Origin of the sequence: Paenibacillus mangrovi, from assembly GCF_022898935.1 — a bacterium.
Taxonomy (GTDB): Bacteria; Bacillota; Bacilli; order Paenibacillales; family Paenibacillaceae; genus Paenibacillus_AQ; species Paenibacillus_AQ mangrovi.
Window position 1 is genome coordinate 287,979 of sequence record NZ_JALIRP010000006.1, and the last position, 115,343, is coordinate 403,321.

Here is a 115,343-nt window from a genome sequence, read left to right on the forward strand (position 1 = left end):
AAGCATCCTCTCCTACCCGGCCATGATGTCGCATGCGGCCATGCCTGCCGAGGTTCGTCATGAGCGCGGCATCACCGATGGACTGCTGCGCTTCTCCGTGGGGCTTGAAGATATCGATGATCTGATTGCTGATTTGGATCAGGCTTTGCAAGGATAAATGGAAAAAAAGAAAGCTCCGCTTTTGCGGAGCTTTCTTTTTGTGTCTATTTTGTGAATTTCAGGATACCAATCCTTGATGTGTATGTATTTTACGGAGAATAAAGTCTGTCTTCAAAGAAAGTGAAGTATTTCTCAAGGTGAAATTATGATAAGATGGTGTGTGGATGGTTCAAGGAATTAACAAAAAAGTTAAATCCCCTATATGATAAGGAGGCTGCCGGAGATGAGCACCGTAAACCAGATCTTGGACAAAGCGCTGCGGGGAGAACGTCTGGATTTGGAAGACAGCGTGACCCTGTTTGAAAGTGATGAAATCGAAAAAATTGGCCATGCTGCCGATATTATGATGAAAAGAAAACATCCGGACCCGATCACTACATTTGTCATTGGACGGAATGTTAACTATACGAATGTATGCGATACGTATTGCACGTTTTGCGCATTTTACCGTAGACCGGGGCATAACGAAGGTTACCTGCTTCCCGATGAAGTGATTTTCCAGAAAATCAAGGAAACCGAGGATGTGGGTGGTACCGAAATCCTGATGCAAGGCGGTACGAATCCGGATCTGCCGTTCAGCTACTATACTGACTTGCTCCGCGGCATTAAGCAGCGGTTCCCGAATATTACGATGCACTCCTTCTCTCCGGCGGAAATCCGCAAAATGCAGGAGGTATCGGGCCTTCCGCTCGAAGAGGTCGTACGTGAACTGCATGCTGCAGGACTGGATTCATTGCCTGGCGGCGGAGCTGAAATTCTGGATGACCGTATCCGTAAAAAAATCAGCCGTCACAAAGGAACTTGGCGCGACTGGATGGATGTGATGCAGACAGCTCATAAAATCGGCATGAATACGACCGCAACGATGGTTATCGGCTTTGGTGAGACGATGGAAGAGCGCGCTCTTCATATGCTGCGGATCCGTGATGCGCAGGACGAATGCGTAGCGAGCGGTTATGATTCCAAAGGCTTCCTTGCATTTATTCCATTTACATTCCAACCGGACAATACCAGCCTGAAGCGTGAACGTGAAACACCGGAGGCTTACCTGAAAACGGTAGCGATCGGCCGCCTTGTACTCGATAATGTTCCGAATCTTCAGTCCTCTTGGGTAACGATGGGTCCTGAAGTCGGCAAATTGTCCCTCAGCTATGGCTGTAACGACTTTGGTAGCACCATGATGGAGGAGAATGTGGTTTCTTCCGCCGGTGCGGTGCATAAAGTCAACATCGCTTCGATCCTGCAATTAATCCGTGAAGCTGGCAAAATTCCGGCACAGCGCAATACCCGCTACGACATCTTGAAGGTGTTTGAAGATGGTACGGGAATTGAACGCGATTTTGTTATGCAGAACTAATTCATATATTGATGATCACAATCCGATTATAACCTGAGAAATGTTAGCCTGTTTTCCATTGATCACTCCCGTATATCCCCTCTGCATAGACATATACTTTGTAAGAAGGATATTGAAAGGAGTGTACTCCATGGAACTGTTCAGCATAGCAGCCCAAACCTCCACTCCGCAGGAAGCGGAGCACTATAACCGCATGGTTTCGGAAGCGAATCAGATTTTACATACAAAGTATAAATCTCTAGATATCAGCTGTACGGTCCATGAGGGGATGATTCTGTGGCGCTGCCGTGAGGATGACCCGCGTTTCTTTAAGGGAAATCAGCTGCAGCAAGTATATGAAATAGCCGCTAAGGCGTTGGCCGAATACATTTTACAGGAAAAAGAGCAGAAGCTGGTTGAGAATATATTGGAGGAAGACTTTGACTTTCCGGAGCCGAAAGAGCATGAGCAAATTCTGAAGCATTGCCGGATGATTCTGGACAGAAATCCTGAGATCAGCGAATCCTGGAACCGTCGTTCTGACATGCTGGTGCAGGGCATTAAGCAGTGCTTGACCGAAAGGCCGCTGCTGCACGTAGACGGATTTTTGACTTTTCGTTCCAAGCCGTATATCAAAGAGCTGAAGGAAATTGTGGAGTATGCGGTGGATGAATTTCTGATGGACCGGCAGTATGAGGAATTTGTAGGGATGCTGAAATATTTTGTGTATTTTCAACAGCCGCAGGTTCCGCTGGTGCATGTGATTCATAAGGGAGGGCAGGATTTGCTGCTGCTGGATGAAGACTTGAATCCGCTTGAATACCGGTATGATGAAGGTGTCGTGGTGGAGCGGTTGGATCAGCAGGACTTGCAGATGGAAGACGCAGTGGTTACGACACTGATTTCGGTTTCTCCGGCTAAGATCGTTATCCACACCAGGGAGCCTCATATGACGGTCATCCGTACACTCACGCAGATCTTTGAGCAAAGGGTCGAGATATGTAGGTATTGCCCCGATTGTCACGCCTATTTCCGGGAAACAGGGAAGATATAACTTGACGGCGGATAAACAGGGACTTATAATAACTCATAATTCGATAAAAGCTTCGACAAAGATATGGACCCAAGAGACGGACGATGCAGAGAGAGGAAACATCGGCTGAAATTTCCTTACGTTAATCCGGCTTTGGTCTACCCCTTTGTAGCTGCGGTTATGAACGATTCCTCGAATTACGAGAAATCAAGTATGGGCCGCCGGGTCATTCCGTTATCATATGCTGATGAAGGATAACTGTTTTCGGGTAAGACCGAAACGTTATCAAATTTGGGTGGAACCACGGGTACAAACACTCGTCCCTTGTATAGGGATGAGTGTTTTTTTGTATGCTTTTGCTTACAAAATTTGGTTTCGGTTTTGAACATTGAAGGAGGAATTGACGTGTCAGTAAGTATCAAACTTCCGGACGGATCGGTCCGTGAATACGTAGAAGGAAGTACCATTGAGGATGTGGCTGCATCGATCAGCAGCGGTTTGAAGAAAAACGCGGCAGCCGGCAAAATGGACGGTATTGTGGTGGATTTGTCCACTTCGCTCAAAGACGGCGCCTTGATTGAAATCGTAACCCTGGATTCGCCAGAAGGTCTTGAAGTGATGCGCCACAGTACGGCCCACTTGATGGCTCAAGCGGTAAAACGTCTGTTTGGAGCCAAAGAAGTGAAGCTTGGTGTGGGACCGGTAATTGAAGGCGGTTTTTATTATGACATGGATCTTGAGCATCCGCTGAATCCGGAAGATCTGCAAAAGATCGAGAAGGAAATGGAACGCATCGTAGGCGAAAACCTGCCGATCGTACGCAAAGAAGTGAGTCGTCAGGAAGCGCTGAACGTTTTCGGAGAGCTGGGCGACCCTTATAAGCTCGAACTGATCAATGCGCTGCCTGAAGACAGCATCATCACTATTTATGAGCAGGGCGAATTCTTTGACCTCTGCCGCGGACCGCATGTGCCATCCACAGGCAAGATTAAGGTATTCAAACTGATGAACGTTGCCGGCGCATACTGGCGCGGAGACAGCAAGAACAAAATGCTGCAGCGGATCTACGGCACTGCATTTGCGAAAAAGGCTCAGCTCGATGAGCATCTGCATATGCTCGAAGAAGCCAAGAAACGCGATCACCGCAAGCTCGGCAAAGAGCTCGAGATTTTCACCTTCTCCCAACTTGTGGGACAAGGCCTGCCGATGTGGCTGCCTAAAGGTGCAAAGCTGCGCCGCACGCTGGAACGTTATATCGTGGACCTAGAGGAAAGCCTCGGCTACCAGCACGTATACACTCCGGTGCTAGGTAATGTAGAGCTGTACAAGACTTCCGGCCACTGGGAGCATTACCAAGAGGATATGTTCCCTAAAATGGAACTCGATAACGAGGAACTCGTGCTTCGTCCGATGAACTGCCCGCATCACATGATGGTGTACAAGAGCTCCATGCACAGCTACCGCGATCTGCCGATCCGCATTGCCGAGCTTGGCATGATGCACCGCTATGAAATGTCTGGCGCTTTGACCGGCCTGCACCGTGTCCGTGCGATGACCCTGAATGACTCCCATATCTTCTGCCGTCCGGACCAGATCAAGGAAGAATTCCTGCGCGTCATCCAGCTGATCACGAAAGTGTATGAAGACTTCGGCATCCATGATTTCCGATTCCGTCTGTCTTACCGCGATCCGGAAGATACCGAGAAATACTTCCAGAACGACGAGATGTGGGAAATGTCCCAGCGTATGCTGCGTGAGGTTGTTGAGGAAACAGGCATTCCGTTCTTCGAAGCTGAAGGGGAAGCGGCTTTCTATGGTCCAAAGCTAGACGTGCAGATCCGTACGGCGCTTGGCAAGGAAGAAACGCTCTCAACCGTACAGCTGGACTTCCTGCTGCCTGAACGCTTTGAGCTGGAATATGTGGGTGATGACGGACAAAAACACCGTCCGGTAGTTATTCACCGCGGCATTCTGGGCACCATGGAACGCTTTACGGCTTTCCTGCTTGAGAATTTTGCGGGATCGCTGCCAGTATGGCTGTCACCGGTACAGGTTAAAGTCATTCCGGTATCGACTGCATTCGAAAGCTATGCGAAGCAGGTGGCTGAGCATCTGCAGCTTAGCGGCGTAGCCGTGGATGCCGATCTGCGTAATGAAAAATTGGGCTATAAAATCCGTGAGGGACAGCTTGAAAAAATTCCTTATATGTTCATCGTCGGTGAAAACGAAATGAATGCAAATTCCGTTTCCATCCGCAAACGCGGTGAGGGAGATCTTGGCGCTATGCCGCTCTCTGAAGCAGTTTCCATGCTGAAAGAGCAGATCGTAAATCGCGTTATATTCTAAATTAAATATGGCTTAAAATTAGATTTTGAGCCATATTCAATCCTCTGCCATGAACCTGTGTTCAAGAAAACATGTATAAATGCCTCATCATCTGGACATCCTCGCTATTAAGGGGGAGGATTTCTAATGATAAAGGTAAAAACATGGCAGAGGATTTTATTATGTATGCTTTTGTTAGGGCTGTTTGCGGATACAAACATGTATGCTTCTGCATTTTCAATGACGCCGAGCTATACTGATGAAAGCACAAACACGAATCCACTGTTCACATCAACTAACGACTATGTTCTCAAACCGTTCAAATATGCGACGAACCCGGAAATGTTCAAAATCGTCGATATCAACAAAAAGAAAACCGAGCAGGTTACCGTAATCACTCCAAATGAGTTTATGCCTAAATTCACTTCGAAGGCATTGCCAGTACTGGTCAAACCGGAAACCAAAGTGTCTGAGCCGGTGAAAAAGCCCGGAGCGGTTGCCGTAACGGCACCAAAGCAGGAGCAGATTATCCATACGTTAAAGGTGATGGCTACTGGGTACACTGCCGGATATGAATCAACCGGGAAACGGCCTTCGCATCCGCAGTATGGCATTACGTATTCCGGCGTTAAGGTACGCAGGGACAAAAACACGATCTCGACCATTGCAGCCGATCCGCGTGTATTTCCACTGGGAACCGTTTTGTATATTCCCGAATATGGTTATGCTGTTGTCGCTGATGTCGGTTCTGCCATCAAGGGCAAGAAGATTGACCTTTATTTCGCCACGACTAAACAGGTTTACAAGGAGTGGGGAAAAAAAGAGGTTGAGGTTCAGGTCATCAAACGCGGTAACGGAAAGTGCAATGAGAAAATGGTGAGCGCGCTCGGGAAAGCCATTCAGACCTATAAGTCTGTACCAGCCTCATTACTCGAAGAGGTAATCTAAGATCATAAAGCCTATTTATTTCAGCTGACGAGCTGAGATGAATAGGCTTTTTTTGGTTCCCGGAGAGAGGAAGCAGCTATTGCATAATTTTTTTGGCGCTTCACATACTACGGAATGGGTAACGAACATCAACCCCTGGGCAAGTGTGGCTTGCCAAAAATGACAAGCTTACAGGAGGTGAAACCACATGAAAAAGCAAAAACTTCAAGATAGCTACAAAACACCTAACGAGAAATTCAACGCTGAATTTGCTGAAGAGAACTCTTCCCAGACTAGCTCCAAAGCCGCAAAAGGCAACTTTAAAACACCTAATGAGAAGTTTAACGCGGAGTTCGAACAGAAAAAATAACTTTTCAGAAAAACATAACGTTTTATCCAGACAACATCCGCTCGAAAGAGCGGGTGTTTTTATTTTTTTGTAAATTATATCCATGTCCCTCGGTCTAGGGACTGATTCTAACTTCATTCCTGCGCCGCTATCAGGGAAATGCAACATGTTGTACACTAATATCAAATCCACGAAAAGTGGATATCCAAAGCGGCAAAGTTTGATAAAAGGAGATACAATGATGAAAAAGCGATGGTTAGATCGTTTGTTTGGAGGAGTCGTGCTCATTGGCATCGGGGTTATATTTCTCCTGAACCAATTGGGCGTTATTGATGTCAGTCTCGGGTATATCATTGGTCATTACTGGCCGGTCATTCTTATTATTTTAGGGGCTAAGGAGCTGCTGAAAGGCAGAAAATCCTTTGTCGGTGCGGCGTTTCTTCTGCTGATAGGGACCTATTTTCTGGGGAGAAATGAAGGCTGGGATTGGATTTCGCCAGGAAGTTTCTTCAAGATTATTATCCCGGCTTTACTGATAATCGCGGGTCTGTACGTGATATTCAAACCGCATGATCGCACACCACCGCCGCGCCCGCATGGAGGAGATGATCAACCTGCGTTTACCCCTGAACCGCCGGAACCGGAGGATTTGACGGCCAATTCGACACTGGATCAGCAGTTTGAGGAAAAGTTCGGAATTCCTTATACGGAGCGGAACCAGTCGGAACATAAAGGTCCTCATGTTGAAATCGATGATGATGACGATGATGATTTTGATATGGACGACACGGATGACGACGATATCAAAGACAGATATAAGCATTACAAAAAGAGATACAAGCAGCAAAAGAAATACCACCAGCAAATGAGACATCAGATGAGACATCAGATGAGACAGGAAAGACGTCATGGGCATTCCGAGTGGGATGGGGGACACCATGAATTTCATGGGGGGCATCCTGACGGGGGAAAAATCAACCGGTCAGCCTTTATCGGCGACATTCATCTCGGACGCGACTATTTCGAGCTGAAGCCGACAAACCTGTCTCAGTTCATCGGGGATACGGTACTCGATCTGACCAATGCGCATATTCCTTACGGGGAAACGAAAATCAACATCTCAGCGTTTATCGGTGACATCAAAGTGTATGTGCCCGACGACACGGATCTTGGGATTTCCGTCAACTCCAGCTCGTTTATCGGGGATATGTCCGTACTGAACGAGTCGCGCAGCGGATTCATGAGTAGTTTCCAAACGAAGACCCCGTTCTATAAGGAAGCCCGCAAGAAAATCCGCATTAATATCAGCGCCTTCATTGGCGATATCAAAGTGAACAAAGTAGGTTAAGTGCATGAAGAATATTATGAAGAACACAAAATGGGTGCTGCTGTTTTATTTTCTCTTGAGCGGACTCTTAATGAGCGCGGTAATATACGGGGTGAACAGTGGGCATCTGATTGTCAAAGGAACCTGGGTTTGGGTCTACACGAGCCTGGGCTTCCTGCTGTTATCCATCGTAATTGGTTACATTACCGGCCAGCGCATTCAGCGAAAAATCGATATCCTTGAGTACAATATGCTCCAGGTTGCCAAAGGCAAACTGTCCGTTCGGATTGAAGAATCGGATGATCCTACTTTTACGCGGCTGTACCATGAGTTCAACAATCTTATGGAAGCCATGGAGAAGAAAATGATGCTGCTGCAGCGGATGGGTGAACAGGAGGTTGTAGAGAAGGAGAAGGCCGCGGAGCAAGCGGTACTGGAAGAACGCCGCCGTATGGCCCGTGACTTGCATGATACGGTTAGCCAGCAGCTGTTCGCCATTCACATGTCAGCCTCATCGCTTCCTAAAGTGCTGGAACGTAATGCGGAGCACGGGCAAGTTGTTATGACCCAACTGATCACCATGTCGCAGATGGCCCAGAAACAGATGCGGGCATTGATTGCCCAGCTGCGCCCTGTCGAGCTCGAGGGTAAGAACCTGGCAGAGGCGCTGGAGGTATGGTTCCCGGATTACTGCCGCCAAAACGGACTGAAGGGCATGAAGGAAGTTGAGCTGCAGGGGAAATTGTCAGAAGCGATCGAGCATCAATTATTTTTGATTATCCAGGAGGCTATGGCCAACATCGTCAAGCATGCTCATGCTCGTCTTGTCAGCATGTCTCTTCGCGAGGAGCAGCGGCAGGTCGTTCTCAGTATCAGTGATGACGGGCAGGGCTTTAATGAGGTTCCGCATAAGACGGGATCCTATGGCTTGTCGACTATGCAGGAGCGGGCTGAAAAATTAGGCGGAAAAGTGGAAATTATCAGCCGCCAGGGTTCCGGAACAACGATTCGCGTACATATACCTAAGTTTGTAGAGGGAACAGCCGAAATGGGACATAAGATGGGAGAGGAAGAGGAATAATGACAGATATCATTAAAGTGATGATCGTGGATGATCATGAAATGGTACGGATGGGACTTAAAACATATTTAATGCTGGATCCATCCATTGAGGTGGTTGGTGAGGCGGATAACGGGTCTAAAGTGGTCGATTGGTTGAAAAATGCGGCGCCGGAGAAGTTTCCCGATCTAATCCTGATGGATCTGATGATGCCCGTTATGAATGGAGTCGAGACTACGAGAGCGGTTCTTGCGGAGTACCCATCCATGAAAATTGTCATTTTGACAAGCTTTTTGGAGGATGATCTTGTCGTGGATGCGGTCGAAGCGGGAGCTGTCAGCTATGTACTCAAAACCGTTTCGGCGGATGAGCTAATTTATGCTTTGCAGGGGGCAAACCGCGGCATGCCTGTTATGACTGGCGATGTGTCCCAGGCGCTTACGCGGGGAATCCGTCAGCGCACCGTCCAGGGCGATTCCTCTGGTATGACCGAACGTGAGAAAGAAGTACTGCTGCTGATAGCGGAAGGCAAAAGCAACAAGGATATCGCCGAAGAGCTGCATATCAGCATCAAGACGGTTAAAACCCATGTCAGCAACCTGCTCATGAAATGCGAGCTGGAGGATCGAACGCAGCTGGCGATCTATGCCCACCGCAAAGGATGGGTGCATTCCGAATAAGAGGGGGCAGCGGTCTGTCTTCTTTGATTTACATCGTTTTTTGTTTTTCTTTTAGAAATCAGAATGATGAGCAACGAAGAGCTACTACCTGATTTCGCAAGAAAACCTACCTCTAAAAGCGGTCTGTCTTCTATGATTTTCATCGATAATTGTGTTTTCTTATCTCCTTTTTAATTGTTTTTAATCTGCTATTAAGGTTCATAGTACATGATATAAACAGTTAAACGATTCCCATAAGGAATTTAATATAAAAGGGTACAGGAGGCATAAACCATGGATGAAAGAAACAGATCCGGTCAACCTGAAGAATTTGAAAATAACACAATGAAGCGTCAAGAGTCTACGGAACCTAGTTCCTCACATTACTATTCCTACGGACCGTTCCAATCTCTTGGGAAAGATAATGCTAAAGCAGAAAGCCATAAGCAAGAGGATGTTGAGATCACGCCACCGAATCCGGTTCGGCCATATCCGTCAGTAAGTCCTTACTACTCCTCAACTGATTCCGGCAATGCCGGCAGAAACGGCGGAGCAATCGGAGGAAATGGAGGGAACGGTGGCAACGGTGGCAACAACAACTGGCAGTTCAATCAGAAGCCTAAAAGCTCGGTCAAATCGATACTGATTTCCTTCCTGGCTGGCATGGTGGTCATTTCAGGTCTGATGTTTACTGCGGACCGGATGAACTTGTTCACACCAGACGCTGCGATGTCATCTGGAGAGCAGTCTAGCGCGGCCGTATCCGCGACCCCTGAAGGCAGCGGAAGCAATTCAACAACTTCGCTTCCTTGGAACAAGCCTACGGATGTATCAGGTGTTGTACAGGAAGCAGGACCTGCAGTCGTGAAGATTGAAACGCTCGTAAAAGCCAACAACCGCAGCCAATCGCAGTCGAGTCCATTTATGAATGATCCGTTCTCATATTTCTTCGGTTTCCAAAATGGAGGCGGCAGCGATTCCAACGGTGGACAAGGCGATGGCTCTCAATCACAGTCTCAAAACGATTCGCAGCTGGTACCATACGGCATTGGTTCCGGATTTATATACAACAAAGATGGCTATATCCTTACGAACGAGCACGTTATTGAGAATGCGGATGTGATTCAGGTAACCATTGAGAACGACAGCAAAACTTACGAAGCCAAACTTCTTGGCAGCTCCAAGGATCTTGATTTGGCCGTACTGAAAATCGATGGCAAAAAGGACTTCCCTACTGTACCGCTCGGTGATTCCAACCAATTGAAAGTTGGTGAACCTGTTGTTGCCATCGGTAACCCGCAAGGCTTCGACCACACAGTAACCACCGGTGTACTGAGCGCACGTGAACGTACTATCGACATCAAGGAAGATACAGGTACTCGTAAATACCAGCATTTGCTGCAAACAGACGCATCCATCAACCCTGGTAACTCCGGTGGACCGCTGCTGAATATGAATGGTGAAGTCATCGGCATGAATGTTGCTGTGAGCGCGGATTCCCAAGGCATTGGCTTTGCGATCCCAACAAGCACCATCAAGAGTGTTGTAAGCAAGCTCGAAAACAACCAAGAAATTCCGAAGGAACCTGTTCCGTTCATCGGTGCAACTCTGATGACGATGACGGATGAAGTTGCCAAACAAATGAATACTGACGTTAAAGAGGGCTGTGTGGTGGCAGATGTTATGTTTAGATCCCCAGCATATGAAGCGGATCTTCGTCCATATGACATCATTACCGGCGTGAACGGCACCAGCTACAAGAACAACACGGACCTGGTTAACTTTATCCAAAAACAAAAAGTCGGCTCCAAGGTGACACTGAATGTGGTCCGCAACGGCAAGAAAATGGATTTGGATGTTACTATTGGCGACAAAAACAAATACAATATTCCTTCTGATAACAATCAATAATAATCTCAGAAGGCTGTATACACTTTGACAGCGGAAGGGAGGGTCCCTTCCGCTGTTGTTGTACAAAGATGCAAAGGCTAAAATTGACTGCTACAATAGAACTAACAACTTATTGAGAAAATATAGTACAGAAACGAAGGAGCCATCCGTATATGCGATCGAAAGTATTGATCATTGATGACGACGAAAAAATTATTTCCATGCTGCGCAGGGGGCTGGCATTTGAAGGCTACGATATTATCACGGCCAATAATGGGGCTGAAGGCTTAAAGAGTGTTCTGAACAGTGAGCCGGATCTGGTGATCCTGGATGTCATGATGCCGCAGGTGGACGGATTTGAAGTGTGCCGCCGTTTACGTGAAGGAGGTATTCGGGTACCAGTACTCATGCTGACCGCCAAGGATGAAATCGAACATCGGGTTAAAGGTCTGGATCTGGGCGCGGACGATTATCTGGTCAAGCCGTTCGCGCTGGAAGAACTGCTTGCGCGTGTGCGTGCACTGCTGCGCCGGAAACCGGGGCAGGAGGATAATGAGGATCACCGCTTAACCTATGAAGACATCGTCCTTGATGTCGATTCCAGAGAGGTGCTGCGCGAAGGCAAACGGCTGGAGCTGACCGCGAAGGAATTCGAGCTGCTGCATTTATTTATGCAGAATCCGAAGAGGGTGTTGTCGCGTGATCTCATCATGGACAAGATCTGGGGCTATGATTACAGCGGCGAGTCCAACGTGCTCGAGGTTTATATCGCGATGCTGCGTCAGAAAACCGAAGAATATGGAGGCAAACGGCTTATTCAAACCATTCGAGGAGCCGGTTACATTCTGAGAGGTGACTCATAAACATGTCTATACGACTTCGGCTGACCACCTGGTATACATGCATTTTGGCGGTAACGCTTATCTTGTTCGGCTCTGCCGTCTATGGGGTGGTTCATTATTATACTTTTTCCAAAGTTAAAGATAACCTCGTTGAGCAGAGGAATCAAATTGTACCCAATATTAATTTTAACTTTTCACAAGGGAAATTAAAAATTGATGTTGGTGGGCTCGCAGCAACTCCCGATTTCCAGGCGTCCCAAATATATGGGCAGCTACATGATTATAAAAACAATCGTGACATTATAACAGAAAATTTGGCGAATATTAAAAGCACTTTTCCTGTGCCTTCTGCCAAAAATGCTACTACGTACGCGAAATCGAAGCCCTTTGAAGTCATAAAATTGAGCGGAAATCCGTTCATGGTTTATCAACAGCCTGTAGTTGTTCAGGACCAAGTAGTCGGTTTTATGCAGCTAGGAATGTACATTGGTCATGAGGAGGAGCTACTGCAAACTCTCAAAAGCATTTTGATCATCAGTGCCACGATCATGGTGCTGATGGCAACCACGTTTGGTCTGTTTCTTGCACGTAAATCGATGGCTCCGATCGGCAAGGTCATTGAGGCTGCTGACCAGATCCAAAAAGGCTCTGATCTAAGCGTGCGTATTGCCTATGAAGGGCCGCAGGATGAGATTGGACAGCTGATCAATACGGTGAACAACATGCTTGGGCGGATGGAAGGCTTTTATAAAAACCTGGAGGAGTCCTACGCGGCTCAGCGCCGGTTCGTATCGGATGCATCCCATGAACTGCGCACACCGCTGACCACAATTCGCGGCAACGTCGATCTCCTGCAAAAAATGTGGTCCAAGGATGCATCGGAGCGTCCGAATCTGAACGAAGAAACACTGCATACGATGTCTCTCGAGGCTGTGGGTGATATTGCAGATGAGTCCAAACGGATGAGCCGCCTGGTCAGCGATATGCTGTCCCTGGCGCGTGCGGATACCGGACGGACCTTTGAGAAAGAGCCGGTTCCACTCGAGATTCTTGTTGAGGAAGTTGCACGCCGGGCTCAGATGCTGCCGCGTCAGGCAGAATGGATCACCGGAGATTTTTCGATATTAAACGGAATTTACGTGAACGGCAACAAGGATTATATGCAGCAGATGCTGTTCATTTTTATCGAAAATGCGTTCAAATACACGCCTGAGGGCAAGGTTGTCTTTGATGCCTTCGTTTATCAAAATCAGGTGGGGATCCGCATTAGCGATACCGGAATTGGGATGGACAAAGAGGAAGTACCTCATATTTTCGAGCGGTTTTACCGTGCAGACCAATCCCGTGGCGTGACCGAAGGCATCGGGCTTGGCTTATCTATCGCCAAATGGATCATCGATGAGCTGGAAGGCTCCGTCGAAGTGGTGACACGTCAGGGTGAGGGAACGACTTTCATCATCTGGCTGCCGATTGTCTTTCCGACACCTCTGGAATAGATTATAATGAATACTTGGATAGCTTAAGCATGAAGAAAGCAGGTGAAGTCAGCGAATGGAAGTCATTAAAATATCACCACGCGGATATTGTTACGGTGTTGTAGATGCCATGGTGCTTGCGCGCCAGGCTGCTCAGAATCTGGATCTCCCGCGACCTATATATATACTTGGCATGATCGTTCATAACAGCCATGTCACGAACTCCTTTGAGGACGAAGGCATTATTACACTGGACGGGGCAAACCGTCTGGATATTCTGAATCAGGTGGATAAAGGTACGGTTATTTTTACAGCACACGGCGTTTCGCCTGAAGTGCGGAAAATTGCCCGCGAAAAAGGTTTGACCACGGTCGATGCGACCTGTCCTGACGTCACGAAAACCCATGATCTGATCCGTGAGAAGGTTGCCGATGGATACGAAGTGATCTATATCGGGAAAAAAGGCCATCCGGAGCCGGAAGGTGCTATCGGGATTGCGCCGGATCATGTGCATCTGATCGAAAAAGAAGAAGAAATTGCCGATCTCAAGGTCAATGCTTCCCGGATCATCATTACGAACCAAACAACCATGAGCCAGTGGGATATCAAGCATATCGTGAAACGGCTGCTGGAGCTGTATCCTTCGGCCGAGGTTCATAACGAAATTTGTCTGGCCACACAGGTGCGCCAGGAAGCGGTTGCAGAGCAGGCCGGACAGGCCGATTTGGTCATCGTGGTCGGAGACCCTAGAAGCAATAACTCCAACCGGCTTGCGCAGGTATCCGAAGAAATCGCTAATGTCAAGGCCTACCGGATTGCCGACATTACCGAACTCAACCGCGAATGGCTGGAAGGCATCGAGAAGGTAGCTGTTACCTCGGGGGCGTCTACACCTACTCCGATCACCAAAGAGGTTGTTACCTACTTGGAGCAGTATGATCCGAATGACCCGGAGACCTGGGAAATTCGGCGGACGGTGAATATGCAGAAACTGCTACCACCGGTTAAAGCTAAAAAGTAGAATCATGAACAGGCTTTCCATTAATGGGAGGCCTGTTTTTTTCATATAGTAAATTTTACTCATTTTCTCGATGAAGACATGGACTTGGACTTGACGAATGGAGATTCATGCTTTATATTTACTTTAATGGATAAAAGCTTAAAAGCTAAAAAGCGTCTAAGTAAAAGAGCGAATTCAATCAAAATATAAAATCAGCACAGCAGGCTCTGCGCCTTCATACAGAAAGGAATGGTAATCATGATCGTTATTACGTCTAATACGACGCCGGAGGAACAGATTCAGGATATCGTCCGCGTCATTGAGCAAAACGGATTGCAGGCTTCTGTATCCAGAGGCACGGATCGCACGGTTATCGGACTCATTGGCAAGGTGGATCCCAAGATTGCAGAACATTTGCGGCAGATGAAAGGCGTCGAAAATATAGTGAAGATTACAAAATCATACAAACTCGCAAGCCGGGATTTCCACCCAGAGAATACGGTTATCGATATTAAAGGCGTACAAATCGGCGGTGAAGAGCTGGTTATTATGGGGGGACCATGCGCCGTTGAATCCCCAAAGCAAATTGATGAAATTGCAGCCTTGGTCAAAGCAGCTGGTGGACAGGTGCTTCGCGGCGGTGCATTCAAACCTCGTACAGGTCCATACAGCTTCCAAGGTGTTGGGGTGGAGGGCTTGATCATGATGGCCGAGGCCGGCCAGAAGCATGGACTACTCACCATTACCGAAGTCATGACACCGGAGTATGTTGATATTTGCGCGGAATACGCAGATATTTTGCAGGTTGGCACACGCAACATGCAGAACTTTGATTTGCTCCGTAAACTGGGGACCTGCGGCAAACCGGTTCTTCTTAAGCGAGGCTTCAGTGCGACCTATGACGAGCTGCTGAACGCGGCTGAGTACATTCTGGCCGGAGGTAATCCAAACGTGATGCTGTGCGAACGCGGAATCCGTACGTTTGAAAGCTATACCCGCAATACGCTCGATCTGTCGGCTATCCCTGTACTGCAGCAGTTGAGCCATTTGCCTGTCATCTCCGATCCAAGCCACGGTACCGGACGCCGCGAGCTGGTGGAACCGATGTCCAAGGCTTCCGTTGCTGCCGGAGCCAATGGCCTCATTATCGAAATGCATACAGATCCTGATAACTCTATGACGGGTGACGGCGTACAATCTTTGTTCCCAGACCAATTTGCAGCCCTGCTGAAGGATCTGGAAAAACTCGCTCCGCTTGTTGGCCGTACATTCAATACGGAAAAAGCACCTGCAGAGGTATTTGCGGTCTAACCTGATTATTCATAACCAAAACATATACTAGCCTGCCAATCGGTTCATAACCGGGTGGCAGGCTGTTTGTTTTGCTTTTACACTGGGCAGTCACCTAATTGTGTGAGAATACCTGACATACGTTAAAAAAATACCTGACATGGATATTGACGATGTCAGGTTTTGCGTTTTATAATGACGACATAAAGATTAGATACTGAACGTTCACGTTAAATAAGTATAATAATGTTCGGATATTAGGAGGAAGAGATCATGTCGGTAGAAAACGTGTTGAAAACAATCAAAGATAATGCAATTGAGTGGGTAGATTTTCGCTTTGTAGATTTGTCTGGCCGTGCTCATCACATTTCCTTGCCTGCTAGAGAAGTGGATGAAGAAACGTTTGTGAACGGAGTAGCGTTTGACGGTTCTTCCATTCCCGGTTTCCGAGGGATCGAAGAATCCGATATGGTTATGATGCCTGATCCAGATGCGGCATTCATCGATCCGTTTACCGCACATCCGACATTGAACATCATGTGCAACATCTATACACCGGACGGTGAGCGTTATGAACGTGACCCACGCGGCATCGCAGCAAAGGCTGAAGAGTTTCTGCAAGCCAGCGGTGTAGGAACAACAGCTTTCTTCGCACCGGAGTCCGAGTTCTTTATTTTCGATGATGTCCGTTACGAAAGCACGATGAACAGCTCTTCCTTCTATGTGGATTCCGAAGAAGCCGCATGGAACACGAACCGCAAGGAGGAAGGCGGCAACCTGGGCTTCAAAGTGGGCGTTAAAGGCGGTTATGTGCCGGTCGCTCCGGTAGATTCGCAGCAGGATATCCGCAGTGAAATGTGCCGTCTGCTTGAAGAAGTGGGACTGCGCGTTGAACGCCATCACCATGAGGTGGCAACCGCAGGCCAAGCGGAAATCAACTTCCGTTTTGATACGTTGAAGAAAACAGCAGACAATCTGCTTGTATACAAATATATCGTTCACAACACAGCCCGCCAGTACGGTAAAGTGGCAACCTTCATGCCGAAGCCTCTATTCGGAGACAACGGAAGCGGCATGCACGTTCACCAATCGATTTTCGACGGCGACATACCTTTGTTCTATGAAAAAGGCGGCTATGCGAACCTGAGTGAGATGGCTCTTCATTACATCGGCGGTATCCTGTACCATGCTCCAGCACTGCTGGCCCTGACGAACCCGTCGACGAATTCTTTCAAACGTCTAGTTCCAGGTTATGAAGCACCGGTAAACCTGGTATTCTCTAAAGGAAACCGTTCCGCGGCGATCCGTATTCCGGTTGCTGCCGTAACGCCAAAAGGCTGCCGCATCGAATTCCGTACACCGGACTCCACAGCGAATCCTTATCTGGCATTCTCCGCAATGCTGATGGCTGGTCTGGATGGTATCAAACGCAAAATCAATCCGGTTGAACTCGGATACGGTCCAATGGACAAAAACATCTATGAGATGAGCGATGATCAAAAATCGCAAATCCGCAGTGTGCCTGGTACGCTGGACGAAGCACTCGACGCTTTGAAAGCCGACTACGAGTTCTTGCTCGAAGGCGACGTATTTACGAAAGACTTCATCGATAACTTCATCGAACTGAAGCGCGGCGAAGCGAAAGCCGTTGGCATCCGCATTCATCCGCATGAATACGGTCTGTACTTCGACTGCTAATCCTGCGTAACACGAAAGACTGTCTCAAATGGGGCAGTCTTTTTTGTAAATGGAGTGCAGGCTAGCCGTGAAAGAACGATAGATTTTAATTCTGTAAAGCTTTATACAAGTAAAAGAAATATGATAAAGTAATAAGGAAAGGGAATACATCACCAGGACTTACGCTTGTGCTTTTTAGCACTTGATGCTTCCGGGGATACCTGCTATCATTTTATAAAATTAGTGGACAGAGAGAGGATGGGGAGTAATCGTGAGCAAGAGAGCTTATAATTTCAATGCGGGACCGGCAGCGTTGCCGCTTGAGGTTCTAGAACGCGCACAGGCTGAATTTGTTAATTTTCGAGGTACAGGCATGTCCATTATGGAAATGTCGCACCGGGGTAAAGTTTATGAGGAAGTCCATCATGAAGCGGAAAGCCGCCTGCTGACCCTTCTTGGCAACCCTGAAGGATACAAGGTGTTGTTTTTGCAGGGCGGGGCGAGCACGCAGTTTGCCATGATCCCGATGAATTTTTTGACGGAAGGTAAAACGGCGAGTTATGTTCTGTCCGGCAGCTGGGCTGATAAGGCGATCAAGGAAGCGAAGCTGATCGGGGAAACGCATATTGCCGCCTCCTCGGAAGCGAATAAGTTTATGTCCATTCCTGACCTTAGCAGCATCGAAATTCCGGAGAATGCCGCTTATCTGCACGTGACTTCTAATGAAACCATCGAAGGCACCCAATATCAGCAGTACCCGAAAACAGGTAATGTACCGCTGATTGCCGATATGTCGAGCGATATTCTCTGCCGCCAGTTCGATGCGAGCCAGTTCGATTTTATCTATGCCGGAGCGCAGAAAAATCTCGGACCTTCCGGTGTAACGGTTGTGATCGCCAAGGAAGAGATGCTTGCTGAATCTCCAAAGCATATTCCGACGATGCTGCGTTACAGCACGCACTTGAAAAATGACTCTCTGTACAATACGCCTCCTTCTTTCTCCGTATATATGGTAAACGAAGTTCTGAAATGGATCGAAGAGCAGGGTGGCCTTGCTGGCATTGAGCAGGCTAACCGCAAGAAAGCGGGCCTGATTTATGATATAATCGATACCAGCGAAGGCTTCTATCGCGGTCCTGTCGATGCCGGCAGCCGTTCCATTATGAACATTACGTTCCGCCTGGCATCGGAAGAACTCGAGAAGCAGTTCATCAAGGAATCGGAGCAGGCTGGATTCATAGGTCTGAAAGGCCACCGCAGCGTGGGCGGTTTACGCGCTTCCATATACAATGCGGTGCCTTATGACAGCTGTAAAGCTCTGGTCGATTTCATGGCCGATTTTCAGAAAAGTCATGGATAATGCAAGCTGATGACGAAAATCAGCCTGTTGAACGCACAGCCTTTCGCCTTATGGCGGAAGGCTTTTTCGTTAGTGATGAATAAAGTTGACTTAATTTGAAGGATGGAGTGAATCATTATGGCACTGCATATCGTGCTTGTAGAACCTGAAATCCCGGCAAACACCGGGAATATTGCCAGAACCTGTGCAGCGACGGGAGCCCATTTGCATCTGGTTCGGCCGCTTGGCTTTAGTACGGATGACTCGCAGCTGAAGAGAGCAGGACTGGATTACTGGTACGCGGTTCATATCGAATACCATGATTCTTTTGCGGAGGTACAGGAGAAATATCCGGATGGCCGCTTCTTTTACACTTCGACGAAAGCTGAAAAAAGATACACCGATGTCGAATTCCGGGACGGCGACTTTTTTGTGTTCGGAAAAGAAACGAAAGGCCTTCCTCCAGAGCTGCTGGCTGCGAATCCGGATACCTGTATCCGGATGCCTATGACCGATAAGGTGCGTTCGCTCAATCTGTCCAATTCAGCTGCGATTATCGTGTTTGAAGCGCTGCGGCAGATGGATTTTCCAGGTATGCAGTAAGTTTCAAAATGAAAGAAATAAAAATTAAATTTGTTAGCAGGATTCGACATCCTCATATCGAACTATTATGAAAGACCCATTTTTTTTGTTTGGAAAGCTATTTTAACATGATTGGGAGTACTTTCTAATCATAAAAGAAGTTGATTAGTTAATAGGAGAGGTGTAGTTGGTCTATGAAACCTGCTGGTGTAGTTCGCAAAGTCGATCAGCTGGGGAGAATTGTCTTGCCCAAATCGCTCAGAAAACGGTATCAGATGAATGAAGGGGATCCTGTAGAAATTTTGGTACAAGGGGATCATATCATCCTCGAACGTTATCGTCCCAAATGTGTATTCTGCGGCTCCATGGATGAAGTGAGCGAGTTTAAAGAACGTTATATCTGCGGACAGTGCCAATCGGATATGGCTCAGCTGCAAAGACACGCATAACCATCATTTCAGGCATCACGATCATTCGTGATGTTTCTTTTTTTCTTAAAGGGGAAAGAGCGCAAGTAAAAAGGCTCCCCTGTTCAGGAAGCCCTTTTGGCCGTTAATTACAAGCCTTTGGTTTTATCTTCGTTATAACCTGCGGTTAGGATGCCGGTCAGGAACATTACAAGCACAACCGCAATAATCCAGAACGTTAATGAGAACGACATGAAGGCCACCTCCCGCTAATCTACCATGCTCATCTAAGCATATTATACCCAGAGTTTCTCTAAAAATAAATGAGAATCGTTATTTTTACCAGTCCTTATTTTAAAATTCCCTGCTCTTTTCGTAAAAATGAATCTAAAGTCACAGAAAAGCCTAAAAAGAGATTGCGCCATATGGAATCGTTGCGATACAATCTTGTTAGATTTATTTGCAGTAAAGTCTTATTTTTACGATATTTTAACAGAATTTACCTAAGATACCTCCGGGCGCTGCTAACCGTTTAATACGTCTTAAAACAAGCACTTGACGCGCACACAACATAGCTGAAATATACATTCACTTAATCATTCCACTTTATTTAGCAGGGGGTTTCATTTGAAATGACGAAGGTTTGGCGGGTCGTAATTATAGACAGTCATCCCACAAGTATGCTGGGAACCAAGTTAATATTGGAAGATAGGGAAGAGCTGAAAGTAACGGGCATGGCTTCTAATTGGGATGAAGGTCTGATGCTTGTTGTCTCACAGCAGCCGGAACTGGTGCTCTTGGACTACCAAATGCCGGAAGGAACAGCTGAAGAGCTGCTCGAAAAAATGGCTCACTCTTCGCCTTCAAGCCACATCATTATTCTGACAGATACAGACGGAATCAATCTCCTACATTCGGTAGTGAACCTTGGGGGAAGCGGTATTTTATCCAAACAGGCTTCCGCGACACAGCTAATGTTGATGATCGACGGTCTGCGGGAAGGACTAGCAACTCTGCCGATGGATTGGCTGAAGAACGGGATCTGGCAGGTGCAGACTTCGATGGTTGACGGCGACTTATACCATCTGACAGATACGGAAATATTCATTATGGAACGGATTGTCCAAGGCATTACCTATGACAAAATCGCTACGGAAATTGCGGTCAGCCGGCGGTCCATCGACAATTATCTGCGTAAAATATATGTCAAGCTGGGTGTATCAACCCGGGCGCAGGCGATTGAAAAGTTTGCCCTGACGGCGCGTCAAAAAAGTCCTGTTTTCAGTTAATCCACGATATATATATATACATGTGAGGATTTTAAGGAATCCTGATGTGCAGATTTTAGAATACTAACCAGAGAACGATGGATTGGAACTGGAAGAAGGAGGAGATATCATGCAGTATTCCTTTGCGGAACGCACGAAAGCTATGCTGGCGTCGCCGCTTCACTTCATGAGATCACTGTCTACACGGGATTCCTTCATTTCTTTTGCTGAAGAGCTTCCCGCTGAGGAGTTGTTCCCGCTGTCATCACTGGAGGCTGCTGCGGCAGCCGTCATATCGAAAAGCCCTGCGGCGCTGCAGTACGGCGAGCCCCAGGGCTATTTGCCGCTGCGGGAGTGGCTGAGCAATAATTTCAAGCAAATGAAGCAAACGGATGTCGCTGCGGAACAAATTCTGCTAACGACAGGCAGTCAGCAGTCCGTGGATCTCCTTGCCCGAGTATATGTGGAGCCGGGGGATCCGGTACTCGTCGAACATCCGACGTCACCGGGTTTTTTGCAGATTCTGAAAATGCAGGGTGCGGTTATTGTTCCGGTGGAAGGGAATGCGGACGGGATCAATCCGGAACATTTGCTGAAGCAAATGGAGGATGTTCGTCCCAAGCTGCTGCTGGTATCGCCCAACTTTACGAATCCGACTGGGGTGCTGTGGAGTCTGGAGCGGCGTAAGGAAGTGCTTGAGATTTGCAAATCGCGGAAAGTTCTAATCGTGGAAGACAATTCTTATGGAGATTTGCACTTTGGCGGCATAACCGAAAAAGAGTTTTACAGGAAGTATCCATCCTTGTTCTCGCTGGATGAAGCGGGGAAGGGCGGGCATGTGCTGTATATCGGATCCTTTAGCAAAACGGTAGTCCCTTCGCTGCGCACAGGTTGGGTCGCGGGAAACAAAGCCATGATCGAAACGATGGTTATGGCTAAGCAGCTCGCAGACTGGCAATCCAGCCACTTTAACCAGTGTTTGCTCCATTATCTGCTCGAGTCCTCGACCTTTGATATTCATGAACATATTCAGATGCTGAACCGCGAATACGAGACCCGGCTGAAGCTGATGATGGAGCTGCTCAAGCGCCCGGCTTGGAAAGGTTCCCGGTTTGAAGCGCCTGAGGGCGGCATGTTCATTTGGCTTCGCCTTCCGGAAGCGCTGGATAGCGTTGCTCTGCTGAAATGCTCAGTGAATAAAGGAGCTGCGTTTTTACCCGGAACGCTGTGCTACACGAATGGGGAAGGCAGAGAATTTATCCGCCTGAACTTTACCCATCCGGGCCGGGATGAGCTGCTGCTAGGCATGAATTTGATCGGGGAGGCCATTACGGAATTCACAGCCCGCAGCTAACGCTTGAGCGGACTCGGATTCCCTGCAGATGAAGGTGCGGTCTCCAGTACCCCCGCATACAGATTAAGGCTCTCCTTACCGGCTGGAGTAAGCACATACCGTCCGCGCCCGATCCGTTCAAACCATCCATAATAGTTGTTCCTCAAAATAGCGGCCGCATTACCGATACCGGTCAGGTCCCGTAGTGAGGCCGGAGAAGCGCCTTCCGGCGGAGCGCTGGTCATGGCGAGCGCCACCCGCAGTGCCTTTTCACGGTAAGCGGTCATAAGCTTTGCGCGGCTGCTGCCGCCAATGTTGTAATCACCGCTGCGTTCATGGAACTCGTACAGAAGACGTTCCGTACGTTTTTTCTTGAAGCCCAGAGGCGCATCCGGCTTTTCCGGTTCACACAGAACCTCAACAAAGGGCTTTTTCGTTTTGAAAAAAGTAATGGTGAGCAGTCCAAAACCCAGCTTGCGGCACAGCCTCGTGATTTCGCCCCACCGCTGGTTCACGGCTCCGCGCTTGGTGCGGCTGCGTTCTACCGCCAAATACACCTGTGAGCTCATTTGCTGACGTTCCATCCCCTGCAGAAGCAGTGCGAGATTGAACGTTTTTTTCATTTCGACAATCAGTGGCTCGCGTTTCTCCGGATGGACTCCGACCATATCGCAGTTTCGAACCTCACCCTTGATTTCATATCCATGCTGCTCAAAAAAAGCCTTCAGCGGCTCATACAGCTCGGTTTCATGCTGTACGGTCATTCGAATTCCCCTTTGCCCAAAGGCGGTCAAGCCTCGTCTTTTTTAATCTAGATTTATTATAACATTTGATAAAAGACTATCCTCCTTTCGCGAAAAAATAGGTCAACTAATCCCCATTTTCAGCATAGGTATGTAATACACTTTTTGATTCAGGATAATGCGAAAATTGGACCAAATGGGAGGAAGTTGACCCTTGACGCTTTGATGCAATTTTTGACAACTCAAAACGTAGTCATAGGAGGTACTAGCATGGATATATTCGAACGCGTAGCGGCCTATCGGGCAGAAAGTGATCAACTTGCATGGAACGGCACCTTTAAAGATTACATTGAACTGCTCCGTCAGAATCCTTCAGCGGCCATTACCGCTCATGCACGCGTGTATGACATGATCAAGTCGTACGGCGTAGAGGAGGTGGGAGGCCATAAGCGCTATAAATTTTTTGAGCAGGAGATTTTTGGCCTGGACCGGTCTGTGGAGAAGCTAGTTGAGGAGTATTTCCACTCTTCAGCGCGCCGGCTCGATGTCCGCAAACGGATTCTGCTGCTGATGGGGCCAGTGAGCGGCGGTAAATCCACGCTGGTGACGCTCCTGAAGCGCGGCCTAGAAAAATATTCACGGACCGAGAAAGGAGCGCTGTATGCGATCGATGGCTGCCCAATGCATGAGGATCCGCTGCACTTGATTCCGCTTGATCTGAGGCCCGAAGTGGAGAAAGAGCTCGGAGTACGTATTGAAGGAAACTTATGCCCGTCCTGCCAGATGCGCCTGAAGCTGGAGTACGACGGGGACATCGAAAAGGTGCCTGTAACCCGGGTGATTATTTCCGAGGATACGAGAGTGGGCATCGGGACTTTCAGTCCGTCGGATCCGAAATCGCAGGATATCGCCGACCTGACCGGAAGCATCGACTTCTCCACCATTACGGAGTTTGGCTCGGAATCCGATCCGCGCGCATACCGTTTTGACGGAGAGCTGAACAAAGCTAACCGCGGCTTGATGGAATTCCAGGAAATGCTCAAATGCGATGAGAAGTTTCTATGGAATCTGCTTTCACTCACACAGGAAGGGAACTTCAAAGCGGGGCGATTTGCGCTTATCTCGGCAGATGAGCTCATTGTAGCCCATACGAATGAAGCCGAATACAAGGCGTTTATATCCAATAAGAAAAACGAGGCGCTGCAATCTCGGATGATTGTTATGCCAATTCCATATAACCTGAAGGTTTCCGAGGAAGAGAAAATTTATAACAAGCTGATCAAGCAAAGCGATATGAAGCATGTGCATATTGCGCCGCATGCGCTGCGGTCCGCCGCTATTTTCTCCATACTGACGCGGCTGAAGGAAACGAAAAAGCATGGTATGGATCTGGTCAAAAAAATGCGGATGTACGACGGTGAAGAAGTTGAAGGCTTCAAGGAAGCGGATCTGAAAGAGATGCAATCCGAATACCTGGAAGAAGGGATGTCCGGCGTGGATCCTCGCTATGTCATCAACCGGATATCCAGTGCTTTGATTAAGCAGGACCTTCAATGCATTAACGCGTTGGATATTTTGAGAGCGATCAAGGACGGATTAGATCAGCATGCCTCCATCACCAAGGAAGAGCGGGAACGTTATCTGAATTTCATCGCGGTCGCGCGCAAGGAGTATGATGAGCTGGCCAAAAAAGAAGTTCAAAAGGCGTTTGTGTATTCCTTTGATGAATCGGCCAAGACGCTGTTTGAAAATTATCTAGATAATATCGAAGCCTTCTGCAATATGTCTAAAATCCGCGACCCGCTGACCGATGAGGAAATGAATCCGGATGAGCGGCTGATGCGTTCCATTGAAGAGCAGATCGGCATTTCGGAAAATGCCAAGAAGGCATTCAGGGAAGAAATTATGATCCGCATTTCGTCCTATTCGCGTAAAGGGAAAAAATTCGAGTACCATAATCATGACCGCCTGCGCGAAGCCATTGAGAAGAAGTTGTTTACTGACTTAAAGGATATCGTCAAAATCACCACCTCCACGAAAACGCCGGATGCGAATCAGCTCAAACGGATTAATGAAGTCAGCAAACGTCTGATGGACGATCACGGATATTGCCCGGTGTGTGCGAATGAATTACTGAAGTATGTCGGAAGCTTGCTGAATCGATAATTTGTCGAACCGTCCTCGCCTGAGGACGGTTTTTTGGCTGCGCGCTATAAAAAAGTTCACAAAAATCTAGTGGATATACTGTCGATATAGTCTATAATATACAAAGTTACTGTATCAAACGGAAAATTTTAGGTACAACGGAGGAGAATCTTTCTAGATGATTAATGTATCCCCTAAGCGGAAGAAACAGATTGATTATATCAGACTGACTGAAAAAGATATGGAAAATCTTCTGCAATTCCGGCCTGTGTTCGCAAAAGTGGTAGAGGATGTTGTAGGCCATTTCTACAAGCATATCGCAACCGAACCGGAACTGATGGAGCTCATCGGGAAAACCACCACGATTGAGAGATTGAAGAATACCCAAAGAGAATACTGGATGTCTCTTGCCGATGGAAGAATTGATGACGAATATTTGGAAAAGAGAATTGCGATCGGGCTTGTGCACTCTCGTGTGGGCCTCAGCGTCGAGTATTATCTAGGAAGCTATATGACATACCTTGATATTGCAGCGGATTTATTGCGTCAGGCTGTACCGGATCAATGGGTCTCCGTCATCCATTCGCTAAGTAAAATGTTTAACCTGGATTCGCAGCTGGTACTCGAGGCCTATGAACTGAAAGAAAAGGAAAAATTGAAGGATCTGGCTAATGAAAAAGAGCATGTACTGCAAGCGGTTACAGAGGTTATGCAGCAGCTGACGGGTATGATTGCCGAACTCAATGAGAGTGCGGGACAAATTGCTGCTACGGCGCAGATCACTGCGGAGTCCCAGGAGATGGCTCATGGTTTAATGGACGAGCTGCATGAGGATGTGAAGCAGATCGAGAGCATGGGAGCGCTCATTAAGGGGATTTCGGATCAGACGCATCTGCTTGGTCTGAATGCTGCAATTGAAGCAGCGCATGCCGGAGATATGGGCAGAGGGTTTGCCGTGGTTGCGGGAGAAGTGCGTAAGCTGGCGATGCATTCCCGTGAGGCACTCGAACAAATCCAGGATAAGGTATCCGGTATCATGAAAAGGCTGGACAGTGTCCGGAAGGAAACGGAAAAAACGACCGTACATGCGCGGGAACAGGCCAGCAGCTCTCAGGAGCTCGCTTCATTTGTGACGATGATCGAGAAGCTGACCCAGGACCTGGCGGAAATTCAGAAGCAAAGCTAGATTTCTTTGAAAAGGATTGCTATTTTTCTATTTTCATGCAGAATTTCTGTATAACTAACCTGATATTTCAAGTATAATAAGGTACAACATCATGAGCTTAAGGGATAGAAGAACTGATTGAGCATGTTTTTGCAATCCGTATTCCGAGGTGATTTTAAGTTGGCTTCAATTCATGATGTGGCTAAGGAAGCAGGGGTTTCAGTAGCGACAGTGTCCAAAGTGATTAACCACTATCCGGACGTAAGCGAGAAAACAAGAAAAAAAGTCAAAAATGCGATTGAACTCCTTCGCTATAGACCCAATGTTATTGCGCGTGGGCTGGTGACCGGGAGATCCTGGACTGTAGGGGTTCTAATTAATATACCTTTTACCAATCCATATGTAGCGATGCTGCTAGAAGGAATCAAGACAGCCTTGGAAAACAGCGGGTATGATCTGATGAGGCTGTCTGCCCGGCTGAATGATCCGGAGTATTCTTTTGTCAATCACTGTCAAAGCCGTAATTTGGACGGAGTCGTGGTGTTTGGTGTGGATAAGGATCATCTCAGCATTCAGGAGCTGATTGAATCAGGAATTCCAACGATGTTCGTGGATACAGATGCGACCGGTCTCCGGGCAGGAAATATTACCACAGACAACCGGAACGGTGCACATATGTCGGTCCGGCACTTGGCCCAGCTTGGTCACCGCAGGATTGCCTATTTGGCAGGTACTCCCGGGCATGAAGTGAATGAGAGCCGGCTGGCCGGGTACCGTGACGGACTTGAAGCCTCCTCCATTCCCTATCGCAAGGAATATATCATGAGTGGGGATTATTCCTATGACAGCGGCTTTCAGGGCATGAAAATGCTGCTGGAGCTGGATGAGCCGCCGACGGCCGTGATTTGTATTTCAGATATGGCAGCCTTTGGCGTTATTCATGCGATTGAGACTCATGGACTTAACGTTCCTGGGGATATATCGGTCGTGGGATTCGACAATATTTATGAAGCGGAGCTTTTCAAGCCGGCACTGACGACCATCAACCAAAATATTCACACCATTGGGGTAAAGTTGATCGAAGAGTTGATCTCGATGATTAAGAATCCGGATTATCCACCCCCGGTTGTAACGGAGCCTTCTAGTCTCATTATCCGGGAATCAACGGCCAAATGCCGGGAATTTGGTGAATAAGGAATGAAAGAACGTGCTGTAATGAGTACGGCTACGTAAAATACTAAGCGGCCTTCCGGTTATTAAATCGGTAGGCCGCTTTTAATTTGCAAAACATCAAAATAAATTAAATAAACTTTCGGTGAAGCTTTTTGCCGTCATGGGTGAACATAACTTTTCGATCCTCGATAATGGTTTCCAGATGGACGGTGCGGCCCCACAGCTGATAGACGTAAGGCATCGTCCGCTCCATATATTTCAGATCAAGCTCGGTTCCCTCGTATTCATGGCGGAGGACCAGCTCGCCGTTTCGTAGATAATCACCGTCTGACACGACCAGGAACGGATTGCCCCCGTTGACTCTGGAGACCACCAGCTGATCCCGCACGCGTTCCCAAGCCTTCTCGGTAATTTTCCACTCGGGTCCTTTCTTCTCAAAAACGTACAGATCCAGGTCTTCGGTTAAGTCTTTCGTTAGGTAATTACGGATAAACGAGATATCGGAGTCAAACTCGCGCACCTCAAATATTTTCTCCCTGCCTTGACCTGGTTTTCTCCCGCCCAGTTCCCGTTCTTCTTTCGTCGGATTATCCCAGCGGCGTTCGATATCCTCGAGAATTTTAAGCCCCAGGTAATACGGATTCAAGCTGTTGCGGGAAGGCTGCACGACAGAGGCGTTCAGCTTCGCGAATTCGATGGTTTCCTCGCTGGTCAGATCCAGCTCCCGGATGATGCGCTGATGCCAGTAGGAAGCCCAGCCTTCGTTGCGCTAAGGTGCTTATTTAAGTAGTTTGTTGACGTAGGTCGACTAGAGAAGTAAGTTTGTTTTTAATTAGATTTACTATAAAGTGTTCCAGCTTATCAAATGGTCGTAATAAACTAAGTCCCATATATCCAGCTACAGGAAAGAACGAGATAAATAAAAGAACTACTGGTATATGCACCCAAAGTGGTATGGTGAAATTGAGCATATAATAGGCAAATGTTTGTCCTGCAAGCAGTATAAGAACAATTACTGCTTTGATAATTTTAACGATTCTGCGCCCCCATGAAATTGAAATATTGTTGATCCGATCATTTCTTATTTCAGTTGCTGAAGCCACTTCTCTAATATAGGACTCGAATTCAGCTTGTACTTCATCCTTCTTGCGCTGAGTTTCTTCTGTAATACTTTGTTGGTCTTTAATTAATTCGGCTTTTGACGCTGCCAAGATTTCTTCAATTGTTCCAATAGTGATTGCGTTTTCATCCCCGCTCGTAATCTCCATCATCAAAGAGCGAGCTTCTTGTGAATATCTTAGGATATAATAATCATCACTCGTAATTGTACCATTGTTTTTTATCTCTTCGATTTTCTCGAAATATCGCTTCCAAATGTATTCAGGTGTTGCTGTTGATGCAACACAATCAGCTATAATTCGTTTTCTTGTTAAAGTAGGAGAAGCAGTTGGGTTCTTAAGCCAAAGTAAATTTGTTAGGATATAAGCAGGTAAAACTGGTGGGATAATTCTGTTATTGTCTGACTCTTTAAAGAAGTATCGCTTGGTTATCTCCGCCAAACTGTGATTTGTGGTTATAAATAGTGCTTTGCAATTCTCGATATATATCGATGATTGTAATTTCCTGAGGCGCATTATCGCAGCAATGGAAGTAACATCTCGTTCTAATGCCTGTTCTTTCGTATATCTAATTGATCCCCGTAATGTTTCAGTCAGACCACGTTCATCAATATTAAACTCCTCAATGTAAGAAGGTTTCTCAAAAACCCTAATTTTCAATCTTTGCTCAATTTCATTTTCAACACTATAGATAAGTCGATCAATATCGGTCGCTGTATATTTGTTAGCTAAAAAGTATTCCATTGTTCCGTGGTTGTCGACAAGGTTACCTGTCCTTAACCTATATTGACACCCCTCTAAAATACCTATGATTTCGTTAATGGTGTGTTTAAAGCATCTTAACACTGCATTTGAATCTTTTAATAAAGATATTAATTCAAGGCAAGGAGCTTGACGGGCTTCACCAGCATATCCCAACGCGTATATTAGAAAAGTTGTATCGAAATAAATTTGAGTATTATTTTGAAACTTCATCCCGGTATGTGCGGGATCCGTAAAATATATAGCATTAGCTAACATATCGCCTTTGACAATAGATTCAAAGTAGCGATACTCGATTGAGTCAATATCAAGGCTTTTTATATACTGTCCAATTATAAAGGCAGGACTACCGTTATACTCCTCAGTATTAGTTACACTGGACTTTTCAATATTTAATAACAGAAGATTATTTCTTTTCAAGTAATGGTCAAATGCATTCTCGGCATCTTCTTTTGTCCAATTAATAGTTGGATATTTTTTGGAGAAACTTATTAATTGATTAATGAGTTTTTCATGTTGTTCAAGAATTGATTCTTGTTTTGAAACAAAATTTAATGATTCAAGCATTTCTCTGTTTGGAATGAATTTCTTATCTTTGTATTGTATGTATTTTTTTGATGTAAGCCTTCTTCTAAGAATAGTATCGATTACATTAATTGGAATTTTAATGCCAAACTGTTTAGAAAGATCGTATTGTACTTCATTTGCTGAAATATATGGGCTAGTTGATCTTCTTATACATTCTGCAATCATGGGAACAAAGTTGTCGTAATAATCTTTGTTTTCTTGGTCATTTACCATCAAAATAGCATAATTTATTGCAGCAGAAATATTCAAGATGACGTTCCTCCGTTTAAAATTTATAACAAATTACCCCAAAATAGTCGGTCACATTTAAGTATAGTCGTAACAGAAGTTACAATCAATTAGTTCATTTCCCAAAAGCAATAACCCCCAATAACCGAGAAACGTTTACCATCCTAAAATCCTGTCCATAATGATGAATGTACGAAACGGACAAACCCCAGTGGACAAGCACTTCCTCGGCTTTTCATCTCGGTAGCCGGGTAGGCTACCGATCGGGTGCCTAACTCGTTACCGAGATTTGGGCACCCGCGAAGGACAAGCTAACCCATTAACCGAGAGCTTGTCCAGTTTCAACGACAAACCTGGCTAACTAAAAAACCGACCATCCCTAAAGGACGGTCGGTTAACTGATGGTCGTTCTGACAAGGCTACTTCTAGTTTGGATTGCGAGATCTCCTTTCGTTACTACATGCTTACTGTCAATCGTTATAGGAGTAAAAACAGCCTGCTGAACCAGATATGTGATCATCTTTCGAATATCGTGATCATTGTCACGGCTGGTCATGATACTCATGGTCTTGATGTTACGAGTGATCTCATGCTGATTTCCTTCAATCATTTCGAGGTACTGAGCGCTCTTGTTCATTCGATTGATTTCAGATTGGAGAGCGATGATCCGGCTGCTCAATTGTTGCTTCTGTAATGTAAGAACTTGAACCATCTTTGTATTCTCGTCGATGGTTTCGAGGTCCTTCACCTTCGAGGCGAGCCGTTTGGAGTGTACGTCTGCCAGCTGCAATTGATTGTCTGTAGCAGTTAATTCGGTTTTAGCTTTATTCAACCGCTCAGCGACAAGTTGACGTTCTTTCAACATCTGCGCGTATACAAGAGAGCTTACGGTTTCCAGATTTTGTGATTTCAGGTCATTCAGTACGGCATCTATGACAGAATGTATCCGACCTGACTTAATTTTATATTTGCAGGTTGGGCAGCAGTACCATTTCTTGAGGTATTGCTTACCTGTCTTCTTATAAGTTGTGCTTTGATCCTTACAGTTCAACATTTGGTTGCAAACGGCGCAAGATAGCAGATTGCTTAGGTAGAAGCTCGTTTTGTACATCTTGGGATTAAGATCACCGGTTTTTCTTTGCTCATAGATCGCCCAAGTTTCTTTCCATTCCTCCAAGCTCATAATGGGTACGATCAGATCGCTTTTGATCATCAACCACCCTTCCATTGGAGTAATCGAGTTTCTTGATCGTTCGGACTTGCGTTGATGTGTCATGTAACCAGCGTAAAATGGGTTCGTTATGATCCAGCGTACCGCTGACTTATTTATTGATTTTCCGAATTCATGGCTAACAATAGAAGCAATCGATTGGAAGCCTTCGCGATTGCGGTACAATTCGTAAACTCGGCGAACAATAGTTAACTCCGCTTCATATTGCGAGAACGTCTTAGTCGCTTTGTCATATCGGTAACCAAATGGAGCTTTACCGCCAGTCCACTTTCCTTGCTTGAGAATGTTTCTTGCAGTATCGCGGGTGCGTATACGTGTATTATCGACTTCTAATTTTGAGGTTCCATCCTTAATAAGATCCACAATAAAATCCCCGGAGTCATATAAGCTCTCAGAACTTGTGATGACAACAGGGATGTTGCAGCCGCTCAAAGTCATTCGGATCTTCTGGTGCTCCATCGGATTTCTCGCCATTCTATCATGGTGATTCATCAACACAAAGTCGAATTTACCGTCAATCGCATCCTTGAGAAGTTGGGATACACCTGGTCGGTCATCTAATTGTTTCTTTCTGGCTGATACGGAGGGATCAAGATACTCATAGGCAATCGTACAGCCATATTTTTCAGCAAAATCATGTGCCATGGATTGCTGTGTTTCCATGTTTTGCTTAGCTGTAGAGTGCCGTCCATAGAAGGCACCCTTCATGCCAGGTTGAATGAGATTAGCTAACGGCAACATGTACGACTACCGCCTTTCCATTAAACGGGTCCCGAAATTGGATACTTAATGAAGGTGCATCAAGCCCAATGTAATGAACGATGTCGCGGATGAATGCTTCTCTTTGACTGGTATCATAGGAGAGCACTTCGGATAGAAGATCAACAGATTGCTGAAGCTGCTCCATGAGTAGGTATTTTTCCTGCAATTCAGCTAACTTCTTTGGGTAATTCTCCTGCAGTAATTCCTCCAATCTAATGCTATTGTGCAGGTGAAGGAGTGCTTCTTGTAAATCAGGCGTCGGATTTTGCATCCATATCGAGGTGTCTTCATAAAGCTTCTGTTTGTAAAATTGAATCGCTTCGCGGCTCTCCGTTATAGATTGTTCATAAAACGTAATAAGGTCGCTATGCGTAATCTTGTACACTTCGGAAAAATAAGTCTGGAACTGTAGTGTGATGAACTTTGCGCATTCCTCCAGTAGGGCTTCTTCCAGAAGATCAGGAGCTAGACGGAGATAATTATGTTTTTTGCATGTGTAAAACGTTCTTGTACTGATGTCCGTGATTTCTTTGCCGAACATGGCATTGCCGCACTTGCTGCAAAATAACAGTCCGTCAAGCATCATAGGCACTCGATTATGATTTCGAGTGCGAGTTTGCTTAAGGCTGTTCATTCGTTCTTGTGCTTTGTCCCAAGTAATCTCGTCGACGATGATGAGGTTTTCGTTCTCAATCTCTACGTACTCGCCGAACTCTTCGATCTTACGTATGCCTTTGTATATCATGTTACCAATCAGGCTTTGAATACGGTTATAATCCCATTTCACAGGGAACCAAGTGTATTGCTGCATGTCTCGTACGAAGTCAGAGAATGAAGCGCACTTTGTGTCAATGATTGCATCGTATAGTTTTCTTATAATCTCTGCCTGATCAGGTTGCACATGATACAGCTTATCCTTGTCGACAAAATATCCATAGGCGATCCGACCTTGAGCGTGTTTTCCTTGTTTCGTCATCGTATATTTCGTTTCTTTTATGCGTTGGACAATTTGGTTCGCTTCACGCTGATTGAAGCCGGCGATGATGAGCTCGAAGAATTCTCCTGCAGGAGAATATTGAATCGGGATTTCATTGTCGGCTGTGAATACAACCGTTACCTGCTTGGACCGAAGTAACTCGAAGAGCTCCATAGATTGCACTACATTTCTGGCAAGGCGATCGCGCTTATACACATAAATCGTTGAGACTAATCCGTTTTCGATGTCTTGTACTAGACGGTTCAACTCAGGTCGCGCACGTATTTCGGTTTTTCGTGCGGACACGGCTTCATCCAAATACAAATCATCAAACAGGATGCCTTTCGCTTTAACTTTCTCAAGTGCAAGAGCCTTCTGCATATCGATCGAATGCTCTTGTGATTTGATTGAGCTTCGAGCATACAAAACGGTCTTCATTGTTGATTACTCCTCTCCCTGGCTATCGCCTGAATGCTCAGCGATGAGCTGCTTTTTCAAAAGCTGCACGTATAGATCCATCCATTTACGTGCGGCATCCGGATCGTGAATTTGGGTGATGGATGAGATTTGAAAATCGGTGGTACGTGACTTTTTACGGTTCATGGTGTTATTCCTCCTAAGGTGGTGATGAAGGTAATGAGTAATTTTGGACAACAACTTCGGCTAATCAGACAACAGAAGGGATTCGGACTTAATGAATTCGCGAAGGAGTTAGGTGTGTCGCCTGCATACTTAAGTAATTTGGAAACAGGTAAAACACAAACCATCCAATTGGAAGTATTGAGCAAGCTACAGTATGAGCTTCAAATGATCGTTGATGAGATGAATACGATGGATGATCCGGTCGCATGGCGTGCAGAGCGAATAAGCGAATTACTTCTAAACTTGAATCGTACGCATCCGACTGTGGCGGATTACTTCATGTCAATGATCGAGCAAGGGATAGAACTTTTCACAGCTAGATCATCCGGCATTCATTAAGCTGCCCCAAACATTGGAAGAGTATACACGATCATAAACGATCATTTATGATCGTGAATAAACTGGCGTCGTAGTGGAAAGCCTAACTCCTGTAATTGGAAGGAGTTAGGCTTTTGGCGTGTATTCCGTTAATTCTAAAGTAAGACCTTCCTGTACCATCGCTACTTGGAGATTGAAACGGTTATCTTTGCCGAGCCTTTGATGAAGCCAAACATCCGCTGCTGCGCGTCTTAGCTGATTTTCAAAATCATACAGTCGGCGTAAAACAAGGTCAGAGAATGAGTGCTGTTTTAAATCGGATAATGAGGTAAAGCTGTTCTGTGCGTCTCGATGTTCAATGGTGAAACGAACCTTGAGTTGTCCCATATGATCACCTCGATTCTATTCTATGCGGGAGAATCCATTGGACAACCTTACGTTTTAACATAAATTTACGTGGACAGGCATAGGTATGGACAAGGAGGGAAGTCATGAGCAGAATACGTAAAACTGATCCAGAAGTCGATCTCTGCTATGTGGCTTTGTACTGCCGAGTCTCGACGGATGAGCAAGCACGGGAAGGCGTCTCGTTGGACGAACAGCAAGAACGTTTGAAAGCTTATTGCAGGGCAATGGGCTGGTCAGATCATGTGCAGGTTTTTGTGGACGATGGATTCTCCGCCAAAAATCTGGACCGACCGGAGCTTAAGCGATTGATTCAGGCTGTCAAAAATGGTAGCGTCTCTCGAATCATGGTAACCAAGTTGGATCGAATGAGCAGAAGACTACTCGATCTGCTTAACTTAATTGATTTATTTCAGGATTATGAAGTTTCATTTGTATCCATCAGTGAATCATTCGACACGAATACGCCTTCTGGTAGGCTTACGTTGCAGGTATTAGGGGCAGTAGCTGAATTTGAAAGGGAACGGATTCGTGAACGTGTGTTTGAAAATATGTTTCATGCCGCAAATACAGGGAAATGGCTGACACAAAGTCCATATGGTTATGATTTGGTGGACAAGTCATTAGTTATCAATGATAAAGAAGCTGAGATCGTAAGGAGGGTCTATGATTTGTACCTCAATGAGGGACTTGGATTCTATTCGATTGCCAAAGGATTAAATGAGGAAGGAGTTCCATCCAGACAGCGAAAAGAATGGTCGATTCGAGCAATTAAACTGATGCTAACCAATCCTGCTTACAAAGGCACATTGGTATGGAACCGGAAAGATTCAAGTAAATCGCAGCGTAAAGATAAGGATATAGCGGAATGGGTAACTGTCGAAGACTGCCTTCCTATTATTATAGAGAAGTCCGTCTGGGAACGGGTACAAAATCGGATGGGACAAATAACAATGGCTCCAAGAGCGAAATCAAGCCCACATTTATTGGGCGGTTTATTGAGGTGTGGAAAATGCGGTTCTGGTATGAGCATCGGTTTTTCGGGATCTCCTAGCAAAAGATACCGGGTTTATCGCTGCTCTGCGAATAAAAACAAAGGTACCTGTACAAGTAAGCAATACCGGGCTGATTCGGTCGAGGAATGGTTTAAAGAAGGTTTGGTGCAGCTCATGGAAGATACATCAGGCATTCTTATGATTATGGTGAAGGATGCTGCTGTTAAGTCGGAGCGAGAGCAGCTAGAGCAAAAGGTAAACACAGCAAAAGCGCGCTATAAGAGGAAAATTGAAGCTTACACCTCTGGACTAATCGAGTTGGAGGATTTGAATGAGGAAAAGGAAAGGCTTGATCAAATCCTCCTTGATCTGGAGAAAATGTCCCGCGGTGAAGTCGAAACGGTAGATATGGAGCAGCTTCAACAAGAACTTAATGATAAAGTGAATAATATCATTTCTGCAATAGATATATTGCCTGTCGAGCAAGCGAAAGGGATTATTCAGACGTTCATTCAGTACGTGGTTATTCATGGTGACAAGGATATTGAGATAAAATTGCAACCAATCTGAAAAGAGAAAATAGGTTCTGGAATTCATGCAAATAACCATAACCTTCGAAGAGCTACAAGGTTATGGTTATTTGCTATTTCATGGTTTTAATTTTAGATTATTATCTCTATTATCCCAGCCTGTTACCTTGCCGTTAGAAAATGAAATAGTGGAATTACCGTAATACCATGTACTTAGAGGACCAATCTCCATAATTTGATTGGGTGTTCCCATAACGGACTGAACATCTTGATCCGTAGAACCTAATGAAAAATTGCCCACTTTAATCGAAGAATGTTTCAATTTTAAATTTCGGTCTCTATCATCCCAGCCTGTTACCTTGCCGTTAGAAAATGAAATAGTGGAATTACCGTAATACCATGTACTTAGAGGACCAATCTCCATAATTTGATTGGGTGTTCCCATAACGGACTGAACATCTTGATCCGTAGAACCTAATGAAAAATTGCCCGCTTTAATCGAAGAATGTTTCAATTTTAAATTTCGGTCTCTATCATCCCAGCCTGTTACCTTGCCGTTAGAAAATGAAATAGTGGAATTACCGTAATACCATGTACTTAGAGGACCAATTTCCATAATTTGATCGGGTGTTCCCATAACGGACTGAACATCTTGATCCGTAGAACCTGATGAAAAATTACCTTCTTTAATCGAGGAATGTTTCAATTTTAAATTTCGGTCTTTATCATCCCAGCCCTTTACCTTGCCGTTAGAAAATGAAATAGTGGAATTACCGTAATACCATGTACTTAGGGGACCGACTTCCATAATTTCATCGGGTGTCCCCATAACGGATTGAACATCTTCAGAAGAGGATCCAGATGAAAAAGTGCCCTCTTTTGTAGTAGATGATGGATTATTATCTAACACTGAATTGTTTTGCTCAGTAACTTCCTCGATCTCTAATGGTTCATCCTTTGTTATGTCAGGGGTGGAAACATCGTTTTCACTAAAAGTTTCAATGTTGGTTATTAAATCTGTTTCTTCAGATACGGGATCTGTATTTATGCTCGTTAGATCTTCGAGAGGAAAGGGATCCTCTTCGCCTTCAGCTTCAGTATCTAAAGCAGGCTGTTGTAAATTTAAATTTAATTCTGGTTCCTCAGATTTAAGGACTAATGGAGTGTCAGTGTTGCCAGTAAAATTAAAAATCTTAATGCATATTAATATTAAGATGACAACGCCTATGGTTTTTAAATAAGCTCTCCAATTAAATCCAACTCTGAAATCAAAATATGATTGTTTTGCAGTGCGTTCCGGATTAGCAAACTTGTTATAGTTTAGATCACCGAGAAAGAAATCATATTCAAATCGGTTTCGATAAAACCGATATTGTCTATCGAATATTCTGCGTCTGTCAGCGTCCATTAAGGTTTCATACGCATTTTTTAGTACCTTAAAAGATTCTTCATCTCCTCCTACATCAGGATGGTTTGTTTTTGCTTTTAATCGAAAAGTTTTCTTTATTTCATCTGTATTGGCAGCTGAGGAGACGCCTAAAATTGAATAGTAATCAACAAATCCTTTGAATAAACCAAGAATATCTACTGAATCCCCATAGGGTTCAAACTCAACGCCATAATGTTTTTCGTAAATTAATTTTGAAATATGTAACTGTGCATTATGATATGTACATTGATTGTACAGGGAATAAAATTCACCCTGTTGTTTTGAATCGATTTCTAGATTAATTTGAATCTGTTCTAATTGGGGGAATAATATGCAAGAAAGATGGTGAAAAAGAAAATTAATAGCCTCTTTGATCTGAGTTTGATTGTAATCCCGAAACAAGATAATGATCCAGTTGATTAGACATTTCTTTATTTCATCATCAGCCCATAACTCACTATTTACAATCTCGTATTTTTTTAAATACCATAGAACAATTTTTGGAATTGATTCAATTCCCTTATACCGAGGTAGCCCCATGGTTCCATCTCCTAAATAAATTATTGATCAAGATTTCTTGGAACAGGAACTTTCCCAAAAAGAATATGCTTTAGTGCAACAAGCATTTGGTATATTCCGTAGATAATTGGTCCATAAGCAACCAGATATGCTCCCCCGCCTTTCGAGGCTTCGTTATATGTCGCGAAGGTAATTACACCACCGATTCCAAAGGCAACTAGTCCAATTATAAAAGGTTTGAAAGCAGCCCTTCGAATCATGCTTTTTCTGTAATTTACACAAGAACTCGCAATGGTTTTAGCAATATGTTCGGGACATCCCCGTTGAATGAGCAAAGGCGATATTTGATTCCAACTTTTATTTTGAAATGCTAATTCGTAAGCCATTTGAAACATTTCTTCTTCGAATCGATATGCGGCATAATCATATTCCATTTCCTCATGCGTTGAAGCGTATTGTGAGAATTTATTTTGGTTTTGAAGTGATGCATCATATTTTTTACGTGATACGGGATCGGATAGAACCTCATAAGCATACCGAATCTTTTTAAATAAAGTGGTTGCAATCTGCATGTTTTCCTGGTTTTTGTCTGGGTGCCATTTCATTGCTAATTTCCGATAGGCTTGCTTGATTTCATCTTGACTGGAGTCCTCACCGATTTCCAAAATTTCATAAAGTGTTAAATGCAATAATTTCCCCTTACAGTTACCGCATTTAGCGAGTAACCTTTTTTCAGTCAATACGCGATTTTTGTTTCCACATTGGAAACAAGTAATAAGCTCGTATTCACTCAAAATAACACTCACCTTTCGATGATTAGCTAAAATCATCCATATTCTAACACTTATAGCACTTATATGTATATGTATCAAATAAAAATTATCATGTTAAAAACATTACTGGACGAATAGATAATTTGCCTATTTCAAGCTGCGAAAATTGAGTAATATTAATATGCCCCCATTGATATTCAATGGGGGGTTAATTTTACTCATCTTGTGATTGAGGTAATTCGTCACCAAGCATTTCTTGGAGCTCCTCGGGATCTTCAGGAATATCAAAGAAGTCTGGGTCCAGTTGAGCATTGATTTTCTCGTAATCATCTACATTTAATTGCTGCTGCATGCTGAATGATGAGGTTAAATTTTCCTTTCTTGGGCGTCCTCTTTTTCTTGATGAGGTATTTTCATTTTCCTTTTGCGGTTTGCGTTGAAGGAGCAATTCGGTTTCTTTTCTTGCATATTCTGTTTTTAATTGCTCAACTTCCAACTTTCTTTCATATTCCATGCGTAACAGATCAATTTGGTGCTGCTGCTTTTGGCATTGTTCATTGAGTATACTGTTCTCTTCAGTTAGTCGTTGAACAATAGCTGGATAATCTGAAGATTCCCATTGTGTACGTTCATGTCTCATAACCTCAACCACAGCTTCCTTATCAGCCAATGATTTCTTCAAAGTTCCACAAAGATCTTCAAGAACACTGTTTTGCTTGTGCCGTTCTAAAAGGTCTTTCGTTTGCTGATTTGACTGCTCTTCAATCTCGAGTAATCTGGCTCCCATTTTATCTTTCAATTGTTCGCTTTGCTGTAATTGATGTCTTAGCTCTTCCAATGTCGTCAACCATTCAGCTTCTTGATGTGCTGTTTCGTCGGCTGTCTTCTTCATCATTTGCACAATAGTTTCTTGAACCCGGGTTATGTTCTGTTCAATGTATTCCAAATCGTTAGCGTATCGTTTCGTTGCGTCTTGATGTTTTAACTGGTGAAGATCATAGATAGAGAGGAGATGCTGGAACCATTCTTTTTGCGTTTCGAAGTCTGAATTTTTGAACAGTTGATCAATCTTTTCCTTCAGTTCGGGAGCGACCTTTACTCCAAATGTTACATCCGCCATATTCTTCATACGACTCCTTTAATTTGGTTAACTGCATAACCCTTGACTAGCCTGAGGTTAACCGGTTTATTAAGTAAACTGGATATGTTTGCTCGTTATATATATACGCTTGAGATTTTTGACTTATGAGAGGGCTGAGAAACTGAAATTGCAATTGACCTCAATATGTATAATTGCTACCATATTTTAGTTGGTTGTCTGATTTTCGATGAACAAATTGATTCCTTGGAGGGTTAACGAATGCAATCAGTCCAACAAAAATAGGGTAATATATCTGGAACCATCTGGCATAGTTAATCGTAAAAATGGGCAGTGAATCATTAACTGTAGATCAAATCCAATTCAAAGATCGAACAGATAACTATTTTCCAAAGCAATCTCATCATAAGAGCTTAAATTATTGCTGTCAGATCTTCTTATGTTTGTTAATTGCGAATGTAATGTCACTCTTCCAAGAGGTTTTGATAAAGTTGACGAATATGAACGGTTTCCTTTAGTAGCTGATATCTGGGTGTATTTTATTCATCAGCTGGAGGATTTGGAAGCCTATGTACAGGATGAGGATGAAGTACATGAACTACATGAAGTGCGAAAGGTTATTCCGTTCCCAACTGATAGAATTAAAATAAAAGAATAAAGCTGATAATATTGCTTGTACATAATATTAAATCAATTGTGATTTATTTAGATTCTTTACTCTAATGAATCACTTATATACAAGGGGATAGGGAAATGGGATTGCGATTTCGAAAAAGTATAAAAATTGCTCCAGGAATTCGACTTAATGTCAGTACCAAAAGTACAGGGATTAGTTTTGGAGGAAAAGGACTGCGCTACAGTATCAATTCCAGAACCGGCAGCCGTATAACCGCCAGTATTCCTGGTACGGGTCTTTCATATTCTGCTACATCCAGATCTGGCAGACAGTACAAAAGTCAAGCTTACCATAAACGAAATGAACTTGTTCGATTGCAAAGAGAAATGGATAAGCTGGAGAAACAAAAGCAGGCAATTTACGAAGTTCAGATGTTTGAAAATCAAGTTGAAATTATTAAATCTATTCATAAAGAATGCGATGAAGCATTCCATTGGAATGATATAAGGCAAATGCCGGCTCCATTTCTTTCAGGCGAAAAAGGACCTAGAGAGAGGTTTGCTCAGCAGGAATTGGATAATTTCAAGCCCAACATTATTCAAAAATGGTTTAAAACTGATGTGAAGAAACGGATACAACTGAGCGACAAAATTGACCAAGCTATTAGAGAAGATCAAGAAGATTATAAAAATTGGGAGAACGTTATATCGACTGCTTCTAAAATTGTATCAGGTGATATTGATGAATATTTAAAGGTAATCGAAGAATTGTCGCCATTAGATGACCTCAGTGAGTTTGGAAGCGGATTTGAGTTTTTTATCGAGGAACCGAAAACATTGGAGGTTGAATTTGAAGTCCATTCTCAGAATGTTATTCCTACAGAAACAAAAACACTGACGAAAAGCGGTAAGCTTTCAGTAAAACCAATGACAAAAACAAACTATTTTGACTTATATCAAGAAAAGCAAAACAGCAGAGGCAAAGTTGCTTGAAACTGAAGAGGGGTTCATTGTCTTAGAGAACTCCCAATGTCTGAAGCAGGTGCAGAATTCAATGCCTGAAGGTTATCTCAAACTCCGCGAGAAGTTAATTGAAACGAATGTTTTGGCGGATAACGGTAGCTTGTATGTATTTAGAGAAAATGCAATATTCTCAAGTATCAGCGCCGCTGCGGCGGTTATTTTGGGAAGGTCGGCAGCTGGTCCAATCGAATGGGTGGATTCTGATGGTTTATCGTATAAACAAAATCAGGAGAGAAAGTACAGCGTCCTAGAGCCCCAATAAGAAAGTAAATATTGATCTATTCGATAAGCTGGGCTGCTCATGGCATCCCGGCTTTGTTTTAGATGATGTAACACAGAGCTTGAATGAATTGATAATAAAAGGTGTTTAAGGACTTTATATCGAATAATGATAGAATCTGCTACTATAGAACTAGTCTTATTATGCATTCGTGATAGATAGTTGTTATCAGAACCTGTAAATATCAACTGCGTATCGAGGTGTGGTGAAATGGTTGGAAACTTTAAATTTTTGCAAAACCACTGGGAAATCTTATCGAACCTTGGCGAGATGGCGGAGCGTAATGTGCTCATTGATCCGAACACATCCCTGATTAAACTCCGCATGTTCGGCGAGACATTAACGAAATACATATGTGCGATGGAAGAAATGGATGAGACGAAGGAGCTTTCGCAGGTCGACCGGTTGTCACAGCTGAAGCGGGAGGATCTCATAGCCGATGACATCGTGGATTACTTCCACACCCTTCGCAAGATCGGAAATAAAGCCGCTCACGAACCAGGTTACGGTTCAACGCGTGAAGCGCAAGCTTTGACGCTGCTGGCTTTCCGGCTTAGCGTTTGGTTTATGCAAGTATACGGTGATTGGAATTTCCAAGCGCCTGAATATATAGAGCCAGCAGAGCAGCAGGATACCGCTAGCAATGAAGAACAGCTGGATCAGTTGGCAAAAGCCTATGAAGAGAAGATGGCAAAGCTCCAGCAAGAGCTGGCTGCACTTCGCCAGCAACAGACTAATGTTACACAAGAGGATAAAAAGAAGCGTCATACGAAGTCGAAGCAAGCAGGCAGTGCCTTTACGCTTACGGAAGCTGAGACAAGGCTCATTATCGATGAGAAGTTGTGTCAAGCTGGTTGGGAAGTAGATTCCCAAACGCTGCGTTATGGACTAGGCACTCGCCCGGAGAAAGGGCGCAATATTGCTATCGCGGAATGGGCGCTAAAGACAGGATTCGCGGACTACGCACTGTTCTGCGGATTAGAATTAGTCGGGATCGTAGAAGCGAAGCGAATCAGCAAGAACGTAGAAGCGGACATCGCTCAAGCCAAAAAGTACGCGATGCAAGTCGTACGCCATGGCGATGAAATCATCCACGGACCGTGGGGCAACTATCAGGTGCCGTTCCTATTCTCGACGAATGGTCGTCCATACCTGGAGCAGCTGAAGCATATGTCCGGTATTTGGTTCCTGGACGCTCGCAAACCGACGAACCATCCGCGTCCACTTCAAGCGTGGTATTCGCCGCAAGGGCTGAAGGATTTGCAACGGCAGGATGTAGAGAAGGCAGCCAAAGACTTGCAGGACGAGACGTTGGATTACTTGAAGCTACGTCCTTACCAGGAGGATGCAATTCTGTCTGTTGAGGGAGCGATTGATAACGGACAGCGTAGCATTTTGCTGGCGATGGCGACTGGCACCGGCAAAACCCGTATGGCAATCGGGCTTATTTACCGTCTGATCAAGCATAACCGCTTTAAGCGTATTCTGTTCCTAGTGGACCGTTCGGCGCTGGGGCGTCAAGCAGAAGCGGCGTTCAAGGACTCCAAGCTGGAGAGCTATCATTCGTTTACGGAAATTTTTGAGCTTCAGACATTGGATGATAGGAAGCCGAATCCGGAGACGAAAGTGCAGATCGCTACTGTACAAGGGATGGTCAAGCGTATCTTCTATAACGAATCAGACGAGGCGGATATTCCATCCGTTGACCAATATGACTGCGTGATCGTCGATGAAGCCCATCGCGGTTATACTCTGGACAAGGAAATGTCCGAGCTGGAGCTAGAGTTCCGTGACCATGAGGACTATGTCAGCAAATACCGCAAGGTGCTTGATTATTTCGATGCGGTCCGGATCGGATTGACGGCAACGCCGGCTCTGCATACGGTTGAGATTTTTGGGCGTCCGGTCTTTAACTATTCATATCGTGAAGCGGTTATCGACGGGTATCTGATCGACCATGAACCTCCTATGCAGTTCGAAACTCAACTGAAGAAGCACGGGATCAAATGGCAGGTTGGCGAAGAAGTTGCAGTGTATGACATTTCGTCAGGTAATATTGAGAAAGAGCTGCTGCAGGATGAAATCAATTTGGAAGTGACCCAGTTCAATAAAACGGTCATTACGGAAAACTTCAACCGCGTCATTCTGGAAGAGCTGACGAAATATATCGATCCCGAATCAGACGGAAAGACGCTTATTTTCGCCGCGACCGACGATCATGCAGATATGGTTGTGCGGATTTTCAAGGAAGAGTTGGAGAAAGCATATGGCGCGGTAGACGACAATGCCGTCCTCAAAATAACAGGATCGATCAAAGATCCGCTGCATGCCATTAAGCTGTTCAAAAATGAACGGCTGCCAAGCATCGTCGTAACGGTCGATTTGCTGACAACGGGCGTAGATATTCCAAGCATTACGAATCTCGTTTTTCTTCGTCGCGTGCGTTCGCGGATCTTGTATGAACAGATGCTAGGCAGAGCGACGAGAAGGTGCGACGAGATTGGCAAGGATCATTTTATGATCTATGACGCCGTTGGAATCTATGAGACGTTGAAGCCGTACACGGACATGAAGCCGGTGGTGACGAAGCCGACGGTATCGCTTGATGTGCTGACGAATGAGCTGGCACATCTGGAGAGCGAAGAGCTGGGCAAGCCGCATAAAGATCAGATCATTGCCAAAATGCAGCGCAAGAAGCGTACTTGGATGCAGAAGGACCATGACGACTTCAAGGCACTGTCCGGCGGGATGAGCATTGAGAAGTTTATCGAAGACTTAAAGAGCATGAGCGCTCTGCAAGCAAGCGCTGATTTGCAGGCGAAGAAGCCGCTGGTTGCTTTTATTGATGAGAATCGCGGCAGAGGACACCGGATCTATATATCGGAGCATGAAGATAAGCTGCTCTCCACCTCGCGTGGTTATGGTGACGCCGACAAGCCGGAGGATTACCTAGAAGGATTCCATGCATTTATCACAGAGAATCTGAACCTGATCCCGGCGCTCACGATTATTTGCACACGTCCGAATGACCTGACACGTGATGAATTGCGCAAGCTTCGAGTGGAGCTCGACCAGAAGGGCTATTCGGAGAAAATGCTTCAGGCGGCATGGCGGGATGCGAAGAACGAAGATATCGCAGCGGACATTATCAGCTTTATCCGTCAGCAGGCGCTCGGAGACCCATTAATTAGCCATGAAGAGCGGATTGAAGGCGCGATGAAAAAAATATATGATATGAAAGTCTGGTCGAAGGTTCAAAAGGACTGGCTGAAACGAATCGAGAAACAGCTGCTCCAGGAATCGGTCTTAGACCCGAATCCAGAGAGAGCATTTGAGGTAGAGCCATTCAAGAGCAAGGGCGGCTATAAGCAGCTGAACAAGATTTTCGATGGCGAGATGGACACGATTGTAAAAACAATTAATACAGCATTGTATACACCACGAAAGAGGGATTACGCGTAAATGGGCAATCAGGATATTGTACAGAAGCTTTGGAACTTGTGTAAGGTACTTAGAGGTGATGGTATTACGTATCATCAATATGTAACGGAACTGACCTATGTATTGTTTTTGAAAATGATGAAGGAAACTGGTAACGAGGTTATACTGCCGGAAGAGTACCGATGGGATTCGCTCACGGAACGCCATGGAATAGCGCTTCAACAACATTACAGACAGTTGCTGCTTGATCTTGGTAGCCAAGGTAACGAAACAATCAAGCAGATTTATTTAAATGCAACCTCAAATATTAATGTACCTAAGAACCTGGAGAAAATCATTACGTTCATCGACCAGCTAGACTGGTACAGCGCAAAGGAAGAGGGTCTTGGCGATCTGTATGAGGGATTACTAGAAAAGAATGCTAGTGAGAGAAAATCGGGAGCAGGGCAATATTTTACGCCACGTCCTCTTATTGATGTGATCGTCAAGCTGGTCGACCCGCAGCCGGGCGAGCGTTGTAATGACCCTGCAGCAGGAACATTTGGTTTCATGATTGCGGCGGATCGCCATGTTCGCAGTAAAACGGACGATTATTTCGATCTAGGGGAGAAGGAAGCCGAGTTCCAGAAGCACCAGGCATTCACCGGCGTTGAACTCGTAAAAGATACACATCGCCTCGCGATGATGAATGCCATGCTTCACGATGTTCAAGGCAAAATTACGCATGGTGATACACTGTCTGACATTGGTTCAAATTTAAAAAACTATGATGTAATTTTGACGAATCCTCCATTTGGAACGGATCAAGGTGGAGAACTTCCAACTCGTGAGGACCTAACATATACGACGACGAACAAACAACTTAATTTTCTTCAGCATATTTATCGTGCCTTAAAAGCGAATGGTAAAACACGCGCGGCAGTTGTCCTGCCGGATAACGTATTGTTTGAGAGTGGAGTAGGTGCTAAGATCCGTGCCGATCTGATGGACAAGTGCAATCTACATACTATTTTGCGTCTACCAACAGGCATTTTTTACGCGCAAGGCGTTAAGACGAACGTCTTATTCTTTACGCGTGAGAAGACGGACAAGGACAGCACAAAGGACTTATGGGTATATGATATGCGTACAAATATGCCAAGCTTCGGCAAGCGGACTCCGCTGACTGTGGCTCATTTTGATGCTTTTGTGGCGGCTTATACGGCGGAGGATCGCATGAAGGTAGAAGATGAGCGCTGGAACGTTTTCACACGTGAGGATATTCGTAAGAAGGATGACAGCCTCGATATTGGCTTGATTGCCGACGAGTCTCTGTCCGCTTATGGTAACCTGCCTGACCCAATTGACTCGGCTGAGGAAGTGATTGGGAAGCTGGAAGAAGCGCTCGCATTGCTTGGCGAAGTTGTTGCCGAATTGAAAGCAATTGAGACGAAGCCGGTTAGTTATGAGGAAAACAAATCATCACTGGCAAAAGTCGCAGAAGCATCCGGGGTGTACGGCAATGAGTAAGAAAAATTCTAAGTCGCAGGAAGAGCTGTTGAAAGAGGCTTTGGTTCCAGAAGATGAGCAGCCTTATGAGCTGCCGGCGAATTGGGTCTGGACTATAATGAATAAAGTCGTTGATGTAAGAGATGGTACTCACGATACACCTAAATATGTTGACAACGGCTATCCATTAGTAACATCCAAAAATTTGAAAAATGGTTTGATTGATTTTTCAAATGTACAATATATCAGTGAAGAAGATCATATTGTAATAAATAAACGATCAAAAGTTGATGAATATGATACTTTATTTGCGATGATTGGTACGATAGGCAATCCATGCTATGTTGAGAATATACAGAATGAATTTAGTATAAAAAATGTTGCATTATTTAAGCCAAAGTTGATTGAAGCCAAGTTTTTATTCAGGTATTTAAGTAGCCCTCAGTATATTGAACCACTTGTTAATAATGCTAAAGGGAGTACACAGAAATTTGTATCTTTAGGTGTTCTAAGAAACAGCAAGATCCCACTTCCACCATTAAACGAACAAAAACGAATCGCTGACAAAGTCGAAAAGCTCTTGAACAAAATCAATCATGCCAAACAACTAATTGAAGAAGCCAGAGCAACCTTTGAACTTCGTCGAGCGGCGATTTTGGACAAGGCTTTTCGTGGGGAGTTTACAAAAAATAAGATTTGTTTAGTAGACAATGTCATACTAAATTCAAACAAAGGTCAAATGATAGATGATGGAAAAAGCGAGGATTTACACAGACAATTAGTGAATATTATCCCGAAAAATTGGATTATTCATCCATTAGGTAATTTACTGCGTGAGGAAACGAGCATTTGTTACGGTATAGTCCAAACCGGTAAGGATACACCAGATGGAGTTCCAACAGTGCGTGCGGGTGATTTAAAGAATGGTTATTTTGATGTAAAAAGTTTGAAAAAAGTTGATAAAGAAATTGAAAAAAACTATCCACGTTCTAGACTTTCTGGAAGCGAATTATTAATTTCAATACGTGGTAGTGTTGGGTATGTTGGTATCCCTACTTCCGAGATGCAGGGAATAAATGTATCACGAGAAGTAGCAGTAATACCAATGAATAGGTCATTAACACAAAAATATTTGTCTTATTATTTCCAGTCTCCTATTGTACAAAACTATTTGAAATTAATTACCAAAGGTGTAGCCCAGCAAGGAATAAATTTAAATCAACTACGTACTTTACCTGTACCAGTACCTTCAATTATTGAACAAAATGATATAGTGAATTTTTTAGATGACCTGTTAGAAAAAGAAAAAATAATTAATCAAAATTTTGAAATGTTAAATGAAGATAATCTTAATAAATTGTCACAGACCTTGCTTTCCAGAGCGTTCCGTGGGGAATTGGGAACAACTGACTTAGCTGAAAAAAATGCTCTGTGCTAAAATTAATAAAAGAAATCATCTGGATAAACGAATAGGTTCCAGATGATTTCTTATTTACTATTGATTTATATCGAAAAAACTTCCGACTAACCTTCTTCCCATCATACATAAACGATAAGGCTTTCTCCTCTACAACCGTCTCCAAATAAACCGTCTAACCCCACAGCTGATAAACATAAGGCAGCGACCGCTCCACATATTTCAAATCCAATTCTACACTTTCAATTTGATACAGCAAGAAAAAGCTCGCCGTTGCGTAAATAATCGCCATCCTTAACAATGAGGGCTGCACAACGGAAGAGTTTAGCTTGGCGTATTCAACAGTCACCGGTATGTCGTCTCTTACAAAGTGCTGGAAAACGGAGAGCGCTATGTGATAACTCATTCAAGCACGGTGCAATGAAGCGCAATCTTAAATATTGATCCTAAACCGATTCCTGAGGGAGTAGGTATTTTTATGCTCGAATCAAGGATGGATGCAGGTAAAATGTTTTTTTATGTCGAATAATGCAATGGAATTTGTGGTTGGATATGCAAGGAGGAAATTTTAATGAGTCAGTTCTTAGGAAGTGCGTTCCGTAAGTCATTAATCGAGCAACTAGGAAAGAGTACCCGTTCAATTACCATTATCTCCCCATATGTGACAATGCCGGCTGTTAGAGAATTAATCAAAAGACTGCCAAGTACGGTAATAAAGCGTTCCCTTATTACGGTACCGCCAGGAGTTGAATATGTGAACGGAAGCGTGGATGTAGCAGCACTTGAGCAGCTAAATCAACATGGGTTTGAAATTCATTGGTTACCGAATCTACATGCAAAGATTTATTTGCTTGATGAGAAAATAGCTTTTGTAGGATCTGCGAATTTTACTACAAACGGCTGGGAATTGGATCAAAAGGGTAATGTAGAGGACATGATCATGTTCGAAACAAGCAAAAGTGACCGTGATCATATCAACACACGTTACATAACCACTTCTACGTTGCTTGACTTGAATGGAAAATGGAAAAAAGATGTAATTGCACAAAAACAGAAATTTCAAGAATTGAACTACCAGTTAATGAAATCCGTGCAAATTGACTTTCCGAATAATAATGGAGCAAACGAGCTCGCGGTATTTTCTGATTATAAATTACCGCCAAACGGATATCAGTTTTACTTCAAATTCACTATTGCAAAAGTAACATGGCAAAAAATCAAGAAGGATAAATCCGCAATTCGATTAAAATTAGGTGGAGAGAAACAATCGCCAGATGCAACAATTACAATCCCTTTCAGTAATTTCGGTAAGTATTTAACTAGTCTGTATACAACTGATAAACGACAAGATTGGCAATTTGGACTATATGTTGATAACGAACAAAATTTAACACTCAGAATAAGAGATAAAGTTATTTCAATTAACCGGAAAGATTTAATTGGTACACTTAGAGTAGATATCACTGTAACTAAGAAGAGAAGGGCAAATGGATAATCTTAATTAGATGCGACCTGGCTTAAAGTGAGGTCGTTTCTTTTTGTAGTTAGAGCTAAGCACCTTGGCGAAACGAAGCCCAGCCTTCGTTCATGATTTTCGTTTCCATCTGAGGCCAGAAGTACAGCATTTCCTCCCGCAGCATGCTCATGATATCCCGCTGCCAGTCCTCCAGCACCTCAGAGAATTCCTGAATGAACCACATGATATCCTTCTCAGGCTCGGGCGGAAAATGGCGTGAAGCCGCTGTGCCCTTTTCTTTACTTTTGGGCTCACCCAGACTCCATAAATCATCATAATCGCCGGCAGGCCGTTCCTTCTTGGCGGATTCCTTTTGCTCCTTCATTTTGAACGCCATATAACTTTGCTTGTCAAAATGCTGCTGCGGCTTGATCAGCTGTGGATCGACATGCTCCTGTATGCTTAGAACGGCGTCGATGAAACTCTCAACGGCCTCCGTACCGTACTCCATCTCGTAACGGCTGATCCGTTCGGCTGTAGCGGACATGCTCTCGACCATATTGCGGTTGGAGGCGGAGAAACGGAAGTTGTTTTTAAAGAAATCGCAATGGGCGAGAACGTGAGCGACGATCAGCTTGTTCTGGATTAGCGAGTTGCCATCGAGCAGAAAAGCGTAGCACGGATTGGAGTTGATGACGAGCTCGTAAATTTTGCTGAGCCCGAAGTCGTACTGCATTTTCATTTTGTTGAACGTTTTGCCGAAGCTCCAGTGCGAGAAGCGGGTGGGCATACCGTATGCGCCAAACGTGTAGATGATATCAGCCGGGCAGATCTCGTAACGCATCGGATAATAATCCAAGCCGAAGCCGTCGGCTATTTCCATAATTTCGCTGATAGCATATTCGAGCTGCTTGATTTCGTCTTGATTACTCATGATTGGATGGCTCCTTCCTGTTTGCGGAAGAGTGTACGCAGGGATTTATTTATACATATTCACAAAAGGCGGAAGTATGAACTGACGTGACCATTGCGGGAACAGCAAACGATACGATTGGCATCAGTGACAGACGCATCTTGAAGTTGATTCGAAAGGGTTGACATGCTCCTGAATGGCTAGGACATCAAGGACTTTCTTCAATATCAAGAGGTGTATACGAAAGTAAAGACTAGTATATGGAAATGGAGATGGGCTCTTTTCTATACTTAAAAGCAGGAAGGATCATAAAGAGAAGAGAAATCATCTGCAGCGCACACATTGAGAACATTGAGGAGGGGTTATATGAAAAGCAGCAAATTCTTGTTGAGTGTTGCCCTGGTTCTGTGCATGGCATTGACGGCATGTGGTAACTCCAACAACAGTGAAGGCACAAAAGAGGCAGAGAAAAAGCCTGAGACAACGCAAGAGCAGGGACAGAAAGAAGATGAGAATCAGGTCATTGAAGTTTCGACGGTATCACCAAGCGACCCGTATCTTAAATTCGACGAGGGGGAAAGTTTCGATAAGAACGCCGTGTATGACGCTTATGAGAAAGATGTCGGCGTAAAGATTACGAACAAATGGGTAGCGGCGGATGATCCTCAGTTCAAAGAAAAATTAAAAATGACGATTGCATCCAACGACCTGCCGGACTTCGTGCGTGTGAATGCAACACAATTGAAAGAACTGACGGAAGCGGACATGATCATGGACATCACGGATGTGTATGACCAAAACGCGACGGATGAAACAAAGAAATTTTTGATGATGGACGGCGGCATGCAGATGAAAACGGCCACGTTCGACGGTAAATTAATGGGGATTCCGAGCTCCTATAATCCTTACCAATATCAGTACTTGTACGTACGTACGGACTGGCTTAAAAAGTTGAACCTGCCAGAACCGAAGACAATGGCTGACCTCCTGACGATCGCTGAAGCTTTCAAAACGAAAGATCCAGGCGGTTCAGGTAAAGCTTACGGTATTGCGGTAAGTAAAGATCCATTCAATAAAGATACAGGAGTGACCGGATTACGCGCATTCCTTAACGGTTACCATGCTTATGAAAATCTCTGGATGGAAGATGGAAACGGCGGACTGATGAATAGTGACATCCAACCGCAAGTGAAGGATGCACTTAAAGCACTTCAAGATATGTTTAAAAAAGGTCTTATCGATCCTGAGTTCACGGTTAAAGATGCCGATAAAGAATCCGAGCTTATTTACAACAACAGCATAGGTCTTGTATTCGGTGCTTCCTGGACACCGGCACAGCTGGCAAAAGGCGCAGTTGTAGACGGTAAAGTTGTTCAAGAATGGGGCGTATACCCGATTCCTTCCGTGGACAGCAACCCAACGATGAACCAAATCGGTTTAGGTGTTGACGAGTACTATGTCATTTCCAAAAATGCTAAGCATCCTGAAGGCGTTATCAAATTACTGAACCAATATATCGTGACACAGTCTCATCCAACTGAAGAACAAAAAGTGTATGAATACGGTAAAGATCTGAAAGAAAAAGGAGCTAACTACTGGTTGCTTAACCCGCTTCGCGTAGGCAGACAAATCGATAACAACGGCGAAATCTTACCGAAAGCAATCGAAACGAAAGATACTAGCATTCTGGAAACAAAAGACCAAAAAACGCGTTATGAGCGTGCAATGAAATATGTTGACGGTAGCGACATCAACATGTGGTGGGAGTACCTGATTTCGGGTCCGAACGGAGCGGTATCGCATAACCCTAAAATCCAGCAAAATAAAGAATATCTGCAAAACAAATTCTATGGCGCTCCTACGCCAACAATGGCAGAACGTCAAGAAATCTTGACCAAGAAGCGTGACGAAGTATACTTCAAAATCATCATGAACCAAGTGTCTGTAGACGAATTCGACAAATTCGTTGAAGAGTGGAAAAAACTTGGCGGCGACGAAATTACGAAAGAAGTTAACGAATGGTACAAAGCAAGTAAATAATGTTTAGCACGGGCGATGTTTAGCAAAACCAATGGAGGGATTGATTTGATCGAAGTCAGTCCCTCTTTCTATACAGAGAAACACTGCGAGGTGAAGGGCATGAGTGGGTTAACGCGAATGTTTAAAAAAGAATGGCCGCTTCATATAATGCTGCTGCCAGGTCTTATCATCGTTCTTATCTTCAGTTACATCCCTATGGCGGGAATTATGATGGCGTTTCAGAAATATATGCCTAATAAAGGGTTGTTCGGTTCACCTTTTATCGGTATGAAGAACTTCCGATTATTGATGGAGTATCCGGATATTGGCCAAATCTTTTTTAATACGATATTCATTGCGGTTATGAAAATCATCGCAGGGCTGATCGTTCCGATTACGATCGCGATTCTATTGAATGAACTGCGTAAGGAATGGGTTAAGAGAACCTTTCAGACGCTTGTATATTTGCCTCACTTTTTGTCTTGGGTTTTGTTAAGCGGTATTTTGATTGATATTTTGTCACCATCCTCCGGGATTCTCAATCAAGTTTTAGGATTGTTCGGAATTAAGCCGATCTTTTTCTTGGGCAGCAACAGCTGGTTCCCATATGTGATGGTTCTCTCGGACGTGTGGAAGGAATTCGGCTTTGGTACGATTGTCTATCTGGCGGCACTTACGAATATTAATCCGTCGCTTTATGAGGCAGCGCAAATCGATGGTGCAAGCCGCATCAAGCAGATTTTTCATATTACGCTTCCAGGCATGATGCCGATTATCATTCTGATGCTGACCTTGAGTATTGGGAATGTACTTAATGCCGGATTTGATCAAATATTTAACATGTACAGTCCTCCGGTCTATGAAAGCGCGGATATTATCGATACATTCGTCTACCGTATGGGGATCCAGCAGGCTCAGTTCGGATTTGCAACGGCTGTAGGGCTGCTGAAATCAGTCGTAAGCTTTATTCTCATCTCATGTTCCTATGTGCTAGCTTATCGTGTAGCGAATTACCGCATTTTCTAGTGTTATAGCAGGTAATTCAGAAGGGAGACGTACCCGTGCCTAACCATAGCTCATGGTCTAGAAAGGTGTTTCTGGTATTTAATTTCATCTTTCTAGCTTTTATATCCTTGTTGTGTCTTATGCCAATTATTCATATATTAGCAATCTCATTCAGCTCAGGAAATGCGGCAGCAGCTGGCAAAGTAACATTGTGGCCTGTTGATTTCACGACGGCTGCTTATGACAACGTATTCGGAAAGCCGGAATACTTACGCGCCTTCTGGGTGTCTATTAAACGCGTTGTGCTCGGTACGTCGATCAGCATGCTGCTGACGATTGTTACGGCGTATCCTTTATCGAAAGATACTTCGCAGTTTAGATTGCGTACCTGGTATGCTTGGGTTTTTGTATTTACGATTCTCTTCAGCGGCGGCCTTGTACCAATGTATTTAACGGTGAAGTCGTTAGGCATGCTGGATTCCATTTGGGCCTTGGTCTTGCCAGGAGCGGTTCCGGTGTTCAACGTAATTCTATTGCTTAATTTTTATCGCAACTTACCGAAGGAGCTGGAGGAATCCTCACGAATCGATGGGGCCAGTCACTTCACGACATTATGGAAAATCTATGTACCGCTGTCTTTACCCGCTCTTGCAACCACAGGTCTCTTCACGATTGTGGGACACTGGAACAGCTGGTTTGACGGGATTTTGTATATGAATCATCCGGAGAATTATCCGCTGCAGTCATTCTTACAGTCGATTATTATCAAAAATGATTTCCGCTTTCTTAAGGCGGAGAACGTTGAATTGATGATTAAGTTATCAGATCGTACAAGTAAGGCGGCGCAGATTTTCGTCGCAGCATTCCCGATTCTAATCGTCTATCCGTTCTTGCAACGGTTCTTCATTAAAGGAATTGTGATGGGCAGTGTCAAAGAATAGTATCGGATTGCTTACTAAACGAATGCAGGTGAACAGATCATGAAAATCCGATTTTTTCTGAACGATTCCTCCATATTCAAGAAGATAATGGCTGCCTTTCTGGCGGCCTTGTTGCCGCTTATGATGGTTACCTGGCTGATTAATGAGAAGGGTTCGAATAATATTCGGAGGGGGATTTCGGAGTCTATTCTGAACATGACAAGCTTCTATCTGGATTCACTGGATAACGAAGCGGATCGGATCAGCCGGTATTTGCCGAACTATGTAATGGATAAAGATTTGATGGAACTCGCGGCGACAGGCACAGAGATTAGTTATTACGACCGCTCACGAAAAATATTAGACATTCAGAGACGGCTCGATCTGATGAAGAATTCAAGCCCGTTTATACAAGAGGCAAGGGCCTATGTGCCATTGCTTGAACGTACCATTCTGAGTTCGAAATATGAAACATCCATTAACGAACCGGAATTTATAGCGATGCAGCAAAGCGCCAAAACATATGATGGACCGCTTGTGTATTGGAATGACCGGATATTTATTACGATGCAGTATCCTGCCACTTCGGTGAGAAATCCGACTTATGTCGTGGCGGTTGAATTATCTAAAACGAAGATTAAGGAAATTCTGACGCAGATCAACGGCGCGCAGGGAGCGCAAAGCGTATTGATAAATTTGGATCGCGGATGGGAAGCGCAGAGCGATAAGGATCCGTTATTGCTGAAACGCATGAAAGCCTTTGCCATCGACAAGCGGAATGCGAATTCTGAAGAAGGCTACGAGACGCTTAAATTCGATGGAAAGCGTTATCTTACCGTCTATAAATATTCGAAGTTATGGAATTCTTACTCGATTACGTGCGTTCCGGAAGCCAACGTGTTAGGACCGCTGCAAATGTATCGAATGTTGTTCTGGGTGGCATGTATTCTTGCGGTATGCATCGTGCTCTTCTTCTCTTATTTTCTATTAAGACTGATCTACCGTCCGCTCATGAAGCTTGTTCATTCGTTCCGGCGCATGCGGCAGAACATACTGGAACCGATCACGATCGATCGCGGGGCAGACGAGTTCGGTTATTTGTATCAGGCATTTAATGATACGGTGATATCCTTGCGAACACTCATTGAGGAAAATTACGAACAGCAAATTCGCAATCAACGCTCGGAACTTAAGCGATTGCAGTCGCAGATTAATCCTCATTTTCTATATAACTGCTTTTTCGTGTTATGCCGTTTAATTAAGTCGGAGAACCAGAAGGAGAAAGCTTACCAATTTTGCCTTTATATCGGCCAATATTTCCAGTTTATTACCCGCAATGACGAGGATGACATTCCACTGGAGCTTGAAGTGAATCATTCCCGCACCTATGTGGATATGCAGAGGATTTGTTACGGTGATCGGATCGAAGTTCTATTTGAAGGAGAAGTACAGAATTTAACCGTTCCACGGCTTATTTTGCAGCCGATTATTGAGAATGCTTACGAGCATGCCTTTGGCAATATGGTACAGACGGGTGAGCTGTGGGTTCACAGCAAGCTGCACGATGATGTATTCTCAATTTATGTTGAAGATAACGGCCGAAGCATCACCGATGAAGAAATTGAGCAGCTTCAAACGCGGCTGCGGCGATCGTCCAAGCGAATGGAAGAGACGACCGGTATCATGAATGTCCATCGCAGAATACAATTGCGTTATGGCGAAGAATATGGCATAACCGTGTCACGATCTGAACTTGGCGGGCTTCAAGTTACAATCAATCTGAGTGCAAGCTAGAGGAGGAATCAACATGTATAGGCTTCTAATCGTCGATGATCTGCCTATTATCGTCGATGGTCTTCTTGAGCTGTTAGAGCAAACCGATTTGCCGCTTCATGTCATGAAAGCCTATTCAGGAGAAGAGGCTTTGGAGTTATTGAAGAATAACAAGATTGATATTGTGATCTCGGATATTAAGATGCCAGGTATTGGAGGCATTGAGCTGCTTCAAAAAATTAAAGACCTGTGGCCGTCGTGTAAAGTCATATTCTTAACGGGCTATAATGATTTTAGTTACGCAAGAAGCGCGATTACGTATGGTGGCTTCGAATACTTACTTAAAGTTGAGAGCGATGAGAAGATAATAGAATCCGTCGAGCGGGCAATTGCCAAAATTGAAGAAGAGCAGGATCAGCAGCAGATTATCGCAAGAGCGCATAAGAAGATGAGGCAGGCGCTGCCTTCGCTGCAGAAAGAGTATATGTGGGGGTTATTCCAAGGCAAACAGGTCACGGAATGCCAGCTTCGGCAAGTATTCCATGAAGTCGATATCCCTTTGGATGCGGAAATGCCTGTCTATATGCTGCTTGGCAGAGTGGATGCTTGGAAAGAAATGTTTACGACACCAGATAAAGCACTGCTAACTTATGCCTATCAAAATATTACGGATGAGTACTTATCTGAGCATGTCCGTTGTTTCTCCTTAGTGTATGATCTATCTCGCATTGTCTGGTTGATTCAGCCGAAAGAAGGCATGGCTGACGCCTCGGATTCTTTAGAGTGGTCCAAAGCCTATCAATATACGAGAGATACTCTCGAATGTGCGCAGGAGACATGCAAGAAGTTGCTGGGGCTCTCGGTGTCCTTCGTCCTTGGTACGGAACAGACGGCATGGAGCCATGTATCCGATCGATTCCATTCGATCAAATATTGCTTTGTGTATGGTCACGGTTTATCGAGTGGAGTGATTCTGAGCGATACCGAGATGGAAGGAAATGATAATCAAGGAGCGGGAAGCCGTCAGGATTTCTTCTATCATACGAGGGTACAATTCTTGATGACCTGTCTTGAGAACAATCACAAAGAGCAATTTTACAAGCAGTATGCTGAATTGACGGCCATTTGGAACGACCCGCTAACACCTTATGAACGCAAAACCGAATTGTATCATTCGCTTTCAGCGGTGTTCCTATCGTATATCAATAAAAATCAAGTTATTCGCGATTATGTGAATACACTGATCGATTTGGATCCTTTGTTCAAGCCAACCGACAATATTTCTTGGTCGGATCTTACGCAATACTTTTACGAGATGGCTTCTTGTATCTTCGATTGGAATGATTCGTGCAGGACGGAGCTGCCAGCGGAAGTGATTCAAAAAGTCCATCGTTATATTGAAGAAAATATCGCGAAAGATATTTCCCTAAATGCACTGGCAGATTATGTGGGCCTCAATCCATCTTACTTCTCAAGGCTGTACAAACAAATGACCGGCATAGGTCTATCGAAATATGTGAATGATTACCGGAATCTGATCTCGAAGGAAATGCTGCTGAATACGTCGATGAAAGTCAATGAAATTGCGGCTGCGCTTGGCTACAATTCCGCGCTTGCCTTCATTCGCTTTTTTAAGAAGCAAAACGAAATGACGCCACAAGAATATCGGATGATGCGTTCGAGTTCATAAATGGAGCCTTAAATTCAAAGTCAACAATTGTATATAAAATGTAAGTAACGGTCTCTTTAACCGTCCGGTGCCCTATTTTAGAATGATGGTACGTGGGCTATATAAGTTGAACCCCAAATTGATTTTACGGATGAAGGCAGCCGGGTGAAATGTTCTTACGATCGCTGTTGTTCCCAGATTTCTATGATTTGAACCTATCAATGGTTGAAATCCGCTCAGTAAAGCATATGCTTTCGATGTAGCTTTCCTACGGAAAGCTTTTAGGCGAACGCTCCGCTTCTTCAGAATCATTTCCCCCTCTAGCCTCTCCTTATCAATTTCTTTAGTTCAACTTATATAGCAAGATGGAGGAGGAAGAAGTCTGTGAGAAAACTAACAGCAGTAGTATTGGGTGCTGGCAGCAGAGGTCGACTTATTTATGGACCTTATGCGGAGAAATTTCCGAATGAATTACACATTGTCGCTGTCGCGGAGCCTAATGAGGAACGAAGAAATCAGTTCGCGGCTATTCATAACATTGCGCCGGAGCATGTCTACAGCACATGGGAACCGGTATTTGAGCAGGGGCGTATTGCCGATGTGATGATTATCAGCACGTTGGATCGTCTCCATTACGTACCCGCAATGAAAGCGATGGAGCTGGGCTATCATGTATTGCTTGAGAAACCGATGTCTCCATCGAAAGATGAATGTATTGAGCTGGAACAAGCTTCGCATCACTTCAAGCGGTTGCTTGTCGTTAGCCACGTTCTTCGTTATTCCCCATTCTGGTCAGGTATTAAGAAATGGATTGAGGCGGGCGAACTTGGTACCATAGCAACCATTCAATTGACCGAGAATGTCGGCTATCAACATATGACGCATAGTTATGTGCGCGGGAATTGGCGAAAATCAGAAGAGACAAGTCCGATGATTCTAGCAAAATCGTGTCATGACCTGGATATTATCTCTTGGTTGATGGGACAACCATGTACTCATGTGAGTTCCTATGGATCACTGCTTCATTTCCGTTCGGAGAATGCTCCGGAAGGCTCAACGGATCGTTGTATCAACGGATGTGAAGTGGAGAAGGAATGTGCGTTTTCTGCGCTTAAAATGTATATGCAGCCGCCGGAGCATCCTTGGGCGCGTTATATGCATATCAATGATCTTTCACAAGAAAGCATCTTAAAGGCGCTTGAAGAAGGACCATTTGGACGTTGCGTCTATCGCTGCGATAACAATGTGGTCGATCATCAGGTCGTGAACATGGAATTCGAGAACGGCGCGAATGCTTCGTTCATCATGTCGGGCCTCACGCAGAGTGGAGCTCGCAGAGTTCAAATCATGGGTACGAAGGGCGAGATTATCGGAGATATGGATAAAGGCAGCTATACTTTATACCGTTATGTTACCGGTGAGAAGGTGGAGATTGATTGCAACGTAGCAGGAGACGGTCACGGCGGTGGCGACGAACGATTGATTAGCTCCTTCCTGCGAGATGTCCGTGATTTCGATACGAACCCTTCCAAAGGTTTAACTTCGGCAACAGCCTCGCTGCAGAGTCATCTGATGGCCTTTGCAGCAGAGCAATCCCGGTTAAACAGCGGCCAGTCAATTAAGCTGGTGGATATGATAACGAAACGTGAAATAGGCGTATAATTGAGTTCAAATCACTAAAAGCGGCATAGGATCGAGCGAAGTAGCGCAGATTGTCGGCCGAATGACAGAAAAAGACGTTGCGCGGTTGCCCTGTGGCAGCCAAACAACGTCTTTTTGCTCAACTCTGATAAGAAGGGATATTCAGGATAGCGCTCTATATTAAGGTATGTCGGCGTGGGTACTGCTGCGGTTGTATTGATTAACTACTCCGTAGTCGTAGTATTTTTTTCAGTAAAGCGTTGGAATCGGAGGACATTCGGCGGTATAAATATATCTTGGATCAAATCTATAAAACGTCCAGAATGCCCCGTACCATCTATAGCCTGAAACTTCATCGAACTCTATACTAGTTGGGTAAAACCAGAAATTCTCTCCAGTCCAGAGCCGGACATACGTTATTTGATATAAACACGGATTTGGTTGTACGAATGCAGGGGGATGAGGTGGTGCGGATGGCAAAAATGACATTGGATTCCACTCCTTTAAGTAGATATTCACTAAGCTAAATTAAATCGTATTTCATGATACGTAGGTGAATACCTAATTGACTGTGCAGATGCCTATTTGCTGGATAGAGGAAGTTCGCCTAAGCTGATGACAACAAAAGACGTTGTTTGACTGCCCTGTAGGCAATCGCACAACGTCTTTTTACTTAACTCTGATATGCAGGGCATAAACCACAGTCCGTACTCAGGTCAACGCTCCTTCCTGCTTATGGAAGAACGTACGGAGGGCCTGGTAGACTTCACCCTTTTCCTTAATGACATAGTACATAAACTGATTCATCTTAATATTGCGGTAGGCCGACATGAGGGTACTGCTGCGGTTGTATTGGTTGACCTCCCCGTATCCGAACATGTTGCTGACCTTAAGCAGCTCTCCGATCAGTCGAACGCAGCGTTCATTGTCCGAAGTCAGGTTATCGCCGTCCGAGAAGTGGAATGGATAAATATTGTATTTGGAGGGCGGATATCGGCGGTCGATGATTTCAAGCGCTTTCTGGTATGCGGATGAGCAGATGGTTCCGCCGCTTTCTCCCCGCGTAAAAAAGTCCTCTTCGGACACTTCCTTCGCTTCGGTATGATGCGCCAGAAAGACGATGTCCACCTTTTCATACTGCCGCCGCAGAAAACGAGTCATCCAGAAAAAGAAGCTGCGCGCGCAGTATTTTTCAAAAGTGCCCATACTGCCGGATGTATCCATCATGGCGATGATGACGGCGCTAGAGTGAGGGACCACAATTTCCTCCCAGGTTTTGTAGCGCAGATCGTCAGGGCTGATGTGGTGGATGCCGGGATTTCCGGTGGTTGCATTGCGTCGTAGGTTCTCGAGAATCGTACGCTTTTTGTCGATGTTGGACTGCATGCCCTTTTTGCGGATATCGTTAAAGGTAATAGATTCGGTCTCCACATCCTGCTGTTCTTTGGGCTTCATGAAAGGGAGCTCCATTTCCTCGAAAAGCATGTTTTCCAGATCCTCCATGCTGATTTCGGCTTCCATGATATCGTATCCGGGTTGATCTCCAGCCTTTTCGCCCTGCCCGGGCTTTTGCACTGGATCGCGTCCGAGTACATCGCCTACCTGACTGTCTCCATCTCCCTGACCCACATGCTTTTGCTTCTGGAAGTTATAGATAAAACGGTATTCATCCAGGCTCCGGATAGGCACCTTGATGATCTGTTTACCGTCTGACATGACAATGCTTTCTTCTGTGATGAGATCGGGCAGGTTCTGTTTAATCATTTCTTTCACTTTTTCCTGATGGCGGACCTGATCCTGATATCCTTTTCGGTGCAGCGACCAGTCCTCCTTGGACACGACAAACAGCGAATGATCGTTAGAATCCATGTTCAGCACCTCCCAAATACGTATACTCGGCTTTAGATGTGATGAGTCATTATTAATCAATTATATTCACGCGTAGGGACGTTATGTGATGGAACGGAAGTAAAATACTGAGCTTTATTAATTGTAAGGAAATTCATTTTTAGGATGATTGAGTGTTTAATCGACTGTTTATGACAAATATTGCAAAAAACTTGGTGTATACTGCAATTGTCCTAGTTATTTAGGATGATAGATTCAGTCTTTTTTTAGCGTCACCTATACATAGGGTTTAAGGGAGGTATGCTCCAGATCATTCACGTGGGCAAGCAGTCCCGTAGGATAAAACAAAAGGAATTGGATTGTGCAGCGGCGACCGTTTTTAGGAAGACAAAAAATGTGATTGATAGGGAGTGTAGTTTCGTGAAAAAAGTGATACCTATTTTGCTGGCAAGTTCTTTATTGTTATCAGGCGGTTTGATTGTGAAAGGTTCATCAGCCACGGCAGCTTCTGCTGCAGGGAAAATCGAGGTTCTTCTCGATGCCAAGAAAATTCAGTTTCCAGATGCACAGCCATATCAAGATGCACAAGGCAGCGTGATGGTTCCGATCCGTTTTGTTTCTGAAGCCCTGGGGGCTGAGGTAGGATGGGAAAAGGTAAACGGCCAAATGGCTGTATCGGTGAAAAATGGTGATCATACGGTAAATATGACGGTTGGCCAGGAAGTGGCGAGAGTGGATGGAAAGGACAAGTCCTACGGAACCAAAATTGAGCTGAAGCAAAACCGGACATTCGTTCCGTTGCGTTTGGTCAGTGAGGGCCTTGGCCAGACGGTAGAGTGGGATAAGGTGGGGCGCTGGGTTTGGATTGGGAAGAAGGAGGCTCCGAGGCTAGATGAGGCGGGGTTAAAGACAGTGGATATTGGTCCGTTTAAGAAATATTTTAGCGGAAGTGATTACCTCTTGAAGGATGGTTATGACCAGCCTTACAAAAAGGTCTTACTCTTTAAACGATCAAATTTGCCTGCAGCGTTCATAGACGATTTTTATAGTTTGGATTACGTTGTAGAATCCAATGGTTTGGCATATATCAGGGCACGAACAAAGACCAAGTCTGATTCTCCGGGGGACATTTTCTTTTTAACAAAGGATAGCAAACCTCGTGCAAGGAACCCTGTCTACAAAAAAACGATTAATAATCAGGATGGTACAAAAACCTTCTTTTTTCCTGTAGTCTCTTGGCTCGATGATTTGGACGGGATCAAGAATTATACCAAATTTAAAATAAACGAAGTCCTCTACATTGGGATTAGACTTGCTTCTGATGAATACATCCCCTTAATGGAGAATCCATGGAAATGAAACCTTTACAGTTGTTGTGTATTAAGGGATGGAAGATCCTGCTCTCTCTAATTGTAATTTTGACTTCGATTCCTTTTTATATTTCAGCACCTAAAGCAGAGGCAGCGAGTGAGATTACACCCCTTAAGTATCACAAGGAAAGCAATTATCGTTACTTTGTCGGTATGTTTTATTATGAAATGTGGCGTAATTCAGCTGGTGAATGGGTTCCAGACAAGGTTGGACCGAATATGGGGAAATATGGAGATGCCACAAATACGTATCGCTTTCAGTTTCCGGGACGGAAAATAAAGAAAGTTGAAACCCCTCAGATTTATGTTCATACGCCGGATAATGATATCTATTTCAGTGATTCGCGAGATGACGATTATTTTATATACAGAGATTCAGTTAGTGTAGGTGGTATCAATAACCAGATCAAACCGATTTCAACTACCGGTGTTGGTACAGATACGGCTACAATCCCTGTCACGGTTACGATGTTGCTTAACGCACCCAAACCAAAAGACATTACCGAAGAATCAGGAGGCAACTTCGATCCCAATGTAAAAGGAGTCCGCATATACCAACCCATCCTCTTCAAAATCGAACTAGCCACCCAACTAAACGTCAAATATTACACCACCGACGGCAAGTCACTAAATGATATTTTCACACCACGAGTAAACGAAGAGATGATTGTGGGGAAAGATTATTCGTTTACACCACCCACCCACAATGACTATGAATTTGTAGGCTTCAAAAAATCAACGACAGATGAACCGCCAAGCGGGGCGATCCAGCCTGGAAATCCCTATTCTTTTAAGTATGATGGTTCATTTGAAAAGTACACATTATTCATGTATTACAAAAAAAAGAATGGTGATGAGTGCCCACCCGGCCAAACATGTGGACCACCACCACCGAACCCACCATCTTGCACTACTCCGGCCCCGGCTCAATCAGTACACGGCGAACTACTTGATCCAAATGTCTCCGCAGTCATTAAAGCTGATAACAGGGGCAGCGAAAAGTTCGATGTATTGCAGGGGATTTCTACCTCCGAAAGTTTATACGGGAACGTCAAAACGAAGGAGTATCTCTACAAGAATACTTTTACGCAAATGAAAGGCGTTTGCACGTACGAGGTCAAGGTGAAAAAGACTTACAACCTGGAGTGGGACCCGGGCAAGACGGTACCAGACGCAGATGGAAAAGGGACCCACGAAGAGCCTGATCCACAGCATGATACCGAGGAAAAAGAGTACACATATACGGTTGAGCGCCCCTATTCTTTTTGGAAGATTGACAATCTTGAAGTTTATGACATTCATCATGCAACGCTGGGCAACTATGCTTGGGATACCGTGACAATAAACCCGGCTGGCTACACCTCTCCGGTGTATACCTCGGCTCAGGATGGCAATTTCTATCCTCCGGATCAGCCTGGAGAACAGACAGCGCCTTCAGAGACAAGGTCAGGAGGAAAAACAAGGCCGGACGTTCCGGATGAACAAGGAGCCTTTAAAGGATTAGCCGAGCAGGCCGTAGCCAAAGTGGAGGTCGAAAACGACTCTCTCATCTTTAACAGTCAAAAGATTATGAACAGCCAGCGTTCGCAGGAAAACGGTCCGACTCCCGTGCAAATTCCGCAGCCACAGATGATCAATGACAATGTGCTTTACAGCCCGGGACATGTCATTAGCACAAGCAAGACGAATAAGAGCAACCAGCCCAGCACGGGAGAGATCTTTTACAATCTGATGAGCGGCAATATTAACGGTGGGGCAAACAAAACGTTTGCGATCAATGGAATCAATCCGATAACGGTACATACTCCTGTTGTTATTTACGCTTCCATCTCGGATGACCAGGCGCATAACCAAAAGACCACACCGGCAGCCAGCCGGGATGCCACCATTCTGGATCGGCCTTTTACGATTTATATGCCAACGAGCGGGCAGCACCGCAATATTCCTGGCTATGGAAATCGGGATTATGCCAAATACGTACGCGACAAGCAGGTAAGGTTTCCGTTTGATGTCTACACAGCAGACAAAAGCAAGTTCATCCCCAAGAACACCTGGGTTTCGATTCCGGTGATGCAAACGTCGTTTACTTTCTTTTTGCCGGTATGGGTGGACGAGGGATTTTATGATGTGGAGTTCCGTACAATTGCAGAGAATGCGCCGGCGAACTTTACGACCGAATCGCAGGCCAATCTAGATCTTGCCAATCATGTTGCGACAGATGTAGTGCCTGTCGACGTCATCGGCCGACTCTATGATTTTCACATCACCGATATTGCCGATTATAACTGGGAAAAAGTTTTCCGTACGCAGTCCGGCAGCGCCAACCCAACAGGCATTTCCTACTGGGTAGGCCAAAAAATGATCGACGGCGATCCCCGCGGGAATAACGCAATCTTTACGCTGCCGATAAGGCCGGGCAGTAATCCGCTGCAGGGCTACAAAAACGTATCTGTCAAAATGGGGTACCATTTCAAATTTGATTTTAAAACGAAAGGCAACATGTTCGGGTCGCTGGATGGCATCCGGATTACGCCAAGCTTTTACTATGTGAGCAAGGACGGCAAGGCAGTTAACGCAAAGGGAGAAACCCGTGTTCCGGTGGATCTCTACTACAACACCAGCAATAATAATTTCGTCAAAGTGGGCTCCGCCCAGGATCAGGTTCAGCGTTACGTTATTTTAAATGACCGGCTCCGCAATGTACCAACCGTGGAACTGAGCGACACCGCAAGCTATAAATTCGGGCATGGTGGACAAGCCGGAGGGACCAGCAAAAATCAATACATTCAAAACTATCTCAACGTCTTTACGAAGCAAAAAACGCCGGTTGGTAGCTATAGTCTGCTTATTTTACCGGAACAGTTGCGAACCTTCTTAAGGCTGCAGGACAGTATTCCAGCATCTGTCGATCCAGAAAGGGCAAACGTATCGATTCAAAAATGGTACGGGGAATATAGTCTGCCGGCAGAGCCTTTTGTAGTAGCAGCGGGAATGAATGTAGCCGAGTATGGACGAACGCATGGAGGACTAGACAGCAAGTCTCCGATTTTCCTGAAAAATGGCTATATCGTCGTCAATTTCAACATTGAGTCGATCCAGCAGGGTGATCTGAAAAAGCCTCATTTGCAGTATATCTACGCACCGCTGATGAATCAGTGGGCTATGGAAGGCTTTAAGCGCAATATTCAGGATGCTTATGGCAACCGATTCACATTAATGGATGGTGACGTCGTATTTTACAATGCGGATCAATCCAGCCGGGATGATTTTAGCTCGCAGGTACCGCATTAAACCGTCGGGATTACTATAAGAGAATATCGAAATCAGGGAACAGGTAGAATTTGATTGATCGTGTTATTAGAGGGGGAGCAACCAGCTCCCTCTTCTTTTTTAAGATGAATGTCTTTATTTTTTTGTGGTTTTTATCCAGTTTACTGGGGACTTTTCCCTCGGATTCCTTTACAATATTTACAATAGCGGACAAATCATGTCTTGAACAATATCAAAAGCGGGGGATAGTGATGTATTTCAAACCACTAGTGGAAGAATTTCGCGCAGGCGTGCTTGAAAATGTTCATCTGGGCGTTTTGTGTGGCGTGAATGACAAGGGTGAATTGATTCATGAGGTAGGAAGCGCGGAGCATGTGACGTTCCTCCGTTCCGCAGCCAAGCCTTTTCAAGCGATTCCGGTCATGAAGCAGAACATTGCCGGAAAATATGGATTGACCGATGCCGAATTAGCCATGTTCGCCGCATCGCATCGCGGAGAGACCTACCATATTGAAGCATTGGAATCGATTATGGGCAAAATCGGGCTGACGGAGGATCAACTGCTCTGCTGTCCGACCTATCCGCTGAATGACGAGCCGAAGTTCGCTTGCATGCGTGAAGGCAAAGCACCGAGAAGACTGTTTCATAACTGCTCCGGCAAGCATCTGGGAATTATCGCCACGGCCAAAGAGATGGGCTATGACACCGAAACCTACTGGCAGCTGTCGCATCCGATTCAGCAGGACATCCTGCATACGCTTGCTGACATGGCAGATTATCCGGCCGAGCAGATCCAAATCGGCATTGACGGCTGCGGCTTTCCGATCTTCGCGCTTCCACTGCAAAATATCGCCAAGGCTTATTTGAAGCTCGCCTGCCCGGATCTAATCCAGGATGAAGAGACACGTGAAGCCGTGAAAAGAATGACGTCCTACATGCATGCCGCACCGGATAGCATCGCAAGCCATCGTTTTATTTGTTCCGAGCTGCTGCGTGACGACAATATAGTTGCTAAAGGCGGAGCCAAAGGCGTGTACTGTTTTTCTTTAATTCAGGAACGGGTAGCTTTTGCGCTTAAAGTCATTGATGGTTCGGAAACGCCGTGGCCGATTATTGTCGCTTCGATTCTGGAACAGATCGGTTACAGCAACCAGGAAACGATAGACAGACTTTACTCCGTCGTGCCGAAGGAAATCCAAAATGATAATCATATTGTTGTCGGTGAGCGGAAAGCGGCTTTTACTTTTTGATATCAGGGTGCAATTATACATCAAAGGGGATCAAAAGGAGCGGATATTCATGAATTGGTATGAGCAGGCGGTCAGCCGTAAGGCTGCCATGCTGCATGATTTAAAGGGATTGCTCGGCATTCCGAGCATTTTTGATCCTGACACCGCTGCTCCAGGGCAGCCGATGGGCGCCGGAATCGCGGAAGCACTCCGCTATATGCTGGATCTTTGTAAAGCGGAAGGGTTTCGGGTCTGTAATCATGACGGATTTGTCGGCTATGCCGAATACGGACCGGTGGATGCCGAGCATTACATAGCGGTGCTGAGTCATCTGGACGTGGTGCCTATATCGGGGGAGTGGGTAACGCCTCCTTTTGAGCCTGCGGTTCGGGATGGCAGAATCTACTCCCGTGGAGCCATTGATGACAAGGGGCCGGCCATGGCTTCTTTTTATGCTTTGAAAATCGTGAAGGAGCTTGGATTGCCGCTGAAGCACCGGATTCGGCTCATTTTTGGGACGGATGAAGAACGGACGCACCGCTGCATGGAGAAATATAAGGAGCTGGAGCCGATGCCGGCCTGCGGATTCACGCCGGATGCGGAGTTTCCGATCGTTTGCGCGGAGAAGGGACAAATCAACACGCGCATCATGTTTCCTTCCGGACATCCCGAGACGGGTACAAAAGGGGATTTCGAGCTGATTTCCTTTCATTCAGGTGTGGTGGCCAATATGGTGCCTGAAGCGGCTGAGGCTGTTGTGGTTGGTGATCCGGAGCGTCTGAAGGATATGGAGCATGAGTATCTCGCATATTGCAACGAAATGCAGCTTCAAGGCAAGGTTGAGCGTAGTGATCAAAGTCTTGTACTTCATATGGCAGGAAAAGCTGCTCACGGAATGGAACCTCAGCTTGGTATCAATGCAGGTCTTGCGTTGATTCATTTTCTGAAGGACCTCGCTTGGAACGGCAGTGCGGGTCACTTTCTGTCAACGGTCGATACGCTGCTATACAACGATGTTTACGGGCAGGCACTCGGAATTGCAATGGAGGATGACATCAGCGGGCCACTAACGGTCAACAGCGGACTTCTCCAATACGAGCCGCAGGGAGAGACCTTCTTTCATATCAATCTGAGATTTCCGATCTGCGGAAGTTATGATGAGCTGCTTAAGAAAATTTCGTCCAAAATAGCCGCATATCATCTGGTGATGGAGCCTCCAAGCTTGAAGAAACCGCATTATGTACCGGAGGGGCATCCGATGATCCGGGCACTTCAGGAGACGTATCTGGCCGAAACCGGTCAAGCCGCGGAGCTTCTCTCCACAGGAGGCGGTACATACGCTGCCCACTTCCCGATGGGCGTTGCTTTCGGGCCGTTGTTTCCCGGAATGGAATCTACGGCACATCAGTCTAATGAATATATCGAGATAGAGCTTCTGCTTCGGGCCACCGCTATTTATGCGAGAGCAGTAAGTAAGCTAGGTAATCTGGAGCTTTAAGTATCATAAGTAGAACTAATTCTTTCGCAAAGGGATGCGTGGATGATGGAAATCAAAACGGGAACAGAGCAAAACGCTAATGTGTTGATTGAATTGGTATTCAGCGATGGAGAATATTCACCCGAACTTCCGGTCTCTGCAAAAATGAAAGAACGCGGAGCGTTAGCCTGGTTTTACGGCCGAAGTTCCAGTGAGCAGGATATATTAATCATCGGACTCGGATCCCGCGCTAAATTCAGTATGGAAATGCTGCGCGAGGCTTCCGGAAACGCCGGCCGTGCCATTTCGGATGCCGGGAAGCAGACAGCCGAAGTAAATCCGGCATGCCTTCATGACCTGTTCGGTTCCACCGTATGGCCCCATGAGGCGGTTACCGCTTGGGTGGAAGGTTGGGAGCTGGGAACGTATGAATTCAATAAATATAGAATGGCTGAGAACCGGACACCGGTAGAGTGGGTCCAGTTGAGTCCGGCTCCAGGGGAGTATGCCTATGCCGCGCAGTTAGGTCGGATTCGTGCCGAAGCCACATCCTTGGCGCGTGATCTGTGCAACGAAGCAGCGAGCGATCTGAATCCCGCAGCTTTTGTAGCACGAATCCGACAGATTTTTGACGGCAGAAATGTGAAAATCCATGTTTATCAAGGGGAAGAGCTGAAGCAGCGGCAGATGAATGGCCTGCTGGCTGTTGGCGCTGGCAGCGAACATCAGCCTGCTATGGTTGAGATCAGCTATACAGGGGATCCGAATGCGGATCATCTGGCATTGATCGGTAAGGGCATAACCTTTGATATGGGCGGCATGAATCTGAAGGATGCCCGTGATCTAAGCGATGCGCGCTTCGATATGGGCGGGGCGGCTGCTGTGATCGGCGCGATGGATCTGCTGACACGTATGGAGGTAAAAGCGCGGATCAGCGCACTTATACCGATTGCCGAAAATGTGCCGGATGGCGGAGCCTATCTGCCTTCGGATGTGGTCCGTTATCCAAACGGACTTGCGGTTCATGTGGTGAATACGGATGCCGAAGGACGGTTAATTCTAGCTGACGCTATTTTGCATGCTATCCGGAGCGGCGCACGGCAGATTATCGATGTCGCTACGCTAACGGGGGCGGTTGGGCACGCGCTTGGACTGAAGGTTGCAGGTGTGTGGGGAGATGCGGATTATGCCGTGCAGTTGATGGAGATCGGAGAACATAATGGCGACCGCATCTGGCGGATGCCGCTTGTAGACGAGGACGAGGAGCTGCTAAACAGCCCTTATGCCGATTTGGCCAATCTTCCTACGATTCCATATGGCGGCGCCAATATGGCTGCGCTGTTTCTGCGCCGTTTTGTAGATTCGAAAGCGCGTTGGTGCCATATTGACATGGCTAACACGGTTCAGGTACCGTCCACCCGTGGGTATAAAGTGACAGGAGCAACCGGATATGGCGTAAGACTTCTTGCCGATTTTGTGTGTGAGCAGATTTCCAGAGGGGAAAGAGGAGAGAATTCATGAAGCTTGAAGTCATAGCAACGAATTTGACGGACGCGCTTTTGGTTGAAGAGGGCGGCGCCGATCGGATTGAGCTCGTCACCGGAATTCTGGAAGGAGGGCTCACGCCGGGACCCGGTTTGATCCGGGAAACGGTCCGCCAGCTGCATATTCCGGTTCACGTGATGGTGCGTCCGCACAGTCAATCCTTTGTATACGACGAACATGACCTGCGAACCATGCAGGAAGATATCGCCTTTATTAAGGACTGTGGCGCGGCAGGCATCGTGCTTGGCGCCATGGCTCCAGATGGATCGATCGATACGGCGGCACTGGATCAGCTGCTTGCGGGAGCGGAAGGCTTGAATGTAACTTTTCACCGAGCGTTTGACGAAATCGAGGACCAGTTGGCTGCCTTGAACGTGCTTGTCCGCTATCCGCAAATCAACCGTATTCTGACTTCGGGTGGCCCTCTGCCGGCTCCGAAGTCAGCTCCGCAGATCAGGAAATTGGTAGAAGCAGCCCAAGGCACAGGGATCCGCATTTTGGCAGGATACGGTCTCACGGTGCCTGTACTTCATGATTTTATACAAGCAACAGGCGTAGAGGAGGTCCACTTTGGATCGGCTTTGCGCAGCTATGGCGACAACCTGCAGCCAGTGGACCCTATCCGGGTTCGGGCTGCCAAACAGGTGATTGAGGATCTATTCAAGGGATGACGTGTATGACGATGTGGGTATCGGTGAAAGAGCAGGATGCGTAGTCGCAGCCTGCTCTTTTTACGTGTAAGTATGTAAATTCGATAGATCTTATCTTTTTATAATTTGCAAAAATATATCATATTTATGATTGAATATTTCATTATAGTGAAATATACTGTCATTAGTAAGACTCATCATTTCATTATTAACGACTGGGGTGGATATGAAGTGTCAGAACAGTATGGTGTATTGACGTATCCTGAAATCGGAGGGCAAAGCGAAGCGCTCGCAGCCGCTTGGAAACAGCTGGAGCAGCAGCAAGACTGGGTGGACCAGTATTTCAAGAGCGACAAATATGACGAAGTCATTTTTATCGGGTCGGGGACTTCTTATTATCTTGCATTAACCGCGGCAAGCACCTTCCGCAAATGGACCGGCAAGAGCGCAAGCGCACATCCGTCTTCCGAGATCTATTTGTTCAGAGAGCAGGCCGTTGCAGCCAAGAAAGAAGTGCTTCTCGTCGGCATCTCCCGTTCCGGGGAATCTTCCGAAGTAATTCTGGCGCTGGATTCCGTGAAGGATCTTGCCGGATGGACAACATGTGGCATCACCTGCGATGAGGAAAGTACGATGGCGAAAAACGTTCCATGTCTCGTGTCTCCGCTGGGCAAAGAGAAGAGCACGGTTATGACGAAATCTTTCAGCAGTATGACATTCATGCTGCAGGCAGCGATGGCGAAGGCCGCTGGAAGCGAAGCTCATCTTTCCGAGTTGAAAGAAGTAATAGAGCTCAGCAAGGATATCGTAGCCAAAGGAGATGCAGCCGCCAAAGCGATGATCGACGGCCATCCGGAGCTTAACAAATTCATCTACCTGGGCATGGGCGCTTATAACGGACTGGCTCAAGAGGCTTGCCTTAAATTAAAGGAAATGTCCTGTGTATGGACGGAAAGCTTTGGTACAATGGAATTCCGGCATGGTCCTAAATCGGTTGTGGAGCCTGGCACGATGGTATGCCTGTTCTTGTCCGAGAATGCCAGAGCCTATGAAGTCAAAGTAGCACAGGAAATGAAGGAATACGGCGCATATGTGGTGATCGTGACTGCAGAAGAGGGAGAAGACACATCTTTTGCGGATCTGGTCTTTGCCACCGGAGGACGCAACCTGAGCGATGAAGCCAGAGCCGCACTCAATATGCCGTTGGTTCAATATATCGGTTACTATACCGCATTGCGGGAAGGAAGAAACCCTGATAGCCCGCGGAATTTGACCCAGGTGGTCAAAATCTAATATCAAAAAGGAGCGAATTAGCTTTGCGTGAACGAAATGGATCGAAAGAAGAACGTCAGGAACAGATACTGGATTATATCCTACAGCACGGTTCTATCTCTCTTCAGGAGGTCGTCTTGCAGTTCGAATGCTCGGAGGCGACAGCCAGACGTGACCTGGAGGCTTTGGAAAAGGCAGGAAAGGTCATCCGGACGATGGGCGGCGGAGCGAAGCCTGCGGGACTAGTCTCTGGAAGGGAGATTCCATTTCACGAAAAGCAAAACAAGCTCTACCGGGAAAAAGAAAGCATTGCACAGCTTGCAGCATCCCTTGTAGAAGAAGGGGATGTGATCGGTTTGACGGGGGGCACGACAACCTATCTGATTGCCAGGGCGCTTAAAAACCGCCGGAACATAACAGTCGTGACCAATGCGGTGAATATCGCGATGGAGCTGTCGGAAAATGAGGATGTTCAGGTTGTGCTGACCGGCGGCATGCTCCGCAGCAAAAACTTTGAGCTGTGCGGCCCGCTGGCCGAGCGGACACTTGAAGCGCTGAATATCCATACCATGTTCATGGGCATTGACGGCTTTTCCGTGGAACAAGGAGTCAGCACGTATTCCGAGCTCGAGGCAAATACGGCCAAAATGATGATGAAGCGGACGGAACGGACGATCGCCGTATTTGACCATACGAAGGCCGGACGGAATTCCCTGTTCCAGGTTGCTCCGGTGACGGCCTTGTATGGAATCATTACCGATGAAGAGCCTGGAGAGGAGCTCCGCGAACGTCTGACGAAGGAGCAAGTAAAGGTCTTCGTGACATCAGATTAATTTTTCATCTTCTTGACTCATGATGTTATATCAGAAATAGTTTTCATTTCTTCAGTTCAATTCATAGAGTCAACAAAATTGAAGATGCAGGGCAGGTGTGAAGATGGAAGTATATGCTGGCGTGGATGTTGGCGGTACCAACATCGTATGCGGCTTGGTTAGCTCTTCCGGCGATGTCGTATATCAAATCAAACGTGCAACAGAAGTCTCGAAAGGACCGGACGCGATTTTGGAAAAAATCGCAGCGATGATCGAAGAGGCGGCAGTTGCATATGCAGAGCAATCAGGCGTGGATATCTCGGTCACAGCCGTTGGCATCGGACTACCGGGATTCGTTGATCCAGAGGAAGGGATCGCCCGGTTTGCAGGCAATCTTGGCTGGCGGAACTTGCCAGCGGTACAAAAGCTGCAGGCCAGACTAAATCTGCCGATTTATATTGATAATGACGTACGCACATACGTATACGGAGAAGCCATGTACGGAGCGGGTCAGGGATACAAAGATGTCTTGGGCATTACCGTTGGTACCGGTATCGCTTCGGCCGTGGTGAATGAAGGGAAGCTGTTTTACGGCTTTCGCAACATGTCCGGGGAACTCGGACACATTGTAATGGAAGGTCTTGAAGATCCTTGTCCATGCGGCCTGCATGGATGCCTGGAAACATACGCTTCCGCTTCGGGAATGGTCCGCCAGGCATTGAAGGCGCTTCGCGCCGGAGAACCGTCGATTCTTCAGAGCTGGTTCCCGGATGACAAGCTTGAGAAATTGTCCGCTGCGGATCTGTCGCGCGCCTACGATCTTGACGATCCATTGGCCAAATCCATCCTGGAAAAGGCGGGTACCTTGCTCGGACGTGCCTTGTCTTATGCCGTTCCGCTGGTCAGCCCTGAGCTGATCATTGTGGGCGGAGGTGGTGCCTTGGCAGGAGACCGTCTGCTAACACCGCTGAAAGAAGAACTGTACAGCCGGATTTTGCCGGATTACCGGGAGCACTTGAAAGTGGTGACGGCTCTTAATAATGACGATGCCGGAGTGACCGGCAGCGCCATGTACGCCAAGCAGAAGTATTGCAGCTCTTCAATGTAAGCCGTTTTTATCATCCTATCATTAACAGCAAATCCACACATAAAGGGGAAATTAACATGGCACTCGTTTCTTCTACTTCTTTATTGCAAACCGCAAGACAGAATAAATACGCCATCGGCGCATTTAACGTGCATACACTTGAAATGCTGCAGGCTGTGGTGGAGGCGGCTGAAGAAGCCCAGTCCCCGCTGATCATTCAATCCACGGTAGGTACGGTGAAGCATCTGGGACCGGATTATATCGCTGCTGCGGCCACCGTCGCTGCCAACCGCGCCAGTGTACCGATCGCGCTGCATTTGGACCACTGCTCCGATTTTGATATCATCATGAAATGCATCCGGGCCGGATATACATCGGTCATGATCGATGCATCACATTCGCCGTTTGAAGAGAATATAGCCATGACGCAAAAGGTTGTGGAAGCAGCCAATGCGGTTGGCATCAATGTCGAAGCGGAGCTGGGCAAAGTCGGCGGCGTCGAGGATGACATCGTCGTGGACGAAAGAGACGCGCTGCTCGCTGATCCGGCCGAATGCGCCGAGTTCGTGGAACGCACGGGTGTGCATACGTTAGCACCGGCGATCGGAACGGCACACGGCATTTATAAAGGCGACCCGAACATCGACTTTGACCGCATCAAACGTATCGCCGATGTGGTGAGCGTGCCGCTAGTCCTGCACGGAGGCTCCGGCATTCCAGAGGAGCAGGTAAAGCGTGCGGTTTCTCTTGGCATGGCCAAGATGAACGTGGCGACTGAGCTGCGTATCATTTTCTCGGATGCAATCAAAGCGGTTTTCGCTGCAAATCCGGAGGAAAACGATCCACGCAAATATATGGTGCCTGCCAAACAAGCGCTTAAAAAAGCGACAATGGAAAAAATGCAGCTTTGCGGCTGCGTAGGACGCGCCGGCGACTTCCGTTAATATTTGAGCATTAATAAGCTATTGATATACTTTTACAGAACATAGACTGTATCAGCGCTATATCTAAAAAAGCCTATCTCATTCCTGGATTTATGACCAGGGAGAGACAGGCTTTTTTCCGTTCAACGCGGCTTTAAGTAGTCAATGAAGATACTTTTCACAATATTGAGCTGCATGATACAGACATCTTGATTGACTGCTATTTTAATTTTAGGAAAAGAAATATTTGATATTAGTTCTTAGGGGCGCATCTTATCATTAGATTAAATCATCTGAAAGAAAAAGTCTATTCATTTTTCAGGAATTCCTCTATATTTTGGTTAACTGCTTCCGCGGAGCAGATCATCTTCTGTAATCATTCCATGAATAAATTGAGGAGAACATATATGGAAAAACGAAGGCTAGGTCAACTTGAAGTATCTGCAATGGGTCTTGGATGCATGGGGATGTCCGAATTTTATGGTGCAACAGATGAGAAACAATCCATTCGAACGATCCATAAGGCACTGGACTTAGGTTTAAACTTCTTCGATAGCGCTGATATGTACGGTGTCGGAGGGTCAAATGAAAGCCTTATTGGCCATGCATTAAGGGGACGTCGTTCTCATGCGATTTTTGCTACAAAATTCGGAGTTGTTCGCGATTCACAGGGAAATGTTCTTGGAATAAATGGACACCCTCAGTATGTTTTTAAAGCTATTGATGAAAGTTTACGAAGACTTGGTACTGATTATATCGACTTGTATTATCAACATATGCCAGACCCTAATGTTCCGATTGAGGAAACAGTGGGAGCCATGAGTGAACTTGTGAAAAAAGGAAAAGTGCGTTATATAGGACTATCTAATGTCGGAGCAGAAGCTTTAATTAGAGCTAGTAAAATCCATCCGATTACGGCTCTACAAGCCGAATATTCCTTATGGAGCCGCGAGGTTGAGCAAGTACTGCCTACGATAAGGGAACTGGGATGCGGCCTCGTGGCATATAGTCCTCTAGGGAAAGGTTTTTTAACTGGAGCTATCAAACGTTACGAGGACTTTGCTGACAATGATATCAGACGCCACTTCACTCGATTTCAAGGTGATCATTTCAAAATAAATCTCGATCTAGTCTCTGAAATTGAAGAGATTGCTCGAGAAAATCAGGTAACATCTTCACAAGTTGCTCTTGCCTGGGTGCTGCTTCAAGGGAAAGATATTGTCCCTATTCCAGGCACAAGCAAGGAAAAAAGATTGATGGAGAACGTAAATGCTTTGCAAGTCCAATTAAAGCTAGAAGATCTGATCAAGATCGACAATATTGCGAGTCAAATCGTAGGAGATTTCGATGTCTCAAGCGATACTCTTGAAGCTCTTTAGTTACAAACGGCGGCGGATCCATCATCAACATTCCCTCGATCGCCGGCTTCTGATGAATCCTCCTTCATCACGGGTGCTGAACTTGCAATCAACGGCGGCGTATCTGCAAAATAATATTTTTTTGAGAAAACAAGGCTCTTCGGGAATAGCTCCCGGGGAGCTTTTTTTGTGCACCTGCAACCTTCCAAATGATGGATTCGTTAGTAAATATAAGTGAAAATAATAAATATCCAGGGGGGCTATTTATGAAAAAATGGGGGGCATGGATTGCCGCGCTGCTGCTTATGATCATGCTGGTCAGCGGCTGCTCATCAGGGTCACAGGACAAAGCAGCGGTGGCAGAAGACGGCAGAGCAACAGACCAAATGGCTAGTAGTGCGGATAGAATGGCCGTACATGGCATGAATGAAGCAGCAAGTGAACCTTCAAGCAAGAACTCTGAAGCCAAAAGCGATAGCGTGTCAGAAGCACCTGCAGCACCCGCAAGTACCGAACCCAAGCTTCCCAATACTGCTTCGCAGACATCTGCAGGGGTAGCTGGTTTTAATTCGCAGGATGGATCGGGCGGACTGAACAAGAAGCTGATGTACAAGGCCAATATTGTGATGGAGATTCCGGATTACGGAAAGGCACAGTCGGAAATCCGCAACATGGTTACGCTGTCCGGCGGATATATCGTCAATTTCAGCGAAACCCAGTCCATGAGTGAAAAAGGCGGTACGTTTGTCATTAAGGTGCCTGCGACCGGCTTTTCCCCTTTTCTAAACAGTCTGGAGAAAATCAAACATGAAAATATGCAGCAAAGCATTGAAGGCCAAGACGTAACGGAGGAATATGTCGACCTCGAATCCAGGCTCAAGGCAAAGCAGATCATGGAGGAGCAGTATACCGACTTCATGAAAAAAGCAACCAAGACCAATGATCTTGTCGCTTTTGCGAATGAACTGGAGCGCATTCAAACAGAGATCGAGCAGATTAAGGGACGGATGCGGTATATCGATCAGAATGTATCCTATTCCACGATAGAAATTCGTATTTACGAAGCAGTAAAGGAACCTGTAAAAGAGAAGGAGAAGGATATCCAGGCGCCTTTGGGTAAGCGGGCTTCGAACGCTTTTCAGGGAAGTATCGATGTGATTACGCTGATACTGCAGTGGATTGTCGTTATTCTCTCCGGTTCTCTTCCGCTTCTGATCATCGCAGCCATCTTTTTGCTGGTTTTCTGGCTGGTTAGAAGATCGAGACGCAGCAGCCGGGAAGAAGCGGCCAAGAAACGAAAGGAACTGAACGCTGGTTCAATTGCGGATCCAAAAGATGAAAAAGCTGTAAGTGAAGATCCAAAGGATGAGCAATAAATACCAGGTACCATCTTGCGGGACAGGAATTGCCGGAAAATAAACACATAACTTTGCCTGCGCTGTGGCATATTACCTCTAGTTTGTGAATGCAGACAATTCTTGAATGGAGGGGTGATTATCCACATGAAGCGTTTTGTGATCGTACTGGCAGCGGTTCTCCTTCTATGCTGCGGCTTCCAGCAAACGGCGTCTGCGGACGGTCCTTACCATTTTGGCTTCAAAAAAAGCAAAAACGGCCAGCCTGCTTCAATTAACGAAGAAGGCTTTAAAGAGGTTTTGCAGAAAAATGATGCTATTTTTCTGGGAGACACGTCCCGCAAGGAGCTTTATTTGACGTTTGACAACGGTTATGAGAACGGATTTACGCCTAAAATTCTGGATGTGCTCAAGGAGAAAAAGGTTCCGGCTACTTTCTTCCTCACAGGCCATTACGTCAAGGATAAACCTGAGCTAGTGATGAGAATGTTAACGGAAGGACATCTGGTCGGCAACCATTCCTGGTCTCATCCCGATATGACGCAAATCTCCGACCAACAGCTGAAGGAAGAGCTGGAAAAGGTGAAGAGGGCTGTATCGGATTCCACCCGTCAGCAGGTCATGATGAATTTTGTCCGGCCGCCACGGGGGATTTTCAGCGATCGCTCTTTGGCTCTAAGCCGTTCCGAGGGTTATGTTAGTGTGTTTTGGTCGATTGCCTACAAGGATTGGGACGTAAACGACCAGAAAGGCGCTGAATATGCCTACAGACAGGTGATGGCCCAGCTTCATCCGGGAGCCGTGATCCTTCTGCATTCGATCTCCAGAGACAACACGGAAGCACTCGGACGGATTATCGATGGGGCTAGGCAGCAGGGCTACGAGTTTAAGAGCCTGGATGCATTAAAGGTAAAGAACTACTGACCCGAGCCTTCAAGACGTCAGGAATCAAGAGGTAGCCATATAGGGCCGCCTCTTTTTATATTATTAAGTCAGCCGGAAACGGCCTTGTGTCCGCCCTTATGGGGCGGGCTTTTTTTATGCGCCGCAGGAGCAGGATTTGAATGAAGTGGAGGAAATCTATTATACTGAACATCGAACCCAAGGACTTGTTGATAGAAACTTTGACATCTAAGAGCAATTACAGCAGGAGAGGGGAAGATTGTTATTTCTTTGACATCATGGGATTATTCGCTGTTTAGCTGGATCAACAATGCAGCGGGCAATTATCCAGCCATAGACGCAATCATGCGATTTTTGTCTGAAAACGCGGAGTATTTGTTTTATTTGGCCATCATTGTGTATTGGTTTACCCGTAAGCGGGAGAATCGGAAGATGGTTGCGCAGGCTTTGGTCTCTGCCTGTTTGGCATTTGGGATAGGAATGATTCTTAGCCATCTGTTTTATCGGGACCGGCCGTTTGTGGCCCACCATGTTCACCAGATGATTGAGCATGCGGCCAATGCCTCGTTTCCGAGTGATCATTCCATCGGTTCGTTTGTGATTGCATCCTCGATTTTCTTGTACCGCAAAAGGGATGGGATCGTCTGGTTAGTGCTTGCGGCACTTATCTCTTTTTCGCGGATATGGAATGGAGTCCATTATCCAATCGATGTTCTGAGCGGGGCGATAATTGGGATTCTGTCTTCTGTGGTCGTACATCAGTTGTTTACTAAGATGGATTGGCCGCGGAAACTGATGTCCGGTGCTATTAATCTATATGAAAGCGTGGAATTCCGAGTTTGGCGTAAATCGTAGCCTGAAAAATGCCTGTTTTTAGCTTTTTTTCGACAAATTTGAAACATTTATTTCCCGGGAAACGTCTATTTTACAAAAGCTGTATAAATTAGGATTCTAGTAAGTATGGGGGAGAAACGACGATGGAGCATACTCCACTGCCTAAAAGATCCACGGTAAGACAGCAAAATAAGACACCATCCGTTAAACATAAGAATCGAAAAAAACGTAAAAAAGGCTTTGGCTGGTTCGTATCTAGGCTGACATTGACCTTGCTGATTGTGTTCATACTTGGGGCAGGCTGGCTTTTTCTGACACCTTCAGGCAACGAGTACCGCTTTCTTGCTGCGGACACCTTAATTACGACACAGCATCGTTATTTGGCGAAATATATCATCGGGCAGGCCGAGCTTGATCGCAGGGTCGCAGAGTACAACAAACGGTTTGAATCTATGGGAGAAGAAAAGGATACCCATCAAATTAAGCTTCCGGCTTCGGAGCAGACGTCCTCTGAGGCGAAGAAGCCTCTCGTTGAGATCGAAGAGATTTCGGGCAAGGGTTATCACGGGTATGTGATGACTGTTAATGATCCGACAAAAATACGCCTCGGTGTACCGCAAGCTCGTGGAAAAGGCGAAAAGGTCTCCAGCATGGTAAAGCGTACGGGAGCTATAGCGGGCGTCAATGCCGGCGGATTTGCCGATCCGAACTGGAAAGGCAATGGCTTTAAGCCGATCGGTATTGTGATATCTCAGGGTAAGCTGTATTACAATGGTCTTGGCAACAGTTCATCAACTCAAGTGGTTGGCATTGACAAGACCGGCAAGATGATAGCCGGCAATTACTCCTTGAAAGAACTAAGCAAAATGGGAGTTCAGGAGGCCGTAACTTTTCAGCCGCGTATTATTGTTAACGGCAAGGGCTTGATCAAGAATGCCAGCGAGGGCTGGGGAATTGCGCCACGTACGGCCATGGGACAGCGGGCGGACGGTGCCATTCTGTTCGTAGTCATCGACGGCCGTCAGCCGTCTTACAGCATCGGGGCGAACCTGTATGATGTTCAGCAAATTATGCTGAAGCATGGCGCCGTGATTGCGGCCAACCTCGACGGGGGATCGTCTACGGTACTGGTGAAAGACAACCAAATCGTCAATAAACCTTCCTCCGAATATGGAGAGCGTTATTTGCCAACAGCGTTTCTCGTGTTTGATCATCCGGAAGATGTGAAAATGCCTAATATTTGGGCCGGTTTAAATCCGAATGATATCGACCCGGGCAAAAAGAAATAAAGAAAAACGTCTATCGCCGTAATTTCACGGACTTATTAAACTTTTTCAGACAACAAAGGACAGCCGCCATGGCTGTCCTTTGTTTGATCTATTAGAATTTATAATTTCCGGGGATATTTTATAATTTCTTACTGTACATGATGCCGATCGTTTTTGGGCCGCAGTGACTGGATATGACACAGCCTGCAGTTGAAATGGCCACTTCACGGGCGCTCGTTTTTTCCTGAAGCACCTGCTGCAAATATTTCGCTTCGTCCTCGGCAAAGGAATGGACGACGATCATCAGATCATTGTCCATCAGGCTGGTTTTCTCCAAGGCATTATGAAGCATTTGGTTCATTGCCTTTTCTTTCTTGCCCCTAACCTTGTAGGCCGGGGTCATTGAGCCGTCGATCACTTTAATGACCGGGCGGATATTCAACAGGCTTCCAAGAAAATTCTGAACACCGGAACAGCGTCCGCCTTTGTAAAGATATTCAAGGGTATCGATGACGAATTCGGTCTCAATCTCCGGCCTAACGGCCTCGAGCATGCTGACGATTGAATATAGGTCTCTGCCTTCTTTGGCTGCATGGACCGCTTTCATCACAAGCAGGCCAATGGCGCTCGACAGATTGCGGGAATCGACGATACGGATCATAGCATCCGGAAATTCAGCCGCAGCAATCAAGGCATTCTGGTAGGTAGCGGACAGCTCGGAAGACAAACTGATGTATAAAATAGAATGACCCTGCATGGCATACGGCTCAAAAGCAGCCATAAAATCCGCAGGGGAAGGGGCGGCTGTCTTCGGAAGGCTTCCGTTTCGGGCGACACGCTCATACAGCTCCGCTGGCGTAATGTCCACTCCGTCTCTTAACTGCTCGTCCCCAAACACGACATACAGAGGAATGATCCCGATATCATATTGATCAACCCATTCCTTAGGCAGGTCACTGGTGCTGTCCGTAAAAATTTTAAGATTTGGCATGAACATCTCCCTTACTATCTTTTTTCACATACAGGATTCCGATCGTTTTCGCACCGCAGTGGGAGGAAATGACGCAGCCGGCATCCGAGATAGCGACTTCGCGCGCGCCGGTCTTTTCCTCAAGCATGCGCTTCAACTCTTGGGCATCCTCTTCTGCAAGTGAATGCGTCACAAAGATCAGATCATTGTCCATTTGGTCATGCTTGTCCAAAGCGTTGTTCAACATTTGCTCCAGTGCCTTTTCCCTCTTGCCGCGAACCTTGTAGGCGGGCGTCATTTTACCGTCTATGACTTTAATGACCGGGCGGATTTTGAGCAGGCTTCCGACGAGGTTTTGCATGCCGGAGCAGCGTCCGCCTTTGTAGAGATAATCGAGAGAGTCAATGACGAATTCCGTCTCGACCAGCGGTTTGATTTCCTCAATCAGCTCAGCGATTTCCCGGGGACTTTTTCCCAGCTCTGCGGCTTTGACGGCTTTCATGACCTGAAGTCCGATCCCGGTGGACAGATTCAGTGAATCGATGACTGTAACTTTTCCTTCCGGAAATTCTTCCGCGGCGATCACTGCGTTCTGATATGTGGAAGAAAGCTCGGAGGATATACTGATGTAGACGATTTCCCGGCCTTCTTCAACAGAAGGGGCAAAAGCCTGAATGAAATCCGCTGGCGAAGGAGCGGCTGTTTTTGGCAGACTGCCCGTTTCGTTCACTTTCACATACAGCTGCGGAGTTGTAAGATCCACCCCGTCTTTGTAAGTCTGGTCTCCAAACGTTACGTAGAGTGGAATAAGACCGATATCATATTGGCGCAGCCATTCCGGAGGCAGATCGCAGGTACTGTCGGCAAATATTTTAACTTTTGGCATATTTATCCCCTTCCAGCTCTAAGCATCAGAATGACAAACATCAGACCAAAACTTAGAATAATAATCGCATTGAGAGACAGTCCGAGGATGGCGAATATTTTTATGCGGTTGCGGAGAACGGTACCGATAATTCCCAGAATAATGCCTATAATGTTGGCTGCGAACAATCCAATGAGAATGATGGTAGTGACAGTTACACCCGTCGTGGTGCTTTGAGTCCAGGTATCGTCGCCCGCCAGACCGTTAGAGAATATAGCTCCCATCGCAGCTACGCTTACGATATACGCCAGCATGGATACGAGACTGATAATGAAAGAAGCAATCCCGGGGCCGGCATGCCGTCTATAGTGAGGTAGATGATGGGGAGGCTGTTGTGATTCCATGTTTCAATTCTCTCCTTACCCAAAAAGATATGTATTGTTCTTACTCTTCCACATAATGAGATAAAAATCAAGCAGGATGGAGGGCTGCCGTAGGTCTACAGTGGAAAATAGTATACCGGTTAGGGTAATATGAAGACAGATTGTATTGAATATTTTGCCAAGTTAAAAGGAGTGGAACAACATGCAGCGCAAATTTATGTTCATTGGTGCACTCATGGCCATGCTTTCCGTGGCGATCGGCGCTTTCGGGGCCCATTTGCTTGAACCGATTGTCGGCGAAGCGTCGATGAAGGTATACGAAACAGGGGTTCAATATCATATGGTGCATGCACTCGGAATTATTTTAGTTGCGGTTGCAGCCGGATTCTGGGGAGATTCACGTAAACTGGCCTGGGCGGGCTGGCTTTTATTCTCCGGCATTATTCTGTTCTCCGGCAGCTTGTACCTGCTGACCATTACGGGAATTAAGGCTTTGGGCATTATTACCCCGTTTGGTGGCGTGGCTTTCATGGCAGGCTGGATTTGTCTAATGGCCGAAGCTGTTTCAAAAAAGAAAAAGTAGACAGCAGAAAGCCCTTGCCTTATTCGTTTTCACGGATGACAAGGGCTTTAATCGTATTAGATGACCTCGATAACCTCACTGAGCTTAAAAGAATATACCTGCTTCTCGTCAACATGATAGACGTTCAACAGCTCGTTGAATTCATCAAAATTCAATATGCGGCAAGGCATGCTGGCTGGTTGTCCATTGCGGTTGATCGTCAGTCGGGTCAGCCGGTTGTCGCGAATGCAGTCCGTAATCCATTCATGCAGCTGGGAGCTGTATTCTGTGGTGGTACTCATCTTTTTCTCAGCGGGGGAGCTGGGGCTTTTAGCGTGTTGTTCAGTCTTTGCCTTCTGTTTGGTTCGACTGTCAGTCAAAGGCATTTCCGTAGAATCACCCGACTTGTTAATCAGAGATTTCCGTTTATCTTGAAGCATGGAATCAATCAGTTTTCCAAGCTCCATTCCTGATTTGATGCGGAAATCCTCGATGTGATCGCTGTTATTTAACATTTCAAGCATAGCCTGCAGAGCAAGAGCGTTCGAGCGGCTTTTAATCAGAATATCCACATTAAACAAATATCCCGACTCTTCATAACATTGTTTGTTCTTCATATATCCCCCAGCCTATACCATATGTAAAAATTAGTATTGAACTTTTAAATAATATCATGATCGTGTAAACCTGAATAGTCCTAATGTCGTATGATTACGTAACTTTATTCCTAGATAAAAAAGTGTTTTTACCACAGATTTGCATACACACCCAGATGCCTGCAGGAATACACTTATTTTGAACACTTTATCCAAAGAGGGAGGTGTGAGCCCATGGTGACTATGGAACCCATTCCGGTCGGCGAGCAAACGCTGGTCGGAGTAGAGGTGAAGCTGCCCAAGACGACATTGCTGACGATCAGCACCTCGCGCGGCTATATTATGTGCGGGGCAACTAGCGTATGGGCAATTTCTCGTTGAACAATATATATCGTTGATACGGCATAAGCCCTTATAGGACAAGCTTTCATTAGTTTTCAAAAGAATCTGAAAGGATTTGAAATGTATCAAAAATAATCGATAAAAGACCATAGTTGTGACCAAATTTGTGACTTTTAGAATGGAGTAAGCTTGTGATTAATGCTTTCTTACGTAAGAACTACTTGACCAGAATTAGTTAGTTCTTAAGTAACAATAAATAAGAATAATGTAAACTTTTTCAGTAAAGAATAAAAAGGCATCCATTTAGGACACCCTAAGGCCTTCTATTTTGGATTGTAAGACGTTTAAGGAAGCAGGGAAGAAATACTTGTTCAAGGTTTGAAACGCAGTGCTGGGCACTAATCCACTCTTTCAAACTGCATTAAAACTGCAATATCTTCTATGTCTAATGCATCGGCTATTTTTTCTAACATCAACAAGTTAACCTCTTGCCGATCCTCATTACATAATATTCTTGCTTGTGGAACTCCTGACATCTCCTCAAGTTTTTTTGTGTAATTCCTCTGCTTTTTAAAACTTCCTTCAACTTTATTTTTATTTTAAGCAAAGAAGCTCCTCCCATCTGTTGACAAGATATGACCATAAGCGTTTGCTTATACAACTGTTAATTATTTTACGCTGTGCAGAATAAACATTTAGGGACTTTCCAAAGAAATCGCTTTAGGGTGACTTATTATTGGTTAAAACCAAAAAGGTATTTGTTCTATAACGAAGAATAATATTATCGAATGCTCCCTGGCACACGAATAATGATGAAGGAGAGATTGGATGGAAAGGTTGATCGAGGAGTACAGCCAAGACTATGCGCTGCTGCGAGAAGCCGTCGAAGGATTGTCTGAGGAAGAGCTGCGTTTCCAACCTGCACCGGACAAATGGAGCATCCATCAGATTGTGATCCATGTGACGGATGACGAAATCCTGTCGACACATCGGATGAGAAAAGTCTTGGCGGAGGAAGAACCGCTTCTGCTATCATTTGATCAAGAAGCCTGGGCGGATAACCTGGGATATGAACGGTTGGACCGCGAGCAGCATCTGCTCCTGTTCCAAATTCTTCGGGCCAGCATGCTGCCGCTTCTGGAAAATCTGACTCCCGAGCAGCTTGAGCGGGTCGGGAAATATCCCGATGGAGTGCGGTACACGTTCAAAGAGCTGCTGGAATTTCGCGTCCAGCATGTCCGTGACCACCTCGCCCAGATCGAGCGGGTAAGGCAGGCATATCGGGAGGATAGGGTATAACACTATATGCTAGTTGTGATTAAACTCCCTCGAAATGATTCAGTTTCCTCACTCAGACTCATGTGAAAGTTTTCAGGTTGCCCTCTTTTTTCTTAATGGAAAATTGATTTGCTTGGAACTTTACGAGTGGTGAAGAAATGGATGAGTGAAATTGGATATTTCCGAAAAGAAAATAATCTAGACCAATCTCAGTTTGCACAAAGTATAGGAATTTCTCAAGGGAAACTAAGTGAAATTGAAATGGGAAATAGTAATCCTTCAGCGGATGGTTATTCAGAATGGATATATTGCAACAGCAGTAATGGAAATTTCCTATAGAGTAACAAATCTGTTCTTTCATCGATGTACCTTTTTAAAGCTGCCACAATTAATTGCTTAGCGCATGTTGTCTATTGTGCTGTTTTGGGTTTTAAATTTCAAAGAAATAAATCAATCCCCAAAAGTATCCAACCGTTTGCACGTCAGTAGCGGACATTAATATGGAGCTATCAGAATATTAAGGTCAAGAAATTAATAAAGAAGCTACTATTGCGAGCCGAGGAGTGATGGTAATGCCACAGATCGAGCTTTCTGCAGGCGTCATCGAATATACGGATACCGGTGGCGAAGGACCTGTTGTAGTCCTTATGGGAGGTCTGGTGATCGGCCCTTCATTATGGCGTGAGGTCGTTGCCGACTTGCGCAAGGACTTTCGATGCATCGTTCCTACTTTGCCTATGGGCGCACACAAGATACCTATGCGGTGCGATTTTGCGCTGTCTCCTCACTCCGTAGCTATGCTCGTGGGGGAATTTTTGGAGCGGATGAATCTAGAAGGCATCACGCTTGTTGAGAATGACACTGGGCGAGCTCAAACTCTGGCTTCCGAACAGCCCGACAGGATCGGGCGACTCGTCATCACGTCCTGCGAAGCGTTTGACAATTATCCTCCCGGTCTCCCGGGCCGATCAGTGGCGCTCTTCGCGAAAATACCAGGTGGGCTAGCAATGCTCGCTCTGCAGATGCGACTGCGTTTTATACGTCGTCTTCCACTTGCGTTCGGATGGATGGCTAAACGGCCGATCCCCGATAAGGTGATGGACGAATGGCTGCAGCCGTTGATTTCGAATCCGGCTATCCGGAAAGACTTAGAAAGGTACTTGAAGGCGGCCAATCGGAATGAAATGGTTCATGCTGCGGAAAGATTGCGGTCTTTCAATCGTCCCTCACTGGTTATCTGGGCAGCCGAGGACCGGGTCATGTCTAAGGAACACGGGCGCCGCCTGGCCGAGCTTCTCCCGAGAGGAAGATATATGGAAATCCCAGATAGTTATACCCTAATCCCCGAGGATCAGCCTCGATTGCTAGTTTCGGCGATTCGCAGGTTCATATTTGAGTCGTAACAAATAGCTCGGCTCTCTCGCCGAATCTTTCTCTAAGGCAGCCGGTGGCTGCCTTTTCTGCACTATACCAGCTAATAGCGTGTCAAGATTACCAGTAAAGTGAATCTAAATCATGTGTTATAGTTTAAATAAGCATGCCAAATAACCCCTACGGTTTCTAAGAAAAGCTATATTAGTTTGCAAGTCTTATTTTGCTAGACGAGCTTTACTAACATACCAGGTTAAGTTTCCTAGTGAGGTTGAATTTTATGTAAGTCCGGTAACAGACAAGACTGGTACCACGAGAGATAACTGGTATTTGGATGAGCAAAAAATAAATTATGTAATGAATGAACTGACGAAGGTAGGACAATATTTTAAACACCATATTCCAAATTGGGTAAACAGAAAATAATAAGAGGAAGTAGTTCAGGAAGGCACCAACATCTTATAACAAAGTATCTACGCTGCGGGGACAAGCCCCTTGGTCTGCCGAGGGTTTTCATGGAGGCGGATTCAGCAGCCAACCCTGCACTGCCTAACCGCGTCGCGGCCGGGACATTCGTCCCTTAAGGCAGTGAGGATTCGTAGATACAATAACGTTATCCGAAATAACCGGTCACGCCCCATAAGTCACTAATTATAATGAAAACTTGTTAAGGTGAGATCGTAATAAAAACCAACCCCCTTAATATATAACTCAGACCCTCAGCCCGTTGCTGAGGGTCTCTTTTTGTTATTGAACTACCGGGCAGAAATAAAAATAAGTAACAGAAACAGGTAGTTGGCAGGAGTGGGGGAACTTGGCAGCGAACAGGGTAACGAATGTGAGAGTGGCGCATCTTCATCCGGATCAATTCGAACGGTACGAACAGCTTCACCGCGATATTACGCTTTGGTCGTTGATAAACAGTTGGTAGAAGAGTGTACCGTCTAACAGGCGAGTGCTTATCGAAAATATGGCAGGTTGCGACCGAGGTTCATCGTTGATCGTTGATTAAAATCGGTAAATAGTGAAAGAGATTGTACACGTCTCCCCTTTTTCATCCGATCTTCAGCCTCTATACTCAGCATTAGTGAAATTTAGATGCGGAGGTGGGCCACATGAATGCCGGAAATAAACTCTTTTACTGGAAAAGATGGAGTACGTCCATCGCCGGATACCTGTTCATCTCACCATGGCTGCTCGGATTTTTCCTTCTGACAGCCTGGCCGATGATTCAGTCCTTTTATTATTCGTTCACCGATTACGTGCTGCTAGATTCACCTCGTTGGCTTGGTTTCGGAAACTATACGAAAATGTTCACGGACGATCCGAAGTTTATCGGATCATTGAAAGTAACGCTGCTATTCGTTTCTTTTTCCGTTCCACTCAAACTGGCGTTCGCTCTATTGGTTGCGATGCTGTTGAACCGAAACTTGAAAGGGATGTCCGTTTACCGAACGATTATTTATTTTCCCTCATTGATCGGTGCAAGCGTTGCTGTATCCATTCTGTGGAGCAACATATTCGGGATGGATGGCTTGCTGAATCAATTGCTCGGATTTTTGTCCATCGAAGGGAAGAGCTGGATCGGCAATCCGGATACCGCGCTTGGAACGCTCGTATTGTTGGTCGTCTGGCAATTCGGATCTTCTATGGTTATATTTCTCGCGGGACTCAAGCAAATTCCTGTCGAGCTCTATGAAGCGGCATCAATGGACGGGGCAAGAGCGATCAGCCGGTTTTTCCGAATAACGCTGCCGATGTTGTCTCCGGTTATTTTGTTCAATCTTGTGTTGCAAACGATAGGATCGTTCCAGATGTTTACACAGGCGTATATCGTGACAAAAGGCGGACCAATCGATTCGACGTATATGTTCGCGCTGTATTTGTACGAGAAAGCGTTCGCCCGTCTGGAGATGGGGTATGCTTCGGCGATGGCTTGGGTGTTCTTGCTCCTGATGGGAGCCGTAACGGCGCTCGTATTCGCCTCATCAGAAAGATGGGTGTTTTATGAATCGGAAGGGGGGAAATAGTGATGGTTTCTTTTAAATCTCTTCGGTATCATTTGATCCTGATCGCCTTCAGCTTTGTGATGATCTACCCCGTGATCTGGTGGCTGGCCGCTGTGTTCAAGCCTGATGCCGAAATGGCGTCCGCCAACTTGCTTCCGAAACATCCGACATTTAATAATTTTACACAAGGATGGAATGCGCTCTCAGGATATTCGTTTACCCACTTCTATCTGAATACGTTTGGACTGATCGCAGGCGTCTTGTTTACGACGATTGTTTCAAACAGTCTGGTCGCGTTCGGTTTTGCCAGGATCAGCTTCCCATTGCGGAACTTCTGGTTTGCGATCGTATTGATTACGCTGATGCTTCCGACCCAGGTTACACTGGTGCCGCAGTATGTGATGTTTAATCATTTCGGCTGGGTAGATACCTATTTGCCTTTCATCGTCCCGCATGCACTGGCAGGTGGCGTTGGCGGCACCTTCTTCATTTTTTTGCTCGTACAGTTCATTCGAGGACTTCCGCGGGAATTGGATGAAGCCGCGAAAGTAGACGGTTGCAGCTTGTTTGGCATCTATTGGCGTATCGTGCTGCCGCTATTGAAGCCGGCACTGGCGACTGTGGCGATATTTTGCTTCTTATGGAATTGGGACGATTTCTTTGGACATTTAATCTACTTGAATTCCGTCGAGAAATATACAGTTGGTCTAGCGTTGAAGATGTTTATTGATTCCCAGTCCTCTACACCCTGGGGACAGTTGTTTGCGATGGCTCTTGTATCCGTGATGCCGGCAACGGTTCTGTTCTTCTTCGCACAGCGCCAATTGGTGGAGGGCATTGCAACGACGGGTTTAAAGGGCTAGTCTAACGGACCGATCCAAATAGAGCTGCGATGCGATGCATCCTGCTCTATTTTTTAACGAATGAGAGTTTGGGTTCGATGAAGCGTTAAAGCAAAAGAGAACTTTCTATACCTAGAATAAACTTCAGCTATAACGCGGTCGCTTATCCTCGAACGCTTTCGATAGAAGTTTTTCTTATAGTAGGGGAGAAATGAAAGATATGGGCATATTTAAGCGATACCGTATCGGGCATTTATTTTTCGGCTGCTTCGCAGGAGGAATCGCGGTCATTTTTTTGATCGTGATCGGGGTCAGTTACCAATTGTCCGCTAATGCCATTGTGTCGAATACTACGGGCTATCAGCAGAAAATTTTGGATGGGCTGAACAAACGGCTTATATCGCAATTCGGGGCGATCAATGAGATGTCGCTGGCCATCTCCAGAGAAAATCAACTGCAGGAATTCCTCAGAGGTGAGGGTGATGCCTATACAAGGTTTCGGAAATCGGATGACATGAGAATCTGGCTGTCCAACATTTCCTTCAGCATGCCGATTGTGAACTCCATCTTTCTTTATATGGATAGTCCGCCTGCAAGCAATTTTCAAGAGCCCGCACAGTTTTTCTCTTTGGACGAGGCGGATGAAAGCGAATGGTACAAATCAGGGCTGAACTCCGATTTTTTCTGGATCGGGCAGCACGCCGTCATGAAGGGTACGCAAGAAGTTCAAGTGATCAGCTTTGCCCGAAAGGTGATCGACATAACGGGTCGGTACAGAGCGCTCCTCGTTTTGAACGTCAAAGCAGAGGACATTCAATCGATCATCAGGGAGAACGGCGAATACAACAGGCTGTTGTTCGATACCGGTGGCAGGCTGATCACTTCCGTAGGCGACCCCGGGATTTTGATGAAAGCCGAGGATTATGTGCGGGTCACGCAAGGCAATAGCGGGATCAAAGGCAGTCAAGTCAGCAAAGGGGAATTTGGCAACCGATCTTCACTACTCGTATGGTCCCAGTTATTCGGTTCCGACTGGCTGTTGATCGAAGTTACGCCATGGAAACAATTGACGACCGGAAGTCTGCATATTGCCCGTGTTTTAATGATCATCGGCATCATCTCGATCATCCTCGTCATTTTCTTGACGTACTTTCTGACCTCGCAGTTCACTCAGCCGATTTATAAGTTGATTAGAGGGATGAGTGCCTTTCCTTCCAGTTCCAAGAAGCCTCATTTGCCTGAAGGATACAGAAACGAGTTCGGCCTGCTGTTCAACGGCTACAAAAAGCTGACTAAAAGAATCGAGGAGTTATACCGCTCGCTCGCGGAGCAGTCGCGCAGGCAGAAGGAGGTGGAAATGCAGGCGCTTCAGGCGATGATTAATCCGCATTTTTTATACAACACGCTGGATCAGGTCAATTGGTTGGCAATTGAAGCGGGACAGGAGCAAATTAGCAGAATCCTGGAGTTAATAGGCAAAATGTTCAGGATCGGTCTTTCCAATGGGGAAGGTTTTATCCCGATCCGTGATGAAATGATGCATTTGGCATGCTATGTGGAAATTCAGAATATCCGCATGGGAGAAAGGATCAAGATCACAATGGACATTGAGGATGGGCTGGACGAATTATACACGCCGAAGCTTACGCTGCAACCGTTTGTGGAAAATTCGATTATGCACGGCTTTCACGGGAAAACCGACTGTCTGCTCGAAATCTGCGCCCGACGGAAAGATGGTCAGCTTGTTTTTACGATAGCCGACAACGGAGTAGGCATCCGTCCGGATTGGGAGTCGATGAAGCCGCGGAAGACGGGAGGATATGGTATCCGCAACGTCATCGAACGGCTGGAGACGTACTTTGGTAAGCCGTACGGTGTCACGATCGAGGGACTTACGACAGGTGGGACAACCGTAACGATTCGGATTCCCGCACTTGCGAATAAACCAGTTCAAGGAGGGACGTTTAGTGTTCAAAATCGCAATTATTGATGACGACCCACAGGTGCTGCATGGCTTGAAACGCGTTATACCATGGGATGATCTGGAGGCGGAATGGATTGGCGATGCGAACGACGGCAAGCTCGGTCTGAAGCTGGTCCGCATTGCCCACCCCGACATCGTCATCACGGATATTTATATGCCGGAGATGAGTGGGCTCGAGATGGTCGAACAGCTTCGTACGGAAGGGTACGAGGGAAAAATCATTATTCTAAGCGGATATTCCGATTTCGAATACGCCAGAAAGGCGCTTCGGCTGCATGTGAACGACTACTTGTCGAAGCCGGTGACCGTGCAGACGATCAAGGAAGTGCTGCAAGGCGTCATTGCCCAATTGGAGGAAGAACAAACGGAATGGATCAAGTCCGTCGTGACGGGAACGTGGAGCTCGCTACCAGCCGGCTTCAGGCAAAGAACGCCCGTCAGGAAAACGTGGGATCGTCTGCACCATCTGGCGATTGGCATCGAAATGCATCGTACTGCTGGTTTTGCGGCGTATACAAACTCGGAATGGCATTTGATGAGGTTTGCCGTCGGCAACGTAATCAGGGAAGTCGTCGATGGCGAATGGCCGAAATCAGAATATATCGAGCTGCACAGCAATCACTCGGTCATTCTGCTGCATAGCGCTCCTGAGCTGCCTGACGAAATGGTGCACGAACAAGCGCTCCGGCTGGGAGAACGGCTCATCGCATGCGTCCGTACCCATTTGAAGCTGCAAATCTATGTTGGACTAGGGGCGTTAAAACGCGATTGGCGCGATATTTCCGTTTCGACGGAAGAAGCTTTTCTAGCGATTTCATTCAAGGATACGACCGTTTTTCTAGATAGGTTCTTGTACGATTACAACGCGATCCGCCATTCGGAGAACGGCGCACGGCTTCGTTCGTCGCGCCGCTTAATCCGTCCGGTCCAATTCTATCATCAATTTGCGGACTATATCCGCAATTCTCTGGAGAAAGAGGCGTGTGGACTCGTACGTGGTTACTTGTCGAATCCGGATCATGCGGCCTATGTCACCGCTTCCGAGCTGGTCTTGACGGGAACGGAATTGTGGGTGATTCTCTCTTACACCCTATACGATTTCGGCGTCCACCTCGAGCAGTTATTTCCGGAAGTCGAAGTCCGCGAACAGCTGAACGCCATTACCGTCCCCGATCAATTGGCCGAATGGCTGACGGATAAGATCAGCGCGATATTCGCAAGCCGTTCGGGAAACGAGAACGTCAGGCATAAGCGGGTTGTCGAATATATGATCGATTACATCCACCAGCACTATTCCGAGAATGTTACAGTGAGCGACCTGGCAAATCAAGTGTATATTTCTCGCAACTATTTGAGTCAAATTTTCAAGAACGCGACCGGCGAAACGTTCAACAGTTATGTCACGCGCGTGAGAATGGAGAATGCGAAGAGCTTGATCCTGGAAGGGAAATATTTGATATATGAAATCGCTGATAAAGTTGGATACAAGAACATTCCCTATTTCAGCACCCTGTTCAAGAAATATACGGGCTTAAATCCCAGTGAATTGGCGAAGTAGAAAGATCGTTAATTTTTAGAAGATTTTGTGCATCGATCTCCTACCTTCGCAGTTGAAAGCGTTTTAAAGTAAACATGTCATCAAATTAATTTTAAGAAAATGAGGGGAACGAGATGAAGAAAGCAATAAGCTGGATATCGCTGTTGATCGTGCTGTCAATTGTTTTGGCTATCACCGCGTGCGGTTCGGGCAAACCGAAAAATGCAGCAAGCACTGAAGAGTCCTCCAGAAAAGCGCAAGGGGGAGAAGCGATCAAGCTGCGCATTGCATGGGCCGGTTCGCAAGCACGTCACGACGCGACATTAAAAGCACTTGACCTGTACACCAAGAAAAACCCGAACGTATCATTCGAACCGGAGTTTTCGGGATTCGATGGTTACTACGAGAAGTTGACTACCCAGTCTGCGGCCAAGAACGCTCCCGATATTATGCAGATTGACACTTATAACATCGTTCAATATGCATCTCGCGGCCAGCTTGCGGATTTGAGCAGTGTCAATGTGGCAGATGTGGATCCGAATCTCGTTTCGGCAGGCAAGTACAAAGAACAACAAGTCGGTATTCCGCTCGGTAAGAATGCTACAGGGTTTATTTACAATAAAGCCGTATTGGATAAGCTGGGCGTGAAGCTATCGGAGAACATGACCTGGGACGACCTGTTCAAGCTGGCCCGCGACATTCAACCGAAGCTAGAAAAAGGGAAATATTCGCTCGCCGATCTTTCCATGGATCCGGATGCTTATGAAATGTTTCAGCTTAGCAAGGGCAAAGGGTTTGCGCACACTGCGGACGGGAAATTCAACATTGATCATGAGACGTGGACAGAATTCAACGCTATTCTTGATCAGTTGAGAAAAGAAGGGGTTGTTCCTCCGGCCGACATAACAGTTACTTACAAGCAGTTTGATCCGAAGCAGGACCTGCTGTTGAACGGGACAGTTTTGTTCCTAAGCACGTATGCTGCTGGTTTTGGTGGTTTCGACAATGTTTCGCCGAATACATTCGCGCTCACGCCCGCTCCGTCGGGCGAGAAATCGGGCGGCTGGCTCGTTCCTTCGCAGTTCTTCACCGTAAGCTCCAATTCTAAACATGCGGAAGAAGCGAAGAAGTTTCTGGAATGGTTTATTAACGATACGGAAGCCGCCGATGCGCTCATGTTGTCGCGGGGAGTCCCTGTTTCGGCCAAAGTGCTGGAATATGTGTCTCCGAAATTGTCCGGTTCGGATAAGGCACAAATCGAGCTGCTTGACAAGACGGCTGCTAATGCCAACAAGTTCTCATCACGGCCGAATGGATATTGGAACTTCCGGATGGATTTCATAAAAATCATGCAGGAAGTCGCTTTTGGCAAAACGAATCCAGACCTGGGATTTGAAGCTGCACAGAAAAAATATGCGGAATTGATCAAGGAATAGGAGGCTGCTGGAAAGTGAAAATAACCGATGTAAAAGCGTATGCGATTCGTACGGAGTTTCGGTATCCTTTTGTATGGCGCAAAGGGCTGCCGGGTTCGGATACCGTACAGGAATCGACCGTGCTGCGAATCATGACCGACGAGGGAATGGAGGGCGTATGTACGATTCCACGCGGCCAAATCGCCATCGATCTGATCGGACGTAGAATCAAGGATATGCTGCTGGGAGAGGACCCGTTTCTCAAAGAGCGCATTTGGCATCTGATGTTGGAACTGGACAGGATTGAAGAATTTCCGATCTATATGCTGGGCGCGGTAGACATCGCCTTGTGGGATTTGACAGCCAAGGCGTCGGGACTGCCCTTGTACCGGATCCTTGGCGGCCATACCAACAAAGTGTCCGCTTACGCGAGCACGGTCACGTACGATACGATCGATCAGTACTTGCGCATCGCCGATCAGTGTTTGGCAAGAGGCTACAAGGCCATCAAGCTGCACGCCTGGGGCGATGTGGAAGCGGATGCCAAGCTGGCCAAAGCGTTACGCAAGCACGTCGGTGAGCATATCGACCTGATGTATGACGGTTCTGCGGGCTTCGATCTTCAGCAGTCCATCCGGCTCGGCAAGCATCTGGAAGAAGTAGGATTCCTCTGGTACGAAGAACCGATGCGTGAATTCAACATCAATAATTACCGGAAGCTATGCCGGGAACTAACCATTCCCGTATTGTCTGCGGAAACATCGGATGGCTGCCACTACAACGCCGCGGACTTTATCGTGCAGGAGGCGGCGGATCTTATCCGCACGAGTACGCACTACAAAGGCGGCATCACGGGCGCCCTTCGGATCGCCCATCTGGCGGACGCCTTTGGCATGAAAGCCGAAATTCACGGCGGCGGCTTGCCGAACCTTCACTTGGCGTGCGCGATACCGAACAATACCGCTTTTGAAATTCTCGTGTACGCTGAACCGGCGGTTTATGCCCATGAGGTGGATCAGGACGGTTGCATTGCCCCTCCCGATGTGCCGGGGACAGGGGAACAGTATGATTGGAACGAGCTGGAACAGCATGCTTTTCTGAAAATATAGAGAAAAAAACAAGCCATGGAGTAACGCCACCTTCCCAAACAACCTAAGCATCACGCGGCGGCGAATTGTGGATTTGTTGAGCCAAGGTTCGCCTCCACCAACATGAAAAGGGACACTTCAGAGGCTTTTCGAGGGGGTCATTTTTTTTAGGAGGGATTACATGCGAACCATTAAAACTTGGCAGGACGTCTTCGACCTATATAGTGCCAAAACCATCCCCGAATCATTAGTTGAACTTCCTCATGAAACAACGCTACCAGCGCATTGATATCAAATTGTTCGAAGGCTTCCACATACCGTGATAGCAGCTCACGATCAGGTTCGACATCCATCATGCTAAACTCGTTAGAATGAAGTTTCGATCGGACCATCGTTTCTCTGGCTCTTTGCAGGGCGCTGTTAACCGCTGCCGGCGATATTCCTAAAGTTTCTGCGATCTGTTTGGAGGACCATTCGAATACATCCTTCAAAATAAGAACCGCACGTTGACGGGGGGTAAGATCTGTAAGAGTGTAATAAAACAGAGTTCGAGGGTATCTTTGCGAATGAAAATATCTTCCGGACTCCCCGAGAAATCAGGGGCAGGCCAAATCCAAGCTGAGTCAGGAAACTTTTCGCGGAGTTCAACGATGAGTACCGCTGGATCGGATAGGTCAACGGGACGCGTGCGGCGTTTGGCTTGTCTTAGCTTGTCCAGGCATAAGTTTGATGCAATACGATAAACCCATGTTTTGAATGAGGAATCCTGCCTGAATGAATGCCAACTTTGCCAAACACGAATAAAGGTTTCCTGAACAGCATCGTCTGCGTCATCGATGGATCCTAGCATTCTGTAACAGAACGATGTTAACTCAGGCTTTAAGTTCTCAAATAACTGAAGCTCTAATGCTGTTTCGTTCATCTTGGCCTCCTTTTGACGGGCGAAACACCCTTTTCACACACGCCACAGAACCGATCGTCTCCATTTTATAAGCCACTTATTCGTCTTTAATAAAATGAGAAAGCACTACCTGAATAATGGGGGGGAAACTTCCTCACGCATCTCTGAATATAACGGTAGCTTCGTCTACAGAGTAGCATAATTCGGTTCCCATGAACATTTTTTAAGCATCAGTGGATTCCGGATGCACAGCATATGATTAAATGGTAGATGCTATCTTGCCAAAGGACAAGGTAAGAATTATACTGAAATAGAGTTAACTAAATAAGCTTGGGTAGAGTCTAAAGGAGATAACCCGGGTAACAGCGCAGCCGATTCGGCTTACCGTTGTTGTCCGGGTTTTTTTATGAAATCTCCGTCTTGTAGAAGGGAGGGAACATCTTTACAAAAGTATAGCAAGATCGGTTTCCAAAATTGAGGAGGAATAAGATGAACAAACGAAGTAGATGGAGAAGAGCAATGCTATTCATCTGGATGTTCGCTTTGCTGGCTTTGCCGTTCGTCGGCTTGGCCCCGCAAGGAACGGCCCATGCGGCGGCGGCGGAGCCGGACCTGATGATTACCGAGATCGTGCCCCAATCAATCGGAACCGGTCAGCCTTACGAGTACGTCGAGATTTATAACAATACGACGAGTCCCATTAACTTGGACGGTTATAAACTTCAATATTATACAAGTGAGCCGTATTCGAGTCCCACTAACATTTGGCCGATTACCAATAAAACGATCGATGCCAAAAGCGTGTTGGTTCTTTGGCTTATGAAGTACGATTATCCGAACTTGCCTTTGTCGGAGTTCAACGAGGCGTACGGGGTAACGCTAACCCCCGAGCAGGTGTACGCGGTGAAATTGACGACGTCCGCACAAGGGCTGCATGACACGGCGAAACGTAAAGTCGGAGTTGCAGCGCCTGGCGGTCAGCTTGTTACAAGCACCTATATTAACGCAGACGTGCCGGACGGCATTGCAGGTAGAAGCGTAACCTACATGCCGCAGGCCGGTGGAATCGAAATGGTGAAGATCGCCAATAACCAGCCCTCGACTCCTGGCGTCCTGGTTACCGGACAAGTGCACGGTCCGACGGCTCCTTCCGGGCTTAAAGCGAAGGCGGGAGATTCGGTCTCCCTGCTGGAATGGGATCGAAACCCGGAATCGGATGTAACCGCATACAAAATATACATGGCCCAATCTACGGCCATTGCAACCGTGGCTGACACTTCTTATACGGTGGAAGGATTAACGAACGGCACGCAATACCAGTTCCGAGTAACAGCCGTTGACGCGAATGGCGACGAATCGCCTGCGACGTCAGCAGTTACGGTAAAGCCGCATCCGATATATGACTTGGAGCCGCCGGCTCCCCCAGTCGGTCTGACGGCCATTCCCGGCAAAGGCGTTGTCACCTTGAACTGGACGCCGAATGCGGAGCCTGATTTGGCCGGTTATCAGATTTATGTAGACGGCAAATTGCGGCAAGTCGTTCCGGCTCCGGCAAATACAGCAACGGTCGGGCCGTTAGATTTCGGCCGTCGCTATACATTCGAGCTCACGGCCATGGATACGTCGGAGAACGAGTCGGACAAATCCGCTCCCGTCACTGCCGAGCCTGAGCTGCTGCCGGTGCCTTCCTTGCTCATTACCGAGCTGGTACCGGATTCGAACAATTATGCCGGATATGACGCTCATGAATTTGTCGAACTGTACAATACGACTTCTGAAGCGATTTCGTTGCAGGGTTACACACTGCGACTCGAAAGCTCCACCCCGTCTAGCAGTTGGGAATATACCCTTAGCGAGCCGGCTGTCATCGGGCCGGGGGACACTTTCCTGCTTTGGACGAGGAAAGCGGAACTCCACTCGCTTACACTTGAGGGCTTTAACCACTACTACTACGACACGTACTTCAACAAGTATGTGAACGCCGATCATATGTACATTGTCGAGGGGGTCAGCGGCCTCTACAATACATCGGAACAAACCGTTCTCATCAAAGACCCGAGCGGCAATGAGATCAGCAGAGCAACCTACAATAATAACAGTTCGGACGTAGCCGAAGGGAAGAGCATCGTTTACGGTTATCCGGCGGACGGATCGAAGGTCATGCGTAAAATCGCGTCCAAACAAGTGTCTACTCCTGGCAGATTGTCTGCCGGACAGGCTCCTCCGCCACAAATGACGAACGACCAGTCGCCTGCGGCTCCATCGCAAGTCAATGCGGTTCCAGGCAATGGTACGGTCAGCTTAAGCTGGGCGCCGGGCAGTGAGCAGGACATTATGGAGTACAACATTTACAAGAACGGCATTTTAGAAAATACCTTGCCGGCTTCCGAGCACCTGACAACGGTATACATGCTGATCGGCAACGTACCGTACTCGTTTGAAGTATCAGCGATAAATTCGTCAGGGAAAGAATCGGACCGTTCCGCGCAAGTGACGGTTACGCCGGATCATGCCATTGCGACGCAACAGGAAAGAACGGCTAACCCGAAGAATGACGCGTATGCGATGCTTTGGAATACCGGCACGGAAGGCCCAATCATTCCGGGATTGGCGGAAGACCTTATTCCGCAGGGCACCGCTTATTATCCGGATAAAGACTGGCTCCTCGTCTCCAGCTATTTCAGCGACGATCGACCAAGCCGATTGTCCGTAATCGACCTACAGACCGGTCAGCTTATCAAATCGCTCATCCTGCTCGAAGAGGACGGCAAGCGGTATATAGGCCATGCGGGAGGAGTAGCCGTCAGCGGCCAGCATGCTTGGATCGCATCGGGCAACTACTTGTATCGATTGGACTTGAATGATATCGTACAGGCGGCTAACAACGGGGAAGTTCGCTTCAAAGACCGTTTCGCGACGCCAACCCGCGCCTCCTTCACGACTTATGCGGACGGCGTATTGTATGTAGGCGATTATTACGAGGAAGACGGTTATCCGACGGAAGCGAACCATCTGCTCGTGAATCGAGACGGGGACTTGTACCATGCTTGGATTGCCGGCTATCGGCTGGATAGCCAAACCGATCTTCTCCCGTCAAGCAAAGTCAATGACGGGATCCAATCGGTGACCCCGGATCTTATTCTGTCGATTCAGGATCAAATTCAGGGAGCTGTCATTCGCGGCGACGGCATCGTTCTCAGCAAGTCAACTTCCCGTTATGCGAACAGCTACTTGTATCGGTTCAACAATCCTATTAACGAAGCACCGCACACCATGGTGACCTACGGCACGGATTCAGTTCCGGTATGGTTCCTTGATGGCAAGAATAAGGCGGACACGAATAACCAGTTGACGATGCCTCCAATGTCCGAGAATGTGCTGGACGTGAATGGCAGCTTGTACGTGCTGTATGAGTCCGGCGCGAATTTATATCGGTACACGACGACTTACGTGCTCGATCGTCTGCAGATCGTGGACTTAAACTTATGGAAAACATATGGCCAATACGAGATTCGGGGCATCCCTCAATTGATGGAAGTCGGTGCGGATGCACATGCTCAGGCTGTGCAATTGTTCGGTAACGCAGCATCGCTCGACGTTACAGCGAATGCATCCTGGAGCTCCAGTGATCCGGACATTGTAGAGGTATCCGGAGAAGGCATGGTGATTGCCAAGAAGGAGGGGGTTGCCGTCATCACGGCACGGATCGGCAGCAAGTCGGCACCCTTCCAAGTGAAGGTTAAATCTCCGGCTGTTCTCCAATCCATTGCCCTGCATGGCCTGACGCCGGAAATTTCCGTTGGGCAACATGTGCAGTTGAAAGTGGAAGCACAGTACGATAACGGCAGTAAGCAAGATGTGACGGCCATGGCCCGATACGAAGCGACCAAGGATAAGTCTGTGGAAATCACTCCGACAGGCGAGCTTATCGCTAAGAAGCCATTCGTCACGGTGATTACGGTTACGTATCAGGGAAAAACCGTCGATTTCCGGTTGAAGATAAACCAGAAGTAAAGATACACGGAATTTGATCTCCCCGCGCCTATACTTCATCATAATGAAGCGATGGTTAGGCAGAGTCACTGGAGATAACCTTGCCCGGATTTGTATCTTTTCTTTGCGAAGGATATGAATGCAGCGGCAAGGTTTTTATATTTTTCGCTTCGTATACCTATATTATCGGCATCGTTTAGACCATGTGAAGGAAGGCAGGAATTTTCCTATGAATCATGCTATACCTCTCGTTATCGCACATCGTGGCGCCTCCGGCGAAGCCCCCGAAAACACGATTGGAGCATTCCGTCTTGGTCTGGAGCAAGGCTGCGGCGGCTTCGAGCTAGATGTGCACTTATCCAAAGACGGTGAAATCGTCGTGATTCACGACTTCACGGTAGACCGGACAACGGACGGCCAAGGCGCCGTGAAAGACATGCTGCTCTCGGAATTGCGCGAGCTTGACGCGGGAAAATGGTTCAGCGATGCTTTTTCAGGAGAACGCATCCCTACCTTAAAAGAAGTTTTTGAACTCTCTCCGCCGGAACTCATGATTAATGTGGAAATGAAGGGCGGAATAGGCAGCGGTCTGGAAGAGGCGCTGGCCGAACTATTGCGTCAGAGCAATCGGCTGGATACGGTCATTGTTTCTTCGTTTGATTACAAAGGGCTGGCCAATTTGAAGCGAATAGAATCAAGTGTGAAAATCGGCCTTCTTTATGATCTACGCATGGCCTATCATTGGAAGCTTCCGGCCGTTGCAGGCTGCGAAGTCTATTCGCTTCATCCGGGCTTGCGCCGCCTTGACGCAGAGGATGTAAAGGCCGCGATAGAGCAAGGCCTCTCCGTATTTCCGTGGACGGTCAATGAAGAAGAGAAGCTGCTTCAAGCTATCTCTTATGGCGTGAACGGCATTATTACGGACTATCCCGGACGGCTTCGAACCATTCTTAAGAGTAAATCATTTAAATAGGAAGACAAAAAAACTGGCGTCCGCACTTAGCGGGCGCCAGTTTTTGTCTAAACGAATAAGCGTTGAAAGAACCAAATGGTTGCGACGGCGAAAATGCAAGCGGATGTGCTATAGAAAAAAGGCCTGTAATACTTTTCGTTCGACTGTAATTTCAATAGGAAAGGAAGGACTAGTGCGACGACAAGTAATTGTCCAACCTCGATTCCAACGTTGAAGGAAAGCAGTGAAAGGGCCGTATATGTCTGGTCAAATCCGATTTCGCTGATGGCCGTGGCAAAGCCCAGCCCATGGATGAGGCCGAACGCGAACGTGAGGGCCCATCTCCACTTGGACGTCTTGACGAAGAAGTTCTCCATAGCGACGTATGCGATCGTCAGAGCAATCCCAGCTTCGATCCATTTGGGAAATACGGGAATTAATTCTAATGCGGCAAGGGTTAGCGTAATCGAATGCGCAATCGTGAACGCTGTAATGATTTTTAGAACATCCGTAAATTTCTTGGAGATAATGATGAGCGCGAGCAGAAATAGCAGGTGATCGTACCCGGTAATGATATGCTCCAAGCCCAAATTGATATACATAAACATAATCGAGAAAATACTCATGTCGTGCCTCCTTTTTTAAACAGCGGTTGAAGGAGAGATTGGAGCACGAATATCACGCCTATTTGCCCGGCTAATAGACCGCCGTGGTAGATGACTAAGGAGACGGTTTTAAACTCTGCCACAAGGTCGATCTCGCTTGATATCGTTGACGTGAAGCCGATACCGTGCAGCAAGCCGTATGCAAGAATGAGAAAGGACCGCAGATTGCCAGCTTTTCCTTTCATTAGGCTGACCACAAGCAGGCCGAGTGCGACGAACATGAACAGGTTCAACCAGATCGAAGGGGCGGTAAGCCCTAAGCGAGAGGCTGCAATATACCCGATCAACGATGCTGCGACTAAAAGGAAAGTCGGTTGAATCTGTTTTCGCAATCCGGTTGCGCAGGCTGCCATGCAAAATAAAAAGAGCCAATAATCTACGCCCCGAACGATATGGCGTATTCCGGCTAACAGGTACGATCCGATAACAGTGAACGAATAGGCTGTCTGTTCTCCAGGGCTATAGCGAAACGTACGGTCGTCTTTTCCTACAACCTGATGACCCATAAGGGTATCGCCTTGGAAAATCTGCACGTAATTTTGATGAGTTGGATCCACATCATCGACAATGACGTTGTATTTGATTGTAAGAGCGCTTATTTCCGTGTCGGAGGCAAATCGTAATTTGAACGCAACGACTGGGTCTTCTGTTGACTTCTGGATCGTCGATTCAAGGTCGACTAATTCAAACGACATTTGCTGTAAACCGTTAAATAAAAGCAAATGTTCCTGCATATAAGCTCGGATGGCCGGTTCTTGCGCTTCAAGCTCCCCCTGGGAGATTCTGCCGTCCTTGTTCATGTCGTACTGCTGCAAAATCGGGAACGGCAGAAGGAGCTCATAATCAACATACGTTTCTGATAAATGAATGTAGGAGTAGCCGTAATTCAGATTATGTGCCGATGCCGTCCCGGCGCAGCAGCCTGCGCCCCAAATGACGAAAGCGAGAAAGAAAAAAACACGCTTCATAGGTTAGGGCTGCCAATCTTTTTCCGTAATCGCATTCAACTTCTCACCGTCGGACGTAATGAGAACGTTACCGTGAAGTCCTGTGGAATACACGGTAACATTGTTTTTCTGGTACCGTTTCATGATTTCAGGTGTTTGGAAAATATTCGAGCTCATGACGGCATATTGAGGCGACACGGCCTCGATAAAAGTGTTCGATGAAGAGGTTGCGTTCCCATGATGCGGGACGTGCGTAAAGCTCGCGTTCAAATCCGCTTTCGCCTCAACCAGTTCAAATTCCCGATCCTTATAGATGTCGGCAGTAAACAAGAACGAAGTATTCTTATACGTGACTTTGACGACCATGGAATAATAATTGAGCGTCGCATAATCGTAGCTCTTCACCGCTTGCGGCAGTACACCCTTCTTAGGGCTAAGGACGGTTACTTTCAAGTCGGAACCCAATTCAAAGGAGGAGCCTTCTTCTAGGTATTCAGGCGTAATGTTCTTCTCTTGCAACGCCTTGATGACGTTCATATACGCATTGGAATCGGGATATGGGAGGTTTTCCATATAAAACTTCTTAACATCCTTCTGTTTTAATACAGTTGCAAAACCTCCGATATGGTCCGAGTGCGGATGCGTGTTCAAGGCAACGTCTATCGTCTGAACGTTAAGCTTATTTAAGTAATTGACGACTTGCTCGCCCACTTCGGGGAGTCCCGAGTCGATCATCATTGTTTTTCCGTCAGGAGTTTGAATGAGAATGCAGTCGCCCGACGCCTCAGCGGCGTCCATATAGAAATAACGAACGGTCAGCTTGTCCTTGTATTTGTCCTGATCGAATATTTCAGCCGTTCTTAGTGTGCCGGAATCTTTGACAGGCGAGGGTGTACTCGTAACGGTTACCGGTGTCGGTTTGGCAGTCGTGCAGGCAGCAAGAACCAAAACGATAGCGGTCAATAGAACACCCGTCAATTTCACAGCTTTCCGCCAGTTCATATTCCGCATATTTTACACGCCCTTATTTAAATGTAGAGTTCGACATGGCGGTCAGGATATGTTTCTGGGTAAAGATGAATAGAATCACGATCGGAGCCGCAACTAAAACGCTGCCGGCCATGATTAATTGGAAATTCAACATTTCGTTCCCAGCGATTGAGCTTTTCAACATCGCAATGCCTACGGTAAGAACGCGCATATTGTCTGTATTCGTCATGACTAGCGGCCAGAAATAGGAGTTCCAGCTACCGATGATTTTAAAGATGAGGACCGTAACAAGTGTTGGGAGCGCCATCGGAGTCAAAATCCGATATAAAATATGCAGCCTGTGCGCGCCGTCAACCTTGGCGGCTTCAATGACGTCGTTATTAATCGATTTGAATGCCTGACGCAAGAGAAAGATACCATAAGCGGATACGGCGTTCGGAACGATCAATGCCCAAAACGTGTTTAACCATCCGACATTGGCCATCATCACGTACACGGGAACGAACACAACCTGTTCCGGGACGACCATGGCGGCGATGACCGCCAAGAACAATTTGTCCCTGCCGAAGAAATTACCTTTCGCGAAGGCGTAGGCGGCTAGCAATGCTATGTTGACTTGCAAGGTTACGACGCCGACCGTCTGAATTAACGTATTCATACCATACCGAAGAAACGGGGCCTTATTAAAGGCGTCAACATAGTTTTGAAACGTAAAATGTTTCGGCCAAAACGTAGGGATTGCGCTTTTCAGTTCTTCGGCTGGTTTAAATGAAGTAATCAAGAGCCAATAAAGAGGGAACAGCATAAACAACGTGACTATGATAGCAATAGTGAGCCGGGTAGCGCTTACCTTTTGACTATTGAACATAACGTATGCACCTACCCTTCGTAATGAACTTTCTTCTTGGATATAGCAAACTGAATGGCTGTAAGCAAAACAATAATAAAGAAGAAAATAATAACGAGCGCAGATCCTTTGCCGGCTTTAAATTGTACGAAGGTCAAATCGTAGATCCAGTACACCATCACCTTGGTCGCTTTAAGCGGGCCGCCGTTCGTCATGATATTGACGGATTGGAACACCTGCATGGACGAGATGAAGGACGTAATGACGAGAAACAGCGTTGTCGGTGACAACAGAGGGAGTGTAATTTTCAAGAACTGTTTCCATTTGCCGGCGCCATCGATACTTGCGGCTTCATAATATTCGATCGGTATGCCGCGTAGTCCGGAGATAAAGATAAGCGAGGTAAACCCTACGCCTTTCCATACCGCCACGATGATGACTGCCCAAAGCGCTGTCGACGGATCGTTCAGCCAACTGACGGGACTTGCGCCGAATAATTTCAAGACGGTGTTCAGAATGCCGTAGTCCGTGTTATAAATCCAAACAAACACCATGGATACGACGACCATGGATATGTAATGAGGCATGAAAAGAATCGAACGCATCACTCCGAAGGATCTGGCCGTAACATTGAACAGAACGGCCAATCCAAGTCCGAGTAGGAGCTCCAGTGATACTTCAATGATTGTATAGAGGAACGTCACTTTCAAAACATGATAAAACTCCGGGTCCACGAGCAGATTCTGATAGTTGGTAAGACCGATAAATTTCTTTATCGGTCTTATCAGATTCCAATCCGTAAAGCTGATGAAAACGGAATTCACAAGCGGATAGTACGTGAATATAGCGAGTAAAAGGAGGGCAGGAAGAGCAAACAGAAAATCCTTAGTACTTTCCCTTCTCTTGATGTTGAGTAAACTCCTTTTCTTAGTCGGTACATGCTTGGTTAATTTAATCTCCGAGCTCAAGCCCTCCACCTCAATTTCAAATTATTGGTCCTTCAGGATGTCGTTCATCTTCTTCGCGGCATCCTTGAGCAGTGTTTCAGGATCTTCGCCATTCAGCACCATTTTGCCCATCGCTTCTTCGTAAGCGGCGCTCGCTTCATTGAAAGCAGGGGACTTCGGAGGTCCGATCACGTTGTCGAAGTTGTCGAAGACTGCTTTATACTGCGGGTATTTCGCGAAGTAAGCTTTGCCTTCCTCCGAGCTGATCGCCGATTTACGCGTCGGAAGATAGCCAGTGCCTTCAGCCCATTTGATGTTGTTTTCTGCGCCCGTCATGAATTGAACGAATTTCCAAGCCGCTTCTTTCTCGTTATCCTTGATGCCGTCCATCACTGCGATACTCGCACCGCCCATGTGGGAGTTCCGTTTCTTATCGCCAGGGAGGAAGGATACACCGACTTCGAATTTTGCGGTTTCAATGTACCACTTGATAAGTGCGGAAGTATGCTCAACCATGCCGATCTTGCCGTCGAAGAACATTTGACGCATGTTGCCGGAAGCGCCTTTGCCGTAGCCGATGTGCATGTATCCCTTGTCTTTCCAATCCTTGAACAGCTTCATGAACTTCATGCTGTCCGGCTGGTCGATCATTGCGGTCTTCATGTCATCGGACAAGATCGCTCCGCCGCCGTTTTCGATCCACGGATCGAAGTACCAAGTATCCCATCCAGGAACGGAGAACGCGTAACGTGAGACTTCATTTCCATCTTTTTTCGTAAGCTTCTTCGCAAATTCCTCGATTTCATCCCAAGTTTGCGGCGGTTTCACACCTTCTTGATCAAACATGGTTTTGTTATAGACCATGACGCTTGTGCTTACAATTAGAGGCAGACCGAATTGCTTGTCTTGATAGGAGTATGCTTTGAGCATCCCTTCGGAAAAGTCGTTCGTATCCAATTTATCGCGCGAAATGTAAGGAGTAAGGTCCATGAGGACGCCACTGTCGGCAAATTGCGGTAGCGCATGCACCTCAATATTCGTTACGGCCGGTACCTGTTTCGCTGCAATGGCTGCCTGAAGCTTTTGTTGCAGGGTGTCGTAATCGCCTTGGAATACGGTGTCTACCGTGATCCATGGATATTTCTTGTTAAACTCCTGGACCATGTTTTCCAATGCTGCTTTTTGATCGTCGTCGTGCGCGTGCCAGTATTGAATCGTTACAGGCGTTTTGTCTTCCGTGGCCGGCGGAGCCGTTGCCTCAGATGCGTTGGTCGAAGTCGGCGTACTCGAAGAGCAGCCGATCATCGAGCTCATTACTAACATCGCGGTTGTCAATCCGACCAACCATTTTTTCATTTTCATGCAAGTTTCCCCTTCCAAGATCGAAATTTGTGAAACAAAAAAGACGATGAGCCAACGAACCGCAAGAATCCCCCCTGTCTAGGAGGTTATCTTTTTGGTCGTAGGGTTTCTCATCGTCTCCACCCACAACACAAATCCTTCCAAATATTGAATCCGCTTTCAGGATTGTTAGAACATATCATAAATCACCCAAATACACCTTGTCAACAACTTTGATCGGGAATTAAAATCACGTTTTCATATGTAAAATACATGTTAAAACATGTCGAACGTTCGTTCCAAGATATCGTTCTGCTTGACGAAATCTTGGTTTCCTAGCGCAATTAGCGTAACTCGCTTTTCGTAAAAATGGCGAATCGTGCTCCTATACCCTGGCAGCCATCCGTTATGACCAAAACTGTTCGGATATATGTTCAACCCGTAGCCGTAGGAACGAGCGTCTTCCACGGGTACATGCCGAGTAAGCATCGTGTTGCGCGTTTCTGCTGAAATCAGTTTGTCCGAATATAGGCTGTGGCTCCACTTTAGCAAATCTTCTGCAGTCGAATAAAGATTGCCGGACCCTTTGAAATTCTCGATCGCGTAATAGGGAGCCTTTATGACAGCGGCGTCTTCGTCGGAAAGAGAATACCCGCATGCCAGACTGGGCACGATGTCACGGCTGTATCCACACAGTGTGCCCTGCATGTCAAGCGGCTTGAAAATGGATTCACTAACAAATTCGTCATACGATTGTCCGGTTACAGTCTCGATGATCCATGCAAGCAGATTATAGCCCGTGTTGCAATACTCATAGCTCTTTCCAGGCGGGCTATATGGCAAATGGCTAACGAGCTCGACGATCTCACGGTTGGTATAGGCTTGCATGCCGAGTTTGAAAAAATCCGGCATTGTCTCGAAATCCGGTATGCCCGAAGTGTGGGTAAGAAGATGATGAAGCGTGACGCTTTTATCGATCGGCAAATCCATTGGCAAATAGCGAAGACAGCTCTCATGAACATCAATGAGTCCCTTTTCGGCAAGCATCATAATCCCCATTGCGGTTATCGGCTTAGTGATGGAAGCAACCGCATACTTGGTATCCAGTTTATTTGAGATTCCGTAATCGTGGTTTGCCGTTCCGTATGCATGGTGTAATAGAGCATCACCGTCTTGCGCAATCAAGATCGTTCCGCTGAAACCGTGATCGTTTGTAATTTGTTCAATGCGGAGCTTTAGTTTTTGTTGAATGTCCATGCTAAGTCCTCCGTATATTCCTTTTTTTTGGATTCCTCGTACGTAATAGCGCGGAACCCTTTTCCCTACAGCGCAGACAACCTCGTAATTGATCGTTTGCAATTGCGAAGCTATCTTTTCCACGGAAACGGGGGAATGGTCCGGTCCACCCATGAGAATGGCATCGTCGCCTACTTGCACGTTCGGGATATCGGTTACATCGACCATCATTTGATCCATGCAGATGCGGCCGACGATTGGAGCTAAGCCATCGCTCAGCCATACACTACCCTTGTTTGATAAGGAACGCGGCCATCCGTCAGCATAACCGACAGGAAGTATGGCGATGTGGCTGTCGCGGGTTGGCTGGAACGTACAGCCGTAGCCGATCGCCTGCCCGGCCAAGACAAGCTTTACGGAACTCACTTGCGTTTTAAACTGGATCGCAGGCCAAAGAAGCGAAGAGTTGGGAAGCGGAACCGATGAAGGCTGCAATCCGTACAAGCCAATTCCTACCCGAACCATATCCAGGTGCATATCCGGATAGAGCAATGTCGCTGCACTGTTGCAGCAATGTTTTATCGGAATATGTACTTGGTTCGTCTGCAAATGTTTGATCAGAGAGAGAAACAGTTCGAACTGCTTTCGTGTGTACGGGGAGTCTAGGCGGTCCGCATCGGCAAAATGGGTGAACAATCCTTCCGGCTTCACGAATTCAGAGGAAGCAGCCTTCAGGCATAAGGCAAGAGCTTCTTCCCACGACGTTACGCCGAGTCTAGTCATGCCTGTGTCCACCTTGAGGTGAACGACGGCTTTTCGTCTCAGCCTGTTCGTGCAAGCGATGACTTCATCCAGCTGGGACTCGGAAAAAATCGTGATGTCAATATCGTTCTTCACAGCTGCTTCAACGGATCGAGTTGGCGTATATCCGAGAAGCAATATGGGTGCCAATATTTCCGCGGCTCTAAGCTGCAGCGCTTCATCCAGCAGAGCAACGCCCAAATGGCTAGCTCCCGCTTCCAATGCCGTCTTGGCGACTTCTACCGCTCCATGCCCGTACCCGTTCGCTTTGACGACTGCCATTAAGCGGCACGAACCGGTTAGAGTCGACTTGAACAATCGCACATTATGTTCGATCGCATCGAGTGAGATGTCGGCCCATGTGTCTCTGTAACTCATCGATCGTTTCACCTCCGTAAGGGCAATCCTATTGTCATGAACCTTAAAATAATTCTATAAGCGTTCTCATGCGGGTTGTCAAGAGCGTACAAAATTACGGTAGGACAAAAAGGAGTGTCATTAAACTTAGCATAATGTTGTAGACATTTTAAATAGTACGACATATAATAGGTTTTAACTTTAATATGTATATGGGTGGAGACATTAGAGGACCCCTTTGCAGATTACGCACTATTGCAGTGTGTATTTCTCTTGCAAAAGGGTCCTTTTTGTGTATTCAAAAAAAAAGGAAAAGGATACGGTAAAGATATTTACTACCATATCTGTTCCGTTTATACCAATCATTGGAGGATGCAACATGGAACTTTTTTCAGTTAAGGAACGCACAAATTACTTGCGGCAAATGGCTGAGCAGCAGCTTGATTTATTCGTTATAGGCGGAGGGATTACCGGGGCAGGGATCGCTTGGGATGCAAGCGTCAGGGGGATGAAAGTAGGGTTAGTAGAGATGAACGATTTTGCCTCCGGAACAAGTAGTCGATCAACCAAATTAATTCATGGCGGACTCAGATACTTGAAGCAGGGAGAAGTTAGACTTGTGCAGGAGGTCGGCAGGGAGCGGGCTTTGCTTCATAAGAGCACGCCTTATTTAGTCGATCCTATACCTATGCTGCTGCCCATATATAAAAAGGGCACATATGGATATTTAGCCAGCTCAATAGGCTTGTACATTTATGATTGGATTGCTGGTGTAAAGCGCAGTGAGCGCCGTAAAATGTACGATCGCAGGGATACGATGAATCTGGAACCATTATTCAAAATCGAAGGTTTAAAAGGCTCTGGCTACTATTATGAATACCGCACGGATGATGCTAGATTAACTATTGAAATTATAAAAAGCGCGAAGAATTGCGGTGCCGTAATTGCAAACTATGCCAAGGTGATCGATTTCATTTATAAAGATAGCAAAGTCGTCGGTGTAAAGGTTAAGGATCGGATTAGTGGTGAGAAGTACGATATCTATGCGAAGAAGATTGTCAACGCTGCGGGGCCATGGGTGGATGAGCTGCGGAAGAAGGATAACTCCTTGAAAGGAAAGCATTTGTTGTTAACTAAGGGCATTCATCTAGTTGTGGATGCGAGAAAGCTGCCGATTAAGCAAGCAGCATATTTTGATGTGCCGGATGGACGAATGATTTTTGCGATTCCGCGTGGGAGCAAAACGTATATTGGTACAACAGATACGATCTATGAAGGAAATCCGGAGAATCCCAGAATTAATGCAGAGGATCGCAAGTATTTGATCGATGCCGTTAATGCAGCGTTCCCAGCCGTTAAACTGCAAGAGAAAGATATTGAATCTGGATGGGTAGGACTTCGTCCACTTGTGCATGAAGAAGGCAAAAGTCCATCTGAGGTATCTCGTAAGGATGAAATGTTCGTATCAGAGCGTGGTCTGATTACGATTGCAGGCGGCAAGCTTACCGGCTTCCGCAAGATGGCGGAGAAGGTCGTGAACCTAGTATCGAAGCAACTGCAGGAAGAAGAGGGAAGAATTTATCCGCCATGTTCCACTGATCGTGAGCTGATTAGCGGAGGGATTGCGCAGGGAGGAGAAACCTTCGAGCAGAATCGCGCTAGACTGATTGAAGAAGGCAAGGCCCATGGATTAATCAAAGGGCAAGTGCTGGATCTCCTAACTCGTTATGGTTCTAATACAAATGTATTATATCGTTACTTGAAAGAGCTGCAGGAGGAAGTGGGCGATGATACGCCGCTTATGGATTTAGTTCTTTGCGCAGAGGTTAAGTATGCAGTCCTGCATGAAATGACCGTGACAGCTAGTGATTTCTTATTAAGAAGAACAGGCTGGATTCTGTTTGATCGCCTGAAAGCGGAGCGGGTAATGGAATCCGTCCTACGCATCATGAGTGAGATGCTTGGATGGGATTCACCTGAACTAGACAGACATCGCACACTCATCATCGAGCAACTTAAGATTGCGCAAGGGGAATAGGGGGGAATAGAGTGAATCATTTTGCAGGCTATATATTTGACTTGGACGGCACCATTTATTTAGGAGATGAGCTCATCCCAGGAGCGAAGGAAACGATCGAATATCTGCAGGCCGAGAATAAGAAGCTTCTGTTCTTAACGAATAAAACAATCGATTCAAGAGAGAAATATGTGGCTAAGCTTAACAAACTGGGGATGCGTGTTTCACTAGATAATCTGCTTAATCCAGCGCTTGTCACCATTCATTATTTGAAGGATCAGCATCCAGGGGCCAAGGTCTATGTCATTGGTGAGGATATTCTGAAGAAAGAGATGCAGGAGAACGGCATTAAGTTTGCAGACACACCTGCTGAGACAGATGTTGTTGTGGTTTCATGGGATCGAGATTTCCATTATGACCATCTTGATTTTGCGTATCAGTCGATCAAGCGTGGCGCTGCTGTGATCTCGACTCACCCAGACCGCACTTGTCCGATGCCAGGAGGAGATGTGCCTGATTGCGGAGGCATGATGGGAGCTATTGAAGGAACGACTGGGCAAAAGATTGATATCATCATAGGGAAACCCTCCATCCTCACTGCCAATACAGCGCTTGCTATTCTGGATCTTAACGCAGATCAATGCTTAATGGTTGGCGATCGATTGGAAACGGATATTCGGATGGGCAGAAATGCTGGCATGAGCACAGGACTTGTACTTACTGGTATTACAAGCAAGGCTGATGTTGATGCTGCTGAACACAAACCAACTTATCTATTAGATTCTGTTTATGATATTCTTAAGTCATCCGTCGTGTGTGATCCTGCTGAATAATGTAGAATACTGACGGTACATACAATGTGGGGTGATGATGATGAAGGTAAATTCTGAAGGTTATGATAGACTGGCGTACTGTCTTAAACGTAAACCGGTGATTACGTCCTTGGTGAATACACAGGAGCTTCCAAGCATTTTGCAGTCGACATCTAATATTGTGTTTGTTCTTAAAGCTGATATTTTCTCAATTGAGGGAATAGTAGAACAAATTAGAGATGCAGGTAAGCTGTCTTTTATTCATTTTGATCTCATAGATGGCATTGGCAAGGATAAGCTGGGCGTTGCGTACATGGCAGAGAAAATCGGGATCGATGGCATTGTAACGACCAAAAGCTCTATCATTACTGAGGGCAAAAAGCATGGCCTAATGACGGTGCAGCGTCTATTTGTATTTGACTCCGTCTCACTCGATAACGGAATTAAAATAACCAAGGCATCTCAGCCTGATGCGATTGAAGTGCTGCCAGGAATGGTATGCTCGAGAATTATGAAACGAATTCGTGATGAAGTGGATGTCCCTGTTATTGCAGGCGGCTTAATGGTAGATTTAAACGATCTTGAAGCAGCGCTGGGAAGCGGTGCAATCGGCATTTCCTCTTCGAGTAAGGAATTATGGAAATGGCAGGATGCGAATGCTTAACATTGTCTAGCTACCATATTTGAATATATGGAGGTTATGATTCTTTGGTATCACCGATCGAAATAAGCATAGATGCAGTAATATTTAGGCTATTATTGGCTGCACTCCTAGGGGGAGTCGTTGGCTGGGAACGGGAGAGAAAGAATAAGCAGGCAGGCTTTAAGACACATTTACTTGTGGCGGTTGGCTCGGCCTTAATTATGCTGCTTTCGATCTATGGCTTCGGTGACCAGCTCTTAAATCATCCGAATGCTAGATTCGATCCTGCCCGTCTAGCTGCCCAAGTAGTCAGTGGTATTGGCTTCTTGGGTGCAGGAGCGATCATCAGACGTTCCAATAATGTGGTGTCTGGTCTCACAACAGCAGCGACATTATGGCTTGTGGCAGGAATCGGATTAAGTGTAGGCGCTGGCTTCTACTGGCCTGCGGTTATCACCATTTTGATCATCATGGGTATGATATGGATCATTAACAAGTTAGAGAGTAAGCTCATTTTGTTCAAAAAGTACGGCAGTCTCCGAATCGTGATGGCGAATCGTCCCAAAAGTGTAGAAATCATTACATCCCTATTACGTAAAGAAAAGATGACTATTGAGCAAATGTCCGTGAAGGAAGAGCTCGATCTGAATCATATCAAAAAAGTGTGTATGGAGTTTCGAATCCATACCTCTAGACGTAAAGGGATGGTCGATTTGTTTGAGCATATTTGGCAAATTGACGGGATTCGGGAAGTCTATATCGATTGGAAAGAATGAAAATTAGGGTCTCATGAAGAAGAACAGGATGCGATACATCCTATTTTTTGGTTTTTTTTAACAAATCTATCAATATCGTTAATCTATTCTGTTAGAATAGAGAGGAAGAGTAACTCTGATTTCTAGAATGGAGTGAATGCCGATGACGATATTTATTAATCTTGCACCGTATATGAATGCCATGGAGGATTTCGCTGAGCTCCTCAGCCGCTGGAATGGGGGGATCGAATTAATGATGGATGGCCCCAATTGGCGTGACCCTGTCGATTGGGAGGAAGAGTTCAGGAGGTTCCAGCAATATCAAGGGGGGATAAGCGTTCATGGTCCGATATGGGAGCTGAATCTAGCTTCTGCAAGGTATGCTGGAATTCGGGAATATTCTTATGAGGTTTATAAAGAATGTCTGAATTGGTGCGCTAAAATAGGCGCTGAGCATATGGTGCTGCATCCGAATTTATATTCAACGCCATTGTTCGACCGTGAGGCATCACAAGCCTTTGCCAAGGAAAACCTAAAGCGTTTAGGCGAATATGCGCGTAAGGTGAATGTAGGCTTAGCAGTTGAAAATATGGGCATGGGCGAATATGCGCTATTCAATCAACAGGAATTTACGGCGTTGTTCAGTGAAATCGAAACAATCACTGCGCTCGTTGACGTAGGCCATGCACATGTGAATGGTTGGGATACCCCACAGCTAATTCGTGATTTAGGGTCTAGAATCCAAGCCGTGCATCTGCATGATAACGACGGCATTGCGGATCTGCATCAGCCGATCGGACACGGCAGCATCGAATGGGATTCGATTTGGGATGCTTTGAATGATCTAACTCATATATATCGTCCGATCTTAGAGTACAGCGAAGGTGTTTCCTTGGGGCTGATGCTGCAGCATGGCGCCGAGGTGGAGAAGCTGTTAACGAAATTGAAATTGCCCGGTAGATGCTTCTAACCATTTTTGCGCAGCGCGATAATCCACTCGTTTTAGCGTTAAACGTAGTATCTGGCACTAATCAACTCTCTCAAACTACATTAATACTGAAATGTCGTTAATGTCTAATGCGTCAGCTATTTTTTATAACATTATTAGATTAACTTCTTGCCGATCCTCATTAATTTAGATATTCTTGCTTATGAAA

At 46.1% G+C, this 115,343-nt stretch carries 93 protein-coding genes and 4 pseudogenes (1 of these 97 only partly in view); 71 read left to right on the forward strand and 26 right to left on the reverse strand.

Features of this window, described 5'->3' with window-relative positions:
• The 20 genes from MUG84_RS16625 to MUG84_RS16720 form a co-directional block, all read left to right on the forward strand.
• Positions 1 to 157, forward strand: partial view of an aminotransferase class I/II-fold pyridoxal phosphate-dependent enzyme gene (locus tag MUG84_RS16625; protein ID WP_244726644.1) — the 3' portion only. The gene continues 1,019 nt to the left of window position 1, outside the view; 157 of the gene's 1,176 nt are visible here — the last part of the coding sequence; the start codon falls outside the window, past its left edge; its stop codon occupies positions 155 to 157.
• Positions 158 to 382: 225 nt separating this feature from the next.
• A complete protein-coding gene (mqnC, locus tag MUG84_RS16630; protein WP_244726647.1) occupies positions 383 to 1,516 on the forward strand; it encodes a cyclic dehypoxanthinyl futalosine synthase in 1,134 nt (377 codons plus the stop codon).
• 130 nt (positions 1,517 to 1,646) lie between these two features.
• A complete protein-coding gene (locus MUG84_RS16635) occupies positions 1,647 to 2,549 on the forward strand; it encodes a putative sporulation protein YtxC (protein ID WP_244726649.1) in 903 nt (300 codons plus the stop codon).
• Between the two features lie 384 nt (positions 2,550 to 2,933).
• Positions 2,934 to 4,874, forward strand: a complete 1,941-nt coding sequence (gene thrS / locus MUG84_RS16640; protein WP_244726651.1) for a threonine--tRNA ligase — start codon at positions 2,934 to 2,936, stop codon at positions 4,872 to 4,874.
• A gap of 390 nt (positions 4,875 to 5,264) precedes the next feature.
• The gene (locus MUG84_RS16645) at positions 5,265 to 5,801 is read left to right on the forward strand and encodes a 3D domain-containing protein (RefSeq protein ID WP_425313233.1); all 537 of its coding nucleotides are present in this window, start codon (positions 5,265 to 5,267) and stop codon (positions 5,799 to 5,801) included.
• Between the two features lie 187 nt (positions 5,802 to 5,988).
• Positions 5,989 to 6,150, forward strand: a complete 162-nt coding sequence (locus MUG84_RS16650; protein ID WP_244726656.1) for a hypothetical protein — start codon at positions 5,989 to 5,991, stop codon at positions 6,148 to 6,150.
• 217 nt (positions 6,151 to 6,367) lie between these two features.
• On the forward strand, positions 6,368 to 7,477 hold the full coding sequence (liaF, locus tag MUG84_RS16655) for a cell wall-active antibiotics response protein LiaF (RefSeq protein WP_244726658.1): 1,110 nt from the start codon (positions 6,368 to 6,370) through the stop codon (positions 7,475 to 7,477).
• Between the two features lie 4 nt (positions 7,478 to 7,481).
• Positions 7,482 to 8,537 (forward strand): sensor histidine kinase, encoded by a 1,056-nt coding sequence (locus MUG84_RS16660; protein ID WP_244726660.1) that lies wholly within the window; start codon positions 7,482 to 7,484, stop codon positions 8,535 to 8,537.
• Positions 8,537 to 9,196 (forward strand): response regulator, encoded by a 660-nt coding sequence (locus MUG84_RS16665; protein WP_280521359.1) that lies wholly within the window; start codon positions 8,537 to 8,539, stop codon positions 9,194 to 9,196. The genes MUG84_RS16660 and MUG84_RS16665 overlap by 1 nt, the downstream gene beginning before the upstream one ends.
• Before the next feature lie 273 nt (positions 9,197 to 9,469).
• Entirely contained in the window at positions 9,470 to 11,086 is a 1,617-nt protein-coding gene (locus tag MUG84_RS16670) for a S1C family serine protease (protein ID WP_244726662.1), read from the forward strand.
• A 152-nt stretch (positions 11,087 to 11,238) separates the two neighbouring features.
• Positions 11,239 to 11,928: a response regulator transcription factor gene (locus tag MUG84_RS16675; RefSeq protein WP_244726664.1), complete on the forward strand. Its 690-nt coding sequence runs from the start codon at positions 11,239 to 11,241 to the stop codon at positions 11,926 to 11,928.
• A gap of 2 nt (positions 11,929 to 11,930) precedes the next feature.
• On the forward strand, positions 11,931 to 13,403 hold the full coding sequence (locus MUG84_RS16680) for a sensor histidine kinase (RefSeq protein WP_244726666.1): 1,473 nt from the start codon (positions 11,931 to 11,933) through the stop codon (positions 13,401 to 13,403).
• Positions 13,404 to 13,458: 55 nt separating this feature from the next.
• Complete coding sequence (locus MUG84_RS16685) at positions 13,459 to 14,403, forward strand: 4-hydroxy-3-methylbut-2-enyl diphosphate reductase (RefSeq protein ID WP_244726668.1); 945 nt, start codon at positions 13,459 to 13,461, stop codon at positions 14,401 to 14,403.
• A gap of 237 nt (positions 14,404 to 14,640) precedes the next feature.
• Positions 14,641 to 15,693 (forward strand): 3-deoxy-7-phosphoheptulonate synthase, encoded by a 1,053-nt coding sequence (gene aroF, locus MUG84_RS16690; protein WP_244726670.1) that lies wholly within the window; start codon positions 14,641 to 14,643, stop codon positions 15,691 to 15,693.
• Between the two features lie 252 nt (positions 15,694 to 15,945).
• A complete protein-coding gene (glnA, locus tag MUG84_RS16695) occupies positions 15,946 to 17,370 on the forward strand; it encodes a type I glutamate--ammonia ligase (protein ID WP_244726672.1) in 1,425 nt (474 codons plus the stop codon).
• A 247-nt stretch (positions 17,371 to 17,617) separates the two neighbouring features.
• On the forward strand, positions 17,618 to 18,709 hold the full coding sequence (gene serC / locus MUG84_RS16700; protein ID WP_244726904.1) for a 3-phosphoserine/phosphohydroxythreonine transaminase: 1,092 nt from the start codon (positions 17,618 to 17,620) through the stop codon (positions 18,707 to 18,709).
• Positions 18,710 to 18,826: 117 nt separating this feature from the next.
• Positions 18,827 to 19,291 carry a tRNA (uridine(34)/cytosine(34)/5-carboxymethylaminomethyluridine(34)-2'-O)-methyltransferase TrmL gene (gene trmL, locus MUG84_RS16705; RefSeq protein ID WP_244726674.1) on the forward strand — a complete coding sequence of 155 codons (465 nt, stop codon included), beginning with the start codon at positions 18,827 to 18,829 and terminating at the stop codon, positions 19,289 to 19,291.
• A gap of 173 nt (positions 19,292 to 19,464) precedes the next feature.
• On the forward strand, positions 19,465 to 19,719 hold the full coding sequence (locus MUG84_RS16710; protein ID WP_160043317.1) for an AbrB/MazE/SpoVT family DNA-binding domain-containing protein: 255 nt from the start codon (positions 19,465 to 19,467) through the stop codon (positions 19,717 to 19,719).
• Between the two features lie 590 nt (positions 19,720 to 20,309).
• Positions 20,310 to 20,966 carry a response regulator transcription factor gene (locus tag MUG84_RS16715; RefSeq protein ID WP_244726677.1) on the forward strand — a complete coding sequence of 219 codons (657 nt, stop codon included), beginning with the start codon at positions 20,310 to 20,312 and terminating at the stop codon, positions 20,964 to 20,966.
• A 109-nt stretch (positions 20,967 to 21,075) separates the two neighbouring features.
• Positions 21,076 to 22,299: an aminotransferase-like domain-containing protein gene (locus tag MUG84_RS16720; RefSeq protein ID WP_244726679.1), complete on the forward strand. Its 1,224-nt coding sequence runs from the start codon at positions 21,076 to 21,078 to the stop codon at positions 22,297 to 22,299.
• On the opposite strand, the gene MUG84_RS16725 is transcribed toward MUG84_RS16720, so the two are convergent.
• Positions 22,296 to 23,042 carry a DUF2161 domain-containing phosphodiesterase gene (locus MUG84_RS16725; RefSeq protein WP_244726681.1) on the reverse strand — a complete coding sequence of 249 codons (747 nt, stop codon included), beginning with the start codon at positions 23,040 to 23,042 and terminating at the stop codon, positions 22,296 to 22,298. The genes MUG84_RS16720 and MUG84_RS16725 overlap by 4 nt on opposite strands.
• A gap of 249 nt (positions 23,043 to 23,291) precedes the next feature.
• Between MUG84_RS16725 and MUG84_RS16730 the strand changes: the two genes are divergently transcribed.
• The 3 genes from MUG84_RS16730 (at position 23,292) to MUG84_RS16740 (ending at position 27,525) form a co-directional block, all read left to right on the forward strand.
• Positions 23,292 to 25,187 carry a PrkA family serine protein kinase gene (locus MUG84_RS16730; protein WP_244726684.1) on the forward strand — a complete coding sequence of 632 codons (1,896 nt, stop codon included), beginning with the start codon at positions 23,292 to 23,294 and terminating at the stop codon, positions 25,185 to 25,187.
• 157 nt (positions 25,188 to 25,344) lie between these two features.
• Positions 25,345 to 26,352 carry a globin-coupled sensor protein gene (locus MUG84_RS16735; RefSeq protein ID WP_244726686.1) on the forward strand — a complete coding sequence of 336 codons (1,008 nt, stop codon included), beginning with the start codon at positions 25,345 to 25,347 and terminating at the stop codon, positions 26,350 to 26,352.
• A gap of 159 nt (positions 26,353 to 26,511) precedes the next feature.
• On the forward strand, positions 26,512 to 27,525 hold the full coding sequence (locus MUG84_RS16740) for a LacI family DNA-binding transcriptional regulator (protein WP_244726689.1): 1,014 nt from the start codon (positions 26,512 to 26,514) through the stop codon (positions 27,523 to 27,525).
• 106 nt (positions 27,526 to 27,631) lie between these two features.
• Here MUG84_RS16740 and MUG84_RS16745 read toward each other — a convergent pair.
• The 5 genes and pseudogenes from MUG84_RS16745 to MUG84_RS16765 form a co-directional block, all read right to left on the reverse strand.
• Positions 27,632 to 28,270 (reverse strand): annotated as a pseudogene (locus tag MUG84_RS16745) (SpoVR family protein); the annotation flags it as partial.
• A 16-nt stretch (positions 28,271 to 28,286) separates the two neighbouring features.
• On the reverse strand, positions 28,287 to 30,221 hold the full coding sequence (locus MUG84_RS16750) for a hypothetical protein (RefSeq protein ID WP_244726691.1): 1,935 nt from the start codon (positions 30,219 to 30,221) through the stop codon (positions 28,287 to 28,289).
• A gap of 373 nt (positions 30,222 to 30,594) precedes the next feature.
• Positions 30,595 to 32,172 (reverse strand): recombinase family protein, encoded by a 1,578-nt coding sequence (locus MUG84_RS16755; RefSeq protein WP_244726693.1) that lies wholly within the window; start codon positions 32,170 to 32,172, stop codon positions 30,595 to 30,597.
• Positions 32,156 to 33,607, reverse strand: coding sequence for a recombinase family protein (locus MUG84_RS16760; protein WP_244726696.1), 1,452 nt, complete (start codon positions 33,605 to 33,607; stop codon positions 32,156 to 32,158). The genes MUG84_RS16755 and MUG84_RS16760 overlap by 17 nt, the downstream gene beginning before the upstream one ends.
• A gap of 6 nt (positions 33,608 to 33,613) precedes the next feature.
• Positions 33,614 to 33,772: a hypothetical protein gene (locus MUG84_RS16765; protein WP_244726698.1), complete on the reverse strand. Its 159-nt coding sequence runs from the start codon at positions 33,770 to 33,772 to the stop codon at positions 33,614 to 33,616.
• Between the two features lie 33 nt (positions 33,773 to 33,805).
• Between MUG84_RS16765 and MUG84_RS16770 the strand changes: the two genes are divergently transcribed.
• Entirely contained in the window at positions 33,806 to 34,150 is a 345-nt protein-coding gene (locus MUG84_RS16770) for a helix-turn-helix domain-containing protein (RefSeq protein ID WP_244726700.1), read from the forward strand.
• A 105-nt stretch (positions 34,151 to 34,255) separates the two neighbouring features.
• On the opposite strand, the gene MUG84_RS16775 is transcribed toward MUG84_RS16770, so the two are convergent.
• Positions 34,256 to 34,516: a hypothetical protein gene (locus tag MUG84_RS16775; RefSeq protein WP_244726702.1), complete on the reverse strand. Its 261-nt coding sequence runs from the start codon at positions 34,514 to 34,516 to the stop codon at positions 34,256 to 34,258.
• A gap of 104 nt (positions 34,517 to 34,620) precedes the next feature.
• Here MUG84_RS16775 and MUG84_RS16780 point away from each other — a divergent pair, with 104 nt between their 5' ends.
• Complete coding sequence (locus MUG84_RS16780) at positions 34,621 to 36,099, forward strand: recombinase family protein (protein ID WP_244726704.1); 1,479 nt, start codon at positions 34,621 to 34,623, stop codon at positions 36,097 to 36,099.
• 78 nt (positions 36,100 to 36,177) lie between these two features.
• Here MUG84_RS16780 and MUG84_RS16785 read toward each other — a convergent pair whose 3' ends face one another.
• The 3 genes from MUG84_RS16785 to MUG84_RS16795 form a co-directional block, all read right to left on the reverse strand.
• Positions 36,178 to 38,028 (reverse strand): J domain-containing protein, encoded by a 1,851-nt coding sequence (locus MUG84_RS16785; protein WP_244726707.1) that lies wholly within the window; start codon positions 38,026 to 38,028, stop codon positions 36,178 to 36,180.
• Between the two features lie 20 nt (positions 38,029 to 38,048).
• Positions 38,049 to 38,801 (reverse strand): J domain-containing protein, encoded by a 753-nt coding sequence (locus tag MUG84_RS16790; RefSeq protein WP_244726709.1) that lies wholly within the window; start codon positions 38,799 to 38,801, stop codon positions 38,049 to 38,051.
• Between the two features lie 193 nt (positions 38,802 to 38,994).
• The gene (locus tag MUG84_RS16795) at positions 38,995 to 39,900 is read right to left on the reverse strand and encodes a hypothetical protein (protein ID WP_244726711.1); all 906 of its coding nucleotides are present in this window, start codon (positions 39,898 to 39,900) and stop codon (positions 38,995 to 38,997) included.
• A 400-nt stretch (positions 39,901 to 40,300) separates the two neighbouring features.
• Between MUG84_RS16795 and MUG84_RS16800 the strand changes: the two genes are divergently transcribed.
• The 6 genes from MUG84_RS16800 to MUG84_RS16825 all read left to right on the forward strand — a co-directional run bounded on the left by MUG84_RS16800 (position 40,301) and on the right by MUG84_RS16825 (position 48,164).
• Positions 40,301 to 40,537, forward strand: a complete 237-nt coding sequence (locus MUG84_RS16800; RefSeq protein ID WP_244726713.1) for a hypothetical protein — start codon at positions 40,301 to 40,303, stop codon at positions 40,535 to 40,537.
• A gap of 95 nt (positions 40,538 to 40,632) precedes the next feature.
• On the forward strand, positions 40,633 to 41,487 hold the full coding sequence (locus tag MUG84_RS16805) for a DUF4236 domain-containing protein (RefSeq protein WP_244726715.1): 855 nt from the start codon (positions 40,633 to 40,635) through the stop codon (positions 41,485 to 41,487).
• A 61-nt stretch (positions 41,488 to 41,548) separates the two neighbouring features.
• On the forward strand, positions 41,549 to 41,779 hold the full coding sequence (locus MUG84_RS16810; protein ID WP_244726717.1) for a DUF4357 domain-containing protein: 231 nt from the start codon (positions 41,549 to 41,551) through the stop codon (positions 41,777 to 41,779).
• 228 nt (positions 41,780 to 42,007) lie between these two features.
• The gene (hsdR, locus tag MUG84_RS16815; RefSeq protein ID WP_244726719.1) at positions 42,008 to 45,259 is read left to right on the forward strand and encodes a type I restriction-modification system endonuclease; all 3,252 of its coding nucleotides are present in this window, start codon (positions 42,008 to 42,010) and stop codon (positions 45,257 to 45,259) included.
• A complete protein-coding gene (locus MUG84_RS16820; protein ID WP_244726721.1) occupies positions 45,260 to 46,747 on the forward strand; it encodes a class I SAM-dependent DNA methyltransferase in 1,488 nt (495 codons plus the stop codon). It begins immediately after the preceding gene.
• Positions 46,740 to 48,164, forward strand: a complete 1,425-nt coding sequence (locus tag MUG84_RS16825; protein ID WP_244726722.1) for a restriction endonuclease subunit S — start codon at positions 46,740 to 46,742, stop codon at positions 48,162 to 48,164. Before MUG84_RS16820 ends, MUG84_RS16825 begins: the two co-directional genes overlap by 8 nt.
• A 76-nt stretch (positions 48,165 to 48,240) precedes the next feature.
• Here the strand turns inward: MUG84_RS16825 and MUG84_RS16830 are convergent.
• Positions 48,241 to 48,448: pseudogene (locus MUG84_RS16830) on the reverse strand (stage V sporulation protein R); the annotation flags it as partial.
• A 266-nt stretch (positions 48,449 to 48,714) separates the two neighbouring features.
• Between MUG84_RS16830 and MUG84_RS16835 the strand changes: the two are divergent.
• Positions 48,715 to 49,638: a phospholipase D family protein gene (locus MUG84_RS16835; RefSeq protein ID WP_244726724.1), complete on the forward strand. Its 924-nt coding sequence runs from the start codon at positions 48,715 to 48,717 to the stop codon at positions 49,636 to 49,638.
• A gap of 70 nt (positions 49,639 to 49,708) precedes the next feature.
• On the opposite strand, the pseudogene MUG84_RS16840 reads toward MUG84_RS16835, so the two are convergent.
• Positions 49,709 to 50,533: pseudogene (locus MUG84_RS16840) on the reverse strand (SpoVR family protein); the annotation flags it as partial.
• A gap of 345 nt (positions 50,534 to 50,878) precedes the next feature.
• Here MUG84_RS16840 and MUG84_RS16845 point away from each other — a divergent pair.
• The 6 genes from MUG84_RS16845 to MUG84_RS16870 all read left to right on the forward strand — a co-directional run bounded on the left by MUG84_RS16845 (position 50,879) and on the right by MUG84_RS16870 (position 59,560).
• Positions 50,879 to 52,552: an extracellular solute-binding protein gene (locus tag MUG84_RS16845; protein WP_244726727.1), complete on the forward strand. Its 1,674-nt coding sequence runs from the start codon at positions 50,879 to 50,881 to the stop codon at positions 52,550 to 52,552.
• Between the two features lie 99 nt (positions 52,553 to 52,651).
• Positions 52,652 to 53,557 (forward strand): ABC transporter permease, encoded by a 906-nt coding sequence (locus MUG84_RS16850; RefSeq protein WP_244726729.1) that lies wholly within the window; start codon positions 52,652 to 52,654, stop codon positions 53,555 to 53,557.
• 35 nt (positions 53,558 to 53,592) lie between these two features.
• Positions 53,593 to 54,477 (forward strand): carbohydrate ABC transporter permease, encoded by an 885-nt coding sequence (locus MUG84_RS16855; protein ID WP_244726731.1) that lies wholly within the window; start codon positions 53,593 to 53,595, stop codon positions 54,475 to 54,477.
• 39 nt (positions 54,478 to 54,516) lie between these two features.
• A complete protein-coding gene (locus MUG84_RS16860; protein ID WP_244726733.1) occupies positions 54,517 to 56,250 on the forward strand; it encodes a sensor histidine kinase in 1,734 nt (577 codons plus the stop codon).
• 13 nt (positions 56,251 to 56,263) lie between these two features.
• Positions 56,264 to 57,919, forward strand: a complete 1,656-nt coding sequence (locus MUG84_RS16865; protein WP_244726735.1) for a response regulator transcription factor — start codon at positions 56,264 to 56,266, stop codon at positions 57,917 to 57,919.
• A 363-nt stretch (positions 57,920 to 58,282) separates the two neighbouring features.
• On the forward strand, positions 58,283 to 59,560 hold the full coding sequence (locus MUG84_RS16870; RefSeq protein ID WP_244726737.1) for a Gfo/Idh/MocA family protein: 1,278 nt from the start codon (positions 58,283 to 58,285) through the stop codon (positions 59,558 to 59,560).
• 690 nt (positions 59,561 to 60,250) lie between these two features.
• On the opposite strand, the gene yhbH is transcribed toward MUG84_RS16870, so the two are convergent.
• On the reverse strand, positions 60,251 to 61,408 hold the full coding sequence (yhbH, locus tag MUG84_RS16875; protein WP_244726739.1) for a sporulation protein YhbH: 1,158 nt from the start codon (positions 61,406 to 61,408) through the stop codon (positions 60,251 to 60,253).
• A gap of 399 nt (positions 61,409 to 61,807) precedes the next feature.
• Here yhbH and MUG84_RS16880 point away from each other — a divergent pair, with 399 nt between their 5' ends.
• The 15 genes from MUG84_RS16880 to MUG84_RS16950 all read left to right on the forward strand — a co-directional run bounded on the left by MUG84_RS16880 (position 61,808) and on the right by MUG84_RS16950 (position 80,761).
• Complete coding sequence (locus tag MUG84_RS16880) at positions 61,808 to 62,746, forward strand: copper amine oxidase N-terminal domain-containing protein (protein ID WP_244726741.1); 939 nt, start codon at positions 61,808 to 61,810, stop codon at positions 62,744 to 62,746.
• Positions 62,743 to 66,048 carry a DUF5704 domain-containing protein gene (locus MUG84_RS16885; protein ID WP_244726744.1) on the forward strand — a complete coding sequence of 1,102 codons (3,306 nt, stop codon included), beginning with the start codon at positions 62,743 to 62,745 and terminating at the stop codon, positions 66,046 to 66,048. Before MUG84_RS16880 ends, MUG84_RS16885 begins: the two co-directional genes overlap by 4 nt.
• Positions 66,049 to 66,278: 230 nt before the next feature.
• Positions 66,279 to 67,277: an asparaginase gene (locus MUG84_RS16890; protein WP_244726746.1), complete on the forward strand. Its 999-nt coding sequence runs from the start codon at positions 66,279 to 66,281 to the stop codon at positions 67,275 to 67,277.
• Positions 67,278 to 67,326: 49 nt separating this feature from the next.
• Positions 67,327 to 68,754, forward strand: coding sequence for a dipeptidase PepV (pepV, locus tag MUG84_RS16895; protein WP_244726748.1), 1,428 nt, complete (start codon positions 67,327 to 67,329; stop codon positions 68,752 to 68,754).
• Between the two features lie 42 nt (positions 68,755 to 68,796).
• Positions 68,797 to 70,254, forward strand: coding sequence for a M17 family metallopeptidase (locus tag MUG84_RS16900; RefSeq protein WP_244726750.1), 1,458 nt, complete (start codon positions 68,797 to 68,799; stop codon positions 70,252 to 70,254).
• Entirely contained in the window at positions 70,251 to 70,949 is a 699-nt protein-coding gene (locus tag MUG84_RS16905; protein WP_244726753.1) for a copper homeostasis protein CutC, read from the forward strand. Before MUG84_RS16900 ends, MUG84_RS16905 begins: the two co-directional genes overlap by 4 nt.
• A 210-nt stretch (positions 70,950 to 71,159) precedes the next feature.
• Positions 71,160 to 72,221: an SIS domain-containing protein gene (locus MUG84_RS16910; protein WP_244726755.1), complete on the forward strand. Its 1,062-nt coding sequence runs from the start codon at positions 71,160 to 71,162 to the stop codon at positions 72,219 to 72,221.
• Between the two features lie 23 nt (positions 72,222 to 72,244).
• Positions 72,245 to 73,033: a DeoR/GlpR family DNA-binding transcription regulator gene (locus MUG84_RS16915; RefSeq protein ID WP_244726757.1), complete on the forward strand. Its 789-nt coding sequence runs from the start codon at positions 72,245 to 72,247 to the stop codon at positions 73,031 to 73,033.
• 103 nt (positions 73,034 to 73,136) lie between these two features.
• The gene (locus MUG84_RS16920; protein WP_244726759.1) at positions 73,137 to 74,120 is read left to right on the forward strand and encodes an ROK family protein; all 984 of its coding nucleotides are present in this window, start codon (positions 73,137 to 73,139) and stop codon (positions 74,118 to 74,120) included.
• A gap of 56 nt (positions 74,121 to 74,176) precedes the next feature.
• On the forward strand, positions 74,177 to 75,043 hold the full coding sequence (gene fba / locus MUG84_RS16925; RefSeq protein WP_244726762.1) for a class II fructose-1,6-bisphosphate aldolase: 867 nt from the start codon (positions 74,177 to 74,179) through the stop codon (positions 75,041 to 75,043).
• Positions 75,044 to 75,429: 386 nt separating this feature from the next.
• Positions 75,430 to 76,401: an aldo/keto reductase gene (locus MUG84_RS16930; RefSeq protein ID WP_244726764.1), complete on the forward strand. Its 972-nt coding sequence runs from the start codon at positions 75,430 to 75,432 to the stop codon at positions 76,399 to 76,401.
• 245 nt (positions 76,402 to 76,646) lie between these two features.
• Complete coding sequence (locus MUG84_RS16935; RefSeq protein WP_244726766.1) at positions 76,647 to 77,756, forward strand: DUF4349 domain-containing protein; 1,110 nt, start codon at positions 76,647 to 76,649, stop codon at positions 77,754 to 77,756.
• Positions 77,757 to 77,882: 126 nt separating this feature from the next.
• The gene (gene pdaA / locus MUG84_RS16940; protein WP_244726769.1) at positions 77,883 to 78,659 is read left to right on the forward strand and encodes a delta-lactam-biosynthetic de-N-acetylase; all 777 of its coding nucleotides are present in this window, start codon (positions 77,883 to 77,885) and stop codon (positions 78,657 to 78,659) included.
• Between the two features lie 249 nt (positions 78,660 to 78,908).
• Positions 78,909 to 79,493: an undecaprenyl-diphosphatase gene (locus MUG84_RS16945; protein WP_244726771.1), complete on the forward strand. Its 585-nt coding sequence runs from the start codon at positions 78,909 to 78,911 to the stop codon at positions 79,491 to 79,493.
• Positions 79,494 to 79,615: 122 nt separating this feature from the next.
• Positions 79,616 to 80,761, forward strand: a complete 1,146-nt coding sequence (locus MUG84_RS16950; RefSeq protein WP_244726773.1) for a phosphodiester glycosidase family protein — start codon at positions 79,616 to 79,618, stop codon at positions 80,759 to 80,761.
• Positions 80,762 to 80,879: 118 nt separating this feature from the next.
• Here MUG84_RS16950 and MUG84_RS16955 read toward each other — a convergent pair whose 3' ends face one another.
• From MUG84_RS16955 to MUG84_RS16965, 3 genes are read right to left on the reverse strand one after another with little or no spacing between them, the layout of a single operon-like run.
• Positions 80,880 to 81,731, reverse strand: coding sequence for a DegV family protein (locus MUG84_RS16955; RefSeq protein ID WP_244726775.1), 852 nt, complete (start codon positions 81,729 to 81,731; stop codon positions 80,880 to 80,882).
• Entirely contained in the window at positions 81,718 to 82,596 is an 879-nt protein-coding gene (locus tag MUG84_RS16960) for a DegV family protein (RefSeq protein WP_244726777.1), read from the reverse strand. The genes MUG84_RS16955 and MUG84_RS16960 overlap by 14 nt, the downstream gene beginning before the upstream one ends.
• 2 nt (positions 82,597 to 82,598) lie before the next feature.
• A complete protein-coding gene (locus MUG84_RS16965; protein WP_244726779.1) occupies positions 82,599 to 82,979 on the reverse strand; it encodes a hypothetical protein in 381 nt (126 codons plus the stop codon).
• A gap of 181 nt (positions 82,980 to 83,160) precedes the next feature.
• Here MUG84_RS16965 and MUG84_RS16970 point away from each other — a divergent pair, with 181 nt between their 5' ends.
• A complete protein-coding gene (locus tag MUG84_RS16970) occupies positions 83,161 to 83,541 on the forward strand; it encodes a DUF423 domain-containing protein (RefSeq protein WP_244726781.1) in 381 nt (126 codons plus the stop codon).
• Between the two features lie 56 nt (positions 83,542 to 83,597).
• On the opposite strand, the gene MUG84_RS16975 is transcribed toward MUG84_RS16970, so the two are convergent.
• Complete coding sequence (locus MUG84_RS16975) at positions 83,598 to 84,137, reverse strand: hypothetical protein (protein ID WP_244726783.1); 540 nt, start codon at positions 84,135 to 84,137, stop codon at positions 83,598 to 83,600.
• A gap of 213 nt (positions 84,138 to 84,350) precedes the next feature.
• On the opposite strand from MUG84_RS16975, the pseudogene MUG84_RS16980 reads away from it, so the two are divergent.
• The 10 genes and pseudogenes from MUG84_RS16980 to MUG84_RS17030 form a co-directional block, all read left to right on the forward strand.
• A pseudogene (locus MUG84_RS16980) lies at positions 84,351 to 84,479 on the forward strand (YunC family protein); the annotation flags it as partial.
• An 807-nt stretch (positions 84,480 to 85,286) separates the two neighbouring features.
• Entirely contained in the window at positions 85,287 to 85,757 is a 471-nt protein-coding gene (locus MUG84_RS16990; RefSeq protein ID WP_244726788.1) for a DinB family protein, read from the forward strand.
• Positions 85,758 to 85,898: 141 nt separating this feature from the next.
• Complete coding sequence (locus MUG84_RS16995) at positions 85,899 to 86,075, forward strand: helix-turn-helix domain-containing protein (protein ID WP_244726790.1); 177 nt, start codon at positions 85,899 to 85,901, stop codon at positions 86,073 to 86,075.
• A gap of 233 nt (positions 86,076 to 86,308) precedes the next feature.
• Entirely contained in the window at positions 86,309 to 87,139 is an 831-nt protein-coding gene (locus MUG84_RS17000; protein WP_244726792.1) for an alpha/beta fold hydrolase, read from the forward strand.
• Positions 87,140 to 88,222: 1,083 nt separating this feature from the next.
• Positions 88,223 to 89,137, forward strand: coding sequence for a carbohydrate ABC transporter permease (locus MUG84_RS17005; protein WP_244726795.1), 915 nt, complete (start codon positions 88,223 to 88,225; stop codon positions 89,135 to 89,137).
• A 2-nt stretch (positions 89,138 to 89,139) separates the two neighbouring features.
• On the forward strand, positions 89,140 to 89,979 hold the full coding sequence (locus MUG84_RS17010) for a carbohydrate ABC transporter permease (RefSeq protein ID WP_244726797.1): 840 nt from the start codon (positions 89,140 to 89,142) through the stop codon (positions 89,977 to 89,979).
• 199 nt (positions 89,980 to 90,178) lie between these two features.
• Positions 90,179 to 91,948, forward strand: coding sequence for a sensor histidine kinase (locus MUG84_RS17015; RefSeq protein WP_244726799.1), 1,770 nt, complete (start codon positions 90,179 to 90,181; stop codon positions 91,946 to 91,948).
• Positions 91,926 to 93,500: a response regulator transcription factor gene (locus MUG84_RS17020; RefSeq protein ID WP_244726802.1), complete on the forward strand. Its 1,575-nt coding sequence runs from the start codon at positions 91,926 to 91,928 to the stop codon at positions 93,498 to 93,500. The genes MUG84_RS17015 and MUG84_RS17020 overlap by 23 nt, the downstream gene beginning before the upstream one ends.
• 113 nt (positions 93,501 to 93,613) lie before the next feature.
• Positions 93,614 to 94,915, forward strand: coding sequence for an ABC transporter substrate-binding protein (locus tag MUG84_RS17025; protein WP_244726805.1), 1,302 nt, complete (start codon positions 93,614 to 93,616; stop codon positions 94,913 to 94,915).
• A gap of 14 nt (positions 94,916 to 94,929) precedes the next feature.
• Positions 94,930 to 96,003: an enolase C-terminal domain-like protein gene (locus tag MUG84_RS17030; RefSeq protein ID WP_244726807.1), complete on the forward strand. Its 1,074-nt coding sequence runs from the start codon at positions 94,930 to 94,932 to the stop codon at positions 96,001 to 96,003.
• A 170-nt stretch (positions 96,004 to 96,173) separates the two neighbouring features.
• Here MUG84_RS17030 and MUG84_RS17035 read toward each other — a convergent pair whose 3' ends face one another.
• Positions 96,174 to 96,473: a sigma factor-like helix-turn-helix DNA-binding protein gene (locus MUG84_RS17035; RefSeq protein ID WP_244726809.1), complete on the reverse strand. Its 300-nt coding sequence runs from the start codon at positions 96,471 to 96,473 to the stop codon at positions 96,174 to 96,176.
• Positions 96,470 to 96,904 carry a sigma-70 family RNA polymerase sigma factor gene (locus MUG84_RS17040; protein WP_244726811.1) on the reverse strand — a complete coding sequence of 145 codons (435 nt, stop codon included), beginning with the start codon at positions 96,902 to 96,904 and terminating at the stop codon, positions 96,470 to 96,472. The genes MUG84_RS17035 and MUG84_RS17040 overlap by 4 nt, the downstream gene beginning before the upstream one ends.
• 468 nt (positions 96,905 to 97,372) lie before the next feature.
• Between MUG84_RS17040 and MUG84_RS17045 the strand changes: the two genes are divergently transcribed.
• Positions 97,373 to 100,897, forward strand: a complete 3,525-nt coding sequence (locus tag MUG84_RS17045; protein ID WP_244726813.1) for a lamin tail domain-containing protein — start codon at positions 97,373 to 97,375, stop codon at positions 100,895 to 100,897.
• A 208-nt stretch (positions 100,898 to 101,105) separates the two neighbouring features.
• Positions 101,106 to 101,849, forward strand: a complete 744-nt coding sequence (locus MUG84_RS17050) for a glycerophosphodiester phosphodiesterase (RefSeq protein ID WP_244726816.1) — start codon at positions 101,106 to 101,108, stop codon at positions 101,847 to 101,849.
• Positions 101,850 to 101,896: 47 nt separating this feature from the next.
• Here MUG84_RS17050 and MUG84_RS17055 read toward each other — a convergent pair whose 3' ends face one another.
• From MUG84_RS17055 to alr, 7 genes are all read right to left on the reverse strand, one after another.
• Positions 101,897 to 102,454: a HupE/UreJ family protein gene (locus MUG84_RS17055; RefSeq protein WP_244726818.1), complete on the reverse strand. Its 558-nt coding sequence runs from the start codon at positions 102,452 to 102,454 to the stop codon at positions 101,897 to 101,899.
• Complete coding sequence (locus tag MUG84_RS17060; RefSeq protein ID WP_244726820.1) at positions 102,451 to 103,461, reverse strand: HupE/UreJ family protein; 1,011 nt, start codon at positions 103,459 to 103,461, stop codon at positions 102,451 to 102,453. Before MUG84_RS17060 ends, MUG84_RS17055 begins: the two co-directional genes overlap by 4 nt.
• 3 nt (positions 103,462 to 103,464) lie before the next feature.
• Entirely contained in the window at positions 103,465 to 104,451 is a 987-nt protein-coding gene (locus MUG84_RS17065; protein ID WP_244726823.1) for a ComEC/Rec2 family competence protein, read from the reverse strand.
• 13 nt (positions 104,452 to 104,464) lie between these two features.
• Entirely contained in the window at positions 104,465 to 105,298 is an 834-nt protein-coding gene (locus MUG84_RS17070; RefSeq protein WP_244726825.1) for a carbohydrate ABC transporter permease, read from the reverse strand.
• Between the two features lie 11 nt (positions 105,299 to 105,309).
• Entirely contained in the window at positions 105,310 to 106,245 is a 936-nt protein-coding gene (locus MUG84_RS17075) for a carbohydrate ABC transporter permease (protein ID WP_280521360.1), read from the reverse strand.
• Between the two features lie 21 nt (positions 106,246 to 106,266).
• Positions 106,267 to 107,586, reverse strand: a complete 1,320-nt coding sequence (locus MUG84_RS17080) for an ABC transporter substrate-binding protein (protein ID WP_244726827.1) — start codon at positions 107,584 to 107,586, stop codon at positions 106,267 to 106,269.
• A gap of 255 nt (positions 107,587 to 107,841) precedes the next feature.
• Positions 107,842 to 109,980 (reverse strand): alanine racemase, encoded by a 2,139-nt coding sequence (alr, locus tag MUG84_RS27520; RefSeq protein WP_342346124.1) that lies wholly within the window; start codon positions 109,978 to 109,980, stop codon positions 107,842 to 107,844.
• Positions 109,981 to 110,338: 358 nt separating this feature from the next.
• Here alr and MUG84_RS17095 point away from each other — a divergent pair, with 358 nt between their 5' ends.
• From MUG84_RS17095 to MUG84_RS17115, 5 genes are all read left to right on the forward strand, one after another.
• On the forward strand, positions 110,339 to 111,997 hold the full coding sequence (locus tag MUG84_RS17095) for a glycerol-3-phosphate dehydrogenase/oxidase (RefSeq protein ID WP_244726829.1): 1,659 nt from the start codon (positions 110,339 to 110,341) through the stop codon (positions 111,995 to 111,997).
• Between the two features lie 11 nt (positions 111,998 to 112,008).
• Positions 112,009 to 112,809: an HAD-IIA family hydrolase gene (locus tag MUG84_RS17100; RefSeq protein WP_244726831.1), complete on the forward strand. Its 801-nt coding sequence runs from the start codon at positions 112,009 to 112,011 to the stop codon at positions 112,807 to 112,809.
• Positions 112,810 to 112,918: 109 nt separating this feature from the next.
• Entirely contained in the window at positions 112,919 to 113,452 is a 534-nt protein-coding gene (locus tag MUG84_RS17105) for a glycerol-3-phosphate responsive antiterminator (RefSeq protein ID WP_280521361.1), read from the forward strand.
• 44 nt (positions 113,453 to 113,496) lie between these two features.
• On the forward strand, positions 113,497 to 114,207 hold the full coding sequence (locus MUG84_RS17110; protein WP_244726833.1) for an MgtC/SapB family protein: 711 nt from the start codon (positions 113,497 to 113,499) through the stop codon (positions 114,205 to 114,207).
• 142 nt (positions 114,208 to 114,349) lie between these two features.
• Entirely contained in the window at positions 114,350 to 115,156 is an 807-nt protein-coding gene (locus tag MUG84_RS17115; protein WP_244726835.1) for a sugar phosphate isomerase/epimerase family protein, read from the forward strand.
• Positions 115,157 to 115,343: the final 187 nt, after the last annotated feature.

Coding starts and splice junctions, on each gene's coding strand:
- MUG84_RS17045 (WP_244726813.1), top strand. CDS start 97,373: ATGAACAAACGAAGTAGATGGAGAAGAGCAATGCTATTCATCTGGATG.
- pdaA (WP_244726769.1), top strand. CDS start 77,883: ATGAAGCGTTTTGTGATCGTACTGGCAGCGGTTCTCCTTCTATGCTGC.
- MUG84_RS16715 (WP_244726677.1), top strand. CDS start 20,310: ATGACGAAGGTTTGGCGGGTCGTAATTATAGACAGTCATCCCACAAGT.
- MUG84_RS17055 (WP_244726818.1), bottom strand. CDS start 102,454: ATGAGTATTTTCTCGATTATGTTTATGTATATCAATTTGGGCTTGGAG.
- MUG84_RS16765 (WP_244726698.1), bottom strand. CDS start 33,772: ATGAACCGTAAAAAGTCACGTACCACCGATTTTCAAATCTCATCCATC.
- MUG84_RS16725 (WP_244726681.1), bottom strand. CDS start 23,042: ATGACCGTACAGCATGAAACCGAGCTGTATGAGCCGCTGAAGGCTTTT.
- MUG84_RS16860 (WP_244726733.1), top strand. CDS start 54,517: ATGAAAATCCGATTTTTTCTGAACGATTCCTCCATATTCAAGAAGATA.
- MUG84_RS16720 (WP_244726679.1), top strand. CDS start 21,076: ATGCAGTATTCCTTTGCGGAACGCACGAAAGCTATGCTGGCGTCGCCG.
- MUG84_RS16780 (WP_244726704.1), top strand. CDS start 34,621: ATGAGCAGAATACGTAAAACTGATCCAGAAGTCGATCTCTGCTATGTG.
- MUG84_RS16975 (WP_244726783.1), bottom strand. CDS start 84,137: ATGAAGAACAAACAATGTTATGAAGAGTCGGGATATTTGTTTAATGTG.
- MUG84_RS16900 (WP_244726750.1), top strand. CDS start 68,797: ATGATGGAAATCAAAACGGGAACAGAGCAAAACGCTAATGTGTTGATT.
- MUG84_RS17065 (WP_244726823.1), bottom strand. CDS start 104,451: ATGCGGAATATGAACTGGCGGAAAGCTGTGAAATTGACGGGTGTTCTA.
- MUG84_RS17005 (WP_244726795.1), top strand. CDS start 88,223: ATGAATGCCGGAAATAAACTCTTTTACTGGAAAAGATGGAGTACGTCC.
- MUG84_RS16935 (WP_244726766.1), top strand. CDS start 76,647: ATGAAAAAATGGGGGGCATGGATTGCCGCGCTGCTGCTTATGATCATG.
- MUG84_RS16710 (WP_160043317.1), top strand. CDS start 19,465: ATGAAACCTGCTGGTGTAGTTCGCAAAGTCGATCAGCTGGGGAGAATT.
- MUG84_RS16955 (WP_244726775.1), bottom strand. CDS start 81,731: ATGCCAAATCTTAAAATTTTTACGGACAGCACCAGTGACCTGCCTAAG.
- MUG84_RS16845 (WP_244726727.1), top strand. CDS start 50,879: ATGAAAAGCAGCAAATTCTTGTTGAGTGTTGCCCTGGTTCTGTGCATG.
- MUG84_RS16805 (WP_244726715.1), top strand. CDS start 40,633: ATGGGATTGCGATTTCGAAAAAGTATAAAAATTGCTCCAGGAATTCGA.
- MUG84_RS16650 (WP_244726656.1), top strand. CDS start 5,989: ATGAAAAAGCAAAAACTTCAAGATAGCTACAAAACACCTAACGAGAAA.
- MUG84_RS16665 (WP_280521359.1), top strand. CDS start 8,537: ATGACAGATATCATTAAAGTGATGATCGTGGATGATCATGAAATGGTA.
- MUG84_RS16820 (WP_244726721.1), top strand. CDS start 45,260: ATGGGCAATCAGGATATTGTACAGAAGCTTTGGAACTTGTGTAAGGTA.
- MUG84_RS17080 (WP_244726827.1), bottom strand. CDS start 107,586: ATGAAAATGAAAAAATGGTTGGTCGGATTGACAACCGCGATGTTAGTA.
- MUG84_RS16990 (WP_244726788.1), top strand. CDS start 85,287: ATGGAAAGGTTGATCGAGGAGTACAGCCAAGACTATGCGCTGCTGCGA.
- MUG84_RS16920 (WP_244726759.1), top strand. CDS start 73,137: ATGGAAGTATATGCTGGCGTGGATGTTGGCGGTACCAACATCGTATGC.
- MUG84_RS17095 (WP_244726829.1), top strand. CDS start 110,339: ATGGAACTTTTTTCAGTTAAGGAACGCACAAATTACTTGCGGCAAATG.
- MUG84_RS16885 (WP_244726744.1), top strand. CDS start 62,743: ATGAAACCTTTACAGTTGTTGTGTATTAAGGGATGGAAGATCCTGCTC.
- MUG84_RS17025 (WP_244726805.1), top strand. CDS start 93,614: ATGAAGAAAGCAATAAGCTGGATATCGCTGTTGATCGTGCTGTCAATT.
- MUG84_RS17060 (WP_244726820.1), bottom strand. CDS start 103,461: ATGAAGCGTGTTTTTTTCTTTCTCGCTTTCGTCATTTGGGGCGCAGGC.
- MUG84_RS17040 (WP_244726811.1), bottom strand. CDS start 96,904: ATGAACGAAACAGCATTAGAGCTTCAGTTATTTGAGAACTTAAAGCCT.
- fba (WP_244726762.1), top strand. CDS start 74,177: ATGGCACTCGTTTCTTCTACTTCTTTATTGCAAACCGCAAGACAGAAT.
- MUG84_RS16755 (WP_244726693.1), bottom strand. CDS start 32,172: ATGTTGCCGTTAGCTAATCTCATTCAACCTGGCATGAAGGGTGCCTTC.
- MUG84_RS16825 (WP_244726722.1), top strand. CDS start 46,740: ATGAGTAAGAAAAATTCTAAGTCGCAGGAAGAGCTGTTGAAAGAGGCT.
- MUG84_RS16735 (WP_244726686.1), top strand. CDS start 25,345: ATGATTAATGTATCCCCTAAGCGGAAGAAACAGATTGATTATATCAGA.
- MUG84_RS16810 (WP_244726717.1), top strand. CDS start 41,549: ATGCCTGAAGGTTATCTCAAACTCCGCGAGAAGTTAATTGAAACGAAT.
- MUG84_RS16660 (WP_244726660.1), top strand. CDS start 7,482: ATGAAGAATATTATGAAGAACACAAAATGGGTGCTGCTGTTTTATTTT.
- MUG84_RS16680 (WP_244726666.1), top strand. CDS start 11,931: ATGTCTATACGACTTCGGCTGACCACCTGGTATACATGCATTTTGGCG.
- MUG84_RS16635 (WP_244726649.1), top strand. CDS start 1,647: ATGGAACTGTTCAGCATAGCAGCCCAAACCTCCACTCCGCAGGAAGCG.
- alr (WP_342346124.1), bottom strand. CDS start 109,980: ATGAGTTACAGAGACACATGGGCCGACATCTCACTCGATGCGATCGAA.
- MUG84_RS17000 (WP_244726792.1), top strand. CDS start 86,309: ATGCCACAGATCGAGCTTTCTGCAGGCGTCATCGAATATACGGATACC.
- MUG84_RS16785 (WP_244726707.1), bottom strand. CDS start 38,028: ATGGGGCTACCTCGGTATAAGGGAATTGAATCAATTCCAAAAATTGTT.
- MUG84_RS16775 (WP_244726702.1), bottom strand. CDS start 34,516: ATGGGACAACTCAAGGTTCGTTTCACCATTGAACATCGAGACGCACAG.
- MUG84_RS17010 (WP_244726797.1), top strand. CDS start 89,140: ATGGTTTCTTTTAAATCTCTTCGGTATCATTTGATCCTGATCGCCTTC.
- MUG84_RS16675 (WP_244726664.1), top strand. CDS start 11,239: ATGCGATCGAAAGTATTGATCATTGATGACGACGAAAAAATTATTTCC.
- yhbH (WP_244726739.1), bottom strand. CDS start 61,408: ATGGATTCTAACGATCATTCGCTGTTTGTCGTGTCCAAGGAGGACTGG.
- MUG84_RS16835 (WP_244726724.1), top strand. CDS start 48,715: ATGAGTCAGTTCTTAGGAAGTGCGTTCCGTAAGTCATTAATCGAGCAA.
- MUG84_RS16770 (WP_244726700.1), top strand. CDS start 33,806: ATGAGTAATTTTGGACAACAACTTCGGCTAATCAGACAACAGAAGGGA.
- MUG84_RS17115 (WP_244726835.1), top strand. CDS start 114,350: ATGACGATATTTATTAATCTTGCACCGTATATGAATGCCATGGAGGAT.
- MUG84_RS16760 (WP_244726696.1), bottom strand. CDS start 33,607: ATGAAGACCGTTTTGTATGCTCGAAGCTCAATCAAATCACAAGAGCAT.
- MUG84_RS16970 (WP_244726781.1), top strand. CDS start 83,161: ATGCAGCGCAAATTTATGTTCATTGGTGCACTCATGGCCATGCTTTCC.
- MUG84_RS16645 (WP_425313233.1), top strand. CDS start 5,265: ATGCCTAAATTCACTTCGAAGGCATTGCCAGTACTGGTCAAACCGGAA.
- MUG84_RS16730 (WP_244726684.1), top strand. CDS start 23,292: ATGGATATATTCGAACGCGTAGCGGCCTATCGGGCAGAAAGTGATCAA.
- mqnC (WP_244726647.1), top strand. CDS start 383: ATGAGCACCGTAAACCAGATCTTGGACAAAGCGCTGCGGGGAGAACGT.
- pepV (WP_244726748.1), top strand. CDS start 67,327: ATGAATTGGTATGAGCAGGCGGTCAGCCGTAAGGCTGCCATGCTGCAT.
- liaF (WP_244726658.1), top strand. CDS start 6,368: ATGATGAAAAAGCGATGGTTAGATCGTTTGTTTGGAGGAGTCGTGCTC.
- MUG84_RS16950 (WP_244726773.1), top strand. CDS start 79,616: ATGGAGCATACTCCACTGCCTAAAAGATCCACGGTAAGACAGCAAAAT.
- MUG84_RS17015 (WP_244726799.1), top strand. CDS start 90,179: ATGGGCATATTTAAGCGATACCGTATCGGGCATTTATTTTTCGGCTGC.
- MUG84_RS16960 (WP_244726777.1), bottom strand. CDS start 82,596: ATGCCAAAAGTTAAAATATTTGCCGACAGTACCTGCGATCTGCCTCCG.
- MUG84_RS16795 (WP_244726711.1), bottom strand. CDS start 39,900: ATGGCGGATGTAACATTTGGAGTAAAGGTCGCTCCCGAACTGAAGGAA.
- glnA (WP_244726672.1), top strand. CDS start 15,946: ATGTCGGTAGAAAACGTGTTGAAAACAATCAAAGATAATGCAATTGAG.
- MUG84_RS17050 (WP_244726816.1), top strand. CDS start 101,106: ATGAATCATGCTATACCTCTCGTTATCGCACATCGTGGCGCCTCCGGC.
- MUG84_RS16995 (WP_244726790.1), top strand. CDS start 85,899: ATGAGTGAAATTGGATATTTCCGAAAAGAAAATAATCTAGACCAATCT.
- aroF (WP_244726670.1), top strand. CDS start 14,641: ATGATCGTTATTACGTCTAATACGACGCCGGAGGAACAGATTCAGGAT.
- MUG84_RS16865 (WP_244726735.1), top strand. CDS start 56,264: ATGTATAGGCTTCTAATCGTCGATGATCTGCCTATTATCGTCGATGGT.
- MUG84_RS16930 (WP_244726764.1), top strand. CDS start 75,430: ATGGAAAAACGAAGGCTAGGTCAACTTGAAGTATCTGCAATGGGTCTT.
- MUG84_RS16905 (WP_244726753.1), top strand. CDS start 70,251: ATGAAGCTTGAAGTCATAGCAACGAATTTGACGGACGCGCTTTTGGTT.
- MUG84_RS17070 (WP_244726825.1), bottom strand. CDS start 105,298: ATGTTCAATAGTCAAAAGGTAAGCGCTACCCGGCTCACTATTGCTATC.
- trmL (WP_244726674.1), top strand. CDS start 18,827: ATGGCACTGCATATCGTGCTTGTAGAACCTGAAATCCCGGCAAACACC.
- MUG84_RS16890 (WP_244726746.1), top strand. CDS start 66,279: ATGTATTTCAAACCACTAGTGGAAGAATTTCGCGCAGGCGTGCTTGAA.
- MUG84_RS16850 (WP_244726729.1), top strand. CDS start 52,652: ATGAGTGGGTTAACGCGAATGTTTAAAAAAGAATGGCCGCTTCATATA.
- MUG84_RS16670 (WP_244726662.1), top strand. CDS start 9,470: ATGGATGAAAGAAACAGATCCGGTCAACCTGAAGAATTTGAAAATAAC.
- hsdR (WP_244726719.1), top strand. CDS start 42,008: ATGGTTGGAAACTTTAAATTTTTGCAAAACCACTGGGAAATCTTATCG.
- MUG84_RS16685 (WP_244726668.1), top strand. CDS start 13,459: ATGGAAGTCATTAAAATATCACCACGCGGATATTGTTACGGTGTTGTA.
- MUG84_RS16965 (WP_244726779.1), bottom strand. CDS start 82,979: ATGGAATCACAACAGCCTCCCCATCATCTACCTCACTATAGACGGCAT.